Raw genomic sequence first — 115,343 nt, 5'->3', positions numbered from 1 at the left:
CTTTAACCTGCAAAATATATGCACGACCTCTGCTTCCTACAACGGTGCCTGTCTTTCCGTGAAATCTGATATCCGGGGCGCCTCTGTGAACACTGGAGTCGATCTGAATACTCACCTTGTCTCCTTCTTGAAACTTCTGAAACTCACGTGTGATCGGTGACAATCCCCTCTCTCTAGGGCTTTTCTTGAGTATGTTCCTCGACTTACACCTCGACCCTTTTGACGCTTTGACCATATCATTCCTCTCCAGTGTTGTCAGCGACCTCTATCACATCCAGAGATTTCACCTCACAGGGTACTCCCAGAAGCTCCGAGAGGCTCGGCCTAGTTCGTCCGCCATCACCGTGGACGAACTCCTTGATATATGTCCCAGCCTCAGCCCTTATGACAAGAGTAATTACGTCGTCACCAATATCCTCCGCAGTGATGTTGACGATCTTTTTTTCTCTTGTCTTGTCCGCTCTCCTGTGAGCAACCCTGGTTGGTGTTTGCTGAGTGATACGAGTGTTTTTGAATGATTGCAGTACCTCATTAATCTTTTCCTTATTAACTTTGCCATTAAGGAGGATCTCGACCCTATAAACCTTTTCGGGCGATGCCGACTTGATTCTTTTCACTTCGGCGCGCGAGGATAATCGAAGATCAGATACCTCGATTATCCCCTCACCTGATTCGTTGATCACTTTTTCAAGAGATCTTAGATCGAGCATCCTTTTCTTTGGTTCTCTGATTTCGATGATAAACGGCCTGCCATTACCGAGCATTCTGACATCGATGTCTTCTCGCCCCATCCCATGGAAGAAATGGTCAACCCCTTTCGCCGCCTTTAAGATGGGTTCTCCGATGATTTCTTGGATGCTCGTCTCGTACATTTTTCCTTTGAAATTGCAGCGCTCGCATCCTCTCCCTCTGCACAGCGTGCAAACCCAGCGGGTCTGCGGTATTTCCCTTGAATATTTTTTGTAACGGCCGTAAATGAATAGAGGAGCGATCTCGAGTTCGACGGAAGCAAACCTTGTATCGACGACTGCCACAACGTCAGGATGGCTGAAATCGACATGTTTTCCAGTCTTCGCCTCAACGATCTTTCCAATCTCTCTATTCAATTCGCTCTTAATTGATTCCGCATATTCGCCACCGACTTCTCCCCAGAGTCGTTCCTCTCGTTCCAAAATCTCGGGGTCAACCTTGGATCCGATGAGAAATGTATCATACTCGACAGTGGAGAGTTTTGTGACAGCGGCCTCAGCGAATCTTTCGACTGAATTGAATAATTCCTCACAGACCCAGCACTTTTCATGCATTGGAAGGGGCTCGCCTTTCAAAACCCGCTTGAGCGTAACACCTAGTCGAAGGGATTCACCACGTTGTTTATTGGTCAATCCAGTGCCGATTTGAGCGAATAACCGGCCCAGACAATGATCGCAAAGATCCCTCTTCAAGGCAGTCTCAGCTTTCGAGATAAGAGCTTGCATGTGAGGGCTAAATCGTAAAGCTCTTTTAATATTATTTCAAAAAGCCTTGCGGCCATTGATCACCTTATGGCTTCTCATCCTCAAATTTCTCTGGTCTCACTTTGAATTTTTGATAATTAAGTTCTCAGATATCACTTCAGGCAATACGATCAATAATCGAAACCCATTTCAGCTATTCGCAAGTAAGGTCTTGATCTCTCCAGATATCTGTAAACAGTTGCGTGCTCGCTCCCTCTGAGGATCATCTCGATCGCGGTCTTCGCGATCGGCATTTGAACGGAATTTGCGATGATTGATACAGTATTTCCGTAGATCGAGATGGAAGCGCCGGTGAGATTCTCGATGATCTTGCGTGTCTTTCCCTTTGTTCCGATCAGTCTTGCTCTCATTCTGATAACGTGATTCGGCTTTTTTCCGACGAAATCTCTAATGTCGATTGTTTCCAGGTATTCGTCCTCCTCCAGCAGGCGGAAAGCTCTTTCCGGTGAAAAACCACGACCGATCGCCCTGACGATATCGACGGCTACCAGTGACATGAGCGGATCTTCCACTCCACTATCGTCTAGGGTGACTTCGCCATCGGAGCTGATATCCATTCGCACCTTTGTTTTTTCTTCCAGTAATTTTTTCGTTTCACCATCCTTGCCGATGAGCACACCCACGCGATCTACAGGGATTCTGACGATCTTCATTTCTCTCCACCTGTCACTAATCTGAAGACTTCATCATTGTCTGTTACTTTAACACCGAGTGACCTAAAATATTCATTAATATTTGTGATATCTCGTCTTAAATAATCGAGTGCGTTCGGATGATCAGTGACCATCGCCTGGCCGCAATCGATGATCACTGGCTTACCTTCATGTATGAGTACATTGTATTCGCTTAGATCACCGTGCACAAGCTCCGCTTTCTGAAAGGCGAGCCTCATATACTCAATGATGAGACTATAGATTTCTTCTGGGTCTTCAAGGGCGACGTCTTTCATCAGCGGTGCCGGTGCCTGCTCGGTGCCGATATATTCCATCGCAAGCAGATTCTTATGAAATTTGATCGGAAGCGGAACTCTCACACCAGCCTCGCTGAATCGTTGAAGATTTCTGAATTCTTTTGAGGCCCACGCGAAGATGATCTTTCGATGATTTCCAGAAAGACCTTTGAATCGAGGATCGCCTTGAATGTACCTTGAAATCCTTCGAAAGGTCGCCGTCGCAATTCTGTAAATCTTAAGCGCAACAAAGCCACCATCTACTTTTTTGCAGAGAAATACGTTTCCCTCCTTACCCGTCGAAATCGGACATTCGACCGTTTCTATGATCCCATCCGTCATCATTTTGTAAATAGCCAGGAGCGTTTCTTTGTCGAAGACCTGATCAAGCACCTTGCGATCTTCGACTCCCTTTTGCTTGACTCGAATTTTTTCGAGCTCCCTCTCAATAAATGCGATAGAGTCTCTTCTTGCCATATATTAAGCTCCACCAGTTTAGAAAACATCAAGGTTCTTCGGCAAGATTTTCTTTCTGCTCAAATAGTTCGCTTGGGTTTTTGTATAACGATAGACGATATCCGCTTTGTCATCCTGAAATTCCCATGGTTTGACGATGACCAGGTCGCCTTCTCTGATCCACATTCTTTTTCTAATTTTTCCAGGAATGCGCCCCATCCTCGCTTTTCCATCGGCGCACATAACCCTGATTCTCGATGCCCCGAGGAGTTGATCAGCTATTCCAAACATTTCTCCCTCCTTCCTATTCGGAAGGGGAGACCGAAGCACATCCTCGCTTTGTTCATCATCCAGTTCTTCATCCTCCTCGAGCTCTTGGTTTTGGCGATTCAAATGAATCCTCCACTCCAATTTTCTTGGGATGTCAGCTGACATAATCATTACGATTATATAATGTTATACTCCCAATCCAATCTATATTTAAATATTGCGCATCAAGAATGGTTTGTTTGTGATCCCGGTGTCAAAAAATTTGTCTATTGTCTATCTTGTAGACACGTCCATCCCAATTAAATCATGTCTGCGAAATTCTAATCTTTGCTAAGGTTTAAGTACAAATTTCCGCATGAACGCATGCTTCGTGCTCCGGTAGTGTAGTCCGGACAATCATCTCGGCCTTTCGGCGGATCGATTCCGGAGGATAGCCGAAGACTCGGGTTCAAATCCCGACCGGAGCACTTCTCTGGTGATTTTCAGTTTTGTTTAAAAGATGACTGAAATCTGAGAATGAGAGTTTAACAATTGCCAATCCGTAGCACGAATTTATTATTCTATTGTTGATCCATATAATCAATGAAAATGTTGGTTAAATTGCAAGCTGCTTGTTTTACCCCATCTATCGATTGGCGATTGGCAATCCACGCGATTTGCGCGAAGTACGGAATGAGTCTTTGCTGAGGATAAATTTCTCGCTAGGAATTAGTAGTCTAACGTTTGAATTCATATGATGGATTCGAAAATGGCCGGTTGAATTCCTCTTCAAGTGTCTGTAATGAGAACATGTTACAAGGTAGTAATTGAATTCCTAGACTGGTCCTAAGTGAAATTCACGTTTTAAATACTCGAGTCTACAAGAAAATCGATCAGCCAAGAGCGCCAATCGCCTCTCCTCTCACAGTTTTCCGGAATTTAGAGCTTAAGTCAGCGATTTCTCCAACGTTTTTTGGAGTTACCTTTGTAACAATTGGAAGTTTTTCAGGAAAAACTCTTGTCAGTTCTTTGACTAAATAATCGTGCACATACCCTACTTTTCTAATGTAATCGATGCTCCAGTTTTCCACGAGGTCGATAACTGACTCTCTTCCCCCCTTGTGAAAAGTCTCTGCGATAACGGAAGTCACAACGGTATCTGGGGAGAGAACGGCAATTTCGGCATTTCTCACCGCGTATGAGTTTCCGTTGAAAGATATCGCAAGACCACCTCCCTCTCTGACCATTCTTAATGCCTCGACATCAGTAATGCTATCCCCGATGTACATCGTTTCCTCGATACCAATACCAGTCCGTCTGCATACGTCAAGAATTGCCGCCGCTTTCTCATCTCCACCAACAGGGTTGACTTCAAGAATGAGTTGATACGATGCGAGATCCGTCATCTCCTCCCAAAAGATCTCATCAAGTCGGCTGATCGTCCTTTGATCTTTCGGGCTGAAGTCTTCGATTCTTTTTGCGTTGACAGGGATCTCGATTATATCCATTGCTGCAATTTCTCTGGCATAATTCTTGAGCGTCCTTTCCTCCCATGAATCAATGCGACAGCATTCAAGATTGACCCTCGTGCAGTAGGTGTTCTCGAAAGGAAAACCAATCGCGTCGCATACCGCGCTCACGTAGTGTTCGTAGCTCGTACTCACAATGAAAGACTGCATGAGTTCCCTCACAAAACGCATCGTGCGTTTAGCACCAGGGACGAGGAGAATATTCGATCTTGAAAACTCGATCATCTTCTGATTCGTTGCGCCAAACGCTTTCAGGAATGGCAAGATAAGTCGGAGGGTGTCCCCCGCTTTATATCCTTCGCGGTGCAGAACATCACTTAAAACGTCGTCGTACTTGCTGACAACACTGAAAAATTTTTCACCGTTTTCAATGAAAGCAGCACATAACTCGAATGCATTGTCATTCTTCGTGATTGGTCCCTCTCCATCTGTAATGAATTGGCGGCTTTCACCCGGGATGAAATCGTCAAGCAAATCGAACTCCAAGTATCACACCTCAAATTCTTTTCTTCTAACCGCTTCATCAACCAAATCAGTGAGATCGTACGGTTCCGTGAGAGGTCTTTCATTTTCATAAAGCATTCGATTGACGATTCTTAATTTGCCGTCAGCGAGGAATTTTATCGTATACGCGAGCAGTGGAATTTCGCGGATTTCGCCGTCCATTCTAATTTTTTTGAAGAGTGGCTCGTTTCCCCCCTCGTTCTTGATGATCTCCTCAATGCTCATTTTGGCCAATTTTATCTCCAATTGATCCCACAGTGATCGATATTCTGGAGTTTTGAGAGAAAAGGAACAGAAGGTCAACGGGGGCCCCTCATCCCACTCGTGCGTGCATAGATGAATCATCGCTCCTTGCTTATCCGCCCTTGAAACAATTAATTCCCAGATCACCTGCTGCCAAGTACCTTTTGGTCCCCTTGGAAGCGCTGGGTGCAGGTTAATTAAATTGAAGAGATCGCACGACTCATTGTCCATCCAGAGCATGTAGCCCGCAAGGACACCAAGATCGAATGGGTATGAAGAAATCATTTCCCTCATTTTCGCACCGTAAGCGCTACGCCACCCCTCTTTATCTTTCATCCGAAGATCGGGCATGAATTTTTTCCACGATAGGCAGACAAGCGGGATCTCGTATTGATGAACAAGGTCGCAAAATTTTCTTCTATCGTCGTATGTAGGATGATCTGGCTCCTCCCCCTCCTCCCAGTTGGAAAAGACAAACGCGATCTCGATGTTGAAGAATCCCTCCTCCTTTTTTTTCATAATCGCTTTGAGCAGATTCCTTGCGGCCTGATCTCTACCTGTCGAAAACCAACCGAGCCTCAGTGCCATTAATGTACCCCCTCATACATCGAAATCGACCTTTCATCTGGATAACCATCCCTTCCGTATTCTGCGATACTTCTTGCGGCAACAAGGGACGCAAAGTTTCCGCATTTTTCCAATGGCCAGTTCCTAAGAATTCCAGCGAGAAACCCAGCGTCGTAAACATCGCCCGCACCGGTCTTATCGACGACATTGGTTTCAATCGGTTTAATGTTGATCTCGTCGGCCTCTGTGAAAATCATTGACCCTTTTCCCCCCATTTTACAAACGACGATCGCCGGTCCCGATTCGAGAAGCGACCTTGAACCCTCGATCGGATCAAGTGAGGTAAGCATCTCAACTTCTCTCGCGCTGAGAAGCATGATATCGCATCTTCTTAGCAGTGATTTGATCGCCTTGAGTCCCCTTCTTGCGTATATTTCTCCTGGATCAAACGAAAGCATAATCTTAGCGTCAATTCTTTTAGCAATCTTTTCTTGCTCTTTAAGAGCATTGTCATGTACAAAAGAGGTCATGTGAACAATTTTCGCGTCATTGAGATAATTGATGTCCTCGTCCGAGACCTGAAAATGGTCGTTTGCATTCGGAAAAATGATCAACGAACGTTCTTCACCCGAAATGAGAGAAATGCAAATGCCAGTCATGTTGAATCTCTTCACATGTCCCTTGTCAACGTTTCCCATCGACTCCACAATAAAATCTCCATGATCATCGTTGCCCACGATGCCCAATATTCCTACGTCGAATCCCATTCGGGCCATTGCAAACATCGTATTGGCCGCTGATCCGCCCGCACTTTTTTTCATGATTTTTCCATTCTTATCCAGTTCGCTCTTGATACGATGGAATTGATTTTCATCCTCGAAAACTTCGGCACCCGGGACATACTTCCTACCAGCAATCGTGAGATCTGGAACGCTGTAAATCAGATCAACATTGAGTGCTCCAACACCAACTGCATCTCGCATCAATTCACTAATCGAATTCGATAATGATAAATGTAGTTGAAAGGCGAACAATCTTGAATGCCAGAGCGATTGAGAATTCTTCATCCGAACTGCTTTTTATTTTAATTTAATGCCTGTAATGGCCTCATTTTCAAAAGGGGATCACAGCACTATCCTGTCCCGGATCCTCCTTTTGTTCATGGCGATCTTAGGGTCAGTTATCTTATGAAAAAACTCAGGACGCTTTTGGCATACTGATCTGGTGTCATGTGTTGGATCTGTTCTCATCAACTTAAGATAAATATTACAGTATTTAGATCAACGATCTAAGGTGACTGCGTGCTTTGAAATTACTTGGACGCTGCATTTCTTAGAAGCAACATTAAGAGAGGTGTCTTACTTGTATTGAATGATTTCTTTTAACTACAATTTAAGCATCAATTTAAAATTTGCTAGACTATTTTTTTCGATCTCCCGATTTTCTACTGATACAAAAAATTACAAAATAAATCCCGAGAGTCGTTCACCAAATCCACGGCTCTTATTTTATCCATAGCAAAATATTTTTTCACATCAATACGGTGATCTTTTTTGTCAAATAAGTCATTTTTGTTCGCGTTTGGAGGACACTGGCCGCGTATTCGATGAGAATTCATTGGCAAAAGGAATGAGTTTTTGCACAAATGCATTAAAGGGTAATTTTGTCATAACTGAAACAAAAAAATAAAAAAAAGGGGGAGATGGGACCCAGAGATATTGGAAACATTTTCCGATAAGATCTAATCTTTATCATATCAGTGTTTTAGGATCGTAATTGGGATCGTGCCAGACGTTTATCACTCGGCTCCGTTCAAACTGGGTTTTTATGTGGGTTAATATTTACAGCGTTCTCCTGTTCTAATTCTTATCGTTTCCTCGACGGGAAAGACAAAAATCTTACCGTCACCAATTTCTCCCGTTCTTGCTGTGGTCATTATCGTTTCGATGATTATGTCAATATCACTGTCCTGTGCTACGATTTCAATTTTCGTTTTTTGCAAGAGATCCACCCTGTACTTACCTGCTCTATGACTGAATTCCAAACCTCCTTGCTCTCCCCGGCCTAGTACATCCGTAACTGTCATGCTGCTGAATCCCTTTTTCTCGAGTGCTGTCTTTATCTGGTCGAGCTTTTCTGGCCTTACAATTGCTTCAACTTTCTTCATTTTCTCACCTCAGGCTATAAGCACTTTCTCCATGTTGGATGATATCTGCGCCGATTCTCTCTTCTTCTTTGCTCATTCTCAGTGGCATGAAAAGCGATATTGCCCTTAATATGGCAGTTGTAAGAATAAACGTGAATGCCCAAACCGCAATAACTGAAACCAATTGGGCCACAAAGAGGTCGACACCGCCGCCGTACAACAGCCCATCGGCACCAGCTGGATTAATTGCCGTAGTTGCTAAGAGGCCAGTAGCTAAGGCACCAAATGTCCCTCCCAATCCGTGGACACCCCAGACGTCAAGAGCATCGTCGAATCCGACTTTTTTCCTGATGATAATTCCGGCATAGCAGATAAGTCCGGCACCAATACCAATGACAATTGCACCGCTTGCATCGACGAAACCTGCAGCTGGAGTAATAGCAACAAGTCCAGCAATGCCTCCAGAAATGAGGCCGAGTACACTAACTCTTCCAGTGTGTACCCAACTTACCAATCCCCATACGAGAGTGGCTACCGCCGCTGAAATGTGGGTCACCACAAGCGCATTTGCGGCTAGTCCGTTAGCGGCCAGTGCGCTTCCACCGTTAAATCCGAACCAGCCAATCCACAATAATGCGCCTCCGAGAACTGTCATTGGAATGTTGTGTGGTGGCTCCTGAAATCCTTTTTCAATTGTAATCCTCTTTCCAAGTACTAGTGCAGCCGCAAGAGAAGAAACGCCCGCTGAGATGTGAACAACCGTACCTCCTGCGAAATCAAGGGCTCCGAGATCAGATATCCAACCTCCTCCCCATACCCAGTGCGCAACTGGAACATAGACAGCAATCGTCCACACGCTGATGAAAATGACAAGAGAGGACAATTTCATTCTTTCTGCGACGCTTCCGATAATCAAAGCTACAGTAATGACAGCGAACATCCCCTGAAACATCATGAACAGGATGCTCGGAATCGTTGGAGCTGTTTCATTGGGCGTCAATCCAACTCCTTTGAGGAAGACATGGTCTAGATTACCAATCAATCCAGAATTGTCGACACCGAAGCTGAGCGAATATCCGCAAATAACCCAAATTAACGTTACAATTCCCACGACGATCAAACTTTGTCCAAGCATCGATAGAAAATTGGCCTTGCGCAACATGCCACCGTAAAAGAACGCAACTGCGGGGGTCATGATGAAAACAAGACCAGTTGAGACGATCAACCACGTCGTGTCGCCACTGTCAATATGATTTCCGTCTGTCGCACTCACTTGCCCCATGGTCAATGGAAATAGAAGCAGAACCAGGAGCACAAGGAATCCCACTTTGAGTCCTAATAATTTCTCCATCATCGCTCTTGTTCACCTCTTTTGTATTATATGATACATTTGTATCAATTTTCGGAACTTGGATATACATATTACTACAAAAATTTTACTTTATTAGATGAACAATCGTTATTAGAAACATTTTTAATACATTTGTACAATCGGAATCAGATGATTCCAAATCGGATGAATTTTCCAAAATCCTGATCATTCCGTGCTTCAGCTTCGAAAATATGACACGAAGTCTAATGAACAAGCAAGAGATCAACCAAAGATAAAGATTCAGTTTCGTGATCACACTCTGCAAAAAGCAAATCTCTAACTAGATTCAATGCATACTAATAGGAAGCCATCACCTCAAATCATGAACCAATATTTAGTTTAGACTCGTAAGTTTTTGAAATTAGATTATGCAGATTCTTGTTCAATTATAGGCACTGAATGGAAACAATTGGTCAACTCACATTTTAATTGCCTATGGAAAAGAAGATGATCTGTGATCTTTAATTTTTAATATAAATGAACATTTAATATAAATGAACAAAGATTTACTGTAAATACTCAGCCTGCTGAATTCAAGAAAATAATATCGGAAAGCTCTCTTGACCTTCTTAAGTTGTTTCCCCTTTTGAGCCAAAAGCCAAGATCTTTGAAGGGCCAAAAAATCTGCGATCAAGAATTATGCGCATCAAATCGAATGAAGGTTGAATAGTCGATCAGATTGCGACAGAAATGTCTTATCATTTGTTCATTTCGGAAGAAACTCAAAAATCTATTGACTCACAATGAAATAATTGATTCTATATCTTTGCTTTTTGTGGGTCTCTTAACATCCGAAGTGATCGTTGCGTTTGCCATCATCACGGCAATCATTTTTGCGATAACCAACGGTCTCCACGACGCAAGTTCGACTGTCGCAACGCTGATTGGTTGCAGGGCTGCGACCCCATACCAAGCTGTTGTCATTGCATCAATCGCGAATTTTCTTGGCGCGTTTCTTGGCGGTAGCGCGGTTGCATACACGCTCCAATCTCTCATCCTCATCAGGTCATCAGAAGTGATCATTCTATCATCATTGACCGCAGTATCAAGCGCTCTCATCTGGAATATCATTACCTGGCGATACGGTCTTCCCTCTTCGTCCACCCATGCCTTGATCGGCGGACTTGTTGGCGCGGCAGTTGTTGCTGAGGGTTTCAATGGCGTGAACTGGGGTGTGAAGGCTATCTTGGGGCCTCAACACGAAGTGGTCGGTCTTTTCAAGATTATCCTTCTAATGGCCATTTCCGTGCTCATCGGTCTCATCGGTGGATATGTCGTCATGAAATTGTCGAAAATCCTTCTACGAAACGCGAGGCGCACGATTAACAAACCCATCAATAAAATTCAAATCATCACAGCCAGCCTCTTATCATTTAGTCACGGCGCAAATGATACTCAGAAGCAGATCGCTATCATCATGATTATACTCGTGGCGAGCGGAACTACGACGACTTTTGAATCGCCGCTCATTGTGAGAGCTTCATGTGCTCTTGCGATGGCCCTCGGTACTCTGCTGGGGGGCTGGAGAATCATGAAGACGCTTGCGAGAAAACTCTATCGTCTGCAACCGATTCACAGTCTTAATTCTCAGGCTGTGTCGACCGCCTCTGTCCTTTTCTCAACGGCCGTAGGGGCTCCTGTATCCTCAACTCACGTCGTCTCATCAAGTATCATTGGCATCGGGGCTGCGGAAAATGCGAAAATGATTGATTGGACCCTCGGAAAAGAAATGTTCGTTTCCTGGGTTGTGACACTGCCTCTCACAATGTTCATATCGGGTTTTCTTTATTATATCATTTCAATCATTTTGTAATAGCGGCGCCGATATTCAAAACTGGAAATCGACTCGAGTAGGCGCTTAAACGGAGAATTTGTCATGAAATCAATCGGTCTTTCCGATCGAGATGACACTGGCAAGAAGAAAAATGTTGAAAAGATCCGCCTTACTGACGTCATCTTTCCGCCTCGTTACGATTTTTATGGAATGCTTCGTGATCAAGCGGAGATAACGGCGAAGGGGGTCCGGGTACTCCTCGAATGGCTTAAGACGGACGATCTCAGCGAGCCTCAAACGCTTATAGTTATAGAAGAAGAAGCTGATAAAATGAGATATGCCATGGAAAGCAAACTGCTTGAAGCCTTTGTAACGCCCTTCGACAGGCAGGATATATATAGCATTTCCAGACAGATGGACTACATATTGAACTATTCTCTTTCGACGGCTCTGGAAATGAAGGCTTTTGGTGTGAAAACTGATGAAGCAATCATGAAGATGGCAGAGACTCTTTGTGAGGGAACAACAATCCTTGCGGCCGTGATCAACAAGATGAGATTCGATAAGAAAGCAGCCGAATCGATGATACAAGAAATAAGGAAAAGAGAGCGTGAAATTGAATTGACGTACATCGAATCGATGAGACATATTTTTGCAATGAACGATCCGATCAGCGTTTTGAAAAAAAGAGAGATCTATCATCATCTAAAGGACGCAGGAAGAACGCTTGGCATCACTGTCGATATTCTCCACAGGATAATATTAGGTATCGATTGAGAATTTTTCACAAATATTTCACAACACTCAAGAATAGATTCTCATCGACCCATAAGTTAATGAGAACTCATTCAATATTGGTTTCCAAGAAACTTAAAGCCTCATGACCCCTCAAATTCTGAGTCCGAATCCCTCAGGAGCTTAGATGACATAATCCGCTTCTTCTTCGAGGAGTTTGAGATTATGTGGCTCAACCGTTAACGGATTGATGGAAATTAGTAAAATCGCGTTCTTAATGGCAACCTGATCTCTCAGGGATTGTACGAATTTGAGAACTGTCGTGAAATCGTTGTTTGTAATCATATATTCAAGCCCATCTATGATGATAATAGCGCCCTCATTCGCCAAGATGAATTTTTCAAGTTTGAAGCTTAATTCTTCAAGATCTTTCGGTCTAATCGCAATATCCATTCTGACATTCGTGAGCCAATAAATCACGGAATCGCGGATTTCATATTTGCTTTTGAGCTTTGGAGGATAGATCCTAGTAACGATTAGTCCACGTGCTCCCTGGCTAATTGCGTCAGAGAAGATACGGTATGCTCTATTTGGTATCTTTTCTTTGATGACGTATGTGCACCCCTTTTCCAAAGCAAAACTTTCCAACTGCATGATCTTATTCTCCCCCAGTGCATGCTCAAGATCATTGATGTGGCGACTGTTAAATCATCTTCATCCCTGGATTCTGATAGTTTGGCGTTATCTGGCATTTCCAGTTTGGATTCCCTTGCATGAATGATCTAGAATGGAAATATCAATTGAGGTTTATGTTAATAGTGCTGCAGTTGTCCAGCTAGAACTCAAATCAAAGACGATTTCTCGTGGCCATCTTATTTCAAATGATAGGAAAAATGTCGTTCAGGAGAAATTTAATACTGAGCGATCAAATGTGCTCGTCGATGGAATGGCTCTATTGGAACAATCCGTCGTTTCCTTTCGATCATCTCGCTCAGGAATCGACAACAAGACGCATTTGATTAGATGTCATCAAATCGATATATATGTCCCAGCATTTCCGAGACACCTGAATTGGTGGTATCTTTGATGGACGAAAATGCAAGTGTGGATCACGCAATGGAATGTTGGTCAAAGGGGTTCAATTGTGCTGAATCTGTATTGAGAGGAGTTTGTTTCGGATTAGGAATCGATCTTCCGCCAATTGCGAAGATGATGGCAACTCCTTTCGGAGGTGGTATGGGCCGGGCGGAGAATGTTTGCGGAGCGTTATCTGGCGGTATCATTGCGATTGGCGCGGCGCTAGGGAGGACTGATCACAGCGATGACAAATTCAGGAGCTACATGGCTGCGAGAGAGCTTCACGAGGAATTTTTAAATCGTTTTGGCGGAACTCGATGCAGTGAGCTCAATTTTGGCGATTTTATTACGAGCCAGCACAGAAGAAGATGCACGGAGTTTGTTAAGGAAACAACGAGGATGGCATTCATCACGATCCTGAAACGCTTATAATTTACACTGGAGCTTGAAGGCGTATGTTGAGCACTTGATTTATTGGCATAGAAACGATATTCTATGAGTGATTTCTTGAGAAAGAAGAAAAAAAAACGCTTTCTCAAAAGAGCCATAATTTTAAAAAGAAGTTTCCTTGTTGATTTCGGTTCTTTAGACGACTGCTTTCACATTGCACCATCCCGTCAGCCATTTTTTGAATTGCTAGATCGCCACGATTTATCAACCCATCGAATTCAAAATGCGTACATTGAGAGAATCTTTCTCTGATCATATATCAAATAAAACTGTAGCCGAATGCTCAACCTCGTCGACCTTCAGCATATGATAGGTAACGGCTTTGATCTCTTTTTTTGGGGAATGTTTTTTCGGGTCAAACGACTCTCCCCGCGCCGTACATGTCAAATTATTGCCTTCAATCCGGATGTCGAATTTTGAGAATAGCAATCTCTTTGCATCAAAAAGATAGAGCAATTCTGACAAGAAATTATAAAGAAGCGATTCTTTGTCTTCACCATCGATGCTGAACGTGTACTGTATTTTCGGCTCAATCTTTTCAGCATCAACAATCTGGTCGAACATTCCGTAAGCTACATTTGCGAAACACTCTTCGACGCTCGATCCGAATGCCTTTATCATCGTATCCGCTGTATGATTCATTATTGTATACTTCATTTGTCAAATCAATAGGTGGAGATAATTAAAATAATTTTGATTGGTCGATGAGAATGAGCGAGGGCATTTTTTATTGCGTATGTGAATCTCTTAAAGACATATGACGCTTTGAGGTTTGTTAATCCTCGTGGAAGATTTTTCTTTTGAAAAACTAGAGGAGGCCCAGTACCATCTTCTGGAATTTGAGATCCGATTCAATAAAAGTATTTGAAGAGGTTTAGCTGATTGTAAGAGTGTAGAGAATTCTGATAAGGGTGGACGACATGGTTAATGGGATTCAGCTTCCTGCGGTGCTTGAGGCCAATGCATTCTCCTCACTGTTGATGTCAGTTGTTGAGATACCCGGAACTGAGTCAATGGGTTTGTTGCTGGGACACGAAGATAAGAGATTCATCGTCAATAAATTCAGATCGTGTATGGCGATCGATCTGGCTTATCCCATTCAAACTGCGGAGCGTGCAAGAACGTCAGTAACCTATGGGAACCTCGCGGCGAGGAATCGGCTTCACAGCACCGTGAGTGCGGTTGGATTCGCGATCGTCGGCGGATTCCACTCGCATCCGAATACAAACACACAGTTGACGAGGGAAGACAAAGATTTCATTTTCGATGAACTCTCCTTTCTCAGATCAAAGCAAGGACTGGAAAAGTGGCTTGAGATTGTTGTGAAGGTAAGTCGGATCAAGAATCCTTCGGCATCTAAATATCTTTCAAGAATGTATAAGAATAAAAGAATGCCTGAGCCTGGTTTCTATTTACTCCGTAATAATTCTGAAGTAACAGGTCACCTCGTCATCGATCCTTCAAATGTATATCGCCTAGAGATGAAGGGATACTGGTTTTTTGATAAGCGGATATCTGAAGCTGTGCTTTGCCTGTGACAGGCGGACATATGAATCTTCCTTTTAGACCATCTCCACTTTTATCATTCTCTTGTCCTTCCTTCCCTTTTTTATTAAGAAAAGGACTCACCAAACAAGATGAATAGTTGAAAGAAATTTATTAATGATGGCATTATGAGTATCAAATTGAAATTTTCCATCGTTTTCATTCGCATCAGGATTGATTACTTCAGATATGAGAGATCAAATTGATTAACGATTAGCGTAGAAGAGACTTTATGAAAGGAGTGTATGCGTAAGATAGATGAACAATATTCCTTGATTCTCGATGTCTTCTTTTTAAAATAGGTGCAAGTGCCATAAAGGATCAAATTAAAAGGCAACGAATTTTGAATAACCGTCTTCTTTAAACGATCTGGAAGCATCGAGTTATATTAATCGTTTTTTAGATCCGCTTTGAATCCATAAAATTTGTTGGCGATAATGAGATATATGTCAGGTTCTAAATATCAGAATATAATGGTCTCTGATAGCGCTTTGCCAGATATTCTTGCATATCAAAAAACTGAGATTACATTGTATCGATTCTACGCACGTTTGGCTGACACCATCAAGGAGGAAAAAAATAAGGAAATTTTACGCAAAATTTCGAACGATGAATTAGCCCATTACGAGTACTGGAAAAAGAAATCCAGACGCGATGTCAGGCCTGATAGGATAAGGATTGTTTTTTATCTCATGCTTTCTAGATTGTTTGGCATTACCTTTGCCATCAAACTCATGGAGCGGCATGAGGCTCGGGCCCAGCAGGTCTACGACGCTCCTTCGAAAGACAATCCTGAAGTTAAGCGGATCGTTGATGACGAGATGTCCCATGAAGAAGAATTGATCGGTCTAATCGATGAGAGGAGACTCCAGTATACTGGGGCTATTGTACGGGGAATGAACGATGGCATTGTTGAAATAACTGGTGAAGTAGCGGGCCTCTCTTTCGTTTTTGATGAGAGTCTCATCATTGGCATCATTGCATTGATCACCGGTTCCGTCGGATCCCTGAGTCTCGCCAGTTCTGAATATTTGGCGGCGAATTGGGAGGAAGGGCATCAAACGCCCATCGGTTCCGCTGCGTATACCGTCGCCGCATACATGCTCACGATACTTGTGTTGATATGGCCACTTTTGATAGGATTTCCACCGATCAGTGCGCTCGCGATTATCATCATCAACGCGGTTATCCTCATTTTTATTTTCAATTACCATCTCAGCGTGGCCAAGGAGTTAAAACTCGGTAAGCGCTTCGGACAGATGCTTCTAGTGAGTCTTGGTATTGCGTTTATTTCCTTCGTGCTTGGATACATGATTAAGCACGTTCTTCATCTAGAAGTCTAGGACGGAAAATCGAACTGGGGATCTGTGAGCTGATAAAAATCTATCCTTTCTCTCCTTGGCCAATTTACTTAGAGCATGCACATCGTAAATCTTCGAGATTTTTTGTGGTCACGAAAAAAATTTGTAGAGTATGCTTAAATTATAATACAGGCGGAGATGAATGGATGACGCCCGCAGAGATCGAAAAGGATAAAGTGGAAATGAAGGAAAAGGAGATTACCCTTATCTCGTCTGTCCAGACGACATGGTCAAAAAGAAAGGTTCTTGATGTGCTTGAGAGCATCGATTGGAAATCGATTTTCCTGCCACTGCCTCGAGCATGGGAGGATGCGATTGCGGCACTGAGGGAAGGTTTTGAGTTCAAGGATGTCGTCGAAGAGATGGAGAGCTCAGGCATCATCCGCTTGCCAGAGGATAGACAGATCGTGGCTTCCTGGGAACCTTTAATCAAAGGTATATCTCACGCACCGCCTGAAAGAAAAGTCAGATGCTATAGAGATATCACCTCATTCGATAATGAAAGACAAATCGCAATGGAATACGTGATCTTGGCTCTCCGTGCAAGAACTGGAAGAATTGAAGTTCCGAAATGGAAGGAATTGTTGTGCGAGGAAATTGACCTGGCACGAAAAGAGTCAGAGTCAGATGCAAGGAGATTGAAATCTGAATTATCGGGTCATTCGGTCTGTATCGATTCTTCCGGAGACCTCGAAGACATGCTGAGGTCTGAGGGTGTACAAGTGAGGAGGGTTGTTGTTGATTCACCAGCACTTCCTCTCGATGTTCTCAGGTGGGAAATGAGGTATCATATGAAGCAAGGACGTGAGATGCCAGATGATGCGATTTCTATGAGGATAAAGGAGCATCTGGAATTCCTCGATCTATTGATCAAGAGTCGTACTTTTGATGACGCTTACGCAGAATGGAAAACGATTTATCGGCGGCAAAATTGATTCTCTTAATTAACGAGTACTGGGAGATGAGTGAACGATATTTTTATATAGAAGAACAAACACATAAGGGATAACAGCTTCCGAATATCTCTTGAAGACATTTCCCTGTGGAGGTGGGTTGAATGGGAATGGCTGGAACACCGATACTTATCCTGAAGGAAGGTACCAAGAGAGAAAGAGGTCGTGATGCTCAGTACAACAACATCATGGCTGCAAGGGCCGTTGCGGATGCCGTGAGAAGTTCCCTGGGCCCGAGAGGAATGGACAAGATGCTGGTTGACAGCATGGGGGACGTTGTCATTACAAACGATGGTGTTACCATTCTCAAGGAGATGGACGTCCAGCACCCAGCTGCCAAAATGCTCGTGGAAGTCTCGAAGGCTCAGGACGAGGAGTGTGGCGATGGTACGACAACCGCTGCAGTTCTTGCTGGTGAGCTTCTCAAGAAAGCTTTGGACCTGATCGATGCAGATGTCCATCCGACGATCATCGCGCAGGGTTACAGGATGGCCGCACAGAAGGCTACTGAAATTCTCGATTCGCTTGCCATCCCAGTGAGACCCGATGACAAGGAGACTTTGAAAAAGATCGCAATGACAGCGATGATCAGCAAAGCCGTTTCGGCTTCAAGAGAACACCTTGCGAATCTAGCAGTCGAAGCAGTCACAACGGTTGCAGAGCAGCGGGACGGCAAGTGGGTTGTTGATTTGAAGGACAATATCCAAATTGTCAAGAAGCAGGGCGGCTCGATGGAGGACACGGAGATTATCAAGGGAATCATCATCGACAAGGAGCCAGTACATCCTGCAATGCCAAGGAAGATCGAAAAGGCAAAGATCGCGCTCGTCAACGGCGCAATGGAGATCAAGAAGACCGAGGTCGAGGCGAAGATTCAGATCAGCGACCCTTCCCAGATGCAGGCGTTCCTCGCTGAAGAAGAAAACATGCTCAGAAAGATGGTCGAATACGTCAAGAAAGCGGGTGCGAACGTCCTGTTCTGCCAGAAGGGAATTGATGATTTAGCTCAGCACTTCCTTGCGAAGGAGAAAATCTTTGCAGTTCGAAGGGTGAAAGAATCGGACATGGAAAAGTTGGCGAAAGCCACTGGCGCGAACATCGTTAACAAGTTCAGTGAGCTTGAGTCCTCCGATCTCGGTACCGCCGATCTCGTTGAAGTCAGAAAGATCCAGGAGGACGAGATGACCTTCGTCACAGGCTGCAAGAACCCGAAAGCGGTCTCGATTCTTGTTCGCGGTGGTACTGAGCACGTCGTCGACGAGATGGAGCGGTCACTCGATGATGCGCTGAACGTCGTCGCGGTCGCGATTGAAGACGGCAAGATGATCACTGGTGGTGGATCCACAGCTGTCGAGCTTGCGATGAAGCTGAGGGAATACTCTGCCACCGTGAGTGGTCGAGAGCAAATTGCGATCGATGCGTTCGCAGCGGCGCTTGAGGTCATTCCGACTGCTCTCGCTGAAAACGCCGGGCTGGATCCCATCGATATACTGATTGAGCTGAGAAAGGCTCACAAGAGCGGCGAAAAGCACGCGGGTGTGAACGTCTTCACGGGCAAGATCACAGATATGCTCAAGGAGAACGTCATCGAACCGCTGCGCGTTGGTAGGCAGGCGATCAACTCTGCGACCGATGCTGCTGTGATGATCCTAAGGATCGATGACGTCATCGCGGCAAAGGGTGAAACCAAATCTGGTACAGCCGGTAAAGGAAAGGAGGGTGGCGGCGGCGAGGAGGACCTCGGCGACTGAGCGTTGAAATAACCCCTCCTCTTTTTTTTCGATTATTTAATATCGTTGGGTAAAGGACGACACTGATACGATTCTGTATTTTTGATTGATCGTCAATGTACTACGCTATTCCATTTTACGAGTATTCGCAGATGCTCATTCGGGAACATATAAGTTTGAATCCTCCATTTGGTCTATCATTGGATCGTGCAGAGGTTTGAATATATGAAGTATTGCGAAGCAAGGCAAGGACGTATCTTCATCATCAGGCTCGAAGACGGCGAAATCATTCACGAATCTTTGGAAAAATTCGCTTTCGAACACGGTATTTCTTCTGCAGTACTCATCATCGTCGGAGGAGCACAAAGGGGGAACGTTGTAGTGGGCCCTTCAGATCCTAAGGCCAGGTCAATCGTTCCGATGTTGTTGCCTTTTTCTGACGTGCATGAATTGCTCGGCGTTGGAACAATCTTTCTGAATGAAAACGGCTATCCAATCTCACACATTCATGGTGCTCTAGGAAGAAATGGCGATGTAATTGTTGGTTGCTTGAGAAAAGGTGTTGAGACATGGAAGGTGATCGAGGTCGTCCTGATCGAGTTGACAGAATCAGACGCGATTAGAAAAATGGATCGAAGTACGGGTTTTGAACTACTCGACCCTGGAAAATCACGCTCCTCTGAGGGTGCCAGCTCAAATTTGCCAAGCTGACGCCGTTTTCCAAACGAGACTGAAGATTATGTTAATTCGCTCGCCTCATGGGTAATCTTTCAATTTCCCGAGTTTCTAATACTGTAGGATTATGTGGACTGGAAAAGTCATCCAGAAGACGAGCAGCGAAGCGATGATCTCGTAAACGAATGCAGGTATTGTGCCCGAATAGGACGATACGGCGCCGAAAAAAGTAGATAATAATAGCAATCCATGGTATAGCACTAGTGAACGTCCCAAAGTAGAAAGATGTCTAGGCTGGATTCTGTGAATCGCAATTATGAAGTTCCATCAGGAGACCGAATAAATTCATTGTGCGTTGAGACCAAATAAAGAAATGATCGCCGCGATATCAGAAATTCCTAACAAAGGTGCAATAATGTTGACCATCAATGATGAACCGAGAGCGTATTCATACCATTACGCTGAGTTCATGTGACCTTTTAAATCTTCTACGTACCGATTGAACCTGAATTTAGAAAGTGTAAGATGAGCAATTGCTGAGATGAATAGAAAGATGGAAACTGTGGGCCTGGCCGGAAATGTTGATGAATGTATTGCTAACTGGGTAGATCGTTTGATACACAGGGTTACATCTCAAAAAATTTGATTTTATCGCCAACGAAAAATCATTGCTTATTGGAAGCATCAGAGCGGTCTGGAAAGATGTATGATTCCTATGACCTCATTGAAAACCCCCAATTTCCTTTATGGTATCTCCTCAATCTTGCGGGGTCATCACGATGACCTTGGCCATCGATATCGTGAAGAACGTGTGTGCAAATTTCCCTTATTATTTATAGCAGTCGATCAAAAATTGTCCGGGATTCAACCAGCGTGATCATCGATATTTTTCAAGCGGAGGTCTCTGGAATTGAGATTATTTTGATGGATTCTTATCGTCTCGTTTTTTTGGTTCGGAAGACCATTCAACCGAGAAATCCGCGAAGATGAGCAGCGCGTACTAGGATCTCGCTCATATCTTTTCCTGATCTATGTCTTAAAATATCAACCATTTCGCATGTGAGTTTTCGATGGGTTTCATCAATTTCGTAGTCAAGATCAAGTCTCGCGATAGCCTTCTTCAAATCCGCGTGTACGAGACCCAGCGAATCAGGATTGAGATAACGCAAAGCATCTTTCATGCTATCATCAAAATGAACGAAAACATCTCGGAGGAATTCCAAGTCTCTGTCGTCAAGAGCGTTGAGACCGAGCACTTCTGGAGGCAGTCCTATCGAATAAAGCGCTGAGGTAAATGTGATCGCTCTCGGAAGTTTCACCCCTTCGATGCTGCGAGAATAACCGAATAATCCAATGTGCAGTTTCCTTTTTCTTCTACTCGGCACGAATTTTGCCATTTCGTTGATCAACATCGCTAGCTGTGTGACCTGATTCCTATATTCTTTTGAGTATTTCTCGACGATTTCAAGGCATCTCTTTTCGTCAATTTCGTGAGCCTTGCTGGGTTTTCTCTCTTTGATTTTTTCAATCGCATTCCTAACCTTCTCAGGGGGATTGTCGTATTTGAATGATGACTGCACTGTGAATGTCTGCACGGATGGATATTCATCCATTACCCTCTCCACCGTTTCAGGTCTGAATCCTCCCCTGAAAGGAACGGAACCAATGCCGATGATTGGGTATAAGCGAACCGTGCTCTCTTCCTCAAGCCGTTGCAATCTGAAAAGCGCTATTTTGTTGATGAGCACCGCACTGATAAATCCATAGTTCATCGCTGGGTCTGACCTTGCAAGAAAAACCCTCTGGTGGAAAATTTCCTTATCTTCGAGGTATTCGCGTGTGATTTTGTGTGCATTTAGCATGTGATCAAGTTCTTCAAAGAGAGGAATAACGTTGATCCGTTCCGGTTCGAATCTTCCAATCCATTCGGCAATCGTGATATCGCCCTTTCTGAACGCCTTCACCTGTTTTCCAACAACAAAATCCCTATAGTAGCGATAAACTCTGTCCAAGCATTTTGCAGATGCCGTCATCGGCAAAATGACTTCAAAAATTGGCGGGATATCGTCACCATAAAAAAGTTTTGCCGTATCGAACGATCGGGGAATGCTTTCTAGCGTCTCCAGAAGTATCTTTGCTTCTTCTTTTTCCACAGTCGGATTCGGCACCCGCGGCGTGATGAAAACATCTCTTCCAATTCTGTGGTCCTTGAAATAAAGATCATATTTCGTCAACAATTTTTTCACGACAAAATTGTCGACTTCCTTTCCTTCACAATCCCACATCTGTTCGTCGCATCCGAGATGTGAGAAAACGTAGTAGGCTTCTTGGATCTCGTCCTCTCCTCCCAATTCGGCGCTTTCGGCGAAAAATGGGACGTTGACGTTGTCTGGATGTTGAGTGCTCATACATCTCGGAATCTTCGTACCTGTTTGCATTCCCTTTCCCCTACCATGGCGTATTAAATAAACCTTACCCTGGTTTTGCGGGATGGATTAACGGATTTGACGTCATTCATACGAAATGATCAATAACGGGGACAAATTTAATAGCATTTCGTATTAATTTTATATTAATCGTTAAACTAAGGCGCAATTTCAACTCTTTTCGTTATCAATCTGATGACAGTAATTCTTTAGTATATGGACCTCCAATGATTCATGAAGTTTATTGATGGACGCTTGATACAATGACGGGTGAATTATCTTTTGATCAATGTAGGAATATCTGTCCAGAAATAGTTTTTGAATGCGAATCTTCAGCCGATCTCACCCCTCTTGTTGGAATCATTGGTCAGGATCGAGCAGTAAAGGCGCTTCAATTCGGACTTAACATCGAGGACAGAGGGTTCAACATTTATGTTTCTGGAATCCCCGGAACGGGTAGGCGCACTGCAATCGTCGATTTCGTCAGGGAGCTCGCGAAATCGAGACCTGTTCCGAATGATTGGTGTTACGTCAACAATTTCAAAGATCCAACAAGGCCAAAAGCGATTGGACTCCCCCCTGGTAAAGGGAGCAGATTCAAAAAGGAAATGGAAAAATTCGTTGCTGGTATCACAGGCGCCCTCAAATCAGCGTTCGAGAGCGACGATTATATCAACAAGCGGACAGCCATGCTCAGATCGATCGAGGAAGAGAGAAGTGAGCTGAGCAAAACAGTCGACAAAATCGCGGAAGAGGGCGGATTCGCAATACAGCAGTCTCAGATTGGACTGATATTGATACCCGTGATCGACGGAAGGCCGATCACCGATGAAGAGTTTCTTCACTTACCTCCTGCGCTGCAACAGCGAATACAGAAGAAGAGGGAGGTAGTTCAAAACAGAATTTTCAGCGTCTTCAGGTCGCTTAGAGATCTGGAGAGACGAGCAGAGGAGATTGTTAGCGATTTGAACAAGCAAGTAGCGAATTTTGCTATGGAGCCTTTTCTTGCATCACTTCGCGAAGAATTTGGTGACTCGAAAGATGTGCTTGAATTCTTGAAGGAAGTGCAGGAAAACATCATCGAAAATCTCCCAATCATTCTACAGGGTCAACAGAAAGAAGCTCAGATTCCTTTTCTCACACCACCAGTCGATCCGATAAAGAATTACGCCGTCAATCTCGTTGTCGACAATTCAAATCTTCAGGGTGCACCCGTAGTGATCGAGCTTAATCCCTCATACAGCCGTTTGTTCGGCGTCACCGAAAAGGAAGCCAGATTTGGCGCGCTTGTTACTGATTTCACGATGATCCGCGGCGGTGCTGCGCACAGGGCGAATGGCGGATTTCTTGTACTGCCGGTTGAGGAACTTCTGAGGGACGCTCTTATCTGGGAGAGCCTTAAACAGGCCTTGGCTAATGAAGTTCTCGAAATTGAGGAGCCTGCTGTGAAATTCGGCTATGTGGTCACGAAAACCCTTAGGCCCGGGCCAATCCCCTTTAAGACGAAGGTCATTCTCATAGGCAATCCGATGTTTTACGATTTGCTCTATTCTTTGGACAAAGATTTCCGGGAACTTTTCAAGGTTAAGGCGGATTTCGATACGACAATGGAGAGAAATGACGAGAATATCAAGAAGTATGCGTCATTCATATGCACTCTCTGCGAAAAAGAACACCTCTTGCATCTCGATCCGAGTGGACTTGCGGCCGCCGTTGAATACGGATCGAGACTCGCAGACGATCAGAATAAATTATCGACGCGATTTTCTGAAATATCAGACGTGATTAGAGAGGCGAACTACTACGCACGCCAGGATGGCGCAAAACTGATCAGTAAGAAACATGTTGACAGAGCCCTCGAGGAAAGAGTTTACCGTTCAAATATGGTCCAGGAAAAGATACAGGAGGCCATTATGAAAGGTCTCCTCCTGATCGATACCGATGGCGAAAGGGTCGGCCAGGTGAATGGTCTCGCGGTAATGTCTGTTGGAGATTACACATTTGGAAAACCAAGCAAGATCACTGCGAGTATCGGTGTTGGTCGTGAAGGGATCATCGACATTGAAAGAGAATCGCAGATGGGCGGGCCAACGCACACGAAAGGCGTGATGATACTCGGCGGTTATCTCAATGACAGATACGCGCGTGAGAAACCTCTGAGTCTCACCGCAAAGATTGTTTTTGAACAGAGCTACAGTGGTGTCGATGGTGACAGCGCATCAAGCACGGAGCTTTACGCAATTCTTTCCGCTCTTTCGGAAAAGCCAATCAAACAGTACCTTGCTGTAACGGGTTCAGTCAACCAGAAAGGGGAGGTGCAGGCCATTGGCGGCGTCAATGAGAAAATTGAGGGATTTTTTGAAGTCTGTAAGTTCAAAGGTTTCACGGGGAAGCAGGGTGTTGTGATTCCCGAAAGCAACGTTCAGAATCTCATGCTAAAGGAAGAGGTTGTCGAAGCTGTGAAGGAAGGTAAGTTCCACATTTATCCTGTCAACACAATCGATGAGGGCATGGAAATCCTGACGGGTGTTAAGGCCGGTCAAAGAATGCCAGATGGAAGTTTCGAAAAAGGCTCGATCAACGATCTCGTGCAGAAGCGACTTTCGGAGATGGCCGACAGGATCAAAGAATACCGATTGTAGAGATGACGTGCTAACTTGTCTTAGTAGGTAGGAGTCATCCTTTTCGCTTTCGCAATAATCAGTCACTGATCGAATGACAGCGAGTCGCCAAAGTCATCATCGCAATAGAATCAAAATTCGGTAATTTTCTTCGAATATCCGAAAAATTCTGTTCTCGCCCGCTTACGTTCTGCAATAAGATTATATCGGAGCTGCGTATTGGTAAGGAATCGCATGCGGCTCCTCATCATCGGGTGTGGATCGATTGGAACTACGTTGGCGAAAGCCGTCGACGAGATGCCTGAGGTCGATGTAATCTACATCACGGACAAGAGTAAGGTCTGCGCCGCCCATTTAGTCGAAAAATTACATAAAGTCAAATATGTCGACAACAGCGACGAGAGTCTTTCTGGTATTGTCAATGATATCGATTTAGTTGTTGAAGCAGCTAGCCAGGAGGCAGCAAGACATTTCGTCCCCTTTTTTCTTGAGAAAGGTGTCGACGTGATGATGATGAGCGTTGGCGCTTTTGCAGACGATGATTTTAGAGAAAAATGCTTCAAACTTTCGAAGGAGAAGGGTTGCCGTCTTTTCGTTCCTTCAGGGGCGATAACGGGTACTGATGGTCTGCGGTCAGCTTCCGCTGGTCAAATCGACGAAGTAACTTTGATAACCACAAAGGGGGCCAAGAGTCTCCGCTCAATCGAATACTTCAAAAAGAAAGGAATCGACATCGACAAAATCAAGGAACCAACGGTCGTTTTTGAGGGTTCTGCGCGCGACGCCGCTCGAATTTTTCCGAGGAATATGAACGTCGCTGCGACGCTGAGCCTCTTGGGTATAGGATTTGACAGAACCAAGGTGAAAATCGTGTGCGATCCAAACGGAGAAAGGAATACGCACACTTTGATTGTGAAGGGACCATTTGGTGAAATCACCTCGACGACAAGCAACGTGCCCTTTCCGCGAAATCCGTCAACAAGTTATCTTGCCGCGCTCTCTGCGATCGCAGCTCTAAAACGAATCATCAATAACGTTTGGATCGGTGTATGAGACAACATTGTATTTTTTGCACTCCAGTCGGATCAAAAAGTCGATTCGTCGGAACAGTTATAAGCGATTGTGCGACTTCTCATCTCCAAGTGATTTCATGAATGGAAGAGTGAAGCGCGTTTTTGCGAATCTTGTTGAAGAAGTTGACGCGATTCTGCTCATTAATGACGCTGAACCAAATATTGATCAGTCATTTTTTTACGTGACAGGTCTTGAATCAGGACTCTTTGAAGGTTGTTTTGTAATATTATGGCCCGATGGCGGTTTGGATCTCTTTTCATCGAAGCTAGAAGAGACCAGTGCGAGATCAGGTTTCGATAGCGTTAAAGTATTCGATAAAGCGGCGGACAGGGAACGGATGCTGAGGGAGTCTCTCAAGGGCGTCAAGCGCCTGGGACTCAACGGTGCAGCGATCACATTGAGGAGCCTTCGCGAAATCAAGAAAGCTGTGCCAGAGATTGAAGAAGTTGATGTTTGGAAAGCGCTTGAGAGGGCACGGTTGGTGAAAGATGATGATGAGATTGCCCGAATCAGGGAAGCGTGCAAGATCGTTTCGGATGTTGCAGAAGAGATCCCAGATTTTTTGACGGCAGGAATGACTGAATACGAAGCTGCGGCTGAGATCGCATATCGGATGCAGAAAAAAGGGGCAACTTCTCCATCATTCGATCCAAATGCTTCCTTTGGAGCAAATTCGGCTGAGCCACATCATGTGCCAACGAACAAGAAGTTATCAAAAGGCGATTGTGCGCTGTTTGATTTTGGTGCAAAGTATCGGCGGTATTGCTCCGACATCACTCGCACTTTCTTTTTTGGCAAGCCACAGTCAGATCTTGAGGAAATGTATTCAATCGTGCTCGAGGCCCAAAAGGCTGCGATCAGGATGATGCGTGCTGGGGTGAAGGCAAAGGACATCGACGCCTGTGCTAGAAACATCATCGACGCGACTCGATTTAAAGGGCGATTCATTCATTCGATTGGCCATGCGATAGGTCTCTCCGTTCATGACGGAGGGAGAATCGCAGCCGAAGACGGTTTTGCTCTGGAAGAGAATATGATCCTTACGGTCGAGCCAGGTATATATGTTCCAGGCATTGGAGGAATCAGGATTGAAGACGATGTGCGCATTACGGCGAGTGGATGCGAATTGTTAACAACCGCTCCCAAGGAACTGATGGTGATCTGAATGGAGGACATTCTGAGCGAGACTGTTGATCGTATGCTGAAGGAAGGTGCGGAGTTTTGCGATGCGCGATTTCAGACTGTGCATTCGTGTCAGATCAGGATTGTTGACGGAGGAATCAGGGCGCTAAATGAGGAAAGGATTGGAGGATTGTGTTTCAGGGCGAGGATCGGAGGCTCATGGGGCTACGCCTCTACCGTCGCTCTCGACAGACCCTCTGCCATTACTTCATGTATCGATGCGGTGAGGAATGCAAAATTAGGTCGTTTAGCAGGTCCTAAGATCACGGAAATGCCATCTTTTGAAAGGAAGATCAGGGCGGATCTCAAGGTGCATCCTGTCGATGTGCCGATCGATGAAAAAATTAAAGTGGTGAGAGAGCTCGAATCTTCTCAACGGGTTGAAAAACGCGTTGTGAATACGAACGCAAATTATAAAGACGAAGTGAGAACGAATCTCTTGATGAATTCTTTTGGTGTTCAGGTCAAATGGGAAGAGGTCAGAGTCCGTCTCATCGCTTACTCTATCGCCTCAGAGGGCGGTCGCCAGGAGGTCTATTACGAGAGCGTCGATGGAACGGGAGGTTTTGAAATCGCGAGGGACAGCGATCTCGAAGCGATCGGAAGAAAGTGTGGTGAAGAAGCCGTTAGAATGCTCGGCGCGAAAAAGCCACCATCAGGGTATTTAATATGCATTTCTGATCCTCAGATAACTGGCCTTCTCGCACACGAAGTTATCGGTCACGCGGCGGAAGCCGATGAGATCGTCAAAAAGAGATCTTTCCTGACGAAGGCTGTTGGGGAAAGAGTCGCGAGTGAGGCTGTCACATTGGTAGATGATGGGACGATCAGGGGCGCCTATGGATCGATACCCGTGGACGATGAGGGCGTGCCGAGTTCCAGGACACTGATCATTGACAAGGGGATTTATCAAGGATACATGCACAATCTTGAAACCGCGGCTCAAATGGGTGTGAAACCGACGGGCAATGGGCGAGCTCAAGATTTCAGCAGGCGCATCTGGGTTCGAATGACGAATACTTATATTGAAAGCGGTGACTGGACCCTTGAGGAAATGATCGAGGACATTGATTATGGTGTGCTTGCGGAGAAAATGATCAGCGGCATGGAAGATCCCGTCGGAGGAGGTTTCGAGGCAAAAACACTCCGCGGGTATCTCATTGAGAAGGGCGAAATCCGCGACTTGCTGAGATCGTTTACCTTGACTGGAAACGCCTTACAGATACTCAAGACGACCGATGCTGTTGGCAAGAAGGTCCAGCTGGACGGCGGTACGTGCGGCAAAGGAACGGAGGATTTTGTGCCCGTATCGTCGGGTGGACCTTATTGTAGATCCAGACTTATCGTTGGGGGCGGTTGATTGAGTCTCGATAAGATCATTGGAACTGCGAGCAGAACAGCGAGGAGCGATATTGGGGTTGATCAGTTCGAGGTATTCGGAACAGAAACAAAAACGCTGAGTGTCTACGTTGACGACGGATCGATAAAGAGTGTGGAGGAGAAGTTCGATCGGGGCATTGCTGTCAGGATTGCAAAAGGAAAGAGGATAGGTCAGTCCTCGGCAACATGCGATGGAATCAAAGATGCGGAGAGGTGCGTCCGTCTCGCTAGTGACCTAGCGACGGTCTCTCCTGAAGATAGAAATTTCGAACAATTTTCTACTGGTGGGCAGATTACTTTTGCTCCGAAGGTTTTCGACGGACGAATTGAATCGGCAACGACTGGGGAACTGGCAGAGATCGCAAGTTCCATTGTGAATTACTGTACTGAGAAGGGAAAGGTCGACGTGCCACTTGGCCTACTAAGGGTCTCGACAATCGAACTGAGGATTGTAAACTCAAATGGTGTCGACGCTTCTCATAGGAGCACGATGCTTTATCTAAGATTTACCGCTAAGGCAAATGGCGATACGCCAGGAGAGGGCATCGAAGAATTTTATTCAACTCACCTGAGCGATGTCGATCCTTTCGCGATTGGAAAATCCCTCAAAGAAGGAGCGAAGGCATCTGCCCAGGCGGTGCCTTTTAAGGGCCGGCGCGTCGGTGAAACAGTGTTGACCCCCGCCAATTTCGCAGAAATGCTCCTGACATCCGTCGGTCATGCGATTGACGGTGAGAATGTTCACAGGAAAAGAAGCGCATGGGCAAACAAGATTGGCGAGACAGTGGCGTCATCATTGGTCACAATTGTTGATGATCCTGGTGACGAGAGAGGAATTCTTTCGGCATCATTTGATGATGAAGGCACACCAACAGCAAGAAAAACGATCGTTGAAAAAGGGATTCTCAGGCAATTCATTTACGATTGTTATACTGCAACACTCGAAGGTGTGAAATCTTCCGGTAATGGAATGAGAAGGAATTCTATAGATGCTCATGGCATTTACAGAACGCCTGTGTCGATCAGTCCTATCAACCTTGTTTTGATGCCAGGGAAGAAGAGTAGAGAATCTCTTATTTCTTCAATCGATGATGGCATATTAATCGAACGGGTCGCTGCACCGGAGGTTAATCCAATCAATGGGGCATTTGCAATGGAAGTGAGATGCGCATCGGTCATTAAGAAGGGGGAGATCATCCAGACGATCAATCACGCGCTTCTTGTCGGTAACATGTTTGAAGCGCTGATGAAAGTGAAGGATATCGCCAACGATGCAACCGTGGTCAGATCATGTATCGTACCAACAGTGAGTATTGAATCTCTGGAACTTATCGGCGGGAATTAGATGCCCGATAGATCGTTTCATATAATTAGGCGCGGTCGAGGGTGACCTTCATTCGATCACCAACTCTTTTCAGATTTCTTGGATCTCCTAACACTCTGCCAACAGGTGTGACAGGGGAGATCGCGACTGGAGACTCATCACCGCTCACGGGTGTCGGACCATAGAAAAGGCAGAGCGCGTTTCCATCAGGCCAGTATGCAACCTCACCGATTTCCATTACCTTCTTGCCGCGTTCTAATTTCATTTTTACAGGAATTTCGAAGTAGATCTCTTCGCCCCACGTGTTCGTATATGCATCGAAAGGAAGAGCGTTCCAGATCGCTTCAGCTGTATTCGTATCGTTCAATTCGATAAGAAATTCATCATGCGGCGTGATCATCTTCACCCGTCTCGTCATTCTATCACCAATCCGTCATAAAGGTACGGAATAATTATCATTTTTTGACAGATGAAAAAATAATGAGGAGAAGAAGTGGTTTCTAGTAAGGTGAGCGAAGAAGTCACTCGCTGGCCTTCTTCATTTCAAAGAGTGATCTGATCTCTCTACCCACAACCTCGATCAGTCTCTCGGATTCTTGCTTCTCTAACTCTTTCATTCTCTTGAGACCATTCTTCCAGTCGGCAATCCATTCTTTAGAAAACTCACCTGAGAGGATTTTATCGAGCATCCTGTCCATCGCCTTTCTCGTTTCCTCAGTAATGATGTAATCCCTCTGCGTGAGACCTCCGAATTCAGCCGTGTTACTGACGTTCTTCCACATGTGTACGAGTCCACCTGCTTGGATTAAATCCACGATGAGCTTTAGCTCGTGGAGGCATTCGAAATAGGCAAGTTCTGGCTGATATCCTCTTTTCACAAGTGTATCGAAACCGGCGAGAATCAGCGCGGTAACGCCACCGCAGAGAACTGCCTGCTCTCCGAAGAGATCGGAAGTGACCTCTTCATGGAACGTTGTCTCAATGACACCAGCTCTTGTCGACCCAATACCCTTCGCGAGCGCGAGAACGATCTCCTTTGCGTGCCCAGTATAATCCTGTTCCACTGCGATGAGGGCAGGTACGCCAAAACCCTCCAGAAAGACTTCCCGTTCCCTTTTACCAGGCGATTTCGGTGCGACCATGATGACATCGACATTCTTCGGCGGTTTGACTTGACCATAGACGACGGTAAACCCATGCGCGAAATCGAGCGCACACCCCTCTTTCAGGTTTGGAAGTACGTACTTGTTGTAGACTTCTTCTTGGACCTCGTCCGGAAGGAGCATCATAACAACATCCGCGTTCTTGACAGCATTCGGAATCTCAGCGACCGCAACGCCATCTTTCTTGGCCTGCTCCCAGGAATTCCCACCTTTTCTCACACCAACAACAACGTTTAATCCACTGTCTCTGAGGCAAAGAGCCTGGGCTCTCCCCTGACTTCCGTAACCGAGGACAGCTATTTTCTTACCCTTCAGGACATTCAGATCCGCATCTTTATCATGATAGATTTTCGCCATATACATCTCACCTATCCGATTTGATTTGCGACCCTAAAGGATGTCAAATATAAACAAGATTCGCTTTCAACCTTCTCATCAGTTATCTTTGCCAAGCGGTCCAACGAATGTCATTTGAGAGTTCTCCTCAGGCGAAAGCTCCCAGCGGCAAATGTATTTCTCCTTGAGGTACTCGACAGAAATGACATCCTGAAGGTTTCGAAGTGAGTGAAGGAGCTTTCCGTTGAGAGATGAATTCCTGAGTTCGATGATCATTTCAATCTTCCCATTGCTCCTTTCGACGAACGCTCTGTTCACTTCAACCTTTCTTCGCACCAGCTCTGACAGAACCTTCGGAAAGATTCCTTGAGTATTCTCACCGATAATTCTTATGACCTCCATTTACAGCGCCCCCTCACAAGATCTTTACCACCGCCAGGTGGAATCATTGGAAGAACATCCTCTTCTGGATCGACACGAATGTCGACGATGAAGGGCACGTCAGATCTCAAACCTCGTTCCAATGCTTCTCTCAATTCTGATGGCTTCTCCACCATGACGCCATCAGCTCCGAATGCCTGGGCAAGTTTAACGAAATCGGGATTATTTTTCAGCTCTGTACCGCTATATCGCTTTCCCCAGAACAGCTTTTGCCACTGCTTGACCATTCCGAGCCACCCATTGTTCATGAGGCACACCATGACAGGAAGATTCTCGCAGACGGCTGTCGCGAACTCTTGGAAGACCATTTGCAAACTCCCATCACCTGCGATATCGATAACAGGTCTGTTTGGAAAAGCGACCTTAACGCCTAGGGCCGCCGGGAATCCAAATCCCATTGTTCCAAATCCTCCAGAGGTTATGAATTGCCGTGGATGGCGTACCTTGAGGAAATGCGCGGCCCACATTTGATTCTGTCCGACTTCTGTAGTGACAATCGCATCATCGGGCAAAATTTTGTTGAGTTCGTGGATGACCTTTTGCGGTTTGATCGGATTGCCACCGAGATCGATGCAACATTCACACTCCTCTCGCATCGCTTTCATGCGAAGAGACCATGGTGTTTCCCCTCTTGAGGCACTGAGTCCAGCGATGATTGCCCTCAGTATCTTTTTTGCATCGCCAATCAGCCTAACTCTTGTATGCATGCCTTTTCCGACTTCACCAGCGTCGATGTCAATATGGATAATTTTCACCCTGTCAGAAAGGATACTTTGATTACCCGCACTTCTGTCAGAAAATCGCGTGCCAATGGCCAGGAGTACGTCGCAATCAAGGAATGCTCTTCTGGCAACCTCTCGACCGTGCATGCCGATGACGCCAAGGCAGAGTGGGTGACTCTCTGGAACCGCACCTTTACCCATGATCGTCGTCACAATCGGTGCCATTAAACTCTCAGCGAGTTGAAGCACTTCACGAGACGCGTTCGCCCAAATGACACCTCCGCCGACAAGCAACAATGGCCTCTCGGCCTCACGCAACATTTTGAGTGCTTCGGGAAGATCTGATAGGTCTTCCATCGGCTTTGCCACGTGAAACTCTTTTTCGAGTAATTCATCCGGTACTTCCGCACGCATTACGTCAACGGGCAAATCGACGTGGACGGGTCCGTATCTCCCTGTTGTCGCGATCTTAAATCCCCGTTTGATCGCCTCAGGGATATCCTTTGGATCGAGAACTCTGAAATTGTGTTTCGTGATCGGCATCATTAGGCTGAACGAATCGGCCTCTTGAAAAGCATCATTACCGATAAGGTGGGTAGCGACTTGACCTGTGATCACAAGCATCGGCGAGGAATCGACGAATGCTGTAGCCACGCCTGTCATGAGATTCGTTACGCCAGGTCCCGATGTTGAAGTGCATACGCCGGGTCTTCCCGTCGCCCTTGCGTATCCGTCAGCCATATGCGCCGCGCATTGCTCGTGACGGACTAGCACATGACGTATCTTTGAATCCAGAAGGTCATCGTACAGGGGAATCGTGGTGCCTCCCGGTAATCCAAACATGACCTCGACGCCATGTCGTTCAAGTAACTCTAAAACTGCCTTTGATCCTCTCAAAAGCTACCCTCCATAATCCGACAATGGGTGAGGACATCCTTTACCAGGATGCCTCTAACTAATTATGATCACCACTGCGCTAATACGAGAAATCACCGAAATATCAAAGCGCGTGGTCATTTTAAGCACAGTCAACCTTTATCTCAAGCCGACTATTTAATGCTTGCTAGTAATTCACATATTGAAACGGAGTCAAGGGTTATAGAATGTTTCAATGTGTTAGCAGCTTGTTGATCGACGTTTCAGAGTGATCTCATCTATGATAGTTAGGCCAAGTATTTTTTAATGGATAATTCTTCTTATTACTCGGATGACGATCGTCTTTCACGAAAGATATCTTGATCACTTTCAATATAGCGGCCACCCAGAGTGTCCCGATAGACTCGTTTTCGCGATAAGGAAAATGATGGATACCGGTGTCTGGAAAGATGTCATCAAACCTGAACCGGCCTCCGAGACAGATCTGTTGCTCGTCCATACGAAAGATCATATTGAAAGAATCAGAACGGCGAAAGAAGGATTTCTTGATCCAGATACATATATTCGCAAAGAAACATATGAAATCGCCCTTCTTGCTGTGGGCGGCGCGATTGCCGCTGCAAAAATCGCCTACAATTACCGTCGGCCAGCTCTTGCCCTGGTAAGACCACCTGGACATCATGCAGGGAGGGATTTTTGTGGGGGTTTCTGTTATTTTAACAACATAGCAATCGCCGCCAGAAAACTCTTCCTCGATCGAATCGCGATCGTTGATATCGATGTCCACCACGGAAATGGTACTGAGGATATTTTTTATGATGATAACAGAGTACTTTTCATTTCAACTCACCAGTACGGAATTTATCCAGGTAGTGGCGCCGCTGAAGATGTTGGCACGGGGGCTGGGGAAGGGTATACGATCAACATTCCGCTGAGAAGCGGCGTCGGTGATGGAACCTATTTTTTTGCATTTGAAAAGATTATCAAACCCGTGCTTGAACAGTATAATCCAGAAGGTCTCCTTGTAAGTATCGGTATCGACGCTCATTACGCCGATCCAATTGCTTCGCTCAAACTTTCATCGACAGGTTATCTGGAACTCTGTCGAAAATTGATCGATATATCGCCCGATCGGAAGATCGCATTCATTCTCGAAGGAGGATACGATCTTGAAGCAACAGCTGAGGTGCTTGCTGGCCTCGCTGGTTTAATTTGTGACAAGAAAATCTCCATGATGAGAGATCAGGTCAGGGATGTCGACACCATCGATAGGGAGTCTGTCGAAAAGGTCATCAACGTTCAGAGAAAGTACTGGAATCTTTAACAAATAATAGAACCGCGCAGATTCAAATATTGCGATTTAGATTCCGAAACGGGAAATCGGAATTCAAATATTGGTTCCCATTAATGTCATGTGCGGCGAGGAAGAGAAATATGAAGGTGAAAGTTGGCATCAACGGTTACGGAACAATCGGCAAGAGAATAGCTTTCGCCATCGCAAAACAGGATGATATGGAAGTCGTGGGTGTTACGAAAACGAGACCGAGCTACGAGGCACGACTTGCGATCAAGGAAGGAATCCCTTTATACGCCGCGAGACCGGAACACATCGAAGCTTTTGAAAAAGATGGTATAAAGGTCGCTGGGACGCTCGAAGACCTGCTCTCGAAGGTCGATATTATCGTTGACGCGACGCCAGGTGATGTCGGGGCCGTCTACAAGCCGATATACGAAAAGGGAGGTGTGAAGGCGATTTTCCAGGGCGGTGAGAAGCACGGCGTTGCTGGGATCTCATTTAATTCCTTCGCAAATTATCACGAAGCCTGGGGTGCGCGTTTTGTTCGCGTCGTCAGCTGCAATACAACTGGTCTAATAAGAACGCTTTATCCAATCGACAAGGTTTTTGGTATTGAGAGGGTATTTGCCGCCTTAATACGGAGAGGCGCGGATCCCGCAGACCGTAAGGGCGCGGCCCTTAATGCGATCGAACCGACTCTGAAACTGCCAACACATCACGGGCCTGATGTGCAAACGATCATGCCGTGGCTCAATATCCAGACAATGGCGGTAGTAACGCCGACAACACAGATGCACATCCATTGCCTCGCCGTTGATCTGAAGAAGAAAGCAAAAGACGAAGATATCCTATCAGTCTGGGATAAGGTTCCTAGAATTAAATTTGTGAGCGGTAAGCACGGGATTAAATCCTCCGCGCAGATCATGGAACTCGCGAGGGATCTTAACCGGCCTCGTGGAGATTTCATGGAGATTATCGTTTGGGAAGATGGGGTCAAAGTCGTTAACAGCACACTTTATTATTATCAAGCGGTGCACCAAGAAAGCGATGTGATACCGGAGAATATTGACTGTATCAGGGCCATGATGAAGCTCGAAAGGGATCCCCTGAGGTCGATCAGGAAAACCGACAGAAGCCTTGGCATAGGCAAATGATTAAGACGCTCGATCATAAGCAACCCTTTTTACCCTTTCAACTCTCTGTTATTTGCGTATGACAATCAGAGTCGCGATCAATGGTTTTGGCAGAATCGGCCGATCATTCTTCAGATGTGCTCTCCAGCATGAGAATTATCTCAGTGATTTCGAAATTGTGGCGGTGAATGATCTCGCCGATTCAAAGACGCTCGCGTATTTGTTGAAATACGACAGCGTGCATGGAAAGCTCAATGCGGATATTCAGTCAACTGGCGGTAATCTGGCAATCAACGATCAAATCGTCAAATTCACGTCTGAAAAAGACCCCTCAAGATTGCCCTGGGCTCGCGAGGAGATCGATGTCGTCGTCGAATCAACAGGTTTTTTCACAGACAGGAAGATGTGTAAACTCCATCTTGATGCTGGCGCAGGGAAAGTCCTCATCACTGCACCAGCAACGAATCCGGACATCACCGTTGTTCTCGGAGCGAATCTGGAAGCTTACGATCCAAAAAAACATCATATTATTTCAATGGCATCGTGCACGACGAACAGTGTTGTGCTCCCTGCGAAGGTACTAAACGACAACTTTGGAATAATCTCTGGCCTTATGACGACGGTCCACGCTTACACTGGCGATCAGAGATTGCTGGACTTTCCACATACCGATCTGAGAAGGGCAAGGGCAGCCCCCCTCTCTATCGTCCCCACGACAACTGGCGCTGCCAGATCTGTCTCTCAGGTCTTGCCGGAACTCGACGGAAAGCTCAACGGCGTTGCGCTTCGCGTGCCCGTTCCTGATGGATCAATCACGGATCTTACTGCTATGGTCATGGAAAGTGTTGACAGAGATATGGTAAACGAGGCGTTGCGAAAGGCCGCTGAAAGCTCCATGAAAGGTTTACTAGGCTATTCGGAAGAACCGATCGTCTCCATCGATATTGTTGGCGATTCTCGCTCCTCAGTTGTCGATGCTCCAAGTACAATGGTTGCAAAGGAAAAAGGTAATTTAGTCAAGGTGCTATGCTGGTACGACAACGAATGGGGATATTCAAGTCGACTTGTCGATTTCCTCTCGTACATCATTTGAGGTATAGCCATGAAAGAGTACAACACCCTCGATGATTTCGATGTAAGGCACAAAACTGTGCTGCTTAGGGTCGACATCAACTGCCCACTGAAAAAAGATACGCTGGAGATCGAGGATGATAACCGCATAAGACAGATTGTTCCGACGGTGAGGGAGTTGCTGAGCAAGCATGCCAAAGTGGTCATCCTAGCTCATCAGGGACGACCTGGCGATTGGGATTTTGTCTCCCTCGATAGACATGCTGTCGTCCTCAGCAAGCACTTGGGCAAAGAGGTCCGTTATGTGGATGATCTCATCGGCGAAAAAGCGATCAACGCGATCAGAGAACTCCAGTCAGGTGAAGCGATCATTTTGAAGAATGTGAGGGAATTGTCGTACGAACAGGAAAAGAAATCACAGGAGGAGCACGCAAAGTCAGAACTTGTAACTGTTCTTGCACCACTCGTAGATCTTTATGTCAACGACGCGTTCGCCGCTTCTCACAGGGCTCATTGTTCGCTCGTTGGGTTCCCAGCAGTCCTTCCGTCTGCTGCAGGGCGATTAATGGAGAAAGAACTCTCCGTATTGAAGAAATTATTCGAGAATCCCGCGAAACCATCGGTCTTCGTGCTTGGTGGGGCAAAAGTGACCGATATTGTCGCCGTCGTTACTCGATTGATTAGTAAGAAGATTGCGACGATGGTCATCCTCGTCGGTCTATCAGCGAACGCTTTCTTGAAAGCAAGGGGGGCGGATCTTGGGAAAACGAATGAGGACGCTCTTTCTGCTGGCTTGACTCAGGAAGATCTCGAAGCAGCGAAGAAACTCTTGGAAGAAAAGGGCGAGCAAATTCTGTTGCCTCACGATGTTGCAATTGAGGTCGACGGGAGAAGAAGAGAACTTCTTGTCGGAGACCTTCCATCGGAATACCCAATACTGGATATCGGAAGAGCATCGATCGAGAAGTTTGTCAAAGTGATTCACAATGCAAAAACCGCCTTCATGTCGGGACCCGCTGGAATGATCGAAAAAAAGGAATTCTTGCTCGGAACGAAGGAACTTCTGACGGCGATGGCGACATCGCATGCTTACACGGTCATCGGAGGCGGCCATACGGTTGGTGTCGCCGAATCCCTGAAACTCGCCGATCGACTTTCTTATGTGAGTACAGGCGGAGGAGCGCTGGAGACTTTTTTGATGGGAAAACCGCTACCAGCTGTCGAAGCGCTGAAAGCGGCCGTGAACAGGAAGCTATAAAACCCGTTCCATCCGTTCCAGCGCTTCTTTGATACGACTTACTGGTTGAGTAAGAGCAACACGAACGTAGCCTTCGCCGTATTCGCCAAATCCGACTCCGGGGGTTACCACGACTCCCACGTCCAGAAGCTTTTTCGAAAACTCCATCGATTTCTCGTCGACTGGGAACCAGAGGTAGAAAGTTCCGAGCGGCGGCTCTACTCTGAATCCTAGTTTCCGAAGACCTGTGACGAATGCATCCCTCCTGCCTTTATAGATTTCACAATTTTTCTCGACGGACGCTGGCCTTCCAATGCATTCGTACTCTTTGAGAGCTTTGATGGCCGCCTTTTGGATGAATTTTGGAACGCCAGAGTCGACCTGGGATTTCACTTTTTTCAAACCGGCAATTAGATCTTCGCTACCAACGGCGTATCCGATCCGGTATCCAGTCATATTGAAAGTCTTCGAGAACGATCCAAATTCGATGCACTCTCTTCCAAATTCCAAAATGCTTGGCGCGATGTAACCATCGAAGGTGATTTCCGAGTAGGCATTATCGTAGCAGATAATCGTCCGCGTTTCTCTTCCCCATTCTACGATCTTTTTCAAAAACTCCTTTGACGCAACAGCACCGGTTGGATTATTTGGATAGTTGATAAAAATCATTTTTCCGTTCTCAGGCAGACGATCGACATCAACAAGAAAGTTATTTTCAGGGAGCAACGGAACTCTCACAGGTATCCCCTCTGAGAGTAGGGCGCCTCCTTGTGCGTAAACGGGATATGCAGGGTCGGGAACGAGTACTACATCGCCAGGATTGACAAAGGCTCTACATATATTGACGAGTCCCTCTTTGCTTCCCATCGTGATGACAACTTCTTTTTCAGGATCGACATCGACACCGAACCTTCTCATGTACCATTCAGCAACGGCCCTTCTCGTCTCAATTTCGCCAGCACTCGTTGAATATTGATGATTAATGGGGTCCCTCACCTGCCTGATCAGCTCTTCCACGATCTCATTTGGTGTCGGAATGTCTGGATCTCCGATTCCGAAATCGATAATGTCCAGTCCTTCAGCTTTCTTTGCTCTAACCTTCGCTTCGATATCAGCGAATAAATATGGAGGAATCTTTTTCAGTCTCTCTGCAACCTCATGCCTCATATCGATCACTCCAGTTCAATTTCTCCCACAAAAACTCGAACAGCTGAACCACGCATCGTGACCGACGACAGATCCTTTGGAACAGTCACCCAGAGGCTGCCCCCCGGCAACCGCACCTCAATATCTTCATCGAATTTGACAAGCCCAGCGATCGCAGCCGCGACGGCAGCCGCGCACGCGCCAGTGCCGCATGCAAGTGTCCATCCAGCTCCGCGCTCGTAGACATCAACGATAATCCTCTTCGCATCGATTCTCGCAAACTCCACGTTTGTTCTTCTCGGAAAAATGGGGTGATTTTCGATCAAGGGGCCGAGAATTCTTATTTCGTCAGGCCCAAAATCCTCGAAAGTCACGAAATGAGGGTTTCCCATCGATACCGCTGTTCCACGGATCTGCCGCCCACCTACATCGATAACCTTCTGGATAAATTGACCTTCATATTTCATTGGAATTGATGAGCAATCAAGGGAAGGTGTACCCATATTCACAATGACCTCGTCAACCTCTTCATTTTGAACGATGCATCGCACCTCTTTAACGCCGCTTAACGTGACAATCCTCATTCTTTCTTTTCTGACAATCGAAAAATCGTAGAGGTGCTTTGCCGCACATCTGATCCCATTACCACACATTTCCGCTTCACTGCCATCCGCGTTGAAAATCCTCATCGCAGCATCGGCATCTCGCGACTGTTCAAGAATCAGGATCCCGTCTGCACCGATCCCGTAGTGCCTGTCGCAAAGACCCACAATTTTCTTTTTCGAGAGTTGCAGGCGCCGCTGGAAATCAGCGAATAGAATGAAATCGTTGCCAATCCCATGATACTTCCAGAATTTCAAACCATCAGCCTCGAGGGCACCCTCTGATGTCGCAGTATGTCATCAATAGTCTCCATCTCCCGGATAATATTCGCGGTTCCGTTATAAACGAGTACTTCCCGGCATCTCGGTCTCGAATTGTACTGGGAGCTCATTGAAAAGCCGTAAGCACCAGCGTCATAAACAGCAATTACATCCCCTTCATCTAGCTTTGGCAGAAGTCGGTCCCTTGCCAGAAAATCACCAGATTCGCAGATCGGTCCGACGATATCGTAGATCACTTCCCCCGAAGCATCGAACTTATTAGCAACAGCGACATGATGGTATGAACCATAAAATGAAGGCCTGATAAGGATATTGAATCCCGCGTCGACGCATGCAAAGTTCTTCTCTGGCGTCTCTTTTATATCAACTACTCTCGTGAGCAGGACGGTAGTGTCAGCGACAATGTATCTTCCTGGCTCGATTGCCACCGTTTCAACAGAGCAGCCCGCTTTGATCCTAGATGTAACTTCCTGCGCGAGCAGATCGACGTCCATTGGTTTTTCGTCGGGCCTGTACGGAATACCGATACCGCCCCCGATGTCGACGAATTCGAGCTCAATTTTCAATTTCTCCTCAAGTTCTTTCGCAATTGATACGAGGACATCGGTCACCTTGACGAAGGGATCGATTTCCTGAACCCCTGCGCCGATATGTGCATGAAGGCCCACTGGAATCAATCCGAGATCGAGAGCCTCCGAATACGCTTTTAAAATATCAGCTAGGGGGATTCCAAACTTGGATTTCCTGCTTCCCGTGACGACGTGATCATGATGTCCAGCTCCTACGTCGGGATTGACCCTGATCGAAATCGGAATGCCAGATTTGATTCCTGCCAGTCTTTTCATTTCCGAGAATGAATCGATGTTGATGAGCACTCCCTTCGAAACAACAGCCCCCAGCTCTTTCGTTGAAACGCACACACCTGTGAACATGATTTTATCCGGTGAAAAACCGGCTCTCAGACATGTTTCGACTTCTCCGATCGACACCGCGTCTATGTAGCTGCCTTCCTGTTTTAAGATTCTCAGGATGGCAAGGTTCGTGTTCGCCTTGCAGGCGTAATGAATGTGAGTCGACATGTGGCGCGAAAAAGCCTTGCTGATCCGTCTGAAATTCTCTCGAAGAGCCGATTCATCGGTCACGTATACAGGGGTGCCGAACTTATCTGCGATCTTCGTCGCGGGAATTCCCCCGATTACCATCTCTCCATTGATGCACTCAAATTGCCTCAAGTCAACCACCTATGTACCGATCGTGGAGCATTCTCACAACGTCTGGAGCCCTATCGCTCGGGACAACGAAATTCAGTGCGATGTCTGATGCTCCTTCGGAGATCAATTCGACGTTCGCCTGCGCCTCTTCGACAACCTGGAATATTCGTGCGGCGACGCCCATCGTATCGATCATGTTATCACCAACTGCACAGATCAAGGACATGTTGTTCTTGACCATCAGTTTTTCCATACGCGATTCTTTTAGTTCATTGATTTTCTTAAGCGCCTGTGGCACTTCTGAAGTTGGGATAACGACAGCAAGGGTGGAAAGTGATGTTGAGATTGCATAGGTTGTTACGCCATCCTCGCCGATCGCGTTCAGGAGATCCGATACAAATCCTGGTTGATAGGCGATTTCTGATGAATAGATCTTCACGATCGAAAGATCCGATTTAATAGCCACACTCCTCAGTAATGTTTTCCCAGGCGATCGAAGACTGTGGATGAGCGTTCCGCTACCATCAGGATTGAATGTGTTCTTTACCAGCAATCTGATTTTCTTCCTTCTCACAGGCTCGATCGTTCTTGGATGCAACACTTTAGCGCCAAAATATGCGAGTTCACCAGCCTCGCCGTAATCCATCTCTTTGATCGTCCTCGCGTTTGGCACGATTCTCGGGTCGGCGGTCATGAACCCATCAACGTCTGTCCATATTTCAAGACAATCAGCCGCTATTCCATACGCAACGACCGCTGCAGAATAATCGGAGCCACCACGTCCAAAGGTGATCGGCTTTCCGTCTTTGCCGCATCCGTAATATCCGGTTATAACAGGCGTCTTTCCGCTATCGATCAGGGGTAGAATCGTTTTCTTGAAGTTCTTAGTTGTTGCATCGAGGTCCGCTGATCCGTTGCCGTGAACGCCTAAAGCAACAATCCCGGCATCCTCAGCATTCATTGGAACGGAATCAACACCACGTGCATTCAATAGGGATGAGACCATGATCACCGATAAACGCTCTCCCCAACTCGCGATCGCGTCTTGCAGGGAGTTTTCGAGATTGTTTCTGTATCGTTCGAGGAGTTTTCTTAGCTGAAGAAGCGATTCCCTGATCTGATTCTCATAAGACTGTCTTGCGGCTTCATCCAGCTTATTCTTTACAGGTTCGAAATATTTCGTTTCGAGAAACGAGATGATCGAATCGATTCCTTGGGTGTCATCTTTCATCCACGCGATCAGCGAATTCGTCACACCCGATTGTGCAGAAACGACCACAGCTTTTTTCGCGCTTTCATTGGATATGATATTGATCACGCGATCGAGAGCCTGTGCAGAGCCCACACTCGTCCCGCCAAACTTCATTACTTTGATCAAAGCCCCAACACCTCGCTCATCGTGTGTATCTTTCCATCCTTTCGTTGCCATATCCACCTGATGGCGGCAAGTGCCCCTTCCGCGAACGCGTCCCTCGAATGGGCGCGATGGGTTAATTCAAGTCTTTCCTTGTTGCCGGCGAATACGACGGTATGTTCGCCGACCACATCGCCTCCCCTCAATGAATGAATACCGATTTCCTTGTCTCTCACGCCAGTGATCCCATCCCTCCCTTTGACGAATTTATTGATACCCATCTGGTTGCCGATGATTTCAGCTGCCTTCACAGCGGTTCCAGAAGGCGCGTCTCTCTTCTGATTGTGGTGAAACTCAATGATCTCGACATCATAATCTTTGAGAACCGCTGCCATGTCTCCGCACAATTTCCAGAATACATTCACGCCGATTGAAAAATTCGGAGTGACGACAGCCGAAATACCGTGTCGTCTCACCGAGGCAGCGAATTTCGCCATCGTATCTGATGAGATACCAGTCGTCCCAACGACGATGTTAACGCCCAGTGGCGGTACTTTCATAAGATTTTTTTCTGCCGCTGTAGGCGTCGTGACATCAACATAAACATCGGCGCCTTCCAAAGCTTTATCAAGCTGATCATCGCCGAGCGTGACGACGCCACCTTCAATCCTTTTTCCCACATTGCCTCCGCTTGAGGACACAACCGCGCCGTAGAGTTCCATGTCTTTCTGCTTTGTCAGCAACCTGCAAATTGCACTTCCCATTCTCCCTGTTGCACCGCCAACAACGACTCTGATCATGATCTCACCAGCTTTGTGCCGCGATCATCGATTACTTTGAAATCACTCCGAGATCAAGAAGTGTCCTCCTAAGGATCTCCAGATTGGACTGGTTCATTTCACACAGAGGCAGTCGAAATGAACCAGCTGGTTTTCCCATGAGCCTAAGCGAGGTCTTGACAGGAATCGGGTTCGTTTCGATGAAGAGGTTCTTAAAAAGGGGCAGAAGCTTGAAGTGCAGCTTTCTCGCTTCTTCCCAATCCCCAGCAAGAAGGTGATCAACCATCGATTTAACCATCGACGGAACAACATTCGAAGCGACTGAAACAACGCCCTTCGCACCGAGTGTCATCATTGGATACGTAAGAACATCATCTCCCGACAGGACAACGAATCCCTTTGGGGCCTGAGCTAGTATGTTCATTACCTGAACGATGTTACCGCTCGCCTCTTTGATGCCGACAATGTTGGGAATTTCCGCAAGTTTCACGACGGTTGATACTTCAATATTTGAGCCCGTCCTACTCGGCACGTTGTAAATGATGATCGGCAAATCGACAGCCTGGGCAATTCTCTCGTAGTGTTCAAAAATGCCCTTCTGTGTTGGTTTATTGTAATACGGCGAGATCGAAAGGATTCCATCGACCCCCAGGTCCTTGGCAGCCCGACTCAGATAGATTGCTTCATGCGTTGCGTTACTCCCAGCGCCAGCGATGACCTTTGCTTTTCTCGCGTGATCGACGACAATCTCGATGACTTTCACGTGCTCTTCATGCGTCAACGTCGCGGATTCACCAGTTGTACCGCATGGCACGATGGCATCGATACCCTGCTCTTCTTGAAATGCGACGAGCTCTCGCAGTCCTTCCTCATCAATTTCGCCATTCTCTTTGAAGGGTGTGATGATCGCCGTTGCGCAACCATAAAACATCTACGATCCTCCAAAATGATCCTTGAGGATGAGTCTTGTCCTCGTTGACTGGACGTTTTCGAATTGTCTGATCCTTTCGATGATATCGTTTAACTGAGGTGATGAATTGACATCAACGATAACAACAATATCCTCGTCGCCAGTTACCTCGAAAACTTCGGAAACACCTTCAAATTTTGAGATCTCGCTGGCTACAACCGAGGTATTGACATTGACATTGATTTTGATCTCGATGATGGCTTTGACATTCTTGTTGCTCGTTTTGATGGTAAAGCTCTTGATTATTCCGTCATCGACGAGTCGCCTGACCCTGCTTCTCACAGTCCCTTCCGATACTTTGAGTTGGTTCGCAATATCGACAAAAGGTCTTCTCGAATCCTTCTTCAGGATTTCGATGATTTTCTCATCCAAGTGATCTAACATCTTTCTCCCTTCCGGTTTTCCGTTTTTCGTAAGTCAGTGACCAATAAACGGGAATAAATTATTTAATTCTTCCGAAAATTGGAGAAACCATAAAGAAAAGAGCAGAAAACATCAGCGCTTTATTTTCTCGATGAACTCAAGCCATCTTCTTTCATCATCGACCTTTGACATCAGTGCCTTGGCTTTGATTTCAAAATCTTGACTTTTTGAATGCCGAAGGTCAGCCACCGCTCTTAGCAGACCAGCGATCTCCTCATATAACTTACGTGCTTTTAATCTTGTCAGTTCTTCAGTTTGTAGCTTCTCCTCGAGCACCTTTGCTTTTTCCTCGAGTAGATGGGCAAGCGCGAGAGCTCCCCTCACTTCGTCATCCGTTGGCTCTTCTTTGGAGGTAAAGTCATAGACGACGTCCCGAAGGGGAATTCTCTGATCATCGATCAGCTCTTCCTCTGGAATGAGCACACCAACCCAATAGAGCAAGCTATGAAGTCGCGATAGAACCCTTGCGCGCTCTTCAGGCGTGAGCTTTTCATTTTTTCTGATTTCATTCATTTCAAAAGTTGAACCGCTTATCCGTATGGGAATGAGTGCAATGGCCCGCCACCAAGGATCGTTCCGCCCATAGACCTTGCTCTAATCACGCCTCTCAGCGGGACGCCATCAATCTCGTTTAGGCTGCTTTTGTTGACGATGACAACTGCCAGTACGGGCTTTCCACCACTTTCCCTGATGTCTTTGATCGCCTCCTGAAGAGTTGCACCTGTCGAGATGACGTCATCTACGATGATCACATTCTTATTTTCCACAGATGCATAATTGGAGCTGAAAGCTCCACCCTTCTTTCCTCTTTCTGCTGGCGGCTTATATACCGCGAGTTCCATTCCAAGTATGTCTGAAATCACAGTCGCGAATGAGACACCATTGATCGCAATTCCAAGTACGACATCGGCACTAAGATTTCTTTTGTCAAGTTCTTCGATGATGATATCCGCGAGGATATCACTCATCATGCTAATACGGCTTCCATAAACGCCGATACTCCTCCAGCCGATTTTGACGTCCGAAGGCGGAAGAACACCGGCTCCACCTTCCTCGATTAAATACTTGACGGTGTCGATCGAAAGATGTAATTCATCAGCGATTTCCCTTTCACTCAAGCCTTTTTCCTTATAGGCGAGCGCTTTCTCAGCTAGCTCCCTGACATCTACCATAGAAGATCACGCACGAAAATCAGGCTGCCATGATATTAATCTTTCTAAAGGTGTCTGTCTGGATGCAGTAACACGTCTGAGTAGAATTTCACTTCATGCTCAATGCTCGCACAAGCTTCCAAATTGTTTCGTTAACCGGGACTTCGATACCAAGCTTCCTAGCTTGGGTGACAATCGCTCCCGTGATTTCGTCGATTTCCGTTTTCTTTCCTCGTTCGATGTCCTGTAGCATGCTTGAAAAATTCTCTTTAGTGGCCGAGACAACCTCCACAACTCGCTGAAACGGATCAGCAAGCGGTAGCATGATCCCAGAAGTTCTTGCAACAGTCGTTGCTTCCTCGCAGATCTTCCTTGCCAGGTCCCTCAATTCTGGCTCTGTCATAATACATTCATTTTTTCTCCTGACGATTGCGGTAATGGGATTTATCGAAGAATTCACGATAGCTTTTAGCCAAATCTCGCCAATGATATTCTCGGTGGGACGACTTTCAATTCCTGAACGGTTGAAGATCTCAACGATTGTTCTTACTCTTTCATGATTCTTCCTCAAAGAACCAAATATCGTATCGCCCTTGCCAGCAAGGCGAACGTGTCCTGGCGAAATACGTGTTACGCCGATTGATGTGACACCGCCAATAACACGGTCCCCAAATTTCTTATCGAGGGCTGACATGTTATTGAGGCCGTTCTGGATTGATACGATAGTTGTCTCTTTTCCGACGATCGCTGAGATCGCCTCCGTCGCTTTCTCTGTATCGTACGCTTTAACCGTCACGATCACGATATCTTGTTCTTCAAGATTGGATAAATCTGTGACAGCACGAGGATGAACGACCTTTTCAAGCATTCCCGAGATTCTCAGTCCAGATTGATTAATCGCGTGAACATGTGGAGCTCGTCCAACGAGTGTAACTTCATTTTTATCCGACAGTAATCCACCGAAAAAACTACCGATTGCGCCAGCCCCGTAAACTGTAATTTTCATAGGGGACCCTTTCCTTTTCCTATGTTTTTCTTTCTATGTTGATTGGCGAGTTCGTGTGCTCGACTTAATGGATCCTGAATACCGTAATCAACAAATCTTCTGCAGATCTGACAAGCTGTATTTAGTGAAATTCTATGCCCAACGGAAACGAAAAGGCTCTTTTTTCCACTCTTTTTTATTAAATAGCCTTTCACTTCGCCATCGAGGGTGATCGGGGATATCATGGCATCGTCGTTCTGCACCTCGCCGATGAGCAATCTCTTGGCGACACCAATTGTCGGTATATCAAACTGCACGCCCACGTGCGATGCGATCCCGAAACCACGTGGATGAAGGATGCCGTGACCATCAATCATGTAAATTGTATTCTCTTTTCTATCGATCAGATCAGCGATCACTGGGATCTCTCTGAATGCCAGATAGGTTGGGATGTAAGGAAATTCTGCATATTTCTGAATCACTCGCTCTTCAATGATTTTTCCCGTTTCAAAATCGGAAATGGCGATGGCAGCAAAAGCCTGATCATTATGATATGAGACATCGATTCCCGCAACGAATCTCACGGTACCGAAATCATCGCAATCGATGACTCCAGATCTCATCTTCTCTTGCTTCTCTTTCAAAATCTTTAGTATTGGTACTACCTTGAAATCAGAAAAGCGAATCCGCTCGAAATTGACAACTCTGTCTCCAATGATTTCTATGCCCTCCTTTCGCAAAAGTTCCTTCTTTTCTTCATTTCCCTTATTCTTTCCTCCATACCATCCGACTTCTCCCGTTGAATAAATCACACGGTGACAAGGGATAACCACAGGCATTGGGTTTTCCGAAACGATCATACCGATAACCCTTGAGGCGCGAATGTCACCAAGTGCTTCTGCGATGTTTCCATAAGTGGTGATCATTCCTTTTGGAATTTGGCGTAACATCTCGTAGACAAGATCGTTGATCGACCCGATCGGCAAAAATGAATTATCCTCGTTATCCTTCAGCATGCTTTCCTTCCTGCAGCTCGACTATTGTGATGGATTTATTAAGGGGTAACGAAACATTGTAAATTGGAACGGGTTTGAGCTCCTTCTCAATCTCATCCAATCTTCTCTGTTCTTTTCTCAACATTACACGTTTCGTCCCCTTATGGGCGTGGGCATGAAAAACGAAGTCAGGTCTTTTTTCCATGAGGATTGCTTCGTATTTTTCAGAGGCCATTTCTGGGTATCTTTCTGGCTTCTCTCCTGTGAGAGTCTTATACGTCGGCGCATAGTGCATCAATAAAATGAGGAAATCCGAATCGTCGCGTGTCAGCAACTGGGAAACCTTTTCGATACGTTGCTGATATTTTTTCCAAATGTCTGGCAAATTTGTTCTCTGCCACCATGTTGGTCTATCAAGAGAACCTGTTGTGCCAACAATTTTGATCTTCACCTCCCTGATTTGGAGCGTTGTCGCGTTATCGTTCAAGAAAATAATTCCCTCTCTTTTTTTATATTCGGCGTGCGTCTCTTCGTATTCTTCATTTCCGAAAACAGCGACCAGATTCGCCTGCGTCATTCCTTTGAGTTTTTCAAGAACGAGATCAAACTCCTCAACGTTGTTATTTTCGGTGATGTCGCCGGCTAGTAGCAAAAGATCTAATCCAGCATATTCTGGTTTGTTGCCCAGGAGTTCGATATATTTTTTGCCATGCAGGTCGCCAACCGCTCCGATCTTCATCTTCCAGCGTTACCCCCGATTCGATAGCGATAGGGCAGTCTTCCTTGTTTAAAATTTTCATTTTTTTGACGAAGAGAACAAGAATTGTACTCATCAGGAGAATGAATCCGTTGAGCACAATGGCTAGTGTCCAATCGCCTGTCAAATCCCTAATCATACTAGACATAACTGGTGAGATGACAGCGCCGATCTCTGCCACAAGGTTCCACATTCTGAACGCCTCTGCCATCAACTTCGGTGGAGCGAGATCCGATATTGGGGTCATGTGAATCGTCTGCATTGCAGCAAGAGGTAATCCTATGCGGAAAATGATAGCGCAAAGGAGCGAGACATCTTGCATCCTGGCGGTGACGTATCCTGCGAGGAGAAAGACAAGAATCGAGACGATCAGGCATGTAAGGACATAGAGTTTTTTTTCTGGCAATACCCTTTGACATGCCGTAATCACAAAGTTTACCTCGAGCACATAGACAAATCCGTTCGCGATTCCAAAAAAGCTCGCATAGACAGCTGCACCGGAGATCCCAATCTTGGATGCCTCAGAAACGACAAGAAGTGCCCAGAAGCCAAAAAACCACGGTGTACAGAGATCGGTATTGCCGAGATAACATCAACACGAGATCACGGTTTTTCAACAGTGGCGCGCTCGCGACTCCGAGCGATCGATGGATGATCGCTATTAGCACAAACGCTATTGCTAATACCGCGAACGATTTATAAAGTGTGTTCAGACCCATGTTGGCCGCGGCCAGGTAGGTCAACTTGATCAGGATAAGAAAGATGAGTGAATTAGCAATCAGCCTTGTGGCAGCTGGAATGTACTTTTCCTTCTCTTCTGCTGGCTTTTTGACAAATTTCCAAACATCATACGCGACAAATAGGGTTGGAATGGAGAAGATGAAAAAGGGGTCGGATCATGCTGCTTCGCTGCCGAGATATTCGCTCGAGAAGTCAAGGATGTTACAGTGTTGCAACCGTCGCAATTGTGAGACCCGCAGCCAGGCCAACGAAGACAAATCCCATACCGAATCCTTTCTTTTCTTTGGGGGTAACAGCACTGATAAGGGCACGATCGTTTGAATAATACGCACCTTCACCAAAACCCGTAAAAACCCTCGCTGCGACAAATGCATTGACCGATTTTGCAAGTCCGCTGAGGAATGTCGTAATTCCGGCCCATGCGGTGCTGATGACGATCATTTTTTCGTCCGAATTTGTCGCCAAGATATCCCGCTGGAAATTGTGTAAGCACGTAATCAGCGAAAAACATTCCTCCGATGATCCCGCCGAGGGCATGAGGTATCGGCGCATCTGCCATGAAGGATACGTTATTGTTGATCATCCATGTCACGACGGGCCCAGTGATGCTTCGATCCATATAGCAGAACATCCATGCAAAGAAGAGCCAGATCCATGCAACGTGGTATGGTTTTAGAAATGAAAAAGGCTCTTTTCCCGATGGGAATGATCTCTCATCTGAAGAATTATTCTTCACGTTTATCTTATCATTCCCAGCACCGCCATCTTCCATCCTCATCACCTTGCCATTTCTTGGATTGGCGGGCTGGAAATGGCGATACAGTGCCCGAAACAGGAAAACCCTCACAAAACTTCCATTTATCGAGAGGATTGAAGAGGATTGAAATTCATTATAGGATATCAATTCTTAGGATTTGCGTCTCCTCATCTTTCACGGAATTGGCACATTTTTTTGGGTGAACCCAGGCTTTTTTGGAATTCGAGAAGGATGGTTGAGACTATGAAAAAGTTGATGGACGCTAAAGCGATAATGATTCGTTTGCTGTTTTTTCCTCACAATTGTTTTTTCGAAATGAGATTAAGAAAGAGAAAATAGATGTGGTAGGGCACGAGAGGAGATGACTGTCAGTAAAAACGCTAGAACATAGAAAGGTCATTCGATATTTTGAATCAATGCCGCTTTTTTTATCAGTGAAACATAGAGGTCAATGCTTTTCTATGATCTCCCTTTCCTTTTTCTTAGGGGATCCTTCTCAATGAGGCTGCGCAGTTGAATTCTGCCTGACGGTAATCGATGAAACTTTTCGAAAGGCGACATTTGAGGCTAGGAGACTTCTAGGAGAAGGCCTTAGAAGGAGTGAGAAGTTAATCGGCTCTCTAGCCAGGAGATCTTCACTTGCTTCATTGGTGTTCTCCAAGATTCGAAGGAGTTCGAAATCGAAAAAGAAGCTCAATTCTCGAACCAAGCTTCAAAATCCACTCAATCCCAGGGTCCACAACGAAGTGGACGGGACACTGGACTACTCCTCTCAGACTTGGCGTCGCTTCAAAAACCGGATTAGACTCGAAATTGCAGAAGATCCTCGCGATAACGGACTTGCCCTCATCGGATCCAATGATATCGCCAAGAATTTGGGCTCCAGGGACTACTATCTTCCGAGCAATCGAAATGAGTGAGTCGACGTGAAAACTGCTGTACCTTTTGATTTTGTCCAAATTCTCGGAAATTTCATTATAAGTCATTATCCACTATTGAAAATCTTTTTCTGAATTCTATTTGAAACTAATTAAAAAAACTTAAAAAAAAGCTAGCCCTGGTGAACCTGTTTTTTTTCACAGCACGGGCCAGATTGCTATTTCAATGGAATTCACTCGAGGATCGGGAACCTCTTGACGATCGAAGTATTTGACCACCACTTTCCAAGTCCCCAAGTATGACCAGCTTTGACGTTAGCAATGCCAATGAGCACGATTAGATAGATGATATGTTCGTCGATCAACGGATTGTGCAGAGGAGGCACGTTTGTAAGGTAGAGAATGAACATGAGGAGTGCACCAGCGTAGCCAGCAATCTTCGTTCCGATGCCGAGCAGAAGAGCGATCCCGACCAGCAACAGGCCTGCCATAAACAGAACATCGACAAGTACGTTGCCTGCCATTGCCTTGAACAAATCTGCGAAAATGCCTGAAACACCAAATTTCAGAAACCCTGTTGTTGGGGACGCCCCAGAAAGCCAAGATTGCTGTGGTGTTGTGCTAAATCCGAGTCCGAACACCTTATCTATAAAGGCCCAGAACAACATCCATCCAAGGGCAATCCTTGCAGTCGCCCATATGTATTCTTGTTTGAGATATCGTCCGATTCCGGTCGTCATGATTTCACGATCGTGAAACACTAACAACCATTATAAATCTTATCCCTAACGATTTGGCAGTGTGATTTTACGACAATGCGTAGATGGATACCAGATGCAGAAAGAATCTTTCGCTCATTTGATTGCATCCAACATTGACAGTTTTGTGAGCCTCAATATCCTATGCGATTATCAACTACCAGATGATTGAGCCCGACAACTTTGGATTCCACATGTATCAAAGATACTCGCTTCGGTACTCAATTGACGTAATGATGAAAATGGTCACACTTTTTTAGGTGAAACTTCTCACGGGAAACGCACTTCAATCATCTTCACCCTCTCTCCCTCAGACTCAAAATAATGTTCCTCATTGGTATCAATTACGATGAAATCCCCAGGCTTAAATCGATATCTCTCAATGCCGTTGGTGACAAAACCTGTCCCTTCAATCACAAACATCGCCTGGCGTAGCGGGTGATGATGTGGACGCTTTGGGGCCATCGAATTTGGTCCAATCTCTCTCACACCAAGAACGATGTCCTTTTCGTTGATGCAATCGATGATAATAACTTGACCACGCTCGCCAGATGATGAGACCTCTTTTAGATCTCTCATATTGATGATTTTCATACTTTCTCCCCGTATTTTTCCCAGAATACCAATTCTTCCAGCGGTTTTCTTGGTCTCGGCTCCGGAGATTCCGCCGGATACCCTAGTGTCATGCAGACCGTAACAACCAACCCCTTCGGAACACCTAGATACTCAGCAACCTTCTCTGGGTCAAACGCACCAATCCAGCACGTTCCCAGACCCTTTTCAGCTGCCGCAAGGGATAAATGGTCAAGGGCGATGGCGACATCAACTCTGTACCACTTCTGGCTCGGATCGTCGACAGCAGCGATGAACGCCGAGCAGTCTTCGATGAATTTCTGATCCCGACACAGGGGGACCAGTCCCTTCTTCCTTTCTTCGTCGCGAACAACAATCAATTTCCAGAACTGTCTATTAGCTCCAGAGGGTGCGAGACGAGCTGCTTCCAGGATCTCTGTCAAAAGATCTTCTGGAATCGGTTTTTTCTTATACTTTCTAATACTTCGTCTACCCCTAATTACGTCCATTACTCCCAAACTAACACCTCCAATGATAATGGGCTGTAACTCCCTTTTTGGTAAAATGAGACTTCGCCTTATTAAATGGTTTTTGAGAACCTTTCTGTCACATGAAAAATCTGCCTCAATCGAACGATTGTCCTTCTTGTCCACAGATCCACAAGGCTTTATGTTTGAGAAATAGCGCTTCGAGGAGATATTCGAGTGGAGATGAATCTGCCATAACGATCGGATCATCGATCAAAGAAAGAATCAATAATCGCAAGGTCGAAGAAAAAGGCTTAAACGGAATTGTTGTAAGTATAATCAGATGAAAGAGCCGTTGGCAAGATATTACTCCATTCTGGATGGTAAAAGCAAAGCCTACTATCTTCTCGCGAAAAAAATGCAGGCGGATTTCTCTCCCTCGCAGACGGATGAGGAACTCTGGAAATTGCATGCGGATCAAATTGCGGACTTTCATTTGCATATAGGCGACGAAGAGTTCAAATCAGAACGCATGAAGGGTTTGGATACACCAGCTAGGTCGTTGCTCGATCTAAAATTAGAACTTGCAAAAAGGATGCTGAGTCGGTGCGAGATTTGTGAATGGCGATGTCATGTCAACAGAAATGAAGGCGTTAAAGGTCGGTGCGGTGTTCTTGATCCGCGAATAGCAAGCGAATTTCTTCATTACGGGGAGGAACCTCCTCTGATTCCCTCTTATACAATTTTCTTCAGCGGATGCAATTTCAAATGTGTCTTTTGTCAGAATTACGACATCAGTACACATCCAGATGAAGGCATCTATCTACTGCCACAGCGTTTGGCCGCAAAGATCGCCGAAAGATTTGGTGGGATAGCTCGTTCCAAAGCAATTTCTGCGATGAAGGTTTGGAGTCCCATGTCCGCCGTTAATGTCAATTGGGTAGGAGGGGATCCGACGCCAAATCTGTATTATGTTCTCGATGTTCTCCAGTATGCGGTGGTCAACATTCCCCAGATTTGGAATTCGAATATGTTTCTGACAGAAAAATCGATGGAACTTTTAGACGGAATTATCGATGTCTATCTGACCGATTTCAAATATGGAAATAATTCGTGTGCTAGGCGTCTATCAGGCGTGCAAAACTATTTCGAGATTGTTTCCCGCAATCACCTACTCGCCGCAAAACAGGCCGAAGTCATCGTGCGGCACCTCGTGCTTCCAAATCATATCGAGTGCTGCACGAAACCTGTATTGAAGTGGATTGCCGAGAATATACCATCGGCGTTGGTCAATGTAATGGATCAATACAGGCCAATGCACAGGGCATTCGAGCACCGCGACATCAATCGACTCCTGAAGCCGTCGGAATTTGAGGAAGCCTATGCTTTCGCCCGCGAACTGAATCTTCATTTGGTTTGAGTGTCTTTCTCAAGTTGCCTGAGCCACACCGTTCTCTGCGGGAATGGGATCTCGATGCCCGCTTCGCGGAATTTCTCGTCGATTTTCTTTCTGATATCGGAAGTGGCCTTCCACTGGTTGCGTACATCGTCGACCCAGAAGTAAATGGTGAAAATGAGAGCGGAGTCCCCGAAATCCTCAAATCTTACAACTGGTGCATGTTCCTCGTCCTTCAACACGTTCGGGTGTTCGAGCGCCGCTTGTAAAAGGATCGATTCCACCTTCTTGACGTCTGAGCCGTAGGCAACGCCAACAGTGACGCTTCTCTTATACTTTCTATCTGGCTGAACAATGTTGATGATCTTCTTATTGGCGATCTCGTTATTTGGTATTATAATATTTGAGTGCTTGAAAATATCATAAAGCGTGATGCTTCTCAACCCAATCTTACGAACCTCACAGACTTCTCCGTCCTCCATCAAGATCAGGTCACCAACTTTGAATGGTCTGTCCACCAGTAGCTGCAAGCCGGCAAAGAGGTTTGATAAAGTGGATTGAGCTGCAAGACCAATTACGAGACCGAGTACTCCAACGCCAGCAATGATCACCGTCACATCAAAGCCCAGAATGTGTAAAATGGCAGTAAATCCTAGCAAAGGTATGATAATCATCCCTATCTTTTCAAAAAGAGGGACGAGTACATCGTCGATCTCCATTTCCGTTTTCTTGGCAAAGGATTTCGCGTAATAGATGAGAATATTATCGTATATTCTGTATGCCAGCCAGACGATGATGATAACCATTGAAATGCTATAGATGAGTTCAATTGTTGCAATGATATCTATTGGTATATTTAGGATCTCGAGCGAATTGACGATTCCATAGAGGACGATGATGGCAAAGAGCGGGCCGTGAATAATCTTCAGAAGGCGATCATCGAGTTCTGTCTTCGTTTTTCTTGTAAATCTGTGAACGATTGGATCAATAATGAAAGCGATGACCAAAGCAATTACTATCCATCCAATGAGCGTGAAGATGAAGGCTCCGTAGTTTGTATCAAAAGGTGAAGGAAGAAAGTTATCCCATATTCCGAACAATTTGTTCTCTCCGGCTCTTGTTCCAAAAAGTGATACAATTTTCAAATGAATGTTCTGCGTAATTTGATAAGTGTTTGTTGGTTCGCTCATTTCCGTAACATTGAAAACAACGACGAAGGAGAGATCTTTGGTCCCCATTGTTCGAGATGTCGTAATATTCAGGATGATGGTTTCGTCTTGGTCTGGACTCAGTGTGATAAAATCCTTGTTAAATGTCGCATGCCAGTCCTTATCCGACAATGGATTGACAGAAACGTGAATAAGATACGCAGAAGAAGCGTTATTGAATAAGACCCATCTGTAGCTTGCAATTTCACCAGCATTGATCTGTTGATCATGTGAATCCATTGAAAAGATATTGATCGGTTGAGATGCCGATGCAAGGGAAAAGGCGCAAGGTACGAGCGAAATAATCGCAATACCAAAGATCGCCATCAGTATGGTCTTATTGAAATTCCTTACCAGTTTCGATCTCCTTTCCCGCTTTCTCGTCTCCACGAGTACCTTGCATTATTTCGCAATATAAAATTCTATCTCACTGACTTTGGACATTTTGGCCCTTTTTTCCTAATGATTCCCCGCACCGAGTGGACAAAAGTTTTATTTGTTCATATGGATGCTCCAATGTATGGAGGAAATGGAATACTTTCGAGTGTTTGTCTCTTTTTTCATCCTTTTATCTGCATCAATCTCTGATTGGAAAACCAGGTCAGCGACAGATGCGCACTGGATATTACTCGGATTCATTGGTCTTATCGTTCTTGTTGTTGATATCCATCTCTCGGGGGCTTCCGCTCTTTATTACTTGTTCATAATCCCGATCGCGATTATCTTTTTTGATATCTTCTGGGATCGAAAGGGAATCTTTAAAGATGGAATCAATCTCATACCACTTTTTCTGTATTTGAGTGGATTAACTGTTCTCATCTTCCTCGCTATTAAATTCTGGGACCAGATTCTCTTCTGGAAATTGATGACGATTGTCATCATGTTCGGGATTATTATTTTATTTTATAATTTTAATATTATTAAAGGTGGTGCTGATGCAAAAGCACTTCTGGCACTTTCCATCGTCTTCCCTCATTATCCAGTTATTGGCCATTTCCCAATTATCGATATTCCAAGCGCAATGAATGAACTTTTATTTCCTTTTTCATTGCTGATCCTCTTCAATGCCGCTTTGTTGTCTGTTGCCGTGCCTATCGCCCTTTTCTTTTACAATCTTTTTCGGGGAGATAGAAGAATTCCTGTGATGTTTTTTGGTTATCGCGTAAATATCGCTGATATCAAGTCGAAATTCGTCTGGCCGCTGGAATATTTCGATGGTGATAAGATCAAACTAACAATTTTTCCGAGAAGTGTCGACTCTGTTGAAATTCAACTGGAAGATCTTAAGCGGATGGGTATCGAGAAGATATGGGTCACGCCAAAAATTCCATTTCTGATACCTATCACTATCTCATTGCTTTTCTCAGTCGTGGTTGGGAATCTCATTTTCCTTTTGATTGATTGAAAGAGCAACCGTCTTCGAGGGGACAACCTTGGCATTGCGGTTTGTTTCGGCAATGAGTCTTTGAAAGTTGGACGAGAAGGGCATAGAGTCTTGCATAGATCTTTGGATCTGGAGGAATGTTTTGCTCGACGAAATTCTTCACGTCATCATATTTATCCGTTCTGATTAAACCGGTTCTCATGAGAATTCTGCAGCAGTATTTCGCGGCAACGAATGTTCCCTTATGTCCAGCGTAAAGAAGAATCGCATCTGCTGTTTCTTTACCGATCCCTTTAATTGTTAAAAGTTCGTTTCTGGCCTCGTCAAGAGGTTTGCTTAAGAGCAACGATGGGTCTGAGTTATAATGATTTTGTAGATACGCTGCCAGGCATTTAATTCGTTCTGCTTTCTGCCGGTAGAATCCCACTGGCATGATGATTCTCTCTAACTTTTCTTGATCGATACTCGCAAGAGTTTCTATGTTCAGAAGGTCTTGAGCCTTCATCTTTTTAATAACTTCTTCAACCTTTTCCCATGTTGTTTGCTGTGTGAGGATCGCCCCGACCATGATTTCGAATTGCGAATCTGCTGGCCACCAGTTGTCTACAACGAATTTTGATAGCAATTTCTCATAGATCTTCTGAAGATCCATCATTCGCTGATCATTCAACGAAGTTTAAGAAATTGATGGTCATCAAATTGGTATTAAGAGGATTAAAATGAAGGGAGTAACGACTATCACATGAAGATATTCAGCGGTTCACCGCATTTTCTGCATCGTCCGTCGTCGACGTCGACTCGTAAGATTTGAAAGCCTTCCCGTTCGATAGCAAGCTGCCCACACTTTGGGCAATATGTGTTTTCGCCCTTGTGCCGTGGCACATTGCCGAGATAAACAAACTTTAAACCTTCTTCTTTGCCGATCTTCAAGGCCATTTCCATCGTTTTCATCGGTGTAGAGGGCACGTCAGTCATCATATAATCAGGATGAAATCGGGTGAAGTGCACGGGAATTTCTGGCTTGAGCGAATCCTTCACCCATTTCGCAAATTCTCTGATTTCAACTTCTGAGTCGTTCTTTCCTGGAATGATAAGATACGTAAGTTCCACGTGAATGCCAAGATCGACCGCTAATTTGGTCGCTCTGAGAACTGGTTCAAGTGATGCCTTGCAAATTTTCTTGTAAAATTCCTCGGAAAATCCCTTGATATCGATATTCATCCCATCGATGCATTGAGAGAGCTCCCTGAGCGGCTCCTCCTGAATATATCCGTTGGTGACATAGAGAGTATAGAATCCTTGTTGCTTTGCAATTCTGGAGGCATCGTATGCAAACTCATGCCAGATGATTGGCTCGTTGTAGGTCCAGGAGATGCCTTGACTTCCTGTGTTACGGCACATGACCGCAACTTCTTCAGGCTCAATTGGCTCGAGTGGAAAACCATCTGGACTTGCCTGAGAAATGGTGAAGTTTTGGCAGTGCTGACACCTGAAAGTACATCCAACGGATCCAAGTGAGAGGACCCTGTCACCTGGCCTGAAATGGAAAAAGGGCTTCTTTTCGATCGGATCAACATGAATCGATGATGCCTTTCCGTAAATCAAGGAAAAAAGTTTCCCATTATAGTTCTGCCTTACACCACAAATACCCTTTTTTCCAGGTGCGATAACGCACGAATGGGGGCAAAGGCAGCATTGTGTTTTACCATTCAGTGATTTCCAAAACCGAGCTTCCTTCAATAAAGGTCACCTGAAATGTTCATATCCGCGATCTTCGAGTTTAACTTTTGCATCGTTTTTTATTAATATATTCTCTTTTCCATCAATGGCTTTTCCAATTACTGATATTTTCGATCCGAGGCGCTTTTTCAATATATTCCAGCCAGCCGGATTAATTGTGAAGAGGAGTTGATAATCGCCGCCGAAATAAAGTACAAGTTCCTCCTCATCGATTTTCGATGCTTTCGCAATCCTGTACACGGAGGAATCAACAGGAATTTCCCCCCATTCAACCTCGAATGCAACGCCACTTGCCTCTGATAAATGTCTCAATGAAAATGCCAGACCGTCCGAAATATCGATGCAAGAAGTTACGAATCCAGATGATGAAAGTATCAACCCTTCTTTAACTCTCGGCATCGGCTCGAGCAGCGCTTTGATGCATTTGGCGCACCTAAAGCCATTCTTCAAAGCGAAATATCCTGCTGCCGCAAGCCCCAGTGTACCAGTAACGGCGAGGAGATCTCCTGGCTTGGCACCTCTTCTTAATAGAATTTCATTCTTTCCGACGACCCCGATTGCAGTACCCACCAGTGTTATCTCCGATGTTTCCTTTGTATCCCCACCTAAAATTGTTGCGCCCACCGTATCGCAGCATTCCCTAACACCCCTTATCATCTCGCTCAAGTTTTCGTATTCCAATTCCTTTGGCAATCCGAATGAAAGGAGGATGCCGATCGGTTTAGCTCCCATCGCTGCAATATCGCTGTAGTTTACGGCGGCTGCAGACCAACCGAGCTGTCGATATGTCATTTCCTTTGGTTTATGTGTCTTTTCCGAGACCAGATCAGTACTTAAGACAAGGTAGTAATCGCCCATATCGATTGCTGCAGCGTCATCGCCTGGACCGATGGCAGCCGTGCTACTAATTTCACTCATTAAGCGCTTAACGACCTCTTTTTCTCCAAGGTGCGCAAGAGAAGTCATTAGCGCGATATCAGTCTAAGCCACCGTTAATAATTTTCCTCCTTCCCGTCTTTTTGTCAATCCTTTGTGAATCCCTTTCGATCTTGATAATCGATTCTTTGGGGACATTTTCCAAGTGTGTCTTATTTGAAAATAATTTTAAATTTTCCGCGAGGAATCAAAAGGTGGTAAAAAAAAAGTATGGAAAAAAATAACGGATTTATTGTCTCACTGGCCTTGCGCCTATGTTTCTTGAGATCGCATTTCTTGTGTCTGAGGTCATCTCCGCTTTCTGTAGTGCAAGTCGATTCTCAATTTCTTCAACGCTCTTTTCTCGCTCAAGGAATATCACGACATATGAGGCAGTCCCTTCGATGACTAGCAGCGCAACCTTCTCGCTCTCATCGACATCATGACCTTCGTATGCTGCTTGAAAGTTAACGAATCCCCTCAAATTCTCTGGGACGCTACCTGCCGTTGTGATTGATACGAGGTGTGCCTTGTACAAATCGGCACCTCAGAGATTAACCGGCACGATGTGCGACTCGAACCCCATGCTCTCCCTTGGAAGTCCGAATGCCAGTCCATAGAGCTGTGAAAGATGGATAACTGGTATGTTGTAACCGGGTATATCTTTCTGTGTTCTGTCGTATTGCAGATGGCAGAATGGGCACACATCAACGATAAACTGTCCGCCCGCCTTCTTGACGTTCGCTAGCTTCTCCTCTGTCATCTTCATCGCGATCTCGTTCGCCCTCGTTCTCAGACCACCGCCAGCGCCACAACACATCATTTTGTCACGGTAGTTGATGCTTTTAGGACCAACAGCTTCGACTAATTCATCTAAGATGCTTGGTCTCTCCGGGTCATCGAGCTGCTTGATCTTGCTAGGCTTTGCAAAATGGCAGCCATAGTGTACTGCAGCTTTGAAATTCAACGGATTAACAACTTTCGACTTGATTCTCTCGATCCCGATATCCTTATGGAGTACATCCGCAAAATGGCGGACCTTGATCTTGTCGCCGACATACTCGAGACCAACTTGTTTCAGGATCTTGTTGACCTCTTTGACCTTCTCCTTGTCTTCGTGTAGCAAATGGGCCGCATCGAAAAGTGAACCGAAGCAGCCATTGCATATCGTGATGATGTCCAGTCCTTTCTTTTCAGCAAGAGCAAGGTTCCTGGCTGCGAGCACAAGCCATGTCGTCTGGTCAAAAGATCTTATGACGCCCGGTGCGGGGCAGCAACCTGCGCCTTCAAGATCAACAAGTTCAACATCGAGCGCTTTAAAGACTTCTCTTGTTGCTTTCTCGATGCCAGGATATCTCAAAGGGGCGATACAGCCAAGAAAGAGCGCGTACTTTTCTGTCATCTACTTCCCTCCTATGAGCTTGTCAAAACCTGTCATCTGCATGATCTTTTTCCAGTCTTCCAGTGCTTTGGGATTGCTAAGTACTGTTGGTGGTTGTTCTGATAGGCCAAGGCGTTTCCTCATCTCTTTATAATCATCGGTCAGCGGAATCGTATGACCGGTGTTCATCATCGATGAAGCCGTTTTCTTGTGCGTCTCTGCCATGTATCCTTCCTTAACCGCAAAATTCCTTAAGATCATGATGATGTCGGTGATGTCAACTTGGCGAGGGCACCGTTCGACGCATGTATAGCAGGTTGTGCACATCCAGAGGTCATCGGAAGGAAGTATGTCTTCCTTAAGTCCGAGTTGTGCCTTTCTGATCAACTTTCTCGTTCTGAATGCTGTCTGTCTTCCGGATGGGCAGCTAGCTGTACATGTCCCACATTGGTAACAGAGATTCAGCGTTTTTCCACCTGCTTTGATGATGCTTTCGGCAAAAGCCGGATTGGGCTCCTTGACAGTAGCCATTTCGTCACCTGCAGGACTGACGTCCTTTCCCTTATATAATGAATATGGAAAAACCGCTCAGCATTTACCCTTTTTAGTAAACCTCGTCTCCCTAATTTTTTGTTTTGCCAGCTCCTTAACGAGGCGCAGAATTTCCTCTCTATCCTCTCTGTAGATCACAATGATTTTATGCGTGAGGAGATTCGGGGGTGTCGCGCTTTTGATCTTCAAACCCTTTTTCGCGAGGAGGCTCTCATTAACAAAAAAGCTAAACGGCGATTGAATGAGTGCTGGAAGATACCTTGTAACTCCCTTAATTTCGTACGTTATCCCTTTGCTTTCCAAATGTTTAAAACCGATCCGCTGTGCGCCGTACTTGAATTTCAGGTAATGCCTCCCACGGTCGACATGGATCAATCTGTCCTCGCCTATTTCATCCCATCTAACGTTTTCCAAATCGTAGATGTAAAGTGGGTCGTCAAGGATGACGAGATCCATTAATCCAGCTTTGAAGTCCTGGACGTTTCGCTCATCATCGGAAATGATAAGGTCAATGGTACCCCCTCTGTCAAGATTTGTCAGTGCCCAAAGCAGCAAGTCTTCAGTGATAATTGTCCCACCGACAACAATACGATTCGAACGCTTGAGCTTTGACTTCAGAGCCATGTATTCCATCACGATTTGTTTTCCCTCCTCGGTGAGCTCTGTTCCAATAGGCGTAGCCTTCATAATGGGAGTGCCTACGCCCTTCTCGAGTTTCTTGAGGTAGCGATGCAGGACAGGTACCGAGATGTCGAGCATCTCAGCCGCTCTTTTCTGACTCCCCTCTTGCAAAATCGCCACTAGAGCTTCAAGGGTTCTTGGTGTGACATGCGTGCCATTAACGATAAGCGATACCCGAGGCTCGATTTTCATATGCGTTCCCATTGACCTGAAGGAGCATATAGATGACTCTGAGAAATTCTCTTTGGTAATCCGTGTTCTTGCATACCAATACTTTTTCCAATCAATCTGGCAGCGACTCTCTAACTCAGGAATTCAAAGCAGATGTCCGTACGTCGTCGATTCCTTCGATACTAGGTCAAACCTTTTGGGCATCCATCACATGGTATCTTATCTTCAATTATCCTCAATTTCACAACCGCAAGCTAAAAGTGCACGGTCGGAATTCATGACCGAACGAAATGGTTTCAAGCGAAAGAAAAAAACCGATTCTCATTCTCGGTATCGGAAGTCCTATTGTTTCTGATGATTCTGTTGGCCTGCGTGTTGTCGAACAAATTGATTCTCTTCAATTCGAGGACCTGGAAGTGAAGGAAGCGAGCACGAGCGGATTGGACCTTATAGAGATGATGTTAGATCATGAAATGGTGATCATTGTCGATGGTATTGTGACGAAGATGAAACCGCCAGGATCGATTTTCATTCTTTCAGAAGAAAATTTTGCGTCGACGGTTCACGGCACGAATCCTCATGATGTCAATATCGCGACGGCGATTGAACTGGGAAGAATGCTCGAGCCGCTTAGAATGCCGAAGCATATTTCGTTTGTGGCGATTGAGGTTATCGATACGAGAACGATCAGTGAAAAGATGTCGCCAGAGGTAGAAAAGGCAATACCTAAGGCAGTCGAGGTTGTTCTGCGGCTAGTTGGCAAGCGAAAATAGTTGCGAAAAGATTAGAATCTAAAAATCAAGACAATCGATTTCCTCTTGGGTTTTCTTATCACCATCCACAGATCCGTAAATTGCAATGCAGGTCTTGCTTCGATCGAGCAGTTTTTCTGCTGTTCGTGCGACGTCTTCTTCTGTAATCCTCTCAAGATTTGAAAGGATCTCAGCTTCAGTCGGAATTTTTCCTGTCAGTACAAAGAATTCTCCTAGATGAAACATTCTCGATTCCGTTGATTCGAGTTTCCTCACTAGCATCCCCTTGATGAAGCGCTTTGCCCTCATTAATTCATCGTTTTCTAGACCTTCCTTTTTGATCTTGCTTAATTCCTCCGCGACAGCTCTGCAGACAATCTCGGTTTTCGATGATTTCGCTGAGAAAAAAATTCCGAAGAGTCCGCAATCGCTATAGGGCTGCGAAGTTGTGTAAATTGAGTATACGAGGCCTCTTTTTTCCCTGACGTTCTGATAGAGCCTTGAGCTTGTACCGCCGCCGAGAATAGCGCTGAGAAGGGTTTGAGCAAATCTGTTTGGATGCCCAGCAAAGTATCCTGGAAATCCGATTCCAACGTATGTTTGTTCGCCTTTTCGAGGGAATAATTCGACGCACGATCTCGGAGTAGGTGGCGACCGATTCTTTGTTGAAGTTCTCATCGCTTCCTCATCAAAACTTTCCGCAACCCACTCCAAGATCTTTTGGTCTTTTACGTTTCCACATGCAGTGATGACAAAATTAGAAGGTCGATAGAATCTCTCGTAAAATTCCCTCAGTTCCTCTTCTGAAATGGGATTAACGCCATCGATCTCACCCGCCTCAGAAAACGCCATTGGATGCCCGTCCCAGATCGCACGTGCCAGAAGGTAATGAATATAATTATCTGGCTCATCTTGAAGCATTCTGATTTCATCAGCGACCACATTTTTCTCGATTTCAATCGCATCCTTTTCCAACAACGGATTGAGAACGGTGTCTGCGAGGATTTTCTGTGCTGTTTCGACAGTTTCGGATAGGGTTACGGCATAATAACATGTCATCTCCTTACCTGTATACCCGTTAAGTTCACCTCCAGCCGCCTCAATGAGCTCGGAAGTTTCTTTTGAGGTCATGTTTTTGGTTCCCTTGAACATCACATGTTCGAGCAGATGGGCAATGCCTTCCCGACCTCTCGGCTCATCTCTGGATCCTACTGTGATGTAGATCGAGAGTGCCACGGTTCTTGCGTATGGTCTCTCTTCGATGACGACGGGAATCCTTGCGGGTGTGTAATGAAGTGATACTTTTTTTCCATACACAAGAGCGGAAGAGCATCAGCTACTGTTTAGACTTTTCGAAAAGCATAATGATTCGAAATGAAGGTGATCTATCTCCGAACAGCAATTCTGGGAAAGATTGAAATGTCTTTCTCCACATGATTTCTGCATGCGCAAATCCAAGCTGTATAATCCTTCTCAGAAATCCGATGTTGGACCTTTCGTTCATGAGATATATATTACAGAATAGTCGACCGATGAAACATCTGAAATGAATAGGACGAGAGATCATTTTCGGAGATGTCCCTACGTCAAGCAACTTTTCAAAAAATGATCAGGGTCGATCTCTCTCCTCGGTAACGGCAAGAATTAAGTAGGAACGCATTCTTTATTGAAAGAAGGGAATGACAATCATGGAGCCAGATCCTTTCATCAATGAATACAAATACGGCAAGTATCCAAAGGCGATGGCCGTTGTCGGGTTTCCGAGTGTCGGGCTTGTTGGTTCAATCGCTGCGAATTTTGTCTCAAGGACGATGAAGCTCGAGAGGATCGCCACAATGATCTCCAAGGATTTCCCCCCATATACGATCGTCCATGACGGTATCCCCTCCTCTCCGGTCCGCATTTACGCGGGGGAAAGGGCGTGCGACGATGGTGTTCGATGCGACCAGCTCGTTGTGATTATGTCTGAGTTTATTCCGCGACCTGATCTCATCAAACCTGTTGCAGATCTGATACTCCAATGGTGTAAAGAAAAGGAAATTGGTACAATTCTCACGCTCGAGGGCATCAATGTTGGGGAGGTAGCAGGGGAGGTCCCAATCTATGGCGTTGCGAGTACGCCACGAACGCGCGAAATGCTGGAAAAATATGGCGTCAAGGAGATGAAAGAGGGAATGGTTTCCGGGATTTCAGGCGTCTTGCTGTATGAAGGAGAACGCCTCGGCATCGATGTGATCTGCCTGCTCGGTCCGGCGCGGCTCGATTACCCTGACGCGAGGGGAGCTGCGCGACTTCTCGAGATTGTTGCGAAAATGCTTCCAGAACTGAAGCTCGATCCCGAACCTTTATATAAAGAGGCAGAGCAGATCGAGCAGCAAATGAAAGCCGCGCTCGAGAGCATGAGGCAACCAAGAAAGATCGGAGACGAATCCCTTATTTACGGTTGAGAATCGAATCTTGAGCATTCTCCGCATTTTGGTGTTATGCACTGCATCGATGTTCAATCTGGAGTTTTCAATTGGCGGTCAATCATTAAATAGAGAGGTACGGATATCGATTCAAGTGTCATGGAAAAAAGGAAATTCATCCGTAAAATCTGCTTGCTTGGCGACGGTGGCGTAGGAAAGACAAGTCTGGTCCGCAGATTTGTATACGACTTCTTCAGCGACGAATATCTCACGAGTTTCGGTACAAAAGTGACGAAGAAAGTTCTCGATCTGGGAGAAATCGAACTCACCCTAATGATATGGGATATTCTCGGTCAGAAAACGCACAAGGCGCTTCATCATGCCTATTACAAGGGGGCAAATGGAGCACTGCTCGTTTGTGATTTAACGAGGGAAGAAACAATAAAGAACTTAATTGGATGGCGAGACGATTTCGTCGCAGTTGTTGGATCCGTTCCGGTTTTGCCGATTGCGAATAAAAATGATCTTGAAAGTAAGGTCTCTGAGGCGACGCTTGCACAAATCGCGGACATGCTTGGTCAGGGGTTTGTAAAAACGAGTGCGAAAACTGGCGAGGGTGTTCAAGAAGCATTCATTCGCCTGGGTAAAGCGTTGATGGAGGGGGGTGGTTGAAGCCTTTTTATGTATTGCCGGGCTCTTCGCTATTAGATTTGAGAGAGGAGCTGGAGCTCATCGAGGGGGACGCTGCAGGTGAGACATTAGAACGCTTTGGATTCAGGGCCGGTATGGGTCTTGTACGAGAGCTGGAAGTTGAAGCGAAGGATTTCGAGGATTTTTCTGAGATTCTACCGCAACTCTGGTCAGAAACAGGATTGAGCAGAATGGTCATGGAGGAGATTACCGAAAGCGAGATCGTGATCACGTTCGAAGAGTCGATCGAGGCATCGCACGGTCGAAAATGCGATTTCACGCGCGGTTATCTTGCCGGGATTGTCAGTGCCCTTTTGAAGACTCGTTATCAAGCGAAGGAGAGAGCGTGCATCTCAACTGGAAGTCCGTGCTGTGTCCATGTTCTTACACCAGTCGAAGAGGTGATCACACCGCAAGAAATGAGAATCACTGGAGAACTCCCTGAGTATACTCTCGAAGAGGGTTATTCATATCTAATCGAATCAGAGGATCCATCAATTGCATTCGAGATCTACGTCGATCAGATCGCTCATGGAAAGCCGGGTATGTGTGTGGTGAGAGAGTATCCAGAGAAGCTACGAAGTCGCTATGATCTCAGAAATTCAACGATACTCTGGCTCTCGTATGAAAGGGATATCAAGTACGCACGGGAGCCGACGAATATCCCGCTCATTTACAGCGAAATCAAGAATTTCTTTGACTCAGCCAGGTGCGGAATCGTATTGATTTCCGGTCTTGAATATATGATCAGCCAGAGCAACTTCGTCAAAGTCCTCAAGTTTGTTCAATTGCTCAACGAGAACGTCGCCGTCACTAATTCTATTCTCCTTCTTCCCGTTAGCCCTCAAACCTTGACGCCTCGCGATCTTAAATTGCTGGAAAGGGAGCTCTGGCTCCTAAACCCTGAAGAATGTCGCAGCGGGCAATAGAAATCCTTAAATTCTGTTGTTATTAATACGACGCTTAATGCAAATCATTCCAAAGAAGTTCTTTGTAACATCAGGTTGTGCGGTCAGCAAGGTATCTGATCTTAATGCATTCGATGAAGCCCTTTTGAAAGCGAAAATCGGAGAGCAGAATCTTGTGTCTGTCTCCTCTATCCTCCCGGTCGGGGCAAAGCAAGTCCCGCAGAGGGCGCTGCCAATGGGAGCGATCACTCACTGTGTCCTCGCACAGATGAGAGGAGGCGAGGGAGAAATGATCTCAGCTGGCATTGCCTACGGCTTTCGAAAGGATGGGAAAGGCGGGTATGTGGCAGAAGGACATATGCACGGCACAAAGAAAGCGCTGAGGGAAGTACTCGAATGGAAAATGCACGAGATGGCCAAGTTGAGGGGCGTTGAATTTAAGTCAATCCGTTATAAGATCGAGGAGTTGTCTGTTCCAATGGATCACTACGGTGCGTGCATTGCCGCTCTTGTATTTGTAGAGTACTGATGTTCGGCGTCGTTATCTGTCCAAACTGCAACCGGCCTCGTGGGGTCAATCTTTCCGCAAAAAAAGCGATGTGCCCAGCCTGCGGAAAGCATATCGATCTCAAAAGGGCAAAAATCTATTTTGAGACTGATTCTGAAGCCGAACTCGCAGAGGCGGTTCGAAAGCTCAGCGAACAGACATCAGGCGGTCTCGAGGATTCTACAGATTTTATATCACGAAAAAAGAAAAAGAGCGACGAGTCGCATCTCAACTCAATTTACAAGCCCTCGAAAGCAAGAGATGACGAAGATCAGGCTAGGATCCTTGTGAAGGAGTTGTCCGCGAGGACTGGCGAATTCTCACTAGAGGACTTGTGCCGGGTCATCGGTGATGAAGAAGAAGCGATGACTTTACTTGAAAAATTGTTATCAGCAGGAATCATTTTTGAACCCCGGCCTGGTAGATATCGGCCCGTATGATATTGTTGGTGAGCAGAATTTCACCAAGGTGCCACAGCAGGGAATCGCATTGGCACTCATAGGAATTTTCGTGGGACACGATGTTATTCGATTTGCGATAATAATTAATTGATATTTTTCCTAATCTTCGGGTCTGTCATTAACGGAATAGCTTTTTGGGACTGTAATAGTATCGAAAAGAACAAAAACTCTCAGGGCGATCTCCAAACTCATCGCCTGTCTAATCTGGGAATCGATAAGGTTTCCTTTCGAGAAATTCTATCAGTTATATCGAGGGCGACATCGACTTAATTCCTTTCTTTTCAAAAATGGGAGATGAGACAATCCGGGTATGTATACACAACGACCTTCCTCCTCATCGTAAGAAGCGCTTGATTGTAACCGCGATAGCATACCAGCGGCACGCATTAAAGTGGAGAATAGTATACCCTGGCCTTTTCAATTCACGATGTTTGAGCGAAGCGCTTCGGTACTCGTTTGCAGCTTCCGTTCTGTTGCGAGAGAAGCTTGGGGAGAATTTGGTCTACCAGGTGTCTAATTATAGCTTGATATGAGAATCGTTGGCGTGCTTTTCTCGTTGCCTCTCCTTTGAGAGGCATCTGTTGAATTCAATGATTACATACAACGATTTTGCATCTTTGAATTAGTTCGATTTTATTACTTGAGGATCAGTACGAATCAATGTTTCGATTTCGATTCGAACTTTGAAATCACTTCGGAGATGAAAGCTGGTATGAGGCGGTAGTGAACGTAAAGGTAATAGATGACAAGGAAGACAAATGCGACGATGAAGAGGAAGGCACCATAGGTGAATTCCGAAGTGTAAAAGGGGATCATCAAGAGATTGTATGCAAGATGGATGAGCGCGGCCTGCGCAAACAGCCCCCACGGCGTGCCCCTCGCAACGCCGATGCCAATCGTCGCACCTGTTGAACCGTGAAGGAAGACGATTTGCAAGGCGAGAATCAGCGTCGTGCCCGCGGCCCATATGTTGATCTCATCAATAAAAGACAAAGTGAGATAAACTGCGCCGAACGCCACCGTGCTCCCTATGCCGAGACCGAGCGCAAGTCCATAGAAACCTGTATCGGGTCTCTTCTGAAATTTGGGAATGTTGAGAATTATCAATTTGATGAGTTCTTCAACAAGGGCGAAGGAAAGCGCAACGACCACGACCGCAAGGTCGAAATAGGTTTGAGCGCTGAAGATCACGATGCCAAGAACGAGTCCAATAGCGAATAAACCGAAAACTTTTCTATCGTCAAAGAAAGGTTTTTCAACTTTTGGATAAGTATAATCCCTCAAAGTCCAGAACATCAGCGCCATCGACGAAACAAATCCGATTGCACCTGCGATCAGCAAGTTTGTGTTCATGATCGCTTGGAGGGATTTGTTATAACTATTTAAAAATAGGGCTTTCAAAAATAATTTCTGGAGTTAAATCGAATCGTCCGATAACCGTTACTCATATACTCGATAACTAATAAATAAAATGATTTCTCATCGAGAAACAAGCTTGTCATAATAGTGCGCAATGACGCATGCATCGGCGCATTTACCGCAGTGGCTGCATCTCTCTTCGAGTATCACTGGGCCATCATCGAACTTGATCGCCTTTCTTTGACAGTTCTTAACGCAGATTCCGCATTCTGTGCAGAGTTGCGACCGGAGAAGGGCCCTAACAGCCATTTCGAACAATTTCTCTGCCGTATCAGGCGTTGAGCTAGTTACAACAATTTGGCCGCCACCAAACACCTTTATCGTTCCGTCCTTTGTCTTCACCATTGCAATTTCGTACTCCTCTGAATATCTAACGGGACCGATCGTCTTCATCATCTCTACGATCTTTGTGAAACTTCTCTTCCTGGGAATTGATACAACGCCTTCTAGCGAATATCCTCCTGCAACGCATGGAGTTGCCCCCTTGACCATTTTCATCTGGATGCCGTCTGTTCTGACCGTTGGAATGCTTATTTTGATGTCTGCCGCAAGCCTTCTCATCTTCTTCGGAAGAACTTTCCATCTCCAGAATCCATATTTGACGAATTCCTCAGGCATATTCATTTTGTTTGCCCAGGCGTATAGGTATTTCTCCCAGTTGCTACTCAGTTTCGGATGAAGGATTTTTGTTCTCTTCCACTCACTTGCAAGGCATGCTGGACACAGGTAACACCCGATCCTCTCGTATTCCTCCTCATATAGTGGATTGTATTCGAGGTTTTTCCACCAGATATATCCCCAGACTTCGACCGATCTCCATTCTCTGATGGGATTTAGGATAATCTGATTGGGAACAAATGGATTGTTTTCAACGAATGCAATGCGTGCCCTGGCAAATGATTCGAATGTCCTGTTTCCTTCGATCGTAATCGTGCCTTTTGGAAAACGATCTTCGATAAGAGCGGTAAGGGGCCCGAGCTTACAGACCTTACAGCACCACCTAAAATCCTTGGCGGGCGGACCAAAAAAGTCGACGTTGTTCCAGAATCCGTCATTTGCATCAGCTATGAGTAATTCAAATCCGCGCTTTCCTGCGAAGCGATGGACATATTCAGTCGTCTCAGGGAATTCAAGACCTGTGTTAACAAAAATCATTGAGAATTTTTTCGAAGCTTTTTCTAAAATGCCGAAACAAGCAAGGGAGTCCTTGCCGCCGCTGAAAGAAAGTGTCACTGGCAGATCCTTTCTGCTGTTGAGATATGATTTCACATCGCTCACTGCCTTGGCCTCAAGAGATCTGAAGTGAGTGATATTCGCCTCCACGAATCTTGACCAACATCTCTTTTTACCAGCGATTCTTAAGCGTCCTCTCCCTACATCTCTGATACCAATCGCCCTTTCGGAATTCTTCGCTTGATCGCTCGGCACTCTTGCTATGCCACTACATACGAAATCACCAGCAAGGACGATAAGGGGGTCGTTGACATTGAAAGTATCTGTAGCACGTTTTATCAATGTACCTGGAATATTCTTTCCTTTGAGATGACCCCTCGGCATTTCAATTTCAACAACTCCTCTTTTCGCAATATCCGCCAGAGCACGTGCGCCATCAATTCGCAACTCGAGCCTGAAATCGTCGGAAATGATGTCGAATAACAGAACACCGATGACTCGACCATCGACAACGATCTCGTCCGCCCTGTCTTCTCCTGGTATCTTGTTCAGAAATATCTGAACACCATCAAGAAAATCCGAGACTCCAAAATAGGTGCAAAAAATTTTCCTGAGAAGCTCAGTATCTGCTTGGAGACACGGTCTGAGATCTCCTGGCGCGGTGACGCTAAATGGTCTTCCTACGCTTCCACAAATTGCACATTCATCGCCTAGCACAAGCGTTGCACAATCGTCGCACCACCTGAAAACAACCTTACCATGCCTGAACGAAGTTACCTTTTCCGAGTCTTTTATCGCCTTTTTTTTCAAACTCGAACTCGCCTCCATCGTGTTGAATCAATGTCCTGAGCTGTTCGCTGGTTATTCATCGCAAAAACCGCGTCTCATCCATTACGGCCATCATTCGAAGTCTTACCGCCATAGTCAGCTGTCATCTTCCGTGTAATCGAAACCCAAGGTATATTAAATTGTTTTTCAGTAGGTGAAGGCGGTCTCGCATGATCGAAGATTACGCAGTTTATCTGCCACGCGCGTACCGTCGGATCAAATTTGGAAGACTGGAAATGCTTCATATTTTACTAGCGGTGGTGGTTCTGACCTTCGCTTTTGCTGTCGTACTGACCAGTTCGACAGCAGCGCAGCTCAGCCTGTCTTATTTGGATGCATTCGGTTATTCGATCGGGATTTCATTCCTAATTGTTTTGACCGGATTTCTCCTGCATGAACTCGCTCACAAATTCGTCGCCCAGAGAAATGGAGCTTGGGCTGAATTCAGGGTTTATCCATTTGGTTTGATCCTTGCGCTAGCATTCGCGTTCCTTGGCTTCGTATTCGCCGCGCCGGGTGCGGTTTACATCCAGGGTAACATCACCCGAAGACAGAACGGAATCATCAGCATATCAGGTCCATTGATGAATCTTGCTTTAGGAGCAATATTTCTCGCATTCTGGTTTATCATGCCGCAGTCGTCGATCTTTGCATTCATCTTACGCTGGATTGGCACAATCAATTTACTGCTCGCCGCCTTTAATCTGATTCCCGTTCCGCCACTTGATGGCTCAAAAGTAATCAGGTGGAACGTTCCGATCTTTGTCGTTGTCTTTGCAATCACGATCGCGCTTCTCCTGATAGGTCTAGAAATTATTGCGGTGTGATATGATGGTCTCTTAGCGAAGTTCCAGAATTACTACTTGTAAAGTAATTGTGGAAAGGATCGGAGGGTCAAGCAAAATCTCTGCACGGATAGCGAAGGTATCTGATGATCGATCCTTCCCATTCCATCAGTTTTCCTGGGTTCAAGATGTTGTTCGGATCAAGAGTCCGCTTGATCGCCTTCATTACACCAAGAACGCTTTCCCGCTCTTTTTGCATATACGGCGCCTTCGAAATGCCGACACCGTGCTCTCCTGTAACCGTTCCACCAACAGCGATGACAGCGTCAAAAATCTCCGCAACCGCCTTCTCCCCATTCTTCCAGGATTCCTCTGAAAGCGGATTCAGCAACATCTTCGTGTGAAGATTTCCGTCGGCTGCATGACCGTAAGTGCCGACAATCACATTGTTGCGTTCAGCGATTTTCTGGAATGCTACGACAGTCTCTGGTATTTTGGAAATCGGTACGGACATATCATCCGCGAGGGAAATGGAAACGTATTCGTCTCCATACCTGCTGAGTGCTGGAAGAACGGCTTTTCTTCCAGCGGTCCATTTCGCCATTTGCTTTGGATCGGTTGAGAATTCGACGCCGATCGCACCGATTTCCTTGCAAATCGTGTGAACTTCTTTCACTTCATCTTCGACGACCTTTGGATCACCATCAACTTCGATAAGACAAAGCGCCTCGCAATCCGGAAATCCGACGTGCATCGTCTTATTTACCGCTTTGATGCAAATGCGATCCATCAATTCGATAGCCGATGGGATCAGCGGTTTAGCGATGATTGCAGAAACACATCTCCCGGCTTTTTCCAAAGAATCGAACGCAGCGACCGCCATCGCGGACTTTTTCGGTTTTGGCGCTATTCTCAATGTCACCTCTGTGATAATGCCCAATGTTCCTTCACTGCCAACGAACAATCTTTCTAATTGATACCCTGATGAATTCTTAATCGTCCTCGTCCCGGTTCTGATAACCTCGCCATTTGCAAGCACGACCTCGAGTCCAAGGACGTAATCTCTCGTTGCTCCGTATTTAATCGCCCGCATACCAGAGGCGTTCGTCGCAACCATTCCTCCAATCGTGCATGCTTCACCGCTCCCTGGAGTTGGCGGAAAGAAAAAACTGTAAGGTGCAAGCGCCTCATTCAATTTATCGTAAACAACGCCTGGTCCTACGACACAGTAAAGGTCTTCGACGCGTATTTCCTTGATCTGATTCATCTTCGTCATGTCCATGACGATGCCGCCCTTGATCGGAACCGCACTCCCGCATAGTCCCGTTCCACCACCCCTTGCGAGAACTGGGATACGGTTCTCGTTCGCAAGTTTAAGAATCTGGGATACTTGTTCAGTCGTTCTCGGCTGAACAACAACATCGGGCGTTCTGTGATGTATCGATGCGTCGAAGCCATAAGTGTAGAGGTCAGCAATTCTTGTAGAAAAGTTCTTCTCACCAACGATTGATCTTATCTGCGCCAGCAACCTTTCTTCCAAGATGTCACCGAAATTGGGAATAATGGCTCATCCTAAAAATACTTGTGTTCTCTCAATATCAACTCTCAATCTCAAAAACCAATCGATGAACGGAAATCTTTTGAGTTATTCAGAATGATCAGGAAAAGTTGTATAAACAAATATAGCATTCGGCGGGCTGTGACGATCGCACTGGTTTTACTCGGTCCTCCTGGATCGGGAAAAGGGACGCAAGCTGCAAAACTCGCCAAGGAGTTGAAGCTCATCCATATTTCAACTGGTGATATGCTTCGAGAGGCGATACGGCAGGGTACACCCATTGGCTTGAAAGCAAAGAACTATGTTGATAGGGGAGAGCTTGTCCCTGATGAGCTCGTCACCGAATTGATTCGTGAGAAACTCTCCAGCATGAATGGTGTTTTGCTGTTTGATGGATATCCGAGGAATTTGGTTCAGGCAAGAATGCTCGATGAGATCGTTATTGTAAAGGCTGCGATCAATCTCGATGTGGATGAAAACAAGATACTGGAACGTCTTACGAAACGAAGAACATGCAAGCGATGTGGCGCGGTTTACAATCTTGAAACGAATCCACCAGCTATCCCGGGAAAGTGCGATAAATGCGGAGGTGAACTTTATCAGCGCTCTGATGATACAGAGAGTGTTGTTAGGCAGCGATTGAGTATCTACAAAGAAGCTACATTGCCGCTGATTGAGTACTATCGAAACAAAGGAGTGCTCATCGAGATTAATGGTGATGGAACAATCGATGAGGTGTTCGAGAGAATACGAGAGGAATTAAAAGACGTGATCTGAAGGCAATTGGTTGCGATTTGGCATTTTTCCCTTAAAGTATATATTTTCCTTAAAGTATATATAAGTGTATTTGCCCATCATGACATGCTAATTATAAATCATCGCCAGAGAAACTACAAAAAAATTAAATTCAAGCAAACTTTTCGAGAGGATGCATAGCCCCGTGGTGTAGCGGTCAATCATGCGGGACTCTGGATCCTGCGACGGCAGTTCGAATCTGCCCGGGGCTACCTTGTATCCTTTAATAACGCCAGAAAGCAATTTTCATCTATTGCTATGATCTTTGTTCCAGAATGACGGTGTATTTCCGATTTGTCTTCAATCTTCGTTCGTTCCAGCAGCCAGACACTTGAAATATTCCTCACCGTCCGGAGGTCCTCTCGCTATGAGAATGTCCTGAGGCTGGACAACGGTACGCTTGTCTGGCCCGTAAATGTACTTTTTACCCCTTTTGATGGCGACGAGCCACATGCCACATCTTGATGGAAGTTTTATATCGCCAAGCGATTTATTCGCCAGTTCCGAATTTTCGCTGACCCTAGCCGTTGTGATAATCACATCAGATTCCCTCAAGCTGAGCTGAATGACTGGATGTGGTTGAACGTCTCGAAGCACAACATCGGCGATCTGCATTGCGGCATCAGAAATTTCTTCAATTGACGTAGCCAATCTGATCACAGCAAGCGCCTTGTGAACGTTCTTGTCTTCGATCGCTCGTTTGATCGCTTCTTCCTGTAGCTGGCTCGTCAATTCATCGATCATTTCTTCCATGATGAAAACTTCCTCTGCAATGTCTTTGTTGTTGTAAATTAAAGAGGAATACGCGAGGTCGATCATTAGCTCTGAGGTATCTTTTATTTCGAGGAACATTTTTTCCAGGTCCTGCATATCATTCCCCCTCGCGATATTCTTCGTCGGAATCCTCTGGCCATTTTCTTTCGCCAGTGGCATATTTGTTGAGAATCTCGTAACCATCCTCCGTCCCTCTGACGATGAGAACATCGCCAGCTTTCAATCGAACGTGATCTTCAGGGTCGTAAATCCATCTCTTACCTCTTTTGATTGCAATGATCCTCATTCCAGTTCTACATTCGATGCCAAGTTCGTCAATCGTCCTGTTTACCATATCCGATCGCTCGGAAAGATTGATCAATCTGATCTTCTCCTCTGCATCACGCAAAACAAATGATAAGAAAGGGCGCTTTTCGATATCGAGATCGAGCAACTTGACCATATCAGCTGCGGCGTGAGAAATCGAAGCTGCCGCAGATGCAATTTGAAGAAGGCCAGAAAGTTGTATAGCATCATTCTTTGTTCTTGCTGCGAGCATCGCCCTGATTCTGATTTCGTATCTCAGCGTATCCATTTCCGCCTCTAATTTCTTCACTTCTTCGGCGATCTCTTTGCTGTCGAACATCAGGGCTGCATATGCCAAATCCACGATGACCTCAGATGTATCCTTCATCCTGGTAAGTAACTCTCTTACTGTCTTAGAAACTCCTTCGATTTTTTCCGGTGTATGTTCCTTCACCTCAGATCTCACCTCATGAGCTCCAAATCTTGATTATTTGAACAGCGATCGATCTTTATGGCAAGTCATTTAAAAGACCGATCTTCACATTGCCATAACTCATGTCGATCTTTATTGATATCATTTTTTTGCTTATCAAACCTTTTAACAGGTCTGCGATCCGATGATGCGACGCGCATTTCTCTATTCTCCGCGATTACCTTTTTCATATTGAACTCAGGAGTATTTATCCATTATGAGAGACAAAAATCAGATGATGAATTAAAGGGTTGGGCACAATTGTATCTTTAGAAAATCTTAATTCCAGAATGGCAACTATTTTATTATATTTTCAATTTCGTATCGTATCTATTAATCCTCATGGGGGCAAGGGTCATCATAAGGGCGTTCATAACGAGGAACAGAGAAGTCTTCGCTCACGGCTTAGTCGCAAATATGATTTCTTCTATTGGAGACCTCCTCGCTGGTGCAACACTTGGATTCATGACCAATACTCTTGCCCTGCTTCCAGGTTTAATGGTTCTTATTCCACCAGCTATTGGTATGAGAGGGAACATTTTTGGTGCCCTCGGAAGCAGACTCGGGACTGCGATGCATATTGGTACATTCGAAATGACTGTCAAGAAAGGCAGTGTTCTCAGGCAGAATCTCGAAGCGTCGATCTTCCTTACAATGATCATATCTCTCTTGATGGGTGTATTTGCGAAGCTCATCACCGATCTGATGGGCTTTCCGAGTATCTCCATCTGGACATTTATTTTCATATCCGTTCTCGGCGGGGTGCTCGCAGGTTTTGTCCTCATTTTCGTTAATATTTTTGTTGCCTACATCGGCTTCAAGAAAGGGTGGGATATAGACAACTTCTCAGCGCCCATTATCACTGCGGCGGGAGACATCGTCACATTACCGATGCTTTTCTTGTCAGCAATCATCGTTCTCAGCTTTCCAGAAGTTATCATTACTTTGTTCTCCGTGCTCTTTATCATCGCAACTTTTATTACGTTGATTTTCGCAGCCAGGAGTAAAGAGGAATTGGCAAGAAGGATCTTGATCGAAAGTATCCCGGTACTTTCTCTTTGTGCCATCCTCGACATCGGTGCGGGCATGACGATCGAGCACAGGTTGGAGGAGCTTGTCACATTTCCAGCCCTCCTTGTTATGATCCCCCCATTTCTCGAAGATGCAAATGCACTCGGGGGCATACTTACTTCCAGACTGGCATCGATGCTTCACGTCGGTTTGATCAAACCGAGGAAAATCCCTAGTGGTCTCGAAATCGAGAATTTCGCGATTATTTTAATACTCTCATTATGGGTTTTCACGCTCGTTGGCATCTCTTCGCATCTTGTCGCGTTGTTGCTGGGATTGAGTTCACCAGGAATTTGGGTTATGATACTAATCTCCCTCGTAGCAGGTTTTCTAACTGTCGCCGTGCTCACAGTCATTTCCTACTATATCGCGACTCTAACATTTCATTTCTCGCTTGATCCAGATAACCACAGCATTCCGCTCACATCCTCTGCGATCGATTTTGTTGGGGCGATATTCCTTATGGAAGCGTTATTCCTGATTGGTGTTGTTTGAATCTCAGGAGAAAGAGGATAACATATATTGGTTGTTGAAGATTCCCTCTTCGAAGGAGGATTTTAATGATCAACAGGGAAGCGATATTCGCCATGATTGATGCCTACAATGTTGAGAAAATCAAGATTGGAACGCTGGGATCTCATTCAGCCCTTGATGTTTGTGACGGTGCGGTGGAGGAGGGATTTGAAACAGTTGTTGTTTGCCAGGAGGGAAGAGAACAGACATATTCAAAATATTTCAGAGCACTTCGAAACCCCGACGGTACAATTCGCCGTGGAATCGTCGATAAAGTCATTTTGCTCAAGAAATTCAAAGACATCATCGATTCGAAAGTTCAAAAATTGCTGGTAAATGAGAACGTTCTTTTTGTACCGAATCGCTCGTTTACATCATATTGTGGGGTCGATGCGATCGAGAATGAATTCATGATCCCTATTGTTGGCAGCAGAAATCTTTTGCGAACGGAGGAAAGGGGAGGCGAGAGGGATTATTACTGGCTTCTTGAAAAAGCTGGTTTGCCGTTTCCGAGAAGGATTGACGATCCAAATGACATCAATTCGCTTACGATTGTTAAATTGCATCATGCAAAGAAAAAACTAGAGAGGGGTTTTTTCACCGCATCCTCTCCAAGTGAGTATAAGAAGAAGGCAGAACAGCTGATTGAGCAAGGGGTGATCGATGCGAACGATCTTTCGCGAGCGAGGATGGAAGAATACATCATCGGTCCAGTCTTCAATCTTGATTTCTTTTACTCTCCCATCGAAACGGCAGGTGAAAAAATCGAACTTCTTGGTATTGACTGGCGCTTTGAAAGCTCGCTCGACGGCTATGTGAGGTTACCAGCTGCACAGCAACTTTCGCTGGACAAGGAACAGATCCTCCCAGAGTACACCGTTTGTGGACACAACTCTGCGACCCTGAGAGAATCTTTGCTCGAAGATGCCTTCAAACTCGCTGAAAAATATGTCAAAGCAACGCAGGAGTATTTTCCGCCTGGAATAATAGGGCCTTTTTGTTTGCAGACTTGTGTTGATAAGGATCTTAAATTCTTCATTTATGATGTTGCACCGCGAATTGGAGGAGGCACGAATATACACATGTCCGTCGGTCATCCTTACGGAAACACGTTATGGAGAAAGAACATGAGCACAGGGCGAAGACTTGCCATGGAGGTCAGAAGAGCAATCGAGGAGGGCAAGCTCAAAGAACTTATTACGTGAAATCACCAGAGAGAAAACGATTTAAAAATGTCAGCAGCAGTGATGGTGAACGCGGGAATCGAGTGAATTGAGAATCCTTTTGAAACGATGGCCTGACAAAATGGTCTGAATGAGTTTATCTCGAAATGCCAGCTGTTATTATCATTACAATAACCTTTATAAAGGGCTAATCCATTCCGCACCAATACCCTAGTCTCAGGGGCACGTTTTTGTGCTTGGGCCATGAGGAGGGAAAATGGTGCATAAGAACAATGGAGCAAAGGTCATAACTGGATTGCTGGCTCTGTTAATTCTGCTTTCGTCTCTGGCTTTCTTGCCAGGACCTAATGCAGTTGCAACCAGCACATCGAATCAGATATCGTTCAACGTAGTTGACGGAGATGGAAAACCTGTCGTTGGAGTTCAAGCGACCCTGAGGGAGGTTCACACGCTTAAGAAATATACCAATGTGAGCGACTCAAGCGGTCTTGTCACTTTTAATCCTTTGCCAGGATATTATGAACTCACAATAGTCAAATCAGGGTATTTCGATTATGTATATCCCCAGATCATTAGATTTGATGGCATGTCTCCGCTTGCTCTGAATTTAGTCGCCCTTGAAGAATTGCCGTCAAAGGACTATACCCTGACAGTCAGCGTTTTCAAAAACGGAACAGCAATCGCCGTCAATGGCGTCAGACTCAAAGTGCTTGATATCGAGAATAATATGCAGGAGATATACAACTCGACATCAGCAGATGGTTCGTTCGTCGTGCCAGTATATCCTTCGACCTACAAGCTCATCGTCTCCTGCTCCGGATATGCGACGAATGTGACGCTCGTTGAGATCACGGGAAATGAGACGATGACGATTTACATGGATACTTCTACTATCTTTAGAGGATACGCGTACCTCAACGGTATGCCCGTTACACAAGGTCTGACCGCCTGCCTTATCTCAACATCGACATCGCTGGACATTGAAAAAAGAATTGTAAGGCCCAAGACCCTCGGAACGAACTATTTTGAGTTCGATGCCTACACCGGAGAATTTTATCTGATTGTCGATGCGGCGAACGCGAAGGCGAATATGACGAAGGTCGTCTTGTCGGCGACAAAAACGATGATGGTCAACCTCACATCACAGTCTGTCCAGACGACAAGCCTTTCGTTGGAATTTTACGAGAATGATTGGAATCACTTCAACTTGACTACTAATTTAACAATGGACTTCGATGCAACGATTCCAAGTCTGCCGTATAGTTATCTGAAGAGCCTCCGCATGCAGATTGATTTTGCGCTAGGAGATGGTGATGGCGAAATAAACACCACAGAGCTTCAAGCATTCTTGCAGAAGATCACTTCATTCGGTCCACAGAATGTAACAAGCGAGTGGCTGATGAAAGTCAATGGGACGAAGTTCGTCTCTCAAATCGAGGGATTCTCTTCACTCGAGTATTTCGGCCTCCTCGGACCTACAAATTCGACGCAGCAGTACTCGGCTTTGCTGAAAACGCGCTATGATTCCGTATCGGCGATTTCTTTGGGGACTCAATCATATACTGGTCAACTTTATGCAAGTTACGACACTCAAACACTCGATTATGTGTATCATATCTCCCTTCCAGACGGTTATGAGTTGACGGCGAACACAACGAGCAGCTCCTATGTCAAGGTCTATGGTTACCTCGATTTGACCATCCAGCCACAGCTCTACGCGTCAACATCGCTTGCCTCTGTGACGATGACATTCCAGAAATCCGTTGCGCCAAAAGCCGTTGCAAGCCTTGTCACTGGCACCAATGTTTACGATGTCAGAGACGCAAACTCAACGCTTCTCTACTATATTGTCGCATTCGATACTGAGGTGTCGTTCAGTGCAGCTGGTTCGTACGATCCGAATGGGAACCCACTGAAATACGTATGGGACTTCGGTGACGGGAACGTAGCGGAAGTGACGACCGTTACAACGAAGCACAATTACACTCTGGCAATTTACGAATTGACGGTTTCACTTACAGTTGTTGATGTTGCTGGCTTGAAAGATTCCGCGTCATTCTCCGTTAGAATCGACTCTGTTAATCCTACCCCAGTGATCCAGGTACTCAACAAGCAGATACAGAACAACAAGATCTACGCTAACCAGTCGGAAGCACTGGTCTTCAACGGTGCTTCATCTTACGACTATACGAACTCATCATCCGATGCGCAGAAGGGTTTAATCTATTCTTGGAAATGGGACTTCGGCGATGGCAATCAAACCACGATCATGAGGGGCGAGAATCAGAATGTTTCTCATGCATATCCTAGGGCAGGAAACTATGTTGTAAAGCTAAACGTGACGGATGTTGTCGGTCACTACTCTGTCGCGCAGATAATGGTCGTCGTGAAGGACACAACGGGCCCGATCGTCTCTTTTGTCATCAAGGACGAAAAGTTCGCGTCGGTCACGACGGCGATGGAAAACACGACTCTTTATTTCGATGCGAGTGCCACAACCGACAATGTCGACAGCCTACAGAATCTCACCTTCAGATGGGATTTCAGTGATGGGACCAATGCGACAGGCGTCAATGTAACGCATAGCTTCGCGGCGATAAAGACTTTCACAATCAAGTTGACAGTGACTGACAAATCAGGAAACTCAGCAAATCTCACGAAGCAAATTGTGATCACATCGTCTCCGAGGCCCGATCTCAGAGTCACTTCCTTGGTCTTCGACCCAGCGATCTTCACAGAGGGCGAAATTGGTACGATGAAGCTCAATGTGACTAATGTGGGAAATGCAAATGCGACGAACATTGTGGCGACATTCTACAAGATGACGCTCACGGGCCAAAAGCAGCCTCTCGGAACATCGAGCATCCTGAACGGCACTGTAGGTGGACAGCTTCTGCCTGGTCATTACGGGATCATCACATTCCAGTGGAGGGCTGATACCAAAGGGAATTACACGATCTATGTTGAAGTGACCGCGAGTGGAGAAATCAGTAAGAACGATAACAGCTACACAACTTCTCTGACGGTGAAGGAAGCGGGCTGGAAGGCTGCAGCGATTTACGGTGGGATTTTTGCCGTCATCATCGTCGTGATCATTCTCGTCTACATGAGGAAGCGCTTGCCGAAGGTCGGCGGCAAGACAAAAGGAGAAACGAAGCCAGAAAAGGGCGGTAAAGAGAAGAAGTGAGTTCGACCACTCTCAAATCCTTTCCATCTAAATCTTTTTATTTTCTCTAATTCTTGCATTATCATGATTTGGCGCCTGCTGGATACCGATCTCGCCAGTCCCCCTTACACATCAGCTGCCGATGAGGCGATCATGATCGCGAGACACAAAAATCTCGTTCCGAATACACTTCATCTTTATCGCAGAGATCGCCCGACGATTTCACTCGGTTATTTCGAGAAGATTGAGGAAAACGTTAATCTCGAACTCGCGAAGCGAATCGGGGCACATATCGTCAGAAGAGTCAGCGGAGGGAGCGCGATTTACACAGATCAGGATCAGATTATCTATTCTGTGGTTGTTGATAACGAGGTTGTGCCAGAAAACCCAAATGACACCTACAGAATTATTTGTGGCGCGATAATTAGGGCTCTCGGTCTTCTTGGTGTTGCTGCGGATTTTAAGCCGATCAATGATGTCGTTGTCAACGGGAAGAAGATCTCGGGAAGCGCTCAAGTTAGAAAGTGGAATATTGTCCTCCAGCATGGAACATTGATCATCGATGCAGATTTTGATCTCATGTTCCGAATTTTGAAAACAAAAAAGAAGAAAATCAGAACACCAGAGGAAATGACATCACTGGCGATCGAGCTCGGCAGAAAACCTTCTGTGGATGAGGTGAAGAAAGCGCTCATTCGCGCGTTTGCCGAAGAATTCCAAGTTGAAATCGTCAAAGGCGTCTTGACACATTTTGAAGAAAAGACGATCAGGCAACTCACTGAAGAAAAATACGGAAAGGATGAATACGCGCTCCTCAGGTGATCACTCGAACCGATCGAGGTCAAGCAACGCGATCTTTCTGCTGTCAACAAAGAATCCCACTTTCTTATGTAGCATGATTGACTTGATATTATCAGGCATGATCGTGCTGTGCACCGCCTTTGCACCGCGTTTTTTGCCTTCGATCGCAACAGTTCTCAACAATCTGTAAGCTATGCCCTTTCTTCTGTACTCTGGATGTACGCCGAGATTCTCAACCCATACGATTTTCGGCACGCTCAGGATGTGCGGTAATATCTGTGCGAAAATAAACCCGACGAGGATTGAATTCTCTTTTGCAACATAACTGAGGCCAGCTCGAACATAATGTTCAAACGAATACTTCGATGACGCACCGAGCTGGTCGATCAAATCCTGCGACAGGTCGCTCCACTTCTTCGTGAGCGAGGGTTCAAGTGTCTCCCTTATGCAAAAAAGTTCGAGCGCTCTGACAGGCCCGCGATCTTCCTCTTTCATCGGCTCGATTTCTAACATCACATCTCCTCCGGTGCTCCGAGTCCCATGACTTCGAGACAATTCTTCAGGGTCCACATCGAGGATTCAACGAGCGTCAGCCTCGCATTCATTTTATCCCCCCCTTTAAGGACCGGAACATATGTATAGAATTGATTGAAGGCTGAAGCTAGTTCATGACCGTAAGCGGGGATAATGTGAATCCTTCTTTTTTCTCCAGCTTCCTTAATGACACCTGGAAATCTTGCGAGGATTCGAATAAGTCTTTTTTCATAATCGTCCTGGAGCAAGGAAGGATCGACAATTCTTTCATATTTTCCAGCTTTCCTGAGGATACTACACGCCCTCGCATGTGCATACTGAACGAAAGGAGCACTGTTGCCCTCGAAATTGAGCGCCTCCTTCCATTTGAAGACGATAGGCTTCTCCGCCTGGATGCGTATAATGTTGTACCTGATCGCCCCTCTTCCGATTAATCGCGCGATCGCTTTCATTTTCTCCTCGGGCAGATCGGTCCTCCGTTGTTTCACTTCTTCTAGTGCTCTTTCCTCAGCCTCTTCGATCAGATCGTCGAGCGTGACAACTCTCCCTCTCCTCGTCGACATTCGTCCTTCTGGTAAAGAGACAAAGGAATAGAAAACGTTTTCAGGCGCTTGTTCAATACCCAATATCTTGAGAGCGGCTTCGAGATGGGTCATACCAAGCTTCTGATCTTCTCCAAGTACGTTGATCACATGATCCGCCCGCTTGAATTTATCAAGATGGTATGCGAGATCCCTCGTCGTGTAAAGCGTTGTCCCGTCGCTTCGGGTAAAGAAAAACTTAGTGTCGCGACCCTTGATTCCGAATTCTTCGAGATCAAGGTAATAAGCGCCAGCCTCCTCGTGACAATACTTAGTTTTCTTTAGGCGCTCGACGACTTCCTTCGCACTTCCATCGAGGATGAATTGTGATTCCCAGACAAATCGATCAATTCTAACGTTGATGTCGATCAAGCTTTGATTGATTCCGTCGAGGATCGCCTGAGCTGTACTACGAACCTTATTAATGATCGCCTCATCGCCAGATTCGAAGCGTCTGAGCATCTCTGCAATCTCATCTGTGATTTTGGGATCATTCTCCATCATTTCATTCGCTTTTTGATAGAAGCCGACGAGTCTGTGATCCGCCTTATCCCTCTCGCTTTTTGGTACACTTTCAGGGGGTATATTTTCAACGCCCCATGTGAGAAGGATGACTTGTTTCCCGACATCGTTCACATAATACTCCGTCACGACATCGTAGCCCGCCATTCTCATGCATCGCGCCAGCGTATCGCCTATGAGCGGATTTCTTGCCCTCCCAACGTGTATCGGCCCCGTCGGGTTAACCGATGTGTGCTCGAGGAGAACCTCAACCCCTTTTCGATCTGCTCTCCCATAATTCTCCTTCTCTTTCAAGATCGTCTCGAGCGTGATAGATGTGAGCTTTTCATCATCGATCTTGAAATTGATATACCCGCCGTCTGTCCATGTCCTCGACACGAGATTCATTGTAGGTAATCTCGCAAGCAATTCCGAAGCGATCATAGCTGGGGATTTTTTCATTTCCTTCGCAAATTGAAAACATGGCAACGCGAAATCGGCGATTTCAGCTGGTGGAATTTCCAAATTCCAAGAGCTGACAAGACGGAGCTCTTCGAGAGCTCTTGTGATTGAGGATTCTACCTCCTTTCTGAAAGGTTCAATCGGATCCAAAAGTCTATCCCCCCGTTCTGAAGCGAAGTATTGCGGCGACTCCTCCAAAGGCCTTTAAAAGCATCTCGCCCTCTTCCGAGTCATTCGAAATGAGTTCGACTTTTGTTCCAACCTTTTCTGCAAGCTCATAGAATTCATCGATGAGATCGACATCAGTCGTAATCGATGTTTGTGATCCGCAGAGAGGGCACTGGAGATTTTCTGGTGTTTTTTCTATTGTGCTCACTTGCTTATAACCGCAATTGCTGCATTCCAGGCCGATTCTTCGCTTTCTTAAACCTTCGGATACGAGCAACGTGTCGACGGCGCCGATTAAGAGGTTTCTCCTCACCTCTTCCTCTCCATAAGCTGCAAGTCCCCCGTCGCTCTTTCTGATCTCTTCTAGTAATCGTTGCATGAGTCGCTTCTCTCTCATGAGATCGAGATCTTCAAGTCTCTCCTTTGCCTTCTCCATCAGCTCTCTCAACCCGTATTCGTCGGTGTAGCCAGTATCAAAGGTATCGATGACCTTCTTCTGAAGTTCGTGATGGAGGTAACCTGACTCATAAAAATAGTCCTTTGTGGGACCAGGTCCACCGATGAGGATACCTTGGAGATCTTTCATGTTCAGGAACACTTCGTTGGCTGTCTCGGCAACCTTTGTAAAAAACTCATGGGCTGCGATCTCGATGAGTCGTTCGAATCTTAGTGCTGACTGCCCTCCCATTCTGTGCTTGCTGGGAACGAGTGACTGGATATTCTTAATCACCTGGACTCTCTTACCTCTAAGAACTCCGATCGTTGCTTCACTGCGATCAATGACAATCATGCCGTAAGCTTTCTTTTCCGTCAACATGTCAAGAAGTGGGTCTAGGTAGAACTCCGAGTCGCACCTGTAGAGGAACGTGGTGATCGGCTCGGGTGGTTCGAGAACGAACTGAGTCATTCGTGTCTGATCTCCCCCGACCGCAACTTCCCCGACAAAAATCACCAAACCGTTCGGTGGTGGCTTTTTGTACGCTTTAAGGCGGGATAAGATTGATTGTATCGCGCCCTGGACATTCTTCCTCGTGCTCTGCGACTTAATGTTCGACGATTGAGAATATTCATTTCTCAGGTACGCCGCGACATCGTAAATCTGTTTATCTGGAGGGATATAAAGAGAGATGAGCTCGGTGCCGCGGCCATGGAGTTGCCTAATCTCTTCTATTGCCCTTTTAAAATCATACTTTTGTTTGTCCGTGAGTTTTTCACCGGCAACAGCCGTCGATTCCATTTCACCTACAACCTACTCTTTTTTGTACGCCAAAAGAAATTACAGTATCTAAACCTGTTGGTGTCCATATGGAACGTGTAGTAATCTCTATGGGTGGTTCAGTCCTCGTTCCCGGGGACAACGACGCGGTGTTCATCATGAAGTTCCTGAATCTGATCAAGGAATTGTCCAAAGATTATCGTATATGCATCGTCTGCGGCGGGGGAAAGATCGCCCGTTATTATATCTCGATCGGAAAAGAAATGGGATTGAGCAAGGATGAGCTCGATGAATTGGGTATTATGGTGACAAGACTCAACGCGAGACTCCTCCATTTCTCGCTGCGCGACATTGCCGCTCCTCGGATTCCTGAAACTACAGAGGATGCGGCGAGGTTGATGTCGAGCTATAATGTTGTGATCATGGGCGGCACGGTACCAGGTCATACAACGGATGCAGTCTCAGCACTTGTCGCGAAGGAGGCTTCTGCAAGCAGGATCATTAACGCCACATCTGTTGACGCTGCGTACTCCGCGGATCCGAAAAAAGTTTCGAATGCTAAAAGGTTTGCAAAGCTGAGTTTCAGGGAATTACTTGGTCTCGTGGACAAGGGCGGACATGAGGCAGGATCTTCTGACGTTTTCGATAAGCTTGGCGCTCAGATCGCAATGAAAGCGAGAATCCCGATTTATATCGTCAACGGGAGGAATCTCGAGGAACTTGAAAACGCGGTTCGTGGGAGAAGTATAAATGGGACCGTCATTTTTGATTGACAATGTGGCACAGCGATTATCTTGCTTCTTCGAAATACTCAATAGATCGATTAGGTCCTCCAATTTGATTGAAATAATTTCGTTTCAATAAGGTGATTGTGTTAGGTTTTATAATGGTCGATGTCGATCAGATACAATAGAGATACAATAGACTAAATGGAAAATCTCGAGGGTGAAGGGGCTGACTGGATGAAAAAATCTCGGAGGACGATTCGATCACCGAGTTCGAAGGGTGGGTTGCACCCTGCGCTCATGCTCGGTGTTTTTTTCAATTCAATCGGAATCATATTGATTCTCATCACATTTCTTTTACCCTGGGTTGAAATCTCCCGTCCTCATATGGTCTCGAACTCACTCACAGTTGGCGACCTTGTTGGTCGCAGTGAGAATTATTTGATCATGTATCTTCTCATTGCCATTTCTATCGCAGTGATCATTCTCACGATCGCTGAGATCGTTTCGAAACTTAGCACTCGCCCCCATACTGCCATCTGGTCAGCAGCATCATTTCTCTCATCGATGATTTGCATAATCATTATCGCGATCTCCATCTTGTGGATAACCGATGACTTTTCGATAGGGATTATACCAGGAGTGAAATATGGGGCTGCTGCCTTTGTAGCCGTTTTTGGCAGTGTCCTCGTTTTTGCAGGATCACTCGTGCTTCTTCTTGGTCACGTCGGTCACCGACACGCCACTTCCACATGGTATTCACCCCGACCAGAATTTTCAACGAAACGTCATACCGCATCTTTTGATGCAAAGCGGACGCCGATGGAAGATTCAGTTCGCGGAAAGACCTGCGTGAATTGTGGATCGCCACTTGATGAAAGCTGGATTGTTTGCCCTATCTGTGGTAGAAGACAGAAATAGGACTAGAGGTCCTGAAGCGATTTGCTTTCAATTGCTTCGATATTAAGCCTGTTAAGAAGATGTTTCAGTTTTGTGACAATTGAGCGTTTCATCGATTTCTTGTGGAGATATGCAAACTCAGCACCAGGAGTTCTCTCGTACGCCATTTTAATGATTTCCATCATTTCATCTTCGTTTGCATTTTCTATTGCGTAGTTTGGTATCATATGCCCGAAAGAAACCCTCTTCGTCAGGGCAACTTCCGTGAACCGAGGTGCGTAATGCCCTCCACCAATACCTATCAAGACTGGATTGACAGAAATCTGCAACTGCATGATACTTTTCGCGATTGCGATTGCCGCTTTCTTGTCTTCCCACATCGATTCATCGCTTCCGATCTCAACGAACAATGTTGGCTTATCGAGGTAAGGGCCGTGGTGGGTTACTTCAAAGGAGACCTCAAACGGAAGATCTTTCGCTGATCTCTTCAGCTGTCTCAGGATCTCAGTCATCGAGTGATGTGCAGAAGGGACAAGCGCCTTATCAAATCCGCCGTACTCAGCAACACCGAAATTCCCGATCGGATGGACTGTTAACGTGTGTATTCCCGAGGCTGCTTTATGCCTTGACAAGAAAATAATTTCGGTAATTTCAGAATCAACTGCTTCAGCAATTTTTTGATCGATACGATTGGCATAAAGATGAAGCTGATTTATCGTGACAAGTATGTTGTCGCCGCGAACAAAAATTGGATGTCCTTCGAAATCGTCGATTTCTGACCATTCAAATAAGGACAAGAGGGTGTCCCTAATATTAACACTGGCTTTATCTGGCGAGCTGCAGATAAGTATTCTCATGGTATCAACACTTAATGTTTTCACCCACAGATGACTTCACTTCAATTGAATCTTTTCGAGCGTATGTTGTTGCTGTTGTCGACAGTAAGAAAATCTGATGAGAGTACTGGCGATTTAAAACAATACCCTTCATCGGCCAAACGATGATAAGCAAGCGTCTTTTGGCACGGCATCCTCTGTCCAAGCGATTTTGTATGATTGGAATAATTCTTATCTATTCGATTCGTGAAGAGATTAAGTTCCAAAACCCATAACCGAGAATGAAATAATTCCCATCTCATTGAAATCTCGTCTCGGGTCAACCTATAGAGCGCTCTTACTAAATCCTTCTTCGAGAAGGCTCTTTTTATTCCATTTAACTTTTTATTCCATTTAAACGTCATAGAATCTCAGTGCTAGCGAAGCCCCTACAGGGAAATATTTCGTAATCAGGTATGATAATCAGGATGGGTAATGTTTTCCGTATATCTATATATCTGGATATCCGATAAACCCCACATGCCCGCTTCACTTACTGTTGCCGAGAGAATCGTTCTCCATCTTTCCCAGTATTCACGATTTCAGGATGAATACGATGTGCCGATGGAAGTCAGCCAAGACGGAATCGCTTCGGCGATAAGGATTTCAAGAGCGCATGCGGCTATCGAGCTCAAGAAGCTCAAAGAAACTTCGGAGGTCATCGAACGTCTTGCACATGTCAAGAAAGGGAAAACGAAACGAAAGGTCTATTTTTTGACGCCAAAGGGAGAAGGGCGAGCACAGAAGATTCGCGAGTTCGCCGAGAAGGAAGGAATCGCCATTACACCGTTGTTAGATTTGAGAAAGTGTAAAGGCGAAGAGCTGTGGAATTCGATCGATGGCAAATTCCGACCAATTCTCGCGCAGGCTTGCGTATTCAGGAAACCTTTCAGAAGATCGGCTTTGCCGGAGACGAGCATCGCTTTACTGCCAACGAATCCAGACGGGATAGTCGAGATCCCGGAAGATTTGAGAAAAGCGATCGTGCAACTCGTTGAGCCTTCTGACTTGAAGCGATATCATAGTTTTGCGGCGGATTACTGGCTGCAGGAAGGCGATTACAGGGAGCGATTGTATCATCTTATCGAGGCTGGTAGGATGCGCGAGGCGGAGATATTGATTGCGAACAGACGGCAGCATCTGATTGCGGATGCTGATGAGGATCTCTTTTCGATCGCATCACTCATGACAAATCCCTCCGAAAGGTATGCTGGCAAGGTCTTCATTTTCGCCGCCGAGGTCGCGCTAAAAACTGGTCATAATGACTTTGCAAGCAAATTGGCGAGCAAACTTGAGGGATTCTCAACGACGAGGGAACAGGCGGAAGGGAAAATGATCAAAGGCCTCGTCGCGCGGGGCAAGAACAACTTTGAAGAAGCACTTGTATACTTCACCGAGGGGAAAAAATTATTTGGCGATGACAGTAGTAATGTGAGGCTCGAATGCGAGATTGTTGACGCACTCATCGGCCTCAAGCGTTATGACGAAGCAAGGAGCATTTTAGAATCAATTCTGCCGATGCAGTTGAAAAAGCGAGATCCAGAATTTCTCGACAGGCTTTACTACCAGCTCGGCCTGGTACATATGAGTTTGGGAAACGGGCAGGAAGCAGTCAAATGTTTTAGCAAAAGTCTCGGACTGCTTAAAAATCAGGATGGTTCGAAGGTGATCAAGGCTCTTGCCGAAGCATATTTGCTCCTCGGCATGAAGGATAAATCGATGGAAATCAGCGCGAAACTAGCGGCTACTAAAAAATCGGACTCTTTCTCAGGAGATCGATATCGCTGATATAAAGTTCCCTGATATCTGTCAGGTTCCACCGCAGCATTGCGATTCTTTCGAAACCAAGTCCCCACGCCAGCACATTGTGTTTCACGCCGAACGGTGCCGTCACTTCGGGTCTGAAAATTCCCGCACCGCCGAGCTCCATCCATTTTCCATTGTGAAAAACCTCGACTTCGAGCGATGGCTCAGTGTATGGGAAATAACCTGGTCGGAATCTTAGTTTTTTGAACCCCATCTGTCGGTAAAATTCTTTTAAAATGCCACAGAGCATGTCGAAGTTTGCCCCCTCTTCAACGACAATGCCCTCGATTTGCATGAACTCTGGCAAGTGCGTTGCGTCGATCGCCTCATTACGAAAAATCCTTGAGATCGAGAAAACTTTGATTGGCGGGTTAGGATTCTTTGCAAGATAACGGATTGTCGCAACTGTTGTATGCGTTCGTAGCAGCGCCTTTTCTGCCTCCTCTCTTCTCCACCTATATCGCCAACCAGTCGAACCAGTCCAGCCTCCTGTTTCATGCATTTCTTTGACTTTTTTAACGAGTTCCTCGTCCTCTAGCGGAATCTTCGCAGGATTTTTCAGATAGAAAGTGTCCTGAAGATCTCTCGCTGGGTGATCCTGTGGTGTGAAAAGCGCATCCATGTTCCAGAACGCCGCCTGAACGTACTCATCATCGATTTCCTTAAATCCCATCTGAACAAAGATTCTCCGCACCTCCGAAGCCATTCTCGTAATGGGATGCTTCTTTCCTGGATACGCGGAGGGTGCATAAGTTCTGATGTCGTACTTCCTCAGTGTGACGTCCCGCCACCGTCCGGTTTGTATAAGATCTGGTGTAATCTGACCGACTTCCTCTCTCGCCTCGAGCTTCTGTGAAGCAATTTTCGATCCTAGTTCCGTCAAAATCAGCTTTCTCCTTACCACGAGTCTCTCGTTGATCAAGTTCTGGCGAGACTTCAATCGTTCAATAATCTTCTTATCCGCTTCGCCCTCAAGGACCTCTCTTTCCCCAAGCAGCTTGAGAATTTTTTCGTCTTCCATCTCTGAGGATACTACCTTTCTACCCTGGTTCGTAAGCTCCAGTAACGTTCTTGAACTGTCTTTCTTGATATCCACAAGCCCTTTTCTCTTGAGCCATCCTATAGCAATGGGAATTTCTTCTTTATTAAGAACTCCTTCGAGATCATGGGCGTCGATCATCCCGCCACGAGAATGAATTGCATTGAGTGCCCTCCGTTCAGGCAATCCCTCTTCAATAATCTTTTGGTCCTTTAATGAATAAACCTTCTTTGCGCTCTCTTCGATGCGTACGAGCTCTTTTGACTGAAGCCAGGAAGCAGCATTCATGACCTCGACAAGCTGCCTGAAATTTCCCCTTTTCATTACATCCTCAGGAGTCCCAATTCCACCGAGATCCTTCAGTGCGATGAGAACTCGTTTTTCGTTGGGGCTGAGGCTTTCGATGATCTCTGGAATCTCCATGCAAAAAGGGATAAAAATCAGAGGACTATTTGTCATTTTGCCTTCCTGCCATCTGGCTTTTTATTCTAAGATCTATGATCGTTATTCGTTTTTTTGCTTCTGGATACATGTGAGAACGATTGTTGCTGGGTGATGGATGGCTACCTGTATGTTTTTCCGATTCCCGCAATAAGCAAATTTAGGGTTCTTTAGGGCGGTCCATTTTTGCAAATAAAGGTCTTTGTTTTGAGTTATCAAATCTGCAGAGCCCAGGCTTCGAGATACCCTCACCTACTTTCTCTGATCTCGCCTTGTGACTGGTTTGATATCGATGACTGGTGTTCCATTAAACGCATCCAGCCCCTTAACGAATAGAACGTTCCCATCACGCCTCAATAATTTGACCCTCGTGAGACCAAGAAAATTTGGCCTGTTTGGGCTCCTCGATGAAAAGACACCCACCTCAGGCTGTGTCGGGTCGTGGTGGGGGTGCACCCTTAATTTATACGAGTTGGATTTGTGAAAATAAAAGATGATCTCAAGTTCATCGCATTCTTCAATCCTGTAAAGTCCATCTACATAGTCCGGAAGGACTTCAACTCTTGAAATCAGCTCATCGAAATCAACGTCCTTCTCTGCATCATTTTTCACGTAGCCAATTGGTTTGATTTCCATCATCCATCCCTTAATATGAACGCCTCGAGTTTCTCTCGCGCCTGCTCCCGTTTCTTTTGGTGTGCTTCGAGGAATTTGACAATTCTCTCTGTCAACCGTTTCTTGCATTCGCCGCAAAGGATTTCGCCCTTCTTACACGCGTCGTAGAGGTGATTCAGCTTCTCATCATCAGGTTCGAAAAGAAAGTATTCATATTTGAACACAGAACAAACGTCTGGTTTTCCTCCGTGTTTCCTCTGTTCCGCGGCAGAAACGGCGCCGCCCGTAAATGCGTTCGCAATTTTCTTCTTTACAGCCTGCGCATCGTCAGTCGTGAAGATCGTGGTTTCTGGCTGGGATGATGACATTTTATTCCCGCCCATGAGGCTCGGGAACATCTTGTTGTGAATGAGTGCGGGCTTGTAATATCCGAGCAGCGGAGCGGCATCCCTCGCGACCCTGAAATGCGCGTCTTGATCAATTCCGCAGGGAATCAAACAAGGTACATTCTTTCCCTGCAATTCGGACTCTAAGAAAGCTGGTGCCGCCTGGATGCTCGTGTAGAAAATCGACCCTATGTTGTTACTGTGGTCAAATCCAAAAACCGCCCGTGCCGTCGAAAATGTGACCTTTTTCGCGACTTTGAGCGCGATTGGATAAAGAGTTCGAATGTATTCGGTGTCGAGGAAAATCTTCGTCTTCGCTGGATCGAATCCTAAAGCGATGACATCGAGGGCGTTCTCGTAGGCGTTTTTCCTCGTATCTTCAAGCGTTAGATTATCGTTAAAAAGGAATTTTTCGTCGTCGGTCATTTGAAAATAGAGCTTAGCCCCGAAAACGTCTTGGAGGTACTTGGTAAACATCCACGTGACAAGATGTCCGATATGAGTATTTCCAGAAGGGCCACGACCGGTGTAGAGAACGAATTTTTCACCAGCATCGTATTTGTCCAAGATCCAGTCAAGATCTCGGTGCGAGTATGTAATACCCCGGCGTAGCATGGGGTGCAGATCGCCATATTTTGAGAGTCTTTCAAGCATCTCGTCGTCGATCCTTTTCGTTCCGAATCTCTCTAGCAATAGGTCGTAATCGATTTCACCAGTGACTTCCCAAGGTGTTACAGTAAACTCATTGTTCATTAGTGCACCGCAGGCTGGAAAAGAGCTTGCCGTGTAATGAATTTTTCCAAGAACCTGGCATTTTTAATAAGATCAGGATGGTCTTGTCAATGGATATATGGGAGTAGCTTGATTAATTATAATTCGATGCAGGAATCTACCATACAATTTGCACGAAAATTGGGGGCTTGATGATACCCTCTGTATCAGAATTCAATTTTTGTACTTTGGAAAACGCATTTTTTGGCCGAATCGTGCTCTATGAAAATGCCATTTTCTTGTTTCGAAAAAGGAGACTGGGTCTTTCTTCGTTGATAGGGCATGATTCTCACAGACTCGAATATTGAAGTTCGTTTTATTTATCGCCGTCATATTCCACCAAAGGATGAGTGCCTTGATCAGGATAGGTGCAATTGACGAAGATAGGTTCGATCGATCAAGAAGGATCAGATGGCTCGACATGGAAAGAATCGAGTCGGCGAGGTGTTTCGTGGCTGGGGCTGGCGCCCTTGGAAACGAAGTCATCAAAAATCTAGTACTTTCTGGCGTAAGATCGATTGTGCTTGTCGACATGGATTATGTCGTGCGTTCAAATCTCAATCGGTGTGTCCTTTTCAGGGAAGAGGACGCATTAAGAAAATCGATGAAGGCCGAAATCATCGCAAAGCGGGCCAAAGAACTTAATCCAGAGATAAACATCACGCCGATCAATTCAAGAATCGAGGAAATCGATTTGAGATGTTTGAAGAATTACGATGTTGTTTTCGGTTGTTTTGACAACATCGGCGCTCGACTGCATTTGAATGCTCACGCGTACTATTATGGTGTTCCGTATATTGACGGAGGAACCGATGGCACAACTGGAAAAATCCAGGTTGTACTGCCTCCTGATACTCCTTGCCTGCAATGCGCAACAAACAAAACGCACGCGAAAATTCTCGAGAAACGATTCAGTTGTACCGGTGCAGATATTTCAATTTACGAGCCTAAAATCCCCGCAGAAATCACGACGACGAGCATTATTGCAGCAATCCAGGTGAGAGAAGGACTCAAGATTATCAGCGGAAAGAAGGAAAATTGTATCAGGCATGTTTGCTATTACAACGGATTGCTTAATACCTTTGACTCATTTGAAGTTTCATTAGATCCGATGTGTCCGGTTCATCTTTCAAATCTATCTAATTCTATTCATCCGTATTCTCATTCGTGAGAATCGAATTAATTAACTGTGATCAAAAGCTTTAATGAGCATTCCGCCTGTTTGGCTTTCTGTGGTTTTATGCCGCTCAGAGTCAAAGTGAGGAATGCTGAATCAGGAGCGACCGTTGAAATGGAATTAGAAGGAGAAAACACGATCGATGACATTATCGAAGGTGCAGCAGGGTATTGGGAGAAGGATGCTGGGGCTTATGTTCTCAGACGAGGCAGGCGGCTTTTGCGAGGTCAGCAGACCGTCGCTGAGGCTGGGATTCTTAGTAACGATGAACTCGAGCTGATTCCAGATCCCGAGGGCGGATGAATGTCCCTCCCTCTTGACATTCTTATTTCTCGACTCAGGAACGAGCTCGCGATATGCACTCGTTATCTAAGACATCCAATCGATCTCTCTAATGAAAATTTGCGTAGCTTTCCGATCAATATCGAGATTGAGCTGAAGGGAGTTCCAGGTTTTGTGTGTGAAGATGGAAAAATTGAAAAACGATATGAACACCGATTTTCGATTTTGATCGGGAGGGATTATCCGTTCGAAAAGCCGCTGGTCATTTGGAGAACGCCCATATTCCATCCAAATATCATGATGCCAGAAGACGGTGGACATCTATGTACAAAACTCCTCGATGAGTGGGGATTTAATTCAACTTTGCTATCATTCATCAAGGGGATTGAAGCCCTCCTCCTCGCCCCCAATCCTTCGAGTCCGTTCGGAACGGAGAGCTGTACATCCGCTGCGTCCTATTTCAATCGGGCAAAAATCAAGACTCCTCCAATTGTCTATTCTCCGACGCCCAAGGTGGTGAGATCTGATTGAAACAGCTCCGCATCCTCGGGGCGGAAGAAATAAAAATCGAGGAGCGCCCGCCACCTCCATTTGAAAGGACAAAGCCGCATAAATGGTTGAGCGCGAAAGACTTGGAGGAGTACAAGCGCATGGAAGGGGACGGCTACGAGTTGTATGTTTCCAAGATCGCCGAGGAGAAAATGAGGAATCATTCTATCCGTTTCGCCGAGATGCAGAAGGAAGCGATGGGGCTTCTCCTAGGCTGGATTTATAGGAACGGTGGGAAAGAATACACGATCGTCAAGGATGTCGTAACGACCGACCTCGAGTCCTCCTCCGTTCATGTTCGATTCGACAGAGACGCGTTCGAAAAATTATTTGCCTCTCTCGAAGAGGCTGGATTCAATTACCTCGTTGTCGGATGGTATCATTCGCATCCTGGCCACGGGTGCTTTATGTCATCGACTGACGTATATACGCAAAGGTCTCTATTCAGGAGTAGTCGTCATACAGCGATCGTCATTGATCCTGTAAATAAGGAAATAAAAGCGTTCTATCTCGACGGAAAAGCGATCAGGACGAGGGAATTTGCGATTTACTGGGATGAATATGAAAATCCTTACTACGGAACGCGCGTGAAAAAGAGGGAGTTACGTTCAGACCCAGATCGCGTGGCGTCTACGCAGTGATGTCTCGTTCTGCCCCAGTCTTGCCATGATGATCGGGACAATGCAGTCAAAAAACACGAATGTCGAATCCTCAAAAAGTGTCCCAAGCGGTGCGTATTTCTTCCTCTGGTCATCTTTTTTCGGGGCAATTTCGACGGTGATGTTTGCTGCCTGGCTTAACTTCGAGTGGACGTTCGAGGTGACGGCGATGACTTTCGCGCCAACCCTCCTCACAATGTTCGCCGTCTGAATAGCGGACATTGTTTCACCAGTGTTAGATACTATGATGACTAGATCTTTTTCTTCGACAATCGGTGTTGTCATCTCACCGATGAAATGAACATCCAACCCCATCTGCACAAGTCTAACCGCGAATGCTTGGCCGACGAGTCCAGATCGGCCTACGCCGTAGAGAAAGATCTTCTTCGCACCGATGATTGAATCGATGACCTCATCGACGACTTTTTGATCTACCCTTTGTAAAGTTTCCTGGACTTCCTTAGTGATATAGCAAATCACTTCCTTGATTTCCACGTCAATCTTTCTCCTCTCGATCGTTTTTCTTCACTTTGGAACCCTTTGTAACTTTCTTCATCAAGGCTCGTTCAAAAATCACCTTCATGTACATCGCGTCGTGTTCGAGGAGCGGTGAGCTCGAGATAATCGTGACGTTCGGCATATTCTCCACGAGAAATTCCGCGAGCGGTTCGAATCGCAAATCGCCCTTCTTAATCGGTGTGATCCTCTTCTCATTGCCACCCTCGTGCTCGACCCCCGCGAAATGCACATAGTGGCAGCCATCGACGTATTGATTCGTGCGATCGAATACTTCTGCAAAGTCCTGCGGCTCCCTCAAAATACCATTTTCCCGTGCGTGAAGATGTGCAAAGTTGACGACAGGCACGATACCATCAATTTCATCACAAAGATCGAGAATTTCGTCAAGACTTCCGAAGACCTCCTGTCGTCCGCTCGTTTCCAAGCCCAGAATTGGTCGAACCTCGTGATTTTTCCACCAATCCATTACTTGGCCGAGATTTGCCGCGATGTTCTCCTTCGCCTTTTTCTTGCCCACTTCGCCATATAATCCAGTATGTGTCACGACAATCGAGCCATTCATCACATTTGTCATCGTGGCAGCCCATTTGATGCTGTTAATACTCTTCTCGGTCATCTCAGTGTTGCTCACAAGATCCATATAATACGGAGTGTGCATGGAGAGCTGGACATCGAGCTCTTCACCCATTCTCCCCAGAACCGTAAGTTCTTGGAAATTCTGTGCGAGACCGGATGCAAGAGTCACCAGGGTATCGTCGGCTTTGATTTTCTCATATGGATCAATGATCTGGATTTCCTTCTTTCCCTTTTTTCTCAAAATCCCAACGACGAGATCGTTCTCGACTTCCATTGGGGTTAGTCCTACTTCCTCGTCTTCTGGCGGACGATCAACGATGTTAACTCTGACCATCTGGATTTCCATTGCATTGAGACCCAAATTATGGACGTCTTCAATCCCATCTTTTAGCGTTCTGCCTTTACAAGAAAGAGGAATCCCAGCTGGACCGAACCTGATCATCGTGCGCCCCCGGGTGTCGGATGATTATGATAGAGGTCATATATAATTCTATCAAAATAGTTAGCAATTCTCTGGATTAAAATGGAATGAAGACGAAGAGTGCCTGGAATGCTTTTATTCGAGTGATCAGTACTTTCTCCAAGAAAAAAAAGTGTTTTCTCTTGTTGAAATAATTGTTTTCTCGTCTGGCATTCAATTCACACACATTTATCCGAGCAAAAGTTTATTAAAGGAGTCCCTATTAGAGCCTTTTACCCAATGTCGGGAGAGTCAGAGAAATGAAAAAGAATGAAAAGACGAATCCAAACCTTGTCCTCCTGATCGAATCCCTGAAAAGGGAATCTCGGGAGCGGGGTGTGGAAATCTGGCGAGACATTGCTAGGCGGCTTGAGAAGCCGAGGAGAAATTGGGCAGAGGTCAACCTCAGCAGATTGGAGCGGTATTCGGAGGATGGCGCTGTCGTTGTCGTTCCTGGCAAAGTTCTCGGTGCTGGTAATCTGAGCAAGAAACTGACAGTCGCGGCTTTCAAGTTCTCATCATCGGCGCGGAAGAAGATTGAAGATGCGGGTGGAAAGAGCATGACGATCGAGCAGCTCGTCAAGGAAATGCCTGACGGCAGTGGCATTAGGATTATGGGGTGAGATGATGGCCGTTATCAACGCTGAGGGACATGTCCTCGGGAGACTCTGCAGCAACATTGCAGAGAGAATCCTGAAAGGAGAAGAGATCGTCGTCGTCAACGCTGAAAAAGCATTGATCCTAGGGAAAAAGGAAATGATATTCGCTGAGTATAAGCAAAAGAGGGAAAGGGGAAAGAACCTTCGAGGGCCATATTATCCTAGGAGGGCAGATCTCATTTTAAAAAGAACGGTTCGCGGTATGATCCCATTTGATAGGCCGAGCGGAAGAGAAGCGTACCGCAGGTTGAAGGTTTATGTTGGTGTTCCAAAGGAATTCTCATCGGCGGAGATGGAAAAGGTGGAAGAGGCGATCAAGCCGATTTCAGGTAAGTATGTAACCCTTTCCGACGTCTCTGCATTTCTCGGTTCGAAGGTGAGGTGAATCGATGGCCGATATCGTCAATACAACTGGTAAAAGGAAATCCGCAATTGCACGAGCCGTCATTAGAAAGGGCTCAGGTAATGTAAGGATCAACAGTATACCTCTCAGCATCTATTCGCCAGAGATGGCCCGATTGAAGATCATGGAACCCTTGGTGCTTGCTGGAGAGAGAGCGTCGACAGTTGATATCGACGTCAACGTTCAAGGCGGTGGTGTCATGGGACAGGCCGAGGCGTCAAGGACAGCGATCGCGAAAGCTCTTGTCCAGTTTTTTGAGGATGAGGAGCTTGCGAAGATGTTTAAGCAGTACGATCGCGCTCTGCTCATCAGCGATCCTCGAAGGAAACTACCGAAGAAACCGCTCGGACGCGGCGCAAGAAAGAAGCGGCAAAAATCGTATAGGTGAAGAAAATATGATCATACCAGTAAGATGTTTTACTTGTGGAAAGGTGATTGGCAGCCTTTATCAGACATTTGTGAGGAGAGTCCAGCTGGGCGAGGATCCGAAGCAGGTGCTTGACGATCTCGGTGTGAAGCGCTACTGCTGCCGGCGGATGATCATTTCGCACGCGGAACTGATCGACGAAATTATCCCGCTCGGATGAAACTCTTTCATTTTTCCGATGGGTCCGTGGGGTAGCTTGGAATCCTCCCAGCTTGGGGTGCTGGTGACTCCAGTTCAAATCTGGACGGACCCATTTTAAACATATCCAGTGAACTCGTCTCTGATTCCGATAACGTGTTTTTCGTCCATCCAGATTGGAGTGTCTCTCCGCGCCTCCGTCAGCTGCTAACCCACGCGACCACGCTCGATACGTACGATGCAGCGAATTAATTGCACTTCGATCCGAACTTTGTTAAAATCCAAGATAATGACACTAAATCTGATAACAGATGACGCAGATAGAAAAGACAAGAAGTGTTTTCCCTAGTATTATCACGGTATATCTAATCAAATTTCAGGGGCCATTCTTAGTGCTCTTGTGTTCAATGGATGTGGATGGATTATCAGAATTCGCCCATCTGATATTTTACGAACCGCTCTTCTCGGTGGAATTCATTTAACAATTTTGTGAGAATGGAGCGGGAATAAATACATATCATGATGAGAAAGTATATGTTCACTCAAGTGCCGATGCAGACGATCAGTGAAAAAATCCAGACACCTCAACTACTTCCTTTGGAACATTACTTCCATTTGATAGGAACCAAATAACCCGCGATTTCGCCGAATGGTGGAGCGAAATGAAAGATGAGAGAACCGAATTTTGAGAACTGCTCCGATCTTGTCGATCGAGTAGTGGTTACTTAGAGCAGTCGATCGGATAGACGTGGGAGATTAAGTACGCATGATGCAAACTGAACTGTTCACGAAAACCTGTATAGGCATTCCTAATGGAATCCCAGTGTTGAAGAATTCACGGCTCAACTCGCATCAGCTTATCTCCCACACATGGGGAAATCCAGCACTATCGATATGTATTGCATATACATGAAGCGCGGTATCAGTGTTTTCTAAATGGAGCGCAAGGACAGGTCCTTTACTGGAAGGGTAAATAAGCTCAACAATCGGAACAAAGGTAAAAGAATTCCCGAGGATGTCCAAGGAAAGCACTGGCCTGAGTTTCTCGGGTAAAATTGCCTGACTTGTAGGAAAACTCGTTACATTTAAGACGTTTTCCGAATGAACGAAACGTATGTTGCAAGGAACCTCTTCAGGACTTAAGAAATCCGCGAGACCAGGCCCGCACCATGAGGTAATAACTTGCGTAGCATAGCAGTTCCAAGGTTTTCCTGGTGTATCATAATACTCGCCACTAAACTCTACTAGCACCCGATAAAGCAATTGGTAATTCGTGGCATAAGTCCCTCCAAAAGGGTACTGGAACCTGAGGTCCCTGCCTTTGTGGGCGTAGTCGTGGATGAGGACTTCCCCTTTTGGCGAAGGCGAAAACTCAAATTTGGTAAGCATCGATGTATGGTTTAGATCGACGGTAGCGAAGATGCCCACAATCGTCACATAGATTTGTTGATTCTTGGTCAACTCAAAATCGAATTCGCGTAAAGAGGTACCTGGATAAATTACAGTGAGATTTCTTAGATGGATCCAGTAACCCTCGGCCATAGCCATGATTGTATGGCGTCCGTATCCTCTAACTGCAATCGAGTAACGACCAGAGTCGTCAGTCAGCGTCGAGGAGGGATGAACCACACCCTTGGAGATCACTTTCGCGGCTTTAATTGGATACCCATCCTCATCCCTGACTACTCCAGAAACAATAATTTGGGGGAAGAACAGTAATGAAAAAACGATTGATGAAATGAGTAATAAGATTAAGAAAGCGACAACCACCTTTCTTTTCGCGGGCATTGATTATTATTATAAATGTCAGAATAATTAGATTTTTCGAGCCAATTTGTGTCCATGCATTTTGTGTTATATTTAGTTGCAATCCAATTCCGTTGACCTGATCAGTCATCTAGGGCGATCTCAGGACCACAGATGCCTTTGTGAGAAAGGTATCATTTTTTCGACCTCGGTAATGGGGTTTGAATATACTTATCCAAATTGGCCAACAGCAATTGCCATGATATGGAGGATGATATGCATTGAAAAGCGTCTATTATGTGTCGATTATGGACTCTGGGGGTCGATTCTTTATTCTCGTGCATTGTCCGCTCCCATTGTAACTGATCATGATCTGGCATACTGCCAGTCTTGTTATCTTTGTTTGTAAAGCCGTCATATGCATTGAATTGCTGGAGAGAGAACAACAAATCGAAGTGGGATTCGGCTAACGACTCCGCGAACATATTCCCATCCCATCAAGAAACATTGCCTAATAATAAAGGATGGATTGACACCTAAATGTAAATTCCTGCTTGAATCACACTATCCAAATACTAACTTCATCATTTGTTATTTCCTTTTTTCCTGATACAGGTCATCATCCAAAGCCAAGAGTTATTTTATTCTTCGACTTTCGATGACAATCCTGTAGGCAACTGGTAGCTTTTACCGCTTGATATTCTGCGTCCTTCCATTGAATATAAACCCTGATCGCAATTAATTTGAGGGTAGAACCCAGCATCATTTCTTATCGTATTCTCATCTGATTATTGGGATGGTCTCCAAGCAGCAAGAAAAGATGCTAGACAAAGGGTGAACAAATTGCGACTTATAGTAGTGATAAATCCTGGTATTCTTGGCAATGAAAGGGCTGAATAATAAATGAAAGGATTTGAAACTGCTATCGGAGGATCGATCGCAAAGTAAATGCTATGCCGATAAGAATTGTTTGTAGAGTAATAAGAGGCAATCAAGGTGAGAGTGCGAACACCCGCGAGCGAGAAAACGATTAAAAACTCTGCAAAGCCGAAATCCTTCAGAAATCGCTTTTGAGTTGGCAAATCAAATGCACCGCGGTGTCGTTACAGCGATGACAAATCGATTCTTGAGCGGGAATAGGGCCGTTCGATGAGACAATTCTGATGAGAGTATGGACAAAAATGATACACTGCACGCGATGTGCAAATGGTAAACGCTTCAATCATCCACATAATGATCATCACCGAATCATCGCTAATCAGGTTCCGCAAGTACGTTCCTCTCTTTTAGCACATTGATTTTTATAAGAAGTCCAGTTGCACTGCCTGGCACTATTCCGAGGTCAGGCAAGATCATTTATATGTGATGTTGTAATGACAAGATCACAGGTAGGTGATAAGGGTGAAAAGCCTCGGTGATTATTTTGATGAGATAAGCGAAGATCTAGATGAGATCCTTGAAAGCATCGAGAAGGCAATCGATCTGATTGAAGAGGGCAGAAGCAAGCGAGCGCTGAGTATTCTTGCTGAAGCAAGAGATGCCCTCGAAGAATTGCTCGGTTACGAAGAAATCGAGGAAGAGGAGTACGAGGAAGAAGACGAAGAGGACGAAGATGAAGAGGAGGAATGATCAGTTTCCTTATCCTCTTCGCAATAACTATCAAAGAAAGAGATCTTATTTCTATTCGTGGTTTTTTCATTCCACCGTAAGCGATTTGGTGAACAGCAACAGTCAAGATTTGAATCAAAGTCAGGAGGTTTTCACCAGATGGGGTGATATAGCTCATTCATTAATAGATCGGCTCCTAAGATCATGAACGATCGTCTAAAATTTCCTAGCTTGATGATGGCGTCGACGATCCTCTTATATTCCGCTACTTGCTTGGCTCTTTTATTGTTCTCGCTAATCGCAAGACCTAGCTTTCGCTTCTCATCGCCCCGCTGAGATGAATGTCTTCATCAGTGAGGTAAGAACCAAACGCGTAGGTATCTTTGATCTCATCCGTCATCCAGGAAGGTGCATAAAGAAGGGCCCTTTGGAACATCTGCCACTCCTCGGACGATATGAGAAGTTTGGATCGTTTGATTGGGAAGATCTTCACTTCCTCAACGCCTTCGATTCCTGCGAAATTTTTAATCATAAATTCTTTCACACTCTTTTGCGACTCAGAGACGACGGAGGCGAGTACATCAAAATCTCCGAGGAGGAAAGCCACAAATGCGATGAAAGTGTTCGGGGCGGGTTGCGTCTCAAGCACTTTTTTGTACACCGCATAATAATCTTTCGGTTTCGTTCTTAACATGATACTGTATCGCTTCGCTCTTTTCACCTTTGTCTTCGGTGTCGGCAAGAAAGCCAATTTAAGCAACGGAAATGTCCTCGTATCTACAATTTGCTCGCATGAGCCTATATCCTCGACAAGTAGATCACCGATATTTTCAGGTTCATCAGCTTGGACAAAAAGGGAAATAAATCTCGCTCTCGTTTGCATTGACATAAAAAGAGGCTTGATTTTCTTTTTAGGGTGGCTAGACATTTTTTCCTCGATGAATTTCCAAATTCTTTCCGCGTCATTTTTATCCTTCGGAAACAATCTTATTAAAACGATCATTTTATCAACTCCTTTCTCGCCGCGATCAATTTTTCAACCACAGAAGGATCAGCAAGCGTCGTCGTATCACCGAGATCTTCAACGGTTCCCGCGGCAATTTTCCTCAGGATTCGTCTCATGATCTTTCCGCTGCGAGTTTTCGGAAGAGCCGAGGCGAACTGAATGATCTCTGGTGCCGCAATCGGGCCAACCTGTTGCCTCACGTGTAAAATCAACTCCTTTTTCAACTCTTCCGACTCCCTCACACCTGCTTTAAGCGTGACGAACGCGAAGATCGCCTCACCTTTGATTGGATGCGGAATCGGTACCACAGCCGCTTCTGCAACATCCTTGTGGCTGACGAGGGCGCTCTCAACTTCTGCCGCTCCTATTCTGTGACCAGACACCTTGATAACATCATCGACCCTTCCAACGATCCAGATGTCGCCATCCTCATCCCTTCTTGCACCGTCGCCGGTGAGATACACACCAGGAAAGCGCGACCAATAGATTTCCTTGAAACGTTCATGTTGTCCATAGACCGTCCGCATGATCCCTGGCCATGGTTTTTTGATCACAAGATATCCACCCTCGTTGACATCGGCCTCCGTTCCATCTTCGCGTAGGATCGCTGGTTCAATTCCGAAGAAGGGTTTCGTCGCACATCCGGGTTTCAGTATTGTAGCGCCAGGAAGTGGCGTAATGAGAATTCCTCCCGTTTCGGTCTGCCACCAGGTGTCGACGATTGGACATCGCCCGCCACCAATCACGTTGTAGTACCACATCCAAGCTTCGGGGTTGATCGCCTCGCCAACAGACCCCAACAACCGCAGGCTCGATAAATCTCTCGATTTCGGCCAGTGATCGCCCTCCCTCATCAAAGCCCTGATAGCGGTCGGCGCCGTGTAAAAAATGTTTACACGGAATTTTTCGATAATTCGCCAGTAGCGATCAACCTGCGGATATGTGGGAATGCCCTCAAACATAACCGTCGTTGCACCTGCTGCAAGGGGTCCGTAAACGATGTAGCTATGTCCCGTGATCCATCCGATATCCGCAGTGCACCAGTAGGTGTCTTCTTCGTGGTAATCAAAGATCCATTTGAATGTCAAGAGGACGTACAGAAGGTAACCGCCCGTTGTATGAAGAACGCCCTTCGGTTTTCCAGTCGATCCGCTTGTGTAGAGAATAAAGAGAGGATCCTCCGCATCCATTATCTCTAATGGGCAATCTGCAGATGCGTTTTCCATGACCTCGTGCCACCAGAAATCACGACCCTCTTTCATTTCCACCGGAATTCCTGATCTTTTGACGACGATGACACTCTTTACATAATCCTCTTTTGCTATCGCGAGATCCCCGTTAGCCTTCAGCGCAACGAGCTTTCCGCCTCTGTATGTGCCATCAGCCGTGATCAACATTTTGCATCGGCTGTCTCGAATTCGATCCTTGAGCGATTCGGAACTGAACCCCCCAAAAATCACGCTGTGCACAGCACCGATCCTGGCACATGCAAGCATTGCGATTGGCAATTCAGGAATCATCGGCAGATAAATCGCGACGCGATCCCCTTTTTTGATCCCCCTCGCCTTGAGAACATTCGCGAACTTACAGACTTCTGTTAATAATTGCTGGTACGTGAAACCCCTGACATCATTTTCCGGCTCTCCCTGCCAGATGATTGCAGCCTTGTTTTTTCTCCAGGTTTTGACATGCCGATCAAGACAATTATACGAAGCGTTGAGTTTCGCGCCTTTGAACCATTCGATCTTGATGTTCTCGGCATCCCATTCAAAAACTTTTGTCCATGGCGATATCCAGTCGATTTCTTTTGCCCATTTTTCCCAGAAAGCTTCGGGGTTTTCAATCGACTCCTTGTACATCTGGTTGTATATTTCAATGCTGCCGATATGCGCTTTTTGAGAAAATTCTTTTGGTGGCGGGAACCGCCTCCGCTCCTCCATCACACTTTCGATGATCTTAGCTTCGCTCATTCAATACCCCCAATTCAACTCCTGATCGCACATGAAAGTTGCATGAAATTATGCTCTGCGGTTTTTACACCTGATGGAATTTTTCGTATTTATGAATCTCGGAGCCCCGCTAATTTTTGGTTGAGATCGGAGGGATGTCTGAATTTGCCAGCATATCTGGGCATTCTAAAGAAATTAGGATTTTCTGAATTTTTGCATGTAACCACTTTCAGCAATTTGCAAACAAATTGTGTCGGGGTTTTGAAATGTTATAATTTCAAAAAATGCAGAGTTTTATTTAAAAAATTGATCGCAAGAAAAAATGAAGGTTTGATGATTCAAAACAGAAAAACTTTTCCTCATCGCTTCTTGATTAAACCTTATCAAATAAGGCACATTGTTTGAATAGCATAGAGATGAGAAAAAGGCGGCGAGAGAATTACAACTACGTCTGATTAGGTCTGTTCGAAATTGACATCATCAATAGTGTGCATTTTTTGTTGGAATTCCAATCCGCAAATTCTTTCTAAAATTAACCGCTAAAATTCTGATGATACAACGTTACCGAGTTGATTGCACTTCTCGTTCCTGATCAGAAAATCTTCTCCGATAAACGTCTTCTTCCTCTTCGGAAGTTAGAACAATGCGATATTCTTGTGGGATGCCGTCGACCTCAATAACGGGGACTTTCAGACTCGACCGGACTTTTTCAATGAACTCCTTGAAAAATTGCAGGTCGTCAGGACCGATACTTTCTGGGAATTTAATGTAGAATGCGTGGACCTCTTTCGCTGCATCGAACCAGTAATTGACCTCGGCGGATTCGAGCAATTCGATAAACCTCTCCTTATTCTTTCTTCTCTTCGATAATTCGATCATTCTCTTTTTCCAAACATCCCCGGATCTCACGACGGTAGTCTCAACGCCGAGCACTTTCCACATGTTTATCGCGGATGCTCTGGGAATAAATAAATCTGTTGAGCAAATGCCATCTGGTCTCAATGTCAACCAACTTTCTTGTTTCTTTCAGGCGGTGGCGAAATAGCTTGTGTCTTTTATCAAGCCCTCTCCGAGCACCTTGGCGTAATCGAAGTCTTCCCTCAACAGAAGCTCCTTAATCTTCGATACGTTCGCTCTCCTCTTGATAAGCCCAGCAAAGACCCCAGCCGCCTCTACCTCGCCAATGCAAATCGCACCGACGATCACACCGTCTTTCAAGACGATCTTCCTGTAGAACTTTTTCTCGGGAATCGAACGGCTGATAATTTCATAGCCATGATCCTTCCCACGGGGTCTTGTAAAGCCAACGGCGATCGACGCAAGGCCGAACAGATCAACCGAGTTCATCGCGATGCCACCAGCGTATTCAACATCACGACCCGCCATGTTTTGACCGGCGATGCATCCCTGCTCAACGGCATTAGGCCAGATCGCATGAATGTATCTTTCCCCGGTGATAAAGTCTTTTGCCTCAGCAACATCGCCAGCCGCGTAGATATTCGGGACACTCGTCCTCATGTGGGTATCGACGAGAATGCCATAATCAGTGTCGATGCCCGCATCCTTAGCTAGACCGATGTTCGGACGAACGCCTTTTGCGAATATGACGATATCGCATGTTAATGTCTGTCCCGTCGAAAGCCGAACCGCCTCAACCTTCTTGTTGCCGATAATTTCCTCGACATTGGTCTCTGTCATGACCTTGATACCGTTTTCTTCTAGCTGTTTTCTCAGTATTTCCGCACCATCTCTGTCCATCGTCTGCGACATGATCTGAGGTGATGTCACAATAACCCAAACTTCAACCCCCTTTGCATGGAGCGCATCTGCCGCCTTGAGACCTACGAGACCACCACCCATCACGACCGCTCTTTTGCCAGGTGCAGCTGCTTCAGAGATGCGTCTCGCGTCTTCGTAAGTTCTCAAAACAAAAACGCCGGGTTTGTTGTTGCCTGGGATATCGTAGATGACGGGCGAGGCGCCAGTGGCGATCATAAGCGACGAGTAACCAATTCTTGTTCCATCATCGAGTACAATGTGGTTGTCTTCGGGAAGAATCTTCACAACCTTCTTTCCGAGTATCGGTGTGACGTTTTTCTTCGCGTAGTAATCTTTCGGGCGGAACAGAATCTTTTCATCATCGACGACGCCAGCAATGTAGTACGATGTTAGGCAGCGAGAATACGTATGCATCTTTTCCTCGGAGATGACTGCGATGCTTCCCTCTTTGTCGACCTTTCTGATTCCTTCCACGCATCCGATACCCGCTGCACTGTTCCCTATGATCACATATTTGTATTGAGCGTCTAGATTCATTTCAACCAGACCCCTCTGCGATACTTTCATTCTGCCGCTCTGATTTCTCGCCGACAATACAAACGATCGCGCCCGTCTTGCACGCCTCGACGCATGCTGGCGTGTCTCTGTGGAGGCAAAGATCGCATTTCACGATGATTTTATTCTCCAAATCCCTTTTGATAGCTCCGTAGGGGCACGCCATGATGCACATCCAGCATCCCACACACTTGTCAGGATCGTGAATCACAGCGCCCTCTTCATTCTTAATCAAAGCACCAGACATGCACGCTTCGACGCATTTTGGATCATCGCAGTGCCTGCATCTGATTGGATATGCTTTTCCTGTTGTGATTGCCGTTTTCGATTTCCCTTTTCTCGGTCTCATTTCAGGGGCATCGGTCGGGTTGGTCAATCCAGTTCTTATCGAAATTCGCGAGAGCGCTTTCCTGGTATCTGCAGTGATCCGTTCACCACTCTTCGAAGGAGAATGTTCACGCGCGCACGCAATTTCGCAGGACCTGCACCCAATGCATTTATCGAGCTTCACGATAATCTTCTTTTTCAAGCAGAGATACCTCCTTCTGCGAGCGGAATCTGCCTTCCTGAGTCAGGAATTTTGGCAAGGTTAATTAATATTGTTGTCTTTAACACTTTCGCGACGAAATATCGCCGTCGTATACAAATTTCGCAATCTTTGATCGAAATTCGAATCGTGAAAAATTAGATTATGAGTTATTTTTCGGTAATGGTCTTCATGGCATTTAGTAATATACCGGACGTTATTCAAGAGGAAATAGCATTCGGGTCTGTAAGGGAATCGTGGTAGTGATGAAAGTCGTCAGTAACATTCTCGAATTACGGGGCAATACGCCGATGATAAAACTGAATAGAATTGTGTCACCCGGTTTTGCAACTATCTATGCAAAACTCGAATATTTTAATCCAACTGGTAGCGTCAAAGATCGGATTGCCGCGTATATGATAGAGGAAGCCGAAAAACGTGGTGAGCTCAAGCCAGGTTACCGAATTGTTGAGGCGACAACTGGTAATACTGGAATTGCTTTTGCGCTAGCTGGTGCAATGAAAGGATATCGCGTGACCATCGTCATGCCCGAAGGTATGAGCGAGGAAAGAAAAAAAATTCTTCGAGCGCTCGGCGCCGAAATTATTTATACGCCTGGTTCGGAAACAGACGTCGATAAATGCATCAAAAAAGTCAGGGAGATCCAAAAATCGGACTCGCGGGTCTGGGTTCCAGGTCAATTCACATCGATGGATAACGTTTTGGCGCATGAAAAAACGACCGGACCTGAATGCGTTGAACAGGTCGGACGTGATATCAATGCCTTCGTCGCTGGCATAGGATCTGGTGGGACATTGATGGGCGTCGCAAGGTATTTCAGAAAAGAGGGGATCAACGCTGAAATCGTCGCGGTGGAGCCTGAGGAATGTTCTGTAATCAAGAAGGGTAAAAAGGGACCACACAGGATTGAGGGAATCGGCGATGGATTTATTCCGGAGATCGTCGACACGAACTTGATCACGAGAGTTGAGCTCGTTAGCGACAGGGAGGCGATCGAAATGGCAAGGAGGTTGGCGAAGGAGGAAGGGATTCTCTGCGGGATATCCGCGGGGGCAAACGTTACGGCTGCGCTCAGAATCGCCCAGGAGCTCGGGAGAGGTAAGAACGTGGTGACAATCATCCCTGACACAGGAATGCGTTATTTTTCAACTGATCTCTTCAAGGACGTGTGAACGATGATCAATCGCATGGAAATGGTGATAGATCTCCTGAAAAAATTGGTTTCGATCGACAGTGTTAATCCATGTCTTTCGCCAAAACATAGAGGCGAAGGTGAAATTGCCGATTTTGTTGCGGAACACCTGAGATTGATCGGTGCAGATGTAAGAACACAAGAGGTTGTTGACGGTAGGAAGAACGTGATCGGCGTAATTCGCGGGAGCGAAAGAGGCAGAAAATTGCTCGTTGTTGCGCATCTGGATACAGTCGGTGTAGATTCAATGATCATCCCCCCATTCAAGCCAGTGATCGCTGGTAACAGACTCTATGGAAGAGGCTCGGCCGATAACAAGGGTGGAATGGCGGCCGCAATCGAAGCTCTAAGATCGATTTCCCTCGATTGCAACTTCAAGGGAGAAGTGATCTTCGCAGGTACAGTTGACGAGGAGAATGAAGCGAAAGGGATCGAAAAACTCGTGTGGGAAATTGAAGCCGACGGGGCTATTGTCATTGAGCCAGTCGGTCTTAAGGTTGTGGTCGCCCATAAGGGATTCGCGTGGCAAGAGTTTAGGGTCATGGGAAGGGCGGCGCATGGAAGTGATTTCGCCAACGGCATCGATGCGATCTTCAGGACTCAGAGACTTCTTGTGGAGCTGATTAAAATGAATGATGAGTTGATGAAACACGCGCATCCCCTTCTCGGTCCCGCATCCTTGCACGCATCGCAAATTCACGGCGGCGAAGGGTGGTCGACCTATCCTGCTCAGTGTGTTTTGACTGTCGAAAGGAGAACATTACCTGGCGAAACAAAGCAGAAGGTCGAAAAAGAATTTCTCGCGATCGCAGATCGCCTTCTTGAAGAGGGAATTGACGTCGAGACGAAAATGCACTTTTTCCGCGTCGCAACGGAGATCTCGCCAAACGAAGTAATCGTGCAGTCTTTGCTAAAAGCGGCTTCAGACGCTGGTATTGATTGTTCAGTCTCTGGCATGTCTGCATGGCCTGAGGCGGGCGTGCTCAATCTTTCCGGTATTCCCTCGGTTGTCTTTGGTCCGAGTGGATGCAAAGGGCATGAATCGGATGAGTATGTAGAGCTCGACAGCGTTGTCAAATGCAGTGAGGTGCTCGAGAGAGCGATCAGGATTTTCCTTTCTTGATTCCTCTCGTCGCAAATTTAGCTTTCAACAATCTTAAGTCAACAATCTTAAGTATAGATCAAGCTTTTTCATCACTCGATAATCATGCCGCAACCATTACCGCCGCACACCCACTGCCTCAATTGCGACGACCCGATTCCAGAAGATCAAGATTTCTGCTCGGAAAAGTGCAAAGACTCTTATCAGGAAAGAATAAAGAAGGAAAGAAGGCGAATGATGTACTTTTACATCGTTGCAATCGTCGCGATCATAGGCATTGGCCTCATCAGTTCGATTGCGTGATCGCAAGATGTTATTCGTCAAATTCACCTCACAGAAAATCCAAGATTCTTTCTTATTCCGTAAATTGCATCGATAAGTTTGCAAACACGAACGGTCTCTTTCACATCATGTACCCTGACGATGTCCGCTCCATTGATCACAGAGACAGCAGCTGATGCTAATGATCCCTCGAGTCGCTCCTCCTTGGGCAGATCAAGGACCTTTCCTATGAAGGTTTTTCTCGAAGTGCCTACGAGGAGCGGGCGCCCAAGGCAGCGGAATTCTCTCAGTCTTCTGAGAATGTCGAGGTTGTGATGAACTTCTTTCCCGAAACCGATTCCTGGATCGATTATAATCTTATCCCTATCGATCCCGTTCTCCTCTGCTTCTCGGATCCGTCCTGCTAGAAACATCAAGATGTCGCCGACAACATCTTCATAAGCGATGTTCAGTTGCATCGTCTGTGGGTCTCCAAGCATGTGCATAATGATAACAGGAACGTCCAGTTCGCTTACTGTTCTCATCATTTCCCGATCTCTAAGGCCTGAAACATCGTTGACAATCTGCGCACCGATCTCGACGGCTTCTCTTGCGATTGAGGGTTTTCGTGTATCTATTGATATAGGAATGTCAATAGAAGGAATCACTTCTTCAAGAATTGGAATCACTCTTTCTCTTTCCACGGTCTCTGGAACTGGTGTTGAAAAAGGGCGTGTGGATTCACCGCCAATATCAATAATATCTGCCCCTTCGTCGACCATTTGGAATACCCTTTTGACTGCCGATTCCTTGCTGAGATACACACCGCCGTCAAAGAACGAATCAGGTGTAACGTTGAGAATACCCATGACGAGTGTTTTTTCGAAATTAAGCGATTGATTGGAAAGCTTGATCGGCTTCGTTGATGACGACCGATAATTCCTCAGTGCAGCGAGGATCATTTCGACCACAGGATAATCCTGATAATTCGAAAGATTCTTGTAAAAAGATGCGTCGCCAAAGACAAGATATCTTGTCCATTTCGAGGTGGTGCTCTTCCTGATGTCGCCGCCAGCATCTTCAATCAATTTCGATAGATTTTGTACTCTTTCGATTTCCTTTTCAGACTCGAGATATGTGAATATGAAGTCTTCAATCTCCTTCTCAGAAAGGAAAGGAGAATCGATTCTCAAACGTGACCATTCGTCGAGCGCTTCTTTATACGAGACAAAAGAACGAATACGAGCGATCATAATCAACCAGTAAGCAACGGATCGATGAATTCGACAAGATCGACGACTTCGACCTTTGCGCCATTCGATTCTTTACCAAGCCTGAGATTGTTCACGCAGAATGGGCACGCTGTAACGAGGAAATCAGCAAATTCCGCCTCATCGACTCTTCGCGCAGCGATCTTAGTTGAAAGATCAGGGAATGCTGACCTGACACCACCGCCACCGCCGCAACACCTCGCTATGTCTCTATTTCTTGGCATTTCTTTGTATATGAGATCGGGGATCATTGAGAGAACTTTTCTTGGAGGATCATAAACACCACAGTGCCTTCCTAGATGACATGGGTCATGATAGGTGACCTTCTTTTTCAATGGTTTGAGGTTGAGATCCTTGTCGGCAAGGAATTCGGAGATATGCTTGACTTTGAAATCAATGTCGACAAACTTTGGATATTCCTCTTTAAACATCCGATAGCAGCCTGCACACGAAAACACGACCTCGTCCACGCCAACACTCTCGATAGCTTTCACATTTTTTTCCATGAGTGAAATAAGATCCCCTTCCTTCCAACCAACTCTCTGCATGACGCTGCCACAGCAAACCTCATCGAGGAGGGTGAAATCCTCGCCAAGTTTTCTTAGAATCGATAGCGTCGCATTGGCGCTCTTCACATTTCTATAAGCCGAGGTGCAACCGATAAAATAGCCTATTTCTGCATTCCTGGGTCTCATGCCAAAGCGATCGATCACCCGATCCTTTTCCCCGTACGGATTACCGAATGAAATGATGTTGTTGATTATCTTACTGTGCTGTGGAAGTATGAATCCATTCGCCACGAGATCCTTTCTCGCGCTTTCAACAACTTCGACAACTTCAATGCTTGAGGGACATCTCCTCTCACAATCCTTGCAGGTCGTACATTGGAAAAGACTTTCGACGACGGATTGATCGGCGGGGATCTCCTTTTGCAGAAGGCCGTACGAAAGAATCATTCTCCCTCTTGCGACACTAGGGTCCCAGCCTATTCCTTCAAAGACAGGGCAAACGCTTTTGCAAAAGCCACAATAGGTGCAAGTCATAAGCGTCTTGAGCTCATTTTTCAGGTATTGTGCCTCGATCATCTCAGCCATGTTTATCAACCCTTGGTACGGTGACGCTACCATCCATCAGGATGAGGATCTTTGCATCCTTTTTCTCTCGGAGTGCAGCGTTGACAGCGGATTGTAGGCTATTAAAAGGCGTTATATTAGCCTTTCTGAGCATCTCAGGATCCAAATCGGTGACAGCGAAGATTTTAGATTTCAATAGAATCTCGGCGATTTTCGCGGTCTTGTGATATCCAAGTTTGTATTCTCTTGAAAGGTTCTCAAGAATTTTCTGCGGATCGGATGAGAATGAAAGTTGCTTGTAGAATGTATCATGCCCGATACCATGCCGGCACTGCGAGACCAGGACAATAATCCCCCCCTCCTTCAAAGCCCACTTGGCATTATCGAGCGCCTTTTGAGATTGATAAAGATCGACGTCCATAGGGAATGGAGCGACGGTCACAATGATATCAACCTTCATTTTGATCGGAACAACGAATACCTCATTTGCCCATTCAACGGCCTTTTCAAACGCTGCATTGATGTCGCCCGCTGCAGCCCGATAAATCCTTTGATGTCTGTCGAGAACGAGTTGAATCGAGAAAATCCTGCTGCGATCGATTGCCGATAATGCATCCATCATGTCTTCATGGACTGGATTTCCGGAAAGGACGAGGATCTGGGCCTCGGGTCGCATTGCGAGCTTGTGGTTCTGCTCGATAGTTTCATATGACGCAACTCCCGGGAAAAACGATTTTCTCCCACCCGTATAACCGGCAAAATAGTGCGGCTCAACACTCGTGATCACGATGAGGCGGTCTGCTTCAACAGCTATTTTGTTCACCCACATCTCCGTTCCATTTTTCGAACGACCAAGGCACACCATCTCGTCTTTTTGTGAATCATGTGCATGAATTTTCGCTCTGATTTTTTCGAGATGTTTACCGAAGATGAATCGATATTCCTCCTCTGTCGGCGCGCGATGACTTCCAGTTGCGATAAGGTATCTCGCGCTTTCAAGATCCATCAGCTCATCGAGGATATCCAGAACTCTGTGAGTCGGAGTTGGGCGTGTCGCATCATTGACGATGAAAACAATATTGTTTGCTCCCCTTAGAAACTCAGCCAGTGATGATGATTGAAGAGGATTCTCTATCGCTTCTTGAATGATTTTCCTCTCATCGCCGATGACGACCTCATTCGGATATAGCACACCCGCGAAATTTTCGTCTGGGATCTCGAGATGCTGCTTTCCATCTTTTCCGTATGGGACTGTTATTTTCATAGCTCGATCAGGAATAAATCATGAATCTACTAATAATGGTTTATCTCAAGCAGGCGGTCACATTGCCCCTTCCGATCGATCATTGTAAGGAAATTCGAAATAGGACTGGAGTTTCTCATCCAAGGAGACAAAACCAGCAAATGAGGATTTTCCCATTGAGCC

114 protein-coding genes, 3 tRNA genes and 1 pseudogene (1 of these 118 only partly in view) are annotated in these 115,343 nt (G+C 45.8%); 49 read left to right on the top strand and 69 right to left on the bottom strand.

All coding sequences use genetic code 11. From position 1 onward, the window contains the following. The 5 genes from H5T41_05200 to eif1A all read right to left on the bottom strand — a co-directional run. A protein-coding gene (locus tag H5T41_05200; protein MBC7108167.1) for a 50S ribosomal protein L21e crosses the window boundary here: on the bottom strand, nucleotides 1–235 show its 5' portion. 59 nt of this gene lie to the left of the window's left edge; 235 of the gene's 294 nt are visible here — the first part of the coding sequence; it begins with the start codon at nucleotides 233–235; its stop codon lies off the left edge, out of view. Between the two features lies 1 nt (nucleotide 236). Then, nucleotides 237–1,475, bottom strand: a complete 1,239-nt coding sequence (locus tag H5T41_05195) for a tRNA pseudouridine(54/55) synthase Pus10 (protein MBC7108166.1) — start codon at nucleotides 1,473–1,475, stop codon at nucleotides 237–239. A 149-nt stretch (nucleotides 1,476–1,624) separates the two neighbouring features. Next, on the bottom strand, nucleotides 1,625–2,167 hold the full coding sequence (locus H5T41_05190) for an RNA-processing protein (GenBank protein MBC7108165.1): 543 nt from the start codon (nucleotides 2,165–2,167) through the stop codon (nucleotides 1,625–1,627). Further along, entirely contained in the window at nucleotides 2,164–2,940 is a 777-nt protein-coding gene (locus tag H5T41_05185; GenBank protein MBC7108164.1) for a serine protein kinase RIO, read from the bottom strand. Before H5T41_05185 ends, H5T41_05190 begins: the two co-directional genes overlap by 4 nt. Before the next feature lie 18 nt (nucleotides 2,941–2,958). Then, nucleotides 2,959–3,354 (bottom strand): translation initiation factor eIF-1A, encoded by a 396-nt coding sequence (gene eif1A, locus H5T41_05180; protein MBC7108163.1) that lies wholly within the window; start codon nucleotides 3,352–3,354, stop codon nucleotides 2,959–2,961. A 207-nt stretch (nucleotides 3,355–3,561) separates the two neighbouring features. Between eif1A and H5T41_05175 the strand changes: the two genes are divergently transcribed. Continuing rightward, nucleotides 3,562–3,656, top strand: a tRNA-Glu gene (locus H5T41_05175). A 405-nt stretch (nucleotides 3,657–4,061) separates the two neighbouring features. Here H5T41_05175 and H5T41_05170 read toward each other — a convergent pair. From H5T41_05170 to H5T41_05150, 5 genes are all read right to left on the bottom strand, one after another. After that, entirely contained in the window at nucleotides 4,062–5,183 is a 1,122-nt protein-coding gene (locus H5T41_05170) for an HAD hydrolase family protein (protein ID MBC7108162.1), read from the bottom strand. 3 nt (nucleotides 5,184–5,186) lie between these two features. Then, nucleotides 5,187–6,032, bottom strand: coding sequence for a phosphoribosylglycinamide formyltransferase (locus H5T41_05165; GenBank protein MBC7108161.1), 846 nt, complete (start codon nucleotides 6,030–6,032; stop codon nucleotides 5,187–5,189). Continuing rightward, nucleotides 6,032–6,994, bottom strand: coding sequence for a hypothetical protein (locus H5T41_05160; GenBank protein MBC7108160.1), 963 nt, complete (start codon nucleotides 6,992–6,994; stop codon nucleotides 6,032–6,034). Before H5T41_05160 ends, H5T41_05165 begins: the two co-directional genes overlap by 1 nt. 851 nt (nucleotides 6,995–7,845) lie before the next feature. Next, nucleotides 7,846–8,178 carry a P-II family nitrogen regulator gene (locus H5T41_05155; GenBank protein ID MBC7108159.1) on the bottom strand — a complete coding sequence of 111 codons (333 nt, stop codon included), beginning with the start codon at nucleotides 8,176–8,178 and terminating at the stop codon, nucleotides 7,846–7,848. A 4-nt stretch (nucleotides 8,179–8,182) separates the two neighbouring features. Beyond that, nucleotides 8,183–9,406 carry an ammonium transporter gene (locus H5T41_05150; protein MBC7108158.1) on the bottom strand — a complete coding sequence of 408 codons (1,224 nt, stop codon included), beginning with the start codon at nucleotides 9,404–9,406 and terminating at the stop codon, nucleotides 8,183–8,185. A gap of 898 nt (nucleotides 9,407–10,304) precedes the next feature. Here H5T41_05150 and H5T41_05145 point away from each other — a divergent pair. Beyond that, entirely contained in the window at nucleotides 10,305–11,342 is a 1,038-nt protein-coding gene (locus tag H5T41_05145) for an inorganic phosphate transporter (GenBank protein MBC7108157.1), read from the top strand. A 63-nt stretch (nucleotides 11,343–11,405) separates the two neighbouring features. Then, nucleotides 11,406–12,080 carry a DUF47 family protein gene (locus H5T41_05140; protein MBC7108156.1) on the top strand — a complete coding sequence of 225 codons (675 nt, stop codon included), beginning with the start codon at nucleotides 11,406–11,408 and terminating at the stop codon, nucleotides 12,078–12,080. A 141-nt stretch (nucleotides 12,081–12,221) separates the two neighbouring features. Here the strand turns inward: H5T41_05140 and H5T41_05135 are convergent, their stop codons facing one another. Continuing rightward, nucleotides 12,222–12,692 carry a DUF835 domain-containing protein gene (locus tag H5T41_05135; GenBank protein MBC7108155.1) on the bottom strand — a complete coding sequence of 157 codons (471 nt, stop codon included), beginning with the start codon at nucleotides 12,690–12,692 and terminating at the stop codon, nucleotides 12,222–12,224. Between the two features lie 432 nt (nucleotides 12,693–13,124). On the opposite strand from H5T41_05135, the gene H5T41_05130 reads away from it, so the two are divergent. Next, nucleotides 13,125–13,547, top strand: a complete 423-nt coding sequence (locus H5T41_05130; protein MBC7108154.1) for a C_GCAxxG_C_C family protein — start codon at nucleotides 13,125–13,127, stop codon at nucleotides 13,545–13,547. Nucleotides 13,548–13,817: 270 nt separating this feature from the next. Here H5T41_05130 and H5T41_05125 read toward each other — a convergent pair whose 3' ends face one another. Then, complete coding sequence (locus H5T41_05125; protein ID MBC7108153.1) at nucleotides 13,818–14,222, bottom strand: archease; 405 nt, start codon at nucleotides 14,220–14,222, stop codon at nucleotides 13,818–13,820. 263 nt (nucleotides 14,223–14,485) lie between these two features. Between H5T41_05125 and H5T41_05120 the strand changes: the two genes are divergently transcribed. The 5 genes from H5T41_05120 (at nucleotide 14,486) to H5T41_05100 (ending at nucleotide 19,865) form a co-directional block, all read left to right on the top strand. Further along, nucleotides 14,486–15,103, top strand: coding sequence for a hypothetical protein (locus H5T41_05120; GenBank protein ID MBC7108152.1), 618 nt, complete (start codon nucleotides 14,486–14,488; stop codon nucleotides 15,101–15,103). Nucleotides 15,104–15,583: 480 nt separating this feature from the next. Next, the gene (locus H5T41_05115) at nucleotides 15,584–16,453 is read left to right on the top strand and encodes a rubrerythrin family protein (protein ID MBC7108151.1); all 870 of its coding nucleotides are present in this window, start codon (nucleotides 15,584–15,586) and stop codon (nucleotides 16,451–16,453) included. 164 nt (nucleotides 16,454–16,617) lie between these two features. After that, a complete protein-coding gene (locus H5T41_05110) occupies nucleotides 16,618–17,406 on the top strand; it encodes a hypothetical protein (protein ID MBC7108150.1) in 789 nt (262 codons plus the stop codon). A 128-nt stretch (nucleotides 17,407–17,534) separates the two neighbouring features. After that, nucleotides 17,535–19,175 carry a TCP-1/cpn60 chaperonin family protein gene (locus H5T41_05105; GenBank protein ID MBC7108149.1) on the top strand — a complete coding sequence of 547 codons (1,641 nt, stop codon included), beginning with the start codon at nucleotides 17,535–17,537 and terminating at the stop codon, nucleotides 19,173–19,175. Nucleotides 19,176–19,379: 204 nt separating this feature from the next. Next, nucleotides 19,380–19,865, top strand: a complete 486-nt coding sequence (locus tag H5T41_05100) for a DNA-binding protein (GenBank protein MBC7108148.1) — start codon at nucleotides 19,380–19,382, stop codon at nucleotides 19,863–19,865. A gap of 309 nt (nucleotides 19,866–20,174) precedes the next feature. Here the strand turns inward: H5T41_05100 and H5T41_05095 are convergent, their stop codons facing one another. From H5T41_05095 to H5T41_05085, 3 genes are all read right to left on the bottom strand, one after another. Continuing rightward, nucleotides 20,175–20,255, bottom strand: coding sequence for a hypothetical protein (locus H5T41_05095; GenBank protein ID MBC7108147.1), 81 nt, complete (start codon nucleotides 20,253–20,255; stop codon nucleotides 20,175–20,177). Between the two features lie 30 nt (nucleotides 20,256–20,285). Next, the gene (locus tag H5T41_05090; GenBank protein ID MBC7108146.1) at nucleotides 20,286–20,453 is read right to left on the bottom strand and encodes a hypothetical protein; all 168 of its coding nucleotides are present in this window, start codon (nucleotides 20,451–20,453) and stop codon (nucleotides 20,286–20,288) included. Nucleotides 20,454–20,794: 341 nt separating this feature from the next. After that, nucleotides 20,795–22,267 (bottom strand): phosphoenolpyruvate carboxylase, encoded by a 1,473-nt coding sequence (locus H5T41_05085; protein ID MBC7108145.1) that lies wholly within the window; start codon nucleotides 22,265–22,267, stop codon nucleotides 20,795–20,797. Nucleotides 22,268–22,518: 251 nt separating this feature from the next. Here H5T41_05085 and H5T41_05080 point away from each other — a divergent pair, with 251 nt between their 5' ends. The 5 genes from H5T41_05080 (at nucleotide 22,519) to H5T41_05060 (ending at nucleotide 29,857) form a co-directional block, all read left to right on the top strand. Next, a complete protein-coding gene (locus tag H5T41_05080) occupies nucleotides 22,519–24,897 on the top strand; it encodes an AAA family ATPase (GenBank protein ID MBC7108144.1) in 2,379 nt (792 codons plus the stop codon). Between the two features lie 213 nt (nucleotides 24,898–25,110). Beyond that, nucleotides 25,111–25,929 carry an aspartate dehydrogenase gene (locus tag H5T41_05075; GenBank protein MBC7108143.1) on the top strand — a complete coding sequence of 273 codons (819 nt, stop codon included), beginning with the start codon at nucleotides 25,111–25,113 and terminating at the stop codon, nucleotides 25,927–25,929. A 97-nt stretch (nucleotides 25,930–26,026) separates the two neighbouring features. Beyond that, nucleotides 26,027–27,115, top strand: coding sequence for an aminopeptidase P family protein (locus H5T41_05070; GenBank protein ID MBC7108142.1), 1,089 nt, complete (start codon nucleotides 26,027–26,029; stop codon nucleotides 27,113–27,115). Beyond that, nucleotides 27,116–28,492, top strand: a complete 1,377-nt coding sequence (locus tag H5T41_05065) for a TldD/PmbA family protein (GenBank protein MBC7108141.1) — start codon at nucleotides 27,116–27,118, stop codon at nucleotides 28,490–28,492. It abuts the gene before it with no gap. Continuing rightward, a complete protein-coding gene (locus H5T41_05060) occupies nucleotides 28,493–29,857 on the top strand; it encodes a TldD/PmbA family protein (protein ID MBC7108140.1) in 1,365 nt (454 codons plus the stop codon). Nucleotides 29,858–29,882: 25 nt separating this feature from the next. Here H5T41_05060 and H5T41_05055 read toward each other — a convergent pair whose 3' ends face one another. The 4 genes from H5T41_05055 to ilvB all read right to left on the bottom strand — a co-directional run bounded on the left by H5T41_05055 (nucleotide 29,883) and on the right by ilvB (nucleotide 33,395). Beyond that, nucleotides 29,883–30,236, bottom strand: a complete 354-nt coding sequence (locus H5T41_05055) for a hypothetical protein (GenBank protein ID MBC7108139.1) — start codon at nucleotides 30,234–30,236, stop codon at nucleotides 29,883–29,885. A gap of 121 nt (nucleotides 30,237–30,357) precedes the next feature. Beyond that, nucleotides 30,358–31,356 carry a ketol-acid reductoisomerase gene (gene ilvC / locus H5T41_05050; GenBank protein MBC7108138.1) on the bottom strand — a complete coding sequence of 333 codons (999 nt, stop codon included), beginning with the start codon at nucleotides 31,354–31,356 and terminating at the stop codon, nucleotides 30,358–30,360. A 78-nt stretch (nucleotides 31,357–31,434) separates the two neighbouring features. After that, a complete protein-coding gene (locus H5T41_05045; GenBank protein MBC7108137.1) occupies nucleotides 31,435–31,737 on the bottom strand; it encodes a hypothetical protein in 303 nt (100 codons plus the stop codon). After that, a complete protein-coding gene (gene ilvB, locus H5T41_05040; GenBank protein ID MBC7108136.1) occupies nucleotides 31,725–33,395 on the bottom strand; it encodes a biosynthetic-type acetolactate synthase large subunit in 1,671 nt (556 codons plus the stop codon). The genes H5T41_05045 and ilvB overlap by 13 nt, the downstream gene beginning before the upstream one ends. A 310-nt stretch (nucleotides 33,396–33,705) precedes the next feature. Here ilvB and H5T41_05035 point away from each other — a divergent pair, with 310 nt between their 5' ends. From H5T41_05035 to H5T41_05020, 4 genes are all read left to right on the top strand, one after another. Next, entirely contained in the window at nucleotides 33,706–34,698 is a 993-nt protein-coding gene (locus H5T41_05035; protein ID MBC7108135.1) for a histone deacetylase, read from the top strand. A gap of 110 nt (nucleotides 34,699–34,808) precedes the next feature. After that, entirely contained in the window at nucleotides 34,809–35,825 is a 1,017-nt protein-coding gene (locus H5T41_05030; protein ID MBC7108134.1) for a type II glyceraldehyde-3-phosphate dehydrogenase, read from the top strand. Nucleotides 35,826–35,883: 58 nt separating this feature from the next. Next, a complete protein-coding gene (gene gap, locus H5T41_05025) occupies nucleotides 35,884–36,897 on the top strand; it encodes a type I glyceraldehyde-3-phosphate dehydrogenase (protein ID MBC7108133.1) in 1,014 nt (337 codons plus the stop codon). Between the two features lie 9 nt (nucleotides 36,898–36,906). Continuing rightward, nucleotides 36,907–38,133, top strand: a complete 1,227-nt coding sequence (locus H5T41_05020; GenBank protein ID MBC7108132.1) for a phosphoglycerate kinase — start codon at nucleotides 36,907–36,909, stop codon at nucleotides 38,131–38,133. On the opposite strand, the gene H5T41_05015 is transcribed toward H5T41_05020, so the two are convergent. The 18 genes and pseudogenes from H5T41_05015 to H5T41_04930 all read right to left on the bottom strand — a co-directional run bounded on the left by H5T41_05015 (nucleotide 38,128) and on the right by H5T41_04930 (nucleotide 52,992). After that, on the bottom strand, nucleotides 38,128–39,279 hold the full coding sequence (locus H5T41_05015; GenBank protein ID MBC7108131.1) for an aminotransferase class I/II-fold pyridoxal phosphate-dependent enzyme: 1,152 nt from the start codon (nucleotides 39,277–39,279) through the stop codon (nucleotides 38,128–38,130). The two genes, H5T41_05020 and H5T41_05015, sit on opposite strands and share 6 nt — an antisense overlap. Nucleotides 39,280–39,284: 5 nt before the next feature. Further along, complete coding sequence (locus H5T41_05010; GenBank protein MBC7108130.1) at nucleotides 39,285–40,118, bottom strand: diaminopimelate epimerase; 834 nt, start codon at nucleotides 40,116–40,118, stop codon at nucleotides 39,285–39,287. After that, nucleotides 40,115–41,344, bottom strand: coding sequence for a diaminopimelate decarboxylase (gene lysA / locus H5T41_05005; protein ID MBC7108129.1), 1,230 nt, complete (start codon nucleotides 41,342–41,344; stop codon nucleotides 40,115–40,117). The genes H5T41_05010 and lysA overlap by 4 nt, the downstream gene beginning before the upstream one ends. Nucleotides 41,345–41,375: 31 nt before the next feature. Next, complete coding sequence (locus H5T41_05000; protein ID MBC7108128.1) at nucleotides 41,376–42,782, bottom strand: aspartate kinase; 1,407 nt, start codon at nucleotides 42,780–42,782, stop codon at nucleotides 41,376–41,378. Then, the gene (locus tag H5T41_04995) at nucleotides 42,728–43,507 is read right to left on the bottom strand and encodes a 4-hydroxy-tetrahydrodipicolinate reductase (protein MBC7108127.1); all 780 of its coding nucleotides are present in this window, start codon (nucleotides 43,505–43,507) and stop codon (nucleotides 42,728–42,730) included. The genes H5T41_05000 and H5T41_04995 overlap by 55 nt, the downstream gene beginning before the upstream one ends. A 31-nt stretch (nucleotides 43,508–43,538) precedes the next feature. Beyond that, entirely contained in the window at nucleotides 43,539–44,417 is an 879-nt protein-coding gene (locus H5T41_04990; protein ID MBC7108126.1) for a 4-hydroxy-tetrahydrodipicolinate synthase, read from the bottom strand. Further along, nucleotides 44,418–44,840 carry an Lrp/AsnC family transcriptional regulator gene (locus H5T41_04985; GenBank protein MBC7108125.1) on the bottom strand — a complete coding sequence of 141 codons (423 nt, stop codon included), beginning with the start codon at nucleotides 44,838–44,840 and terminating at the stop codon, nucleotides 44,418–44,420. 111 nt (nucleotides 44,841–44,951) lie between these two features. Next, a complete protein-coding gene (locus H5T41_04980; GenBank protein MBC7108124.1) occupies nucleotides 44,952–45,392 on the bottom strand; it encodes a hypothetical protein in 441 nt (146 codons plus the stop codon). 17 nt (nucleotides 45,393–45,409) lie between these two features. Continuing rightward, nucleotides 45,410–46,051 (bottom strand): orotate phosphoribosyltransferase-like protein, encoded by a 642-nt coding sequence (locus H5T41_04975; protein MBC7108123.1) that lies wholly within the window; start codon nucleotides 46,049–46,051, stop codon nucleotides 45,410–45,412. Between the two features lie 88 nt (nucleotides 46,052–46,139). Then, nucleotides 46,140–47,036, bottom strand: a complete 897-nt coding sequence (locus H5T41_04970; protein MBC7108122.1) for a 2-dehydropantoate 2-reductase — start codon at nucleotides 47,034–47,036, stop codon at nucleotides 46,140–46,142. Further along, on the bottom strand, nucleotides 47,033–48,031 hold the full coding sequence (locus H5T41_04965) for an endonuclease V (GenBank protein MBC7108121.1): 999 nt from the start codon (nucleotides 48,029–48,031) through the stop codon (nucleotides 47,033–47,035). Before H5T41_04965 ends, H5T41_04970 begins: the two co-directional genes overlap by 4 nt. Then, nucleotides 48,018–48,749 carry a metallophosphoesterase gene (locus H5T41_04960; GenBank protein MBC7108120.1) on the bottom strand — a complete coding sequence of 244 codons (732 nt, stop codon included), beginning with the start codon at nucleotides 48,747–48,749 and terminating at the stop codon, nucleotides 48,018–48,020. Before H5T41_04960 ends, H5T41_04965 begins: the two co-directional genes overlap by 14 nt. Continuing rightward, nucleotides 48,631–49,215, bottom strand: coding sequence for an MFS transporter (locus H5T41_04955; protein ID MBC7108119.1), 585 nt, complete (start codon nucleotides 49,213–49,215; stop codon nucleotides 48,631–48,633). Before H5T41_04955 ends, H5T41_04960 begins: the two co-directional genes overlap by 119 nt. A gap of 494 nt (nucleotides 49,216–49,709) precedes the next feature. After that, nucleotides 49,710–50,139, bottom strand: a pseudogene (locus H5T41_04950) (MFS transporter). Nucleotides 50,140–50,909: 770 nt separating this feature from the next. Next, on the bottom strand, nucleotides 50,910–51,251 hold the full coding sequence (locus H5T41_04945) for a hypothetical protein (GenBank protein MBC7108118.1): 342 nt from the start codon (nucleotides 51,249–51,251) through the stop codon (nucleotides 50,910–50,912). A gap of 125 nt (nucleotides 51,252–51,376) precedes the next feature. Then, nucleotides 51,377–51,883 (bottom strand): DoxX family membrane protein, encoded by a 507-nt coding sequence (locus H5T41_04940; protein ID MBC7108117.1) that lies wholly within the window; start codon nucleotides 51,881–51,883, stop codon nucleotides 51,377–51,379. Between the two features lie 288 nt (nucleotides 51,884–52,171). Next, entirely contained in the window at nucleotides 52,172–52,495 is a 324-nt protein-coding gene (locus tag H5T41_04935; protein MBC7108116.1) for a cupin domain-containing protein, read from the bottom strand. After that, entirely contained in the window at nucleotides 52,492–52,992 is a 501-nt protein-coding gene (locus H5T41_04930; GenBank protein MBC7108115.1) for a nitroreductase family protein, read from the bottom strand. The genes H5T41_04935 and H5T41_04930 overlap by 4 nt, the downstream gene beginning before the upstream one ends. 292 nt (nucleotides 52,993–53,284) lie before the next feature. Here H5T41_04930 and H5T41_04925 point away from each other — a divergent pair, with 292 nt between their 5' ends. Beyond that, nucleotides 53,285–54,361 (top strand): radical SAM protein, encoded by a 1,077-nt coding sequence (locus tag H5T41_04925; protein ID MBC7108114.1) that lies wholly within the window; start codon nucleotides 53,285–53,287, stop codon nucleotides 54,359–54,361. Here the strand turns inward: H5T41_04925 and H5T41_04920 are convergent. Further along, nucleotides 54,349–55,935 (bottom strand): mechanosensitive ion channel, encoded by a 1,587-nt coding sequence (locus H5T41_04920; protein ID MBC7108113.1) that lies wholly within the window; start codon nucleotides 55,933–55,935, stop codon nucleotides 54,349–54,351. The two genes, H5T41_04925 and H5T41_04920, sit on opposite strands and share 13 nt — an antisense overlap. A gap of 130 nt (nucleotides 55,936–56,065) precedes the next feature. On the opposite strand from H5T41_04920, the gene H5T41_04915 reads away from it, so the two are divergent. Then, on the top strand, nucleotides 56,066–56,950 hold the full coding sequence (locus H5T41_04915; GenBank protein MBC7108112.1) for a hypothetical protein: 885 nt from the start codon (nucleotides 56,066–56,068) through the stop codon (nucleotides 56,948–56,950). On the opposite strand, the gene H5T41_04910 is transcribed toward H5T41_04915, so the two are convergent. From H5T41_04910 to H5T41_04880, 7 genes are all read right to left on the bottom strand, one after another. Further along, nucleotides 56,928–57,584: a hypothetical protein gene (locus tag H5T41_04910; protein MBC7108111.1), complete on the bottom strand. Its 657-nt coding sequence runs from the start codon at nucleotides 57,582–57,584 to the stop codon at nucleotides 56,928–56,930. The two genes, H5T41_04915 and H5T41_04910, sit on opposite strands and share 23 nt — an antisense overlap. A gap of 83 nt (nucleotides 57,585–57,667) precedes the next feature. Next, entirely contained in the window at nucleotides 57,668–58,669 is a 1,002-nt protein-coding gene (gene amrS, locus H5T41_04905; protein ID MBC7108110.1) for an AmmeMemoRadiSam system radical SAM enzyme, read from the bottom strand. 6 nt (nucleotides 58,670–58,675) lie between these two features. Next, complete coding sequence (thiL, locus tag H5T41_04900) at nucleotides 58,676–59,635, bottom strand: thiamine-phosphate kinase (protein ID MBC7108109.1); 960 nt, start codon at nucleotides 59,633–59,635, stop codon at nucleotides 58,676–58,678. Between the two features lie 199 nt (nucleotides 59,636–59,834). After that, on the bottom strand, nucleotides 59,835–60,122 hold the full coding sequence (locus H5T41_04895; GenBank protein ID MBC7108108.1) for a DUF749 family protein: 288 nt from the start codon (nucleotides 60,120–60,122) through the stop codon (nucleotides 59,835–59,837). Nucleotides 60,123–60,131: 9 nt separating this feature from the next. Next, nucleotides 60,132–60,986 (bottom strand): CoB--CoM heterodisulfide reductase subunit B, encoded by an 855-nt coding sequence (gene hdrB / locus H5T41_04890; GenBank protein MBC7108107.1) that lies wholly within the window; start codon nucleotides 60,984–60,986, stop codon nucleotides 60,132–60,134. Then, the gene (hdrC, locus tag H5T41_04885; protein MBC7108106.1) at nucleotides 60,987–61,496 is read right to left on the bottom strand and encodes a CoB--CoM heterodisulfide reductase subunit C; all 510 of its coding nucleotides are present in this window, start codon (nucleotides 61,494–61,496) and stop codon (nucleotides 60,987–60,989) included. A gap of 57 nt (nucleotides 61,497–61,553) precedes the next feature. Continuing rightward, nucleotides 61,554–62,390 carry a LysR family transcriptional regulator gene (locus H5T41_04880; GenBank protein MBC7108105.1) on the bottom strand — a complete coding sequence of 279 codons (837 nt, stop codon included), beginning with the start codon at nucleotides 62,388–62,390 and terminating at the stop codon, nucleotides 61,554–61,556. A gap of 269 nt (nucleotides 62,391–62,659) precedes the next feature. Here H5T41_04880 and H5T41_04875 point away from each other — a divergent pair, with 269 nt between their 5' ends. Continuing rightward, nucleotides 62,660–63,142, top strand: coding sequence for a hydrogenase maturation protease (locus H5T41_04875; protein MBC7108104.1), 483 nt, complete (start codon nucleotides 62,660–62,662; stop codon nucleotides 63,140–63,142). An 18-nt stretch (nucleotides 63,143–63,160) separates the two neighbouring features. On the opposite strand, the gene H5T41_04870 is transcribed toward H5T41_04875, so the two are convergent. Further along, entirely contained in the window at nucleotides 63,161–64,438 is a 1,278-nt protein-coding gene (locus tag H5T41_04870) for an insulinase family protein (GenBank protein MBC7108103.1), read from the bottom strand. A 362-nt stretch (nucleotides 64,439–64,800) separates the two neighbouring features. On the opposite strand from H5T41_04870, the gene H5T41_04865 reads away from it, so the two are divergent. The 5 genes from H5T41_04865 to H5T41_04845 all read left to right on the top strand — a co-directional run bounded on the left by H5T41_04865 (nucleotide 64,801) and on the right by H5T41_04845 (nucleotide 68,114). Further along, nucleotides 64,801–65,568: a proteasome assembly chaperone family protein gene (locus tag H5T41_04865; GenBank protein MBC7108102.1), complete on the top strand. Its 768-nt coding sequence runs from the start codon at nucleotides 64,801–64,803 to the stop codon at nucleotides 65,566–65,568. A 120-nt stretch (nucleotides 65,569–65,688) separates the two neighbouring features. Further along, nucleotides 65,689–66,201, top strand: coding sequence for a GTP-binding protein (locus H5T41_04860; GenBank protein ID MBC7108101.1), 513 nt, complete (start codon nucleotides 65,689–65,691; stop codon nucleotides 66,199–66,201). 38 nt (nucleotides 66,202–66,239) lie between these two features. Then, nucleotides 66,240–67,148, top strand: a complete 909-nt coding sequence (locus tag H5T41_04855; protein MBC7108100.1) for a DUF835 domain-containing protein — start codon at nucleotides 66,240–66,242, stop codon at nucleotides 67,146–67,148. A 37-nt stretch (nucleotides 67,149–67,185) separates the two neighbouring features. Further along, nucleotides 67,186–67,656, top strand: coding sequence for a pyruvoyl-dependent arginine decarboxylase (locus tag H5T41_04850; GenBank protein ID MBC7108099.1), 471 nt, complete (start codon nucleotides 67,186–67,188; stop codon nucleotides 67,654–67,656). After that, the gene (locus H5T41_04845; GenBank protein ID MBC7108098.1) at nucleotides 67,656–68,114 is read left to right on the top strand and encodes a DUF1922 domain-containing protein; all 459 of its coding nucleotides are present in this window, start codon (nucleotides 67,656–67,658) and stop codon (nucleotides 68,112–68,114) included. Before H5T41_04850 ends, H5T41_04845 begins: the two co-directional genes overlap by 1 nt. Nucleotides 68,115–68,792: 678 nt before the next feature. Here H5T41_04845 and H5T41_04840 read toward each other — a convergent pair. Both H5T41_04840 and H5T41_04835 read right to left on the bottom strand, forming a co-directional pair. Beyond that, on the bottom strand, nucleotides 68,793–69,488 hold the full coding sequence (locus H5T41_04840; protein MBC7108097.1) for a hypothetical protein: 696 nt from the start codon (nucleotides 69,486–69,488) through the stop codon (nucleotides 68,793–68,795). 126 nt (nucleotides 69,489–69,614) lie between these two features. Continuing rightward, nucleotides 69,615–71,555 carry a phosphoadenosine phosphosulfate reductase family protein gene (locus tag H5T41_04835; protein ID MBC7108096.1) on the bottom strand — a complete coding sequence of 647 codons (1,941 nt, stop codon included), beginning with the start codon at nucleotides 71,553–71,555 and terminating at the stop codon, nucleotides 69,615–69,617. 170 nt (nucleotides 71,556–71,725) lie between these two features. On the opposite strand from H5T41_04835, the gene H5T41_04830 reads away from it, so the two are divergent. Then, nucleotides 71,726–72,382 (top strand): site-2 protease family protein, encoded by a 657-nt coding sequence (locus H5T41_04830; protein ID MBC7108095.1) that lies wholly within the window; start codon nucleotides 71,726–71,728, stop codon nucleotides 72,380–72,382. A 67-nt stretch (nucleotides 72,383–72,449) separates the two neighbouring features. Here H5T41_04830 and H5T41_04825 read toward each other — a convergent pair whose 3' ends face one another. Continuing rightward, nucleotides 72,450–73,880: an FAD-binding protein gene (locus H5T41_04825; GenBank protein MBC7108094.1), complete on the bottom strand. Its 1,431-nt coding sequence runs from the start codon at nucleotides 73,878–73,880 to the stop codon at nucleotides 72,450–72,452. A 165-nt stretch (nucleotides 73,881–74,045) separates the two neighbouring features. Between H5T41_04825 and H5T41_04820 the strand changes: the two genes are divergently transcribed. Together H5T41_04820 and H5T41_04815 are read left to right on the top strand one after the other, a co-directional pair. Then, complete coding sequence (locus tag H5T41_04820) at nucleotides 74,046–74,675, top strand: adenylate kinase (GenBank protein MBC7108093.1); 630 nt, start codon at nucleotides 74,046–74,048, stop codon at nucleotides 74,673–74,675. A 157-nt stretch (nucleotides 74,676–74,832) separates the two neighbouring features. Next, nucleotides 74,833–74,905, top strand: a tRNA-Gln gene (locus H5T41_04815). 88 nt (nucleotides 74,906–74,993) lie between these two features. On the opposite strand, the gene H5T41_04810 is transcribed toward H5T41_04815, so the two are convergent. Further along, nucleotides 74,994–75,545 carry a PhoU family transcriptional regulator gene (locus tag H5T41_04810; GenBank protein MBC7108092.1) on the bottom strand — a complete coding sequence of 184 codons (552 nt, stop codon included), beginning with the start codon at nucleotides 75,543–75,545 and terminating at the stop codon, nucleotides 74,994–74,996. A 19-nt stretch (nucleotides 75,546–75,564) separates the two neighbouring features. Further along, complete coding sequence (locus H5T41_04805) at nucleotides 75,565–76,140, bottom strand: potassium transporter TrkA (protein MBC7108091.1); 576 nt, start codon at nucleotides 76,138–76,140, stop codon at nucleotides 75,565–75,567. Between the two features lie 426 nt (nucleotides 76,141–76,566). Here H5T41_04805 and H5T41_04800 point away from each other — a divergent pair, with 426 nt between their 5' ends. The 4 genes from H5T41_04800 to H5T41_04785 all read left to right on the top strand — a co-directional run bounded on the left by H5T41_04800 (nucleotide 76,567) and on the right by H5T41_04785 (nucleotide 82,980). Then, nucleotides 76,567–77,790: a magnesium transporter gene (locus H5T41_04800; protein ID MBC7108090.1), complete on the top strand. Its 1,224-nt coding sequence runs from the start codon at nucleotides 76,567–76,569 to the stop codon at nucleotides 77,788–77,790. A gap of 65 nt (nucleotides 77,791–77,855) precedes the next feature. Beyond that, a complete protein-coding gene (locus H5T41_04795; GenBank protein ID MBC7108089.1) occupies nucleotides 77,856–79,013 on the top strand; it encodes a formate--phosphoribosylaminoimidazolecarboxamide ligase family protein in 1,158 nt (385 codons plus the stop codon). Between the two features lie 235 nt (nucleotides 79,014–79,248). Then, nucleotides 79,249–82,179 carry a PKD domain-containing protein gene (locus tag H5T41_04790; protein ID MBC7108088.1) on the top strand — a complete coding sequence of 977 codons (2,931 nt, stop codon included), beginning with the start codon at nucleotides 79,249–79,251 and terminating at the stop codon, nucleotides 82,177–82,179. A gap of 63 nt (nucleotides 82,180–82,242) precedes the next feature. Beyond that, a complete protein-coding gene (locus H5T41_04785; GenBank protein MBC7108087.1) occupies nucleotides 82,243–82,980 on the top strand; it encodes a lipoate--protein ligase family protein in 738 nt (245 codons plus the stop codon). On the opposite strand, the gene H5T41_04780 is transcribed toward H5T41_04785, so the two are convergent. Genes H5T41_04780 through prf1 form a run of 3 tightly spaced genes read right to left on the bottom strand, consistent with a single transcriptional unit; the run spans nucleotide 82,981 to nucleotide 86,442 of the window. Beyond that, the gene (locus H5T41_04780) at nucleotides 82,981–83,475 is read right to left on the bottom strand and encodes a GNAT family N-acetyltransferase (GenBank protein ID MBC7108086.1); all 495 of its coding nucleotides are present in this window, start codon (nucleotides 83,473–83,475) and stop codon (nucleotides 82,981–82,983) included. It abuts the gene before it with no gap. Further along, a complete protein-coding gene (locus H5T41_04775) occupies nucleotides 83,472–85,187 on the bottom strand; it encodes an arginine--tRNA ligase (protein ID MBC7108085.1) in 1,716 nt (571 codons plus the stop codon). The genes H5T41_04780 and H5T41_04775 overlap by 4 nt, the downstream gene beginning before the upstream one ends. Nucleotides 85,188–85,191: 4 nt before the next feature. Continuing rightward, entirely contained in the window at nucleotides 85,192–86,442 is a 1,251-nt protein-coding gene (prf1, locus tag H5T41_04770) for a peptide chain release factor 1 (protein MBC7108084.1), read from the bottom strand. Between the two features lie 68 nt (nucleotides 86,443–86,510). On the opposite strand from prf1, the gene pyrH reads away from it, so the two are divergent. Beyond that, complete coding sequence (gene pyrH / locus H5T41_04765; GenBank protein MBC7108083.1) at nucleotides 86,511–87,194, top strand: UMP kinase; 684 nt, start codon at nucleotides 86,511–86,513, stop codon at nucleotides 87,192–87,194. Nucleotides 87,195–87,383: 189 nt separating this feature from the next. Further along, nucleotides 87,384–88,067, top strand: coding sequence for a zinc ribbon domain-containing protein (locus tag H5T41_04760; GenBank protein MBC7108082.1), 684 nt, complete (start codon nucleotides 87,384–87,386; stop codon nucleotides 88,065–88,067). Between the two features lie 2 nt (nucleotides 88,068–88,069). Here H5T41_04760 and H5T41_04755 read toward each other — a convergent pair whose 3' ends face one another. Next, nucleotides 88,070–88,903 (bottom strand): transposase, encoded by an 834-nt coding sequence (locus tag H5T41_04755; GenBank protein ID MBC7108081.1) that lies wholly within the window; start codon nucleotides 88,901–88,903, stop codon nucleotides 88,070–88,072. Nucleotides 88,904–89,401: 498 nt separating this feature from the next. On the opposite strand from H5T41_04755, the gene H5T41_04750 reads away from it, so the two are divergent. Next, on the top strand, nucleotides 89,402–90,709 hold the full coding sequence (locus H5T41_04750) for a hypothetical protein (protein MBC7108080.1): 1,308 nt from the start codon (nucleotides 89,402–89,404) through the stop codon (nucleotides 90,707–90,709). On the opposite strand, the gene H5T41_04745 is transcribed toward H5T41_04750, so the two are convergent. The 3 genes from H5T41_04745 to H5T41_04735 form a co-directional block, all read right to left on the bottom strand. After that, on the bottom strand, nucleotides 90,669–92,189 hold the full coding sequence (locus tag H5T41_04745) for a phenylalanine--tRNA ligase subunit alpha (protein ID MBC7108079.1): 1,521 nt from the start codon (nucleotides 92,187–92,189) through the stop codon (nucleotides 90,669–90,671). The two genes, H5T41_04750 and H5T41_04745, sit on opposite strands and share 41 nt — an antisense overlap. Nucleotides 92,190–92,459: 270 nt before the next feature. Then, complete coding sequence (tsaA, locus tag H5T41_04740) at nucleotides 92,460–92,846, bottom strand: tRNA (N6-threonylcarbamoyladenosine(37)-N6)-methyltransferase TrmO (GenBank protein ID MBC7108078.1); 387 nt, start codon at nucleotides 92,844–92,846, stop codon at nucleotides 92,460–92,462. Further along, nucleotides 92,843–93,961: a tryptophan--tRNA ligase gene (locus H5T41_04735; protein MBC7108077.1), complete on the bottom strand. Its 1,119-nt coding sequence runs from the start codon at nucleotides 93,959–93,961 to the stop codon at nucleotides 92,843–92,845. The genes tsaA and H5T41_04735 overlap by 4 nt, the downstream gene beginning before the upstream one ends. Before the next feature lie 364 nt (nucleotides 93,962–94,325). Between H5T41_04735 and H5T41_04730 the strand changes: the two genes are divergently transcribed. From H5T41_04730 to H5T41_04715, 4 genes are all read left to right on the top strand, one after another. Then, entirely contained in the window at nucleotides 94,326–95,150 is an 825-nt protein-coding gene (locus tag H5T41_04730) for a ThiF family adenylyltransferase (protein MBC7108076.1), read from the top strand. Nucleotides 95,151–95,219: 69 nt separating this feature from the next. Continuing rightward, nucleotides 95,220–95,459 carry a hypothetical protein gene (locus H5T41_04725; protein ID MBC7108075.1) on the top strand — a complete coding sequence of 80 codons (240 nt, stop codon included), beginning with the start codon at nucleotides 95,220–95,222 and terminating at the stop codon, nucleotides 95,457–95,459. Further along, entirely contained in the window at nucleotides 95,460–95,969 is a 510-nt protein-coding gene (locus H5T41_04720) for a hypothetical protein (GenBank protein MBC7108074.1), read from the top strand. Beyond that, complete coding sequence (locus H5T41_04715; protein ID MBC7108073.1) at nucleotides 95,966–96,628, top strand: Mov34/MPN/PAD-1 family protein; 663 nt, start codon at nucleotides 95,966–95,968, stop codon at nucleotides 96,626–96,628. Before H5T41_04720 ends, H5T41_04715 begins: the two co-directional genes overlap by 4 nt. On the opposite strand, the gene H5T41_04710 is transcribed toward H5T41_04715, so the two are convergent. Beyond that, nucleotides 96,596–97,126, bottom strand: a complete 531-nt coding sequence (locus tag H5T41_04710; protein ID MBC7108072.1) for an SIS domain-containing protein — start codon at nucleotides 97,124–97,126, stop codon at nucleotides 96,596–96,598. The genes H5T41_04715 and H5T41_04710 overlap by 33 nt on opposite strands. A gap of 16 nt (nucleotides 97,127–97,142) precedes the next feature. Further along, nucleotides 97,143–98,183, bottom strand: a complete 1,041-nt coding sequence (locus H5T41_04705) for a TIM barrel protein (GenBank protein ID MBC7108071.1) — start codon at nucleotides 98,181–98,183, stop codon at nucleotides 97,143–97,145. 278 nt (nucleotides 98,184–98,461) lie between these two features. On the opposite strand from H5T41_04705, the gene H5T41_04700 reads away from it, so the two are divergent. The 5 genes from H5T41_04700 to H5T41_04680 all read left to right on the top strand — a co-directional run bounded on the left by H5T41_04700 (nucleotide 98,462) and on the right by H5T41_04680 (nucleotide 99,943). After that, nucleotides 98,462–98,824: a 50S ribosomal protein L18e gene (locus H5T41_04700; protein ID MBC7108070.1), complete on the top strand. Its 363-nt coding sequence runs from the start codon at nucleotides 98,462–98,464 to the stop codon at nucleotides 98,822–98,824. A 4-nt stretch (nucleotides 98,825–98,828) separates the two neighbouring features. After that, nucleotides 98,829–99,245: a 50S ribosomal protein L13 gene (locus H5T41_04695; protein MBC7108069.1), complete on the top strand. Its 417-nt coding sequence runs from the start codon at nucleotides 98,829–98,831 to the stop codon at nucleotides 99,243–99,245. A gap of 4 nt (nucleotides 99,246–99,249) precedes the next feature. After that, nucleotides 99,250–99,651 carry a 30S ribosomal protein S9 gene (locus tag H5T41_04690; GenBank protein MBC7108068.1) on the top strand — a complete coding sequence of 134 codons (402 nt, stop codon included), beginning with the start codon at nucleotides 99,250–99,252 and terminating at the stop codon, nucleotides 99,649–99,651. Between the two features lie 7 nt (nucleotides 99,652–99,658). Next, complete coding sequence (locus H5T41_04685; protein ID MBC7108067.1) at nucleotides 99,659–99,850, top strand: DNA-directed RNA polymerase subunit N; 192 nt, start codon at nucleotides 99,659–99,661, stop codon at nucleotides 99,848–99,850. Nucleotides 99,851–99,870: 20 nt separating this feature from the next. After that, a tRNA-Pro gene (locus H5T41_04680) sits at nucleotides 99,871–99,943 on the top strand. A 737-nt stretch (nucleotides 99,944–100,680) separates the two neighbouring features. Here the strand turns inward: H5T41_04680 and H5T41_04675 are convergent. After that, nucleotides 100,681–101,616 carry a carboxypeptidase regulatory-like domain-containing protein gene (locus H5T41_04675; protein ID MBC7108066.1) on the bottom strand — a complete coding sequence of 312 codons (936 nt, stop codon included), beginning with the start codon at nucleotides 101,614–101,616 and terminating at the stop codon, nucleotides 100,681–100,683. A gap of 1,359 nt (nucleotides 101,617–102,975) precedes the next feature. Between H5T41_04675 and H5T41_04670 the strand changes: the two genes are divergently transcribed. Further along, on the top strand, nucleotides 102,976–103,203 hold the full coding sequence (locus tag H5T41_04670; protein ID MBC7108065.1) for a hypothetical protein: 228 nt from the start codon (nucleotides 102,976–102,978) through the stop codon (nucleotides 103,201–103,203). A gap of 286 nt (nucleotides 103,204–103,489) precedes the next feature. Here the strand turns inward: H5T41_04670 and H5T41_04665 are convergent, their stop codons facing one another. From H5T41_04665 to H5T41_04645, 5 genes are all read right to left on the bottom strand, one after another. Continuing rightward, a complete protein-coding gene (locus tag H5T41_04665; protein ID MBC7108064.1) occupies nucleotides 103,490–104,185 on the bottom strand; it encodes a hypothetical protein in 696 nt (231 codons plus the stop codon). Then, a complete protein-coding gene (gene acs, locus H5T41_04660; protein ID MBC7108063.1) occupies nucleotides 104,182–106,158 on the bottom strand; it encodes an acetate--CoA ligase in 1,977 nt (658 codons plus the stop codon). Before acs ends, H5T41_04665 begins: the two co-directional genes overlap by 4 nt. 540 nt (nucleotides 106,159–106,698) lie before the next feature. Beyond that, nucleotides 106,699–107,079 carry a hypothetical protein gene (locus H5T41_04655; protein ID MBC7108062.1) on the bottom strand — a complete coding sequence of 127 codons (381 nt, stop codon included), beginning with the start codon at nucleotides 107,077–107,079 and terminating at the stop codon, nucleotides 106,699–106,701. An 84-nt stretch (nucleotides 107,080–107,163) separates the two neighbouring features. Continuing rightward, nucleotides 107,164–108,483, bottom strand: coding sequence for an NAD(P)/FAD-dependent oxidoreductase (locus tag H5T41_04650; protein ID MBC7108061.1), 1,320 nt, complete (start codon nucleotides 108,481–108,483; stop codon nucleotides 107,164–107,166). After that, nucleotides 108,455–108,988, bottom strand: coding sequence for a 4Fe-4S dicluster domain-containing protein (locus tag H5T41_04645; protein ID MBC7108060.1), 534 nt, complete (start codon nucleotides 108,986–108,988; stop codon nucleotides 108,455–108,457). The genes H5T41_04650 and H5T41_04645 overlap by 29 nt, the downstream gene beginning before the upstream one ends. Before the next feature lie 275 nt (nucleotides 108,989–109,263). Here H5T41_04645 and cysK point away from each other — a divergent pair, with 275 nt between their 5' ends. The 3 genes from cysK to H5T41_04630 all read left to right on the top strand — a co-directional run bounded on the left by cysK (nucleotide 109,264) and on the right by H5T41_04630 (nucleotide 111,615). Next, nucleotides 109,264–110,190, top strand: a complete 927-nt coding sequence (cysK, locus tag H5T41_04640) for a cysteine synthase A (GenBank protein ID MBC7108059.1) — start codon at nucleotides 109,264–109,266, stop codon at nucleotides 110,188–110,190. Between the two features lie 15 nt (nucleotides 110,191–110,205). After that, the gene (locus H5T41_04635) at nucleotides 110,206–111,333 is read left to right on the top strand and encodes a M20/M25/M40 family metallo-hydrolase (protein ID MBC7108058.1); all 1,128 of its coding nucleotides are present in this window, start codon (nucleotides 110,206–110,208) and stop codon (nucleotides 111,331–111,333) included. 84 nt (nucleotides 111,334–111,417) lie between these two features. Continuing rightward, on the top strand, nucleotides 111,418–111,615 hold the full coding sequence (locus tag H5T41_04630; GenBank protein MBC7108057.1) for a DUF2116 family Zn-ribbon domain-containing protein: 198 nt from the start codon (nucleotides 111,418–111,420) through the stop codon (nucleotides 111,613–111,615). Between the two features lie 23 nt (nucleotides 111,616–111,638). Here H5T41_04630 and folP read toward each other — a convergent pair whose 3' ends face one another. The 3 genes from folP to larA all read right to left on the bottom strand — a co-directional run bounded on the left by folP (nucleotide 111,639) and on the right by larA (nucleotide 115,181). Next, complete coding sequence (gene folP / locus H5T41_04625; protein ID MBC7108056.1) at nucleotides 111,639–112,535, bottom strand: dihydropteroate synthase; 897 nt, start codon at nucleotides 112,533–112,535, stop codon at nucleotides 111,639–111,641. Between the two features lie 293 nt (nucleotides 112,536–112,828). Then, nucleotides 112,829–113,938, bottom strand: a complete 1,110-nt coding sequence (locus tag H5T41_04620) for a (Fe-S)-binding protein (protein MBC7108055.1) — start codon at nucleotides 113,936–113,938, stop codon at nucleotides 112,829–112,831. Continuing rightward, nucleotides 113,931–115,181: a nickel-dependent lactate racemase gene (gene larA, locus H5T41_04615; protein ID MBC7108054.1), complete on the bottom strand. Its 1,251-nt coding sequence runs from the start codon at nucleotides 115,179–115,181 to the stop codon at nucleotides 113,931–113,933. The genes H5T41_04620 and larA overlap by 8 nt, the downstream gene beginning before the upstream one ends. Nucleotides 115,182–115,343 lie beyond the last annotated feature (162 nt).

This window comes from Methanomassiliicoccales archaeon, from assembly GCA_014361295.1.
GTDB lineage: Archaea > Thermoplasmatota > Thermoplasmata > Methanomassiliicoccales > JACIVX01 > JACIVX01.
This window is presented reverse-complemented; position numbering and strand designations above follow the sequence as displayed.

Excerpts from the sequence above, each read along its gene's own strand:
- H5T41_04810 (MBC7108092.1), bottom strand. The coding sequence starts at position 75,545 with ATGTTCCTCGAAATAAAAGATACCTCAGAGCTAATGATCGACCTCGCG.
- H5T41_04925 (MBC7108114.1), top strand. The coding sequence starts at position 53,285 with ATGAAAGAGCCGTTGGCAAGATATTACTCCATTCTGGATGGTAAAAGC.
- H5T41_04805 (MBC7108091.1), bottom strand. The coding sequence starts at position 76,140 with ATGAAGGATACATCTGAGGTCATCGTGGATTTGGCATATGCAGCCCTG.
- H5T41_05020 (MBC7108132.1), top strand. The coding sequence starts at position 36,907 with ATGAAAGAGTACAACACCCTCGATGATTTCGATGTAAGGCACAAAACT.
- H5T41_05045 (MBC7108137.1), bottom strand. The coding sequence starts at position 31,737 with ATGGAGGTCATAAGAATTATCGGTGAGAATACTCAAGGAATCTTTCCG.
- acs (MBC7108063.1), bottom strand. The coding sequence starts at position 106,158 with ATGAGCGAAGCTAAGATCATCGAAAGTGTGATGGAGGAGCGGAGGCGG.
- H5T41_05140 (MBC7108156.1), top strand. The coding sequence starts at position 11,406 with ATGAAATCAATCGGTCTTTCCGATCGAGATGACACTGGCAAGAAGAAA.
- H5T41_05105 (MBC7108149.1), top strand. The coding sequence starts at position 17,535 with ATGGCTGGAACACCGATACTTATCCTGAAGGAAGGTACCAAGAGAGAA.
- H5T41_04620 (MBC7108055.1), bottom strand. The coding sequence starts at position 113,938 with ATGGCTGAGATGATCGAGGCACAATACCTGAAAAATGAGCTCAAGACG.
- H5T41_04795 (MBC7108089.1), top strand. The coding sequence starts at position 77,856 with ATGATCAACAGGGAAGCGATATTCGCCATGATTGATGCCTACAATGTT.
- H5T41_05000 (MBC7108128.1), bottom strand. The coding sequence starts at position 42,782 with ATGGCAACGAAAGGATGGAAAGATACACACGATGAGCGAGGTGTTGGG.
- H5T41_04865 (MBC7108102.1), top strand. The coding sequence starts at position 64,801 with ATGACAATCATGGAGCCAGATCCTTTCATCAATGAATACAAATACGGC.
- H5T41_04860 (MBC7108101.1), top strand. The coding sequence starts at position 65,689 with ATGGAAAAAAGGAAATTCATCCGTAAAATCTGCTTGCTTGGCGACGGT.
- thiL (MBC7108109.1), bottom strand. The coding sequence starts at position 59,635 with ATGACTTCTCTTGCGCACCTTGGAGAAAAAGAGGTCGTTAAGCGCTTA.
- H5T41_04840 (MBC7108097.1), bottom strand. The coding sequence starts at position 69,488 with ATGAACACAAACTTGCTGATCGCAGGTGCAATCGGATTTGTTTCGTCG.
- ilvC (MBC7108138.1), bottom strand. The coding sequence starts at position 31,356 with ATGGCGAAAATCTATCATGATAAAGATGCGGATCTGAATGTCCTGAAG.
- tsaA (MBC7108078.1), bottom strand. The coding sequence starts at position 92,846 with ATGATGGAAATCAAACCAATTGGCTACGTGAAAAATGATGCAGAGAAG.
- folP (MBC7108056.1), bottom strand. The coding sequence starts at position 112,535 with ATGATCCTCGCTGCACTGAGGAATTATCGGTCGTCATCAACGAAGCCG.
- H5T41_04945 (MBC7108118.1), bottom strand. The coding sequence starts at position 51,251 with ATGACTTATAATGAAATTTCCGAGAATTTGGACAAAATCAAAAGGTAC.
- cysK (MBC7108059.1), top strand. The coding sequence starts at position 109,264 with ATGAAAGTCGTCAGTAACATTCTCGAATTACGGGGCAATACGCCGATG.
- H5T41_05135 (MBC7108155.1), bottom strand. The coding sequence starts at position 12,692 with ATGCAGTTGGAAAGTTTTGCTTTGGAAAAGGGGTGCACATACGTCATC.
- lysA (MBC7108129.1), bottom strand. The coding sequence starts at position 41,344 with ATGGTAATCGGGGGAATTCCCGCGACGAAGATCGCAGATAAGTTCGGC.
- prf1 (MBC7108084.1), bottom strand. The coding sequence starts at position 86,442 with ATGGAATCGACGGCTGTTGCCGGTGAAAAACTCACGGACAAACAAAAG.
- H5T41_04800 (MBC7108090.1), top strand. The coding sequence starts at position 76,567 with ATGGGGGCAAGGGTCATCATAAGGGCGTTCATAACGAGGAACAGAGAA.
- pyrH (MBC7108083.1), top strand. The coding sequence starts at position 86,511 with ATGGAACGTGTAGTAATCTCTATGGGTGGTTCAGTCCTCGTTCCCGGG.
- H5T41_04975 (MBC7108123.1), bottom strand. The coding sequence starts at position 46,051 with ATGGTAGATGTCAGGGAGCTAGCTGAGAAAGCGCTCGCCTATAAGGAA.
- H5T41_04980 (MBC7108124.1), bottom strand. The coding sequence starts at position 45,392 with ATGAATGAAATCAGAAAAAATGAAAAGCTCACGCCTGAAGAGCGCGCA.
- H5T41_04790 (MBC7108088.1), top strand. The coding sequence starts at position 79,249 with ATGGTGCATAAGAACAATGGAGCAAAGGTCATAACTGGATTGCTGGCT.
- H5T41_04875 (MBC7108104.1), top strand. The coding sequence starts at position 62,660 with ATGGTTTCAAGCGAAAGAAAAAAACCGATTCTCATTCTCGGTATCGGA.
- H5T41_04760 (MBC7108082.1), top strand. The coding sequence starts at position 87,384 with ATGAAAAAATCTCGGAGGACGATTCGATCACCGAGTTCGAAGGGTGGG.
- H5T41_04730 (MBC7108076.1), top strand. The coding sequence starts at position 94,326 with ATGAGTGCCTTGATCAGGATAGGTGCAATTGACGAAGATAGGTTCGAT.
- H5T41_04995 (MBC7108127.1), bottom strand. The coding sequence starts at position 43,507 with ATGATCAGAGTCGTTGTTGGCGGTGCAACAGGGAGAATGGGAAGTGCA.
- H5T41_05035 (MBC7108135.1), top strand. The coding sequence starts at position 33,706 with ATGACGATCGTCTTTCACGAAAGATATCTTGATCACTTTCAATATAGC.
- H5T41_05160 (MBC7108160.1), bottom strand. The coding sequence starts at position 6,994 with ATGCGAGATGCAGTTGGTGTTGGAGCACTCAATGTTGATCTGATTTAC.
- H5T41_04690 (MBC7108068.1), top strand. The coding sequence starts at position 99,250 with ATGGCCGATATCGTCAATACAACTGGTAAAAGGAAATCCGCAATTGCA.
- H5T41_04695 (MBC7108069.1), top strand. The coding sequence starts at position 98,829 with ATGGCCGTTATCAACGCTGAGGGACATGTCCTCGGGAGACTCTGCAGC.
- H5T41_05195 (MBC7108166.1), bottom strand. The coding sequence starts at position 1,475 with ATGCAAGCTCTTATCTCGAAAGCTGAGACTGCCTTGAAGAGGGATCTT.
- H5T41_04880 (MBC7108105.1), bottom strand. The coding sequence starts at position 62,390 with ATGAAAATCGAGCCTCGGGTATCGCTTATCGTTAATGGCACGCATGTC.
- H5T41_04835 (MBC7108096.1), bottom strand. The coding sequence starts at position 71,555 with ATGGAGGCGAGTTCGAGTTTGAAAAAAAAGGCGATAAAAGACTCGGAA.
- H5T41_04845 (MBC7108098.1), top strand. The coding sequence starts at position 67,656 with ATGTTCGGCGTCGTTATCTGTCCAAACTGCAACCGGCCTCGTGGGGTC.
- H5T41_04830 (MBC7108095.1), top strand. The coding sequence starts at position 71,726 with ATGATCGAAGATTACGCAGTTTATCTGCCACGCGCGTACCGTCGGATC.
- H5T41_05190 (MBC7108165.1), bottom strand. The coding sequence starts at position 2,167 with ATGAAGATCGTCAGAATCCCTGTAGATCGCGTGGGTGTGCTCATCGGC.
- H5T41_05095 (MBC7108147.1), bottom strand. The coding sequence starts at position 20,255 with ATGGTCAACATTATTGCACCTTTGTTAGGAATTTCTGATATCGCGGCG.
- H5T41_04935 (MBC7108116.1), bottom strand. The coding sequence starts at position 52,495 with ATGAAAATCATCAATATGAGAGATCTAAAAGAGGTCTCATCATCTGGC.
- H5T41_05055 (MBC7108139.1), bottom strand. The coding sequence starts at position 30,236 with ATGATCACGCCGCATGATGAATTTCTTATCGAATTGAACGATACGAAT.
- H5T41_05115 (MBC7108151.1), top strand. The coding sequence starts at position 15,584 with ATGGTCTCTGATAGCGCTTTGCCAGATATTCTTGCATATCAAAAAACT.
- H5T41_04850 (MBC7108099.1), top strand. The coding sequence starts at position 67,186 with ATGCAAATCATTCCAAAGAAGTTCTTTGTAACATCAGGTTGTGCGGTC.
- H5T41_04965 (MBC7108121.1), bottom strand. The coding sequence starts at position 48,031 with ATGCTGAAGGATAACGAGGATAATTCATTTTTGCCGATCGGGTCGATC.
- H5T41_05080 (MBC7108144.1), top strand. The coding sequence starts at position 22,519 with ATGACGGGTGAATTATCTTTTGATCAATGTAGGAATATCTGTCCAGAA.
- H5T41_04910 (MBC7108111.1), bottom strand. The coding sequence starts at position 57,584 with ATGATGGATCTTCAGAAGATCTATGAGAAATTGCTATCAAAATTCGTT.
- gap (MBC7108133.1), top strand. The coding sequence starts at position 35,884 with ATGACAATCAGAGTCGCGATCAATGGTTTTGGCAGAATCGGCCGATCA.
- H5T41_04985 (MBC7108125.1), bottom strand. The coding sequence starts at position 44,840 with ATGTTAGATCACTTGGATGAGAAAATCATCGAAATCCTGAAGAAGGAT.
- H5T41_04635 (MBC7108058.1), top strand. The coding sequence starts at position 110,206 with ATGGAAATGGTGATAGATCTCCTGAAAAAATTGGTTTCGATCGACAGT.
- H5T41_04705 (MBC7108071.1), bottom strand. The coding sequence starts at position 98,183 with ATGATCAGGTTCGGTCCAGCTGGGATTCCTCTTTCTTGTAAAGGCAGA.
- H5T41_05070 (MBC7108142.1), top strand. The coding sequence starts at position 26,027 with ATGAATGGAAGAGTGAAGCGCGTTTTTGCGAATCTTGTTGAAGAAGTT.
- H5T41_05015 (MBC7108131.1), bottom strand. The coding sequence starts at position 39,279 with ATGAGGCATGAGGTTGCAGAGAGACTGAAAAAGATTCCTCCATATTTA.
- H5T41_04665 (MBC7108064.1), bottom strand. The coding sequence starts at position 104,185 with ATGATCGTTTTAATAAGATTGTTTCCGAAGGATAAAAATGACGCGGAA.
- H5T41_05075 (MBC7108143.1), top strand. The coding sequence starts at position 25,111 with ATGCGGCTCCTCATCATCGGGTGTGGATCGATTGGAACTACGTTGGCG.
- hdrC (MBC7108106.1), bottom strand. The coding sequence starts at position 61,496 with ATGGCTACTGTCAAGGAGCCCAATCCGGCTTTTGCCGAAAGCATCATC.
- H5T41_04655 (MBC7108062.1), bottom strand. The coding sequence starts at position 107,079 with ATGTGGAAAGTGCTCGGCGTTGAGACTACCGTCGTGAGATCCGGGGAT.
- H5T41_04960 (MBC7108120.1), bottom strand. The coding sequence starts at position 48,749 with ATGAAGATCGGAGCGGTTGGCGACCTGCATGGCAAAAAATATATCGAA.
- H5T41_04725 (MBC7108075.1), top strand. The coding sequence starts at position 95,220 with ATGCCGCTCAGAGTCAAAGTGAGGAATGCTGAATCAGGAGCGACCGTT.
- H5T41_04650 (MBC7108061.1), bottom strand. The coding sequence starts at position 108,483 with ATGAAAGTATCGCAGAGGGGTCTGGTTGAAATGAATCTAGACGCTCAA.
- H5T41_04630 (MBC7108057.1), top strand. The coding sequence starts at position 111,418 with ATGCCGCAACCATTACCGCCGCACACCCACTGCCTCAATTGCGACGAC.
- larA (MBC7108054.1), bottom strand. The coding sequence starts at position 115,181 with ATGAAAATAACAGTCCCATACGGAAAAGATGGAAAGCAGCATCTCGAG.
- H5T41_04990 (MBC7108126.1), bottom strand. The coding sequence starts at position 44,417 with ATGTTTTATGGTTGCGCAACGGCGATCATCACACCCTTCAAAGAGAAT.
- H5T41_04720 (MBC7108074.1), top strand. The coding sequence starts at position 95,460 with ATGTCCCTCCCTCTTGACATTCTTATTTCTCGACTCAGGAACGAGCTC.
- H5T41_04915 (MBC7108112.1), top strand. The coding sequence starts at position 56,066 with ATGGAGGAAATGGAATACTTTCGAGTGTTTGTCTCTTTTTTCATCCTT.
- H5T41_05030 (MBC7108134.1), top strand. The coding sequence starts at position 34,809 with ATGAAGGTGAAAGTTGGCATCAACGGTTACGGAACAATCGGCAAGAGA.
- H5T41_04700 (MBC7108070.1), top strand. The coding sequence starts at position 98,462 with ATGAAAAAGAATGAAAAGACGAATCCAAACCTTGTCCTCCTGATCGAA.
- eif1A (MBC7108163.1), bottom strand. The coding sequence starts at position 3,354 with ATGTCAGCTGACATCCCAAGAAAATTGGAGTGGAGGATTCATTTGAAT.
- H5T41_04750 (MBC7108080.1), top strand. The coding sequence starts at position 89,402 with ATGCCCGCTTCACTTACTGTTGCCGAGAGAATCGTTCTCCATCTTTCC.
- H5T41_04675 (MBC7108066.1), bottom strand. The coding sequence starts at position 101,616 with ATGCCCGCGAAAAGAAAGGTGGTTGTCGCTTTCTTAATCTTATTACTC.
- H5T41_04735 (MBC7108077.1), bottom strand. The coding sequence starts at position 93,961 with ATGAACAATGAGTTTACTGTAACACCTTGGGAAGTCACTGGTGAAATC.
- H5T41_04940 (MBC7108117.1), bottom strand. The coding sequence starts at position 51,883 with ATGACGACCGGAATCGGACGATATCTCAAACAAGAATACATATGGGCG.
- H5T41_05130 (MBC7108154.1), top strand. The coding sequence starts at position 13,125 with ATGGACGAAAATGCAAGTGTGGATCACGCAATGGAATGTTGGTCAAAG.
- H5T41_05100 (MBC7108148.1), top strand. The coding sequence starts at position 19,380 with ATGAAGTATTGCGAAGCAAGGCAAGGACGTATCTTCATCATCAGGCTC.
- H5T41_05065 (MBC7108141.1), top strand. The coding sequence starts at position 27,116 with ATGGAGGACATTCTGAGCGAGACTGTTGATCGTATGCTGAAGGAAGGT.
- H5T41_04755 (MBC7108081.1), bottom strand. The coding sequence starts at position 88,903 with ATGAGAATACTTATCTGCAGCTCGCCAGATAAAGCCAGTGTTAATATT.
- H5T41_05110 (MBC7108150.1), top strand. The coding sequence starts at position 16,618 with ATGACGCCCGCAGAGATCGAAAAGGATAAAGTGGAAATGAAGGAAAAG.
- H5T41_05165 (MBC7108161.1), bottom strand. The coding sequence starts at position 6,032 with ATGGCACTGAGGCTCGGTTGGTTTTCGACAGGTAGAGATCAGGCCGCA.
- H5T41_04685 (MBC7108067.1), top strand. The coding sequence starts at position 99,659 with ATGATCATACCAGTAAGATGTTTTACTTGTGGAAAGGTGATTGGCAGC.
- H5T41_05125 (MBC7108153.1), bottom strand. The coding sequence starts at position 14,222 with ATGAAGTATACAATAATGAATCATACAGCGGATACGATGATAAAGGCA.
- H5T41_05085 (MBC7108145.1), bottom strand. The coding sequence starts at position 22,267 with ATGCAAACAGGTACGAAGATTCCGAGATGTATGAGCACTCAACATCCA.
- H5T41_04970 (MBC7108122.1), bottom strand. The coding sequence starts at position 47,036 with ATGAAAATTACAGTTTACGGGGCTGGCGCAATCGGTAGTTTTTTCGGT.
- H5T41_04785 (MBC7108087.1), top strand. The coding sequence starts at position 82,243 with ATGATTTGGCGCCTGCTGGATACCGATCTCGCCAGTCCCCCTTACACA.
- H5T41_05120 (MBC7108152.1), top strand. The coding sequence starts at position 14,486 with ATGGTTAATGGGATTCAGCTTCCTGCGGTGCTTGAGGCCAATGCATTC.
- H5T41_05155 (MBC7108159.1), bottom strand. The coding sequence starts at position 8,178 with ATGAAGAAAGTTGAAGCAATTGTAAGGCCAGAAAAGCTCGACCAGATA.
- H5T41_05185 (MBC7108164.1), bottom strand. The coding sequence starts at position 2,940 with ATGGCAAGAAGAGACTCTATCGCATTTATTGAGAGGGAGCTCGAAAAA.
- hdrB (MBC7108107.1), bottom strand. The coding sequence starts at position 60,986 with ATGACAGAAAAGTACGCGCTCTTTCTTGGCTGTATCGCCCCTTTGAGA.
- H5T41_04745 (MBC7108079.1), bottom strand. The coding sequence starts at position 92,189 with ATGGAGATTCCAGAGATCATCGAAAGCCTCAGCCCCAACGAAAAACGA.